This window comes from Methanobrevibacter sp. V74 (genome assembly GCF_963082495.1).
Classification (GTDB): domain Archaea; phylum Methanobacteriota; class Methanobacteria; order Methanobacteriales; family Methanobacteriaceae; genus Methanocatella.
The window spans coordinates 136,029-251,371 of record NZ_CAUJAN010000004.1 but is presented as its reverse complement, the minus strand read 5'-3'; the positions used below and the strand labels follow the sequence as shown (position 1 = coordinate 251,371).

At 31.4% G+C, this 115,343-nt stretch carries 123 protein-coding genes and 1 tRNA gene (2 of these 124 cut by a window edge); 85 read left to right on the top strand and 39 right to left on the bottom strand.

Annotation, left to right across the window (positions count from 1 at the left end; genetic code table 11):
• The 5 genes from Q9969_RS08390 to Q9969_RS08370 form a co-directional block, all read right to left on the bottom strand.
• Positions 1-102, bottom strand: partial view of a flippase gene (locus Q9969_RS08390; RefSeq protein WP_305556233.1) — the start only. It extends 1,329 nt beyond the left edge of the window; 102 of the gene's 1,431 nt are visible here — the first part of the coding sequence; it begins with the start codon at positions 100-102; the stop codon falls past the left edge of the window.
• Between the two features lie 313 nt (positions 103-415).
• Positions 416-1,462: a LicD family protein gene (locus Q9969_RS08385; protein WP_305556230.1), complete on the bottom strand. Its 1,047-nt coding sequence runs from the start codon at positions 1,460-1,462 to the stop codon at positions 416-418.
• Between the two features lie 238 nt (positions 1,463-1,700).
• The gene (locus Q9969_RS08380) at positions 1,701-2,402 is read right to left on the bottom strand and encodes a 2-C-methyl-D-erythritol 4-phosphate cytidylyltransferase (protein ID WP_305556227.1); all 702 of its coding nucleotides are present in this window, start codon (positions 2,400-2,402) and stop codon (positions 1,701-1,703) included.
• Position 2,403: 1 nt separating this feature from the next.
• Entirely contained in the window at positions 2,404-3,372 is a 969-nt protein-coding gene (locus tag Q9969_RS08375) for an NAD(P)H-dependent glycerol-3-phosphate dehydrogenase (protein WP_342766069.1), read from the bottom strand.
• Between the two features lie 32 nt (positions 3,373-3,404).
• Positions 3,405-3,674 (bottom strand): LicD family protein, encoded by a 270-nt coding sequence (locus tag Q9969_RS08370; protein ID WP_305556844.1) that lies wholly within the window; start codon positions 3,672-3,674, stop codon positions 3,405-3,407.
• Between the two features lie 986 nt (positions 3,675-4,660).
• Between Q9969_RS08370 and aepX the strand changes: the two genes are divergently transcribed.
• The 26 genes from aepX to Q9969_RS08235 all read left to right on the top strand — a co-directional run bounded on the left by aepX (position 4,661) and on the right by Q9969_RS08235 (position 29,550).
• Entirely contained in the window at positions 4,661-5,968 is a 1,308-nt protein-coding gene (aepX, locus tag Q9969_RS08360) for a phosphoenolpyruvate mutase (protein WP_305556219.1), read from the top strand.
• Positions 5,969-5,977: 9 nt separating this feature from the next.
• Positions 5,978-6,703, top strand: coding sequence for a metallophosphoesterase family protein (locus tag Q9969_RS08355; protein ID WP_305556217.1), 726 nt, complete (start codon positions 5,978-5,980; stop codon positions 6,701-6,703).
• A 12-nt stretch (positions 6,704-6,715) separates the two neighbouring features.
• On the top strand, positions 6,716-7,717 hold the full coding sequence (locus tag Q9969_RS08350) for an NAD(P)-dependent oxidoreductase (protein ID WP_305556215.1): 1,002 nt from the start codon (positions 6,716-6,718) through the stop codon (positions 7,715-7,717).
• 9 nt (positions 7,718-7,726) lie between these two features.
• A complete protein-coding gene (locus Q9969_RS08345) occupies positions 7,727-8,497 on the top strand; it encodes a DUF6564 domain-containing protein (RefSeq protein ID WP_305556213.1) in 771 nt (256 codons plus the stop codon).
• 1 nt (position 8,498) lies between these two features.
• Positions 8,499-9,680: a saccharopine dehydrogenase NADP-binding domain-containing protein gene (locus Q9969_RS08340; RefSeq protein WP_305556211.1), complete on the top strand. Its 1,182-nt coding sequence runs from the start codon at positions 8,499-8,501 to the stop codon at positions 9,678-9,680.
• A gap of 12 nt (positions 9,681-9,692) precedes the next feature.
• Positions 9,693-10,811 carry a phosphonopyruvate decarboxylase gene (aepY, locus tag Q9969_RS08335; protein ID WP_305556209.1) on the top strand — a complete coding sequence of 373 codons (1,119 nt, stop codon included), beginning with the start codon at positions 9,693-9,695 and terminating at the stop codon, positions 10,809-10,811.
• 8 nt (positions 10,812-10,819) lie between these two features.
• Entirely contained in the window at positions 10,820-11,662 is an 843-nt protein-coding gene (locus tag Q9969_RS08330; RefSeq protein ID WP_305556207.1) for a LicD family protein, read from the top strand.
• 107 nt (positions 11,663-11,769) lie between these two features.
• On the top strand, positions 11,770-13,941 hold the full coding sequence (gene topA, locus Q9969_RS08325; RefSeq protein ID WP_305556205.1) for a DNA topoisomerase I: 2,172 nt from the start codon (positions 11,770-11,772) through the stop codon (positions 13,939-13,941).
• Positions 13,942-15,030: 1,089 nt separating this feature from the next.
• Complete coding sequence (locus tag Q9969_RS08320) at positions 15,031-15,159, top strand: hypothetical protein (protein ID WP_305555826.1); 129 nt, start codon at positions 15,031-15,033, stop codon at positions 15,157-15,159.
• Between the two features lie 336 nt (positions 15,160-15,495).
• Positions 15,496-18,180, top strand: coding sequence for an STT3 domain-containing protein (locus Q9969_RS08315; RefSeq protein ID WP_305556203.1), 2,685 nt, complete (start codon positions 15,496-15,498; stop codon positions 18,178-18,180).
• Positions 18,181-18,280: 100 nt separating this feature from the next.
• On the top strand, positions 18,281-19,375 hold the full coding sequence (locus Q9969_RS08310; RefSeq protein ID WP_305556201.1) for a GTP-binding protein: 1,095 nt from the start codon (positions 18,281-18,283) through the stop codon (positions 19,373-19,375).
• Positions 19,375-19,905 (top strand): adenylate kinase family protein, encoded by a 531-nt coding sequence (locus Q9969_RS08305; protein WP_342766068.1) that lies wholly within the window; start codon positions 19,375-19,377, stop codon positions 19,903-19,905. Before Q9969_RS08310 ends, Q9969_RS08305 begins: the two co-directional genes overlap by 1 nt.
• 204 nt (positions 19,906-20,109) lie before the next feature.
• Positions 20,110-20,430, top strand: coding sequence for a hypothetical protein (locus Q9969_RS08300; RefSeq protein ID WP_305556196.1), 321 nt, complete (start codon positions 20,110-20,112; stop codon positions 20,428-20,430).
• Positions 20,431-20,757: 327 nt separating this feature from the next.
• Complete coding sequence (locus Q9969_RS08295) at positions 20,758-21,123, top strand: ribonuclease P protein component 4 (RefSeq protein WP_305515101.1); 366 nt, start codon at positions 20,758-20,760, stop codon at positions 21,121-21,123.
• Complete coding sequence (locus tag Q9969_RS08290; protein WP_305515099.1) at positions 21,092-21,349, top strand: YhbY family RNA-binding protein; 258 nt, start codon at positions 21,092-21,094, stop codon at positions 21,347-21,349. Before Q9969_RS08295 ends, Q9969_RS08290 begins: the two co-directional genes overlap by 32 nt.
• 90 nt (positions 21,350-21,439) lie before the next feature.
• On the top strand, positions 21,440-21,877 hold the full coding sequence (locus Q9969_RS08285) for a 30S ribosomal protein S19e (RefSeq protein ID WP_305515097.1): 438 nt from the start codon (positions 21,440-21,442) through the stop codon (positions 21,875-21,877).
• A gap of 20 nt (positions 21,878-21,897) precedes the next feature.
• Positions 21,898-22,254: a DNA-binding protein gene (locus tag Q9969_RS08280; RefSeq protein ID WP_305556193.1), complete on the top strand. Its 357-nt coding sequence runs from the start codon at positions 21,898-21,900 to the stop codon at positions 22,252-22,254.
• A 4-nt stretch (positions 22,255-22,258) separates the two neighbouring features.
• Positions 22,259-22,843, top strand: a complete 585-nt coding sequence (locus tag Q9969_RS08275) for an asparagine synthase-related protein (protein WP_305515093.1) — start codon at positions 22,259-22,261, stop codon at positions 22,841-22,843.
• A gap of 19 nt (positions 22,844-22,862) precedes the next feature.
• The gene (locus tag Q9969_RS08270) at positions 22,863-23,018 is read left to right on the top strand and encodes a 50S ribosomal protein L39e (RefSeq protein ID WP_004032463.1); all 156 of its coding nucleotides are present in this window, start codon (positions 22,863-22,865) and stop codon (positions 23,016-23,018) included.
• 11 nt (positions 23,019-23,029) lie between these two features.
• Positions 23,030-23,275: a 50S ribosomal protein L31e gene (locus tag Q9969_RS08265; RefSeq protein WP_305515089.1), complete on the top strand. Its 246-nt coding sequence runs from the start codon at positions 23,030-23,032 to the stop codon at positions 23,273-23,275.
• Positions 23,276-23,304: 29 nt separating this feature from the next.
• A complete protein-coding gene (locus tag Q9969_RS08260) occupies positions 23,305-23,976 on the top strand; it encodes a translation initiation factor IF-6 (RefSeq protein WP_305556190.1) in 672 nt (223 codons plus the stop codon).
• A 25-nt stretch (positions 23,977-24,001) separates the two neighbouring features.
• Positions 24,002-24,226: a 50S ribosomal protein L18Ae gene (gene rpl18a, locus Q9969_RS08255; protein ID WP_305515085.1), complete on the top strand. Its 225-nt coding sequence runs from the start codon at positions 24,002-24,004 to the stop codon at positions 24,224-24,226.
• An 18-nt stretch (positions 24,227-24,244) separates the two neighbouring features.
• Positions 24,245-24,679, top strand: coding sequence for a prefoldin subunit alpha (pfdA, locus tag Q9969_RS08250; RefSeq protein ID WP_305515083.1), 435 nt, complete (start codon positions 24,245-24,247; stop codon positions 24,677-24,679).
• A gap of 94 nt (positions 24,680-24,773) precedes the next feature.
• Positions 24,774-25,967, top strand: a complete 1,194-nt coding sequence (gene ftsY / locus Q9969_RS08245) for a signal recognition particle-docking protein FtsY (protein WP_305515081.1) — start codon at positions 24,774-24,776, stop codon at positions 25,965-25,967.
• A 290-nt stretch (positions 25,968-26,257) separates the two neighbouring features.
• Positions 26,258-28,012 (top strand): putative glycoside hydrolase, encoded by a 1,755-nt coding sequence (locus Q9969_RS08240; RefSeq protein WP_305556188.1) that lies wholly within the window; start codon positions 26,258-26,260, stop codon positions 28,010-28,012.
• 2 nt (positions 28,013-28,014) lie between these two features.
• Positions 28,015-29,550 (top strand): putative glycoside hydrolase, encoded by a 1,536-nt coding sequence (locus Q9969_RS08235; protein WP_305515077.1) that lies wholly within the window; start codon positions 28,015-28,017, stop codon positions 29,548-29,550.
• 19 nt (positions 29,551-29,569) lie between these two features.
• Here Q9969_RS08235 and Q9969_RS08230 read toward each other — a convergent pair whose 3' ends face one another.
• On the bottom strand, positions 29,570-29,947 hold the full coding sequence (locus Q9969_RS08230; RefSeq protein ID WP_305515074.1) for a DUF4258 domain-containing protein: 378 nt from the start codon (positions 29,945-29,947) through the stop codon (positions 29,570-29,572).
• A 297-nt stretch (positions 29,948-30,244) separates the two neighbouring features.
• On the opposite strand from Q9969_RS08230, the gene Q9969_RS08225 reads away from it, so the two are divergent.
• Both Q9969_RS08225 and Q9969_RS08220 read left to right on the top strand, forming a co-directional pair.
• A complete protein-coding gene (locus Q9969_RS08225; RefSeq protein WP_305515857.1) occupies positions 30,245-31,576 on the top strand; it encodes an IS4 family transposase in 1,332 nt (443 codons plus the stop codon).
• Positions 31,577-31,765: 189 nt separating this feature from the next.
• Complete coding sequence (locus Q9969_RS08220; protein ID WP_305556185.1) at positions 31,766-33,220, top strand: sodium-dependent transporter; 1,455 nt, start codon at positions 31,766-31,768, stop codon at positions 33,218-33,220.
• A 6-nt stretch (positions 33,221-33,226) separates the two neighbouring features.
• On the opposite strand, the gene Q9969_RS08215 is transcribed toward Q9969_RS08220, so the two are convergent.
• Positions 33,227-33,442, bottom strand: coding sequence for a hypothetical protein (locus Q9969_RS08215; protein WP_305556182.1), 216 nt, complete (start codon positions 33,440-33,442; stop codon positions 33,227-33,229).
• Between the two features lie 197 nt (positions 33,443-33,639).
• Between Q9969_RS08215 and Q9969_RS08210 the strand changes: the two genes are divergently transcribed.
• The 3 genes from Q9969_RS08210 (at position 33,640) to Q9969_RS08200 (ending at position 35,166) form a co-directional block, all read left to right on the top strand.
• Positions 33,640-34,032 carry a hypothetical protein gene (locus tag Q9969_RS08210; protein WP_305556179.1) on the top strand — a complete coding sequence of 131 codons (393 nt, stop codon included), beginning with the start codon at positions 33,640-33,642 and terminating at the stop codon, positions 34,030-34,032.
• 243 nt (positions 34,033-34,275) lie between these two features.
• Complete coding sequence (locus Q9969_RS08205; protein WP_305556176.1) at positions 34,276-34,704, top strand: hypothetical protein; 429 nt, start codon at positions 34,276-34,278, stop codon at positions 34,702-34,704.
• Positions 34,705-34,722: 18 nt separating this feature from the next.
• Positions 34,723-35,166: a hypothetical protein gene (locus tag Q9969_RS08200; protein WP_305556173.1), complete on the top strand. Its 444-nt coding sequence runs from the start codon at positions 34,723-34,725 to the stop codon at positions 35,164-35,166.
• A 249-nt stretch (positions 35,167-35,415) separates the two neighbouring features.
• Here Q9969_RS08200 and Q9969_RS08195 read toward each other — a convergent pair whose 3' ends face one another.
• Both Q9969_RS08195 and Q9969_RS08190 read right to left on the bottom strand, forming a co-directional pair.
• Complete coding sequence (locus tag Q9969_RS08195) at positions 35,416-35,991, bottom strand: hypothetical protein (RefSeq protein ID WP_305556169.1); 576 nt, start codon at positions 35,989-35,991, stop codon at positions 35,416-35,418.
• Positions 35,921-36,301, bottom strand: a complete 381-nt coding sequence (locus Q9969_RS08190; RefSeq protein ID WP_305556167.1) for a hypothetical protein — start codon at positions 36,299-36,301, stop codon at positions 35,921-35,923. Before Q9969_RS08190 ends, Q9969_RS08195 begins: the two co-directional genes overlap by 71 nt.
• Positions 36,302-36,933: 632 nt before the next feature.
• Here Q9969_RS08190 and Q9969_RS08185 point away from each other — a divergent pair.
• From Q9969_RS08185 to Q9969_RS08170, 4 genes are read left to right on the top strand one after another with little or no spacing between them, the layout of a single operon-like run.
• On the top strand, positions 36,934-38,469 hold the full coding sequence (locus Q9969_RS08185) for a hypothetical protein (protein WP_305556165.1): 1,536 nt from the start codon (positions 36,934-36,936) through the stop codon (positions 38,467-38,469).
• 7 nt (positions 38,470-38,476) lie between these two features.
• Complete coding sequence (locus Q9969_RS08180) at positions 38,477-39,319, top strand: DUF2357 domain-containing protein (RefSeq protein WP_305556162.1); 843 nt, start codon at positions 38,477-38,479, stop codon at positions 39,317-39,319.
• Complete coding sequence (locus Q9969_RS08175; protein WP_305556159.1) at positions 39,300-39,833, top strand: DUF2357 domain-containing protein; 534 nt, start codon at positions 39,300-39,302, stop codon at positions 39,831-39,833. Before Q9969_RS08180 ends, Q9969_RS08175 begins: the two co-directional genes overlap by 20 nt.
• Positions 39,834-39,835: 2 nt before the next feature.
• Positions 39,836-40,348 (top strand): nuclease domain-containing protein, encoded by a 513-nt coding sequence (locus Q9969_RS08170; protein WP_305556155.1) that lies wholly within the window; start codon positions 39,836-39,838, stop codon positions 40,346-40,348.
• Between the two features lie 598 nt (positions 40,349-40,946).
• Here Q9969_RS08170 and Q9969_RS08165 read toward each other — a convergent pair.
• Complete coding sequence (locus tag Q9969_RS08165; RefSeq protein ID WP_305556152.1) at positions 40,947-41,402, bottom strand: hypothetical protein; 456 nt, start codon at positions 41,400-41,402, stop codon at positions 40,947-40,949.
• A 244-nt stretch (positions 41,403-41,646) separates the two neighbouring features.
• On the opposite strand from Q9969_RS08165, the gene Q9969_RS08160 reads away from it, so the two are divergent.
• The 9 genes from Q9969_RS08160 to Q9969_RS08120 all read left to right on the top strand — a co-directional run bounded on the left by Q9969_RS08160 (position 41,647) and on the right by Q9969_RS08120 (position 49,398).
• A complete protein-coding gene (locus tag Q9969_RS08160) occupies positions 41,647-42,039 on the top strand; it encodes a (deoxy)nucleoside triphosphate pyrophosphohydrolase (protein WP_305556149.1) in 393 nt (130 codons plus the stop codon).
• A gap of 2 nt (positions 42,040-42,041) precedes the next feature.
• Positions 42,042-42,188 carry a hypothetical protein gene (locus Q9969_RS08155; RefSeq protein ID WP_305556146.1) on the top strand — a complete coding sequence of 49 codons (147 nt, stop codon included), beginning with the start codon at positions 42,042-42,044 and terminating at the stop codon, positions 42,186-42,188.
• Positions 42,185-45,103 carry a DEAD/DEAH box helicase gene (locus tag Q9969_RS08150; RefSeq protein WP_305556143.1) on the top strand — a complete coding sequence of 973 codons (2,919 nt, stop codon included), beginning with the start codon at positions 42,185-42,187 and terminating at the stop codon, positions 45,101-45,103. The genes Q9969_RS08155 and Q9969_RS08150 overlap by 4 nt, the downstream gene beginning before the upstream one ends.
• A 265-nt stretch (positions 45,104-45,368) precedes the next feature.
• Positions 45,369-46,259: a hypothetical protein gene (locus Q9969_RS08145; protein ID WP_305556140.1), complete on the top strand. Its 891-nt coding sequence runs from the start codon at positions 45,369-45,371 to the stop codon at positions 46,257-46,259.
• A gap of 45 nt (positions 46,260-46,304) precedes the next feature.
• On the top strand, positions 46,305-46,484 hold the full coding sequence (locus Q9969_RS08140; RefSeq protein ID WP_305556137.1) for a hypothetical protein: 180 nt from the start codon (positions 46,305-46,307) through the stop codon (positions 46,482-46,484).
• A 110-nt stretch (positions 46,485-46,594) separates the two neighbouring features.
• Complete coding sequence (locus tag Q9969_RS08135; protein WP_305556134.1) at positions 46,595-46,990, top strand: hypothetical protein; 396 nt, start codon at positions 46,595-46,597, stop codon at positions 46,988-46,990.
• A gap of 368 nt (positions 46,991-47,358) precedes the next feature.
• Positions 47,359-48,369: a transposase gene (locus tag Q9969_RS08130; protein WP_305556131.1), complete on the top strand. Its 1,011-nt coding sequence runs from the start codon at positions 47,359-47,361 to the stop codon at positions 48,367-48,369.
• Positions 48,288-48,770, top strand: coding sequence for a transposase (locus tag Q9969_RS08125; RefSeq protein ID WP_305556129.1), 483 nt, complete (start codon positions 48,288-48,290; stop codon positions 48,768-48,770). The genes Q9969_RS08130 and Q9969_RS08125 overlap by 82 nt, the downstream gene beginning before the upstream one ends.
• A gap of 22 nt (positions 48,771-48,792) precedes the next feature.
• On the top strand, positions 48,793-49,398 hold the full coding sequence (locus tag Q9969_RS08120; protein WP_305556126.1) for a hypothetical protein: 606 nt from the start codon (positions 48,793-48,795) through the stop codon (positions 49,396-49,398).
• A gap of 110 nt (positions 49,399-49,508) precedes the next feature.
• Here the strand turns inward: Q9969_RS08120 and dmpI are convergent, their stop codons facing one another.
• The gene (dmpI, locus tag Q9969_RS08115; RefSeq protein WP_305515145.1) at positions 49,509-49,697 is read right to left on the bottom strand and encodes a 4-oxalocrotonate tautomerase DmpI; all 189 of its coding nucleotides are present in this window, start codon (positions 49,695-49,697) and stop codon (positions 49,509-49,511) included.
• Positions 49,698-49,761: 64 nt separating this feature from the next.
• Here dmpI and Q9969_RS08110 point away from each other — a divergent pair, with 64 nt between their 5' ends.
• Positions 49,762-50,220: a deoxyuridine 5'-triphosphate nucleotidohydrolase gene (locus tag Q9969_RS08110; protein ID WP_305515143.1), complete on the top strand. Its 459-nt coding sequence runs from the start codon at positions 49,762-49,764 to the stop codon at positions 50,218-50,220.
• The gene (locus tag Q9969_RS08105; protein WP_305515141.1) at positions 50,217-51,746 is read left to right on the top strand and encodes a thiamine pyrophosphate-binding protein; all 1,530 of its coding nucleotides are present in this window, start codon (positions 50,217-50,219) and stop codon (positions 51,744-51,746) included. Before Q9969_RS08110 ends, Q9969_RS08105 begins: the two co-directional genes overlap by 4 nt.
• Here the strand turns inward: Q9969_RS08105 and Q9969_RS08100 are convergent.
• From Q9969_RS08100 to Q9969_RS08085, 4 genes are all read right to left on the bottom strand, one after another.
• Positions 51,712-51,990, bottom strand: coding sequence for a hypothetical protein (locus Q9969_RS08100; RefSeq protein ID WP_305515139.1), 279 nt, complete (start codon positions 51,988-51,990; stop codon positions 51,712-51,714). The genes Q9969_RS08105 and Q9969_RS08100 overlap by 35 nt on opposite strands.
• Positions 51,983-52,519, bottom strand: a complete 537-nt coding sequence (locus tag Q9969_RS08095) for a DUF2953 domain-containing protein (protein WP_305515137.1) — start codon at positions 52,517-52,519, stop codon at positions 51,983-51,985. The genes Q9969_RS08100 and Q9969_RS08095 overlap by 8 nt, the downstream gene beginning before the upstream one ends.
• A gap of 29 nt (positions 52,520-52,548) precedes the next feature.
• The gene (locus Q9969_RS08090) at positions 52,549-52,977 is read right to left on the bottom strand and encodes a spore germination protein GerW family protein (protein WP_305515135.1); all 429 of its coding nucleotides are present in this window, start codon (positions 52,975-52,977) and stop codon (positions 52,549-52,551) included.
• A gap of 387 nt (positions 52,978-53,364) precedes the next feature.
• Positions 53,365-54,507, bottom strand: coding sequence for an alanine--glyoxylate aminotransferase family protein (locus tag Q9969_RS08085; protein WP_305515134.1), 1,143 nt, complete (start codon positions 54,505-54,507; stop codon positions 53,365-53,367).
• A 358-nt stretch (positions 54,508-54,865) separates the two neighbouring features.
• On the opposite strand from Q9969_RS08085, the gene Q9969_RS08080 reads away from it, so the two are divergent.
• The 3 genes from Q9969_RS08080 to Q9969_RS08070 are packed head-to-tail and all read left to right on the top strand — an operon-like array spanning position 54,866 to position 57,385.
• Positions 54,866-55,474: a DUF6198 family protein gene (locus tag Q9969_RS08080; protein ID WP_305515132.1), complete on the top strand. Its 609-nt coding sequence runs from the start codon at positions 54,866-54,868 to the stop codon at positions 55,472-55,474.
• 45 nt (positions 55,475-55,519) lie between these two features.
• Positions 55,520-56,239, top strand: a complete 720-nt coding sequence (locus tag Q9969_RS08075; protein WP_305556123.1) for a 6-hydroxymethylpterin diphosphokinase MptE-like protein — start codon at positions 55,520-55,522, stop codon at positions 56,237-56,239.
• Positions 56,240-56,275: 36 nt separating this feature from the next.
• Positions 56,276-57,385 (top strand): ORC1-type DNA replication protein, encoded by a 1,110-nt coding sequence (locus Q9969_RS08070; RefSeq protein WP_305556120.1) that lies wholly within the window; start codon positions 56,276-56,278, stop codon positions 57,383-57,385.
• Positions 57,386-57,499: 114 nt separating this feature from the next.
• Here the strand turns inward: Q9969_RS08070 and Q9969_RS08065 are convergent, their stop codons facing one another.
• The gene (locus tag Q9969_RS08065) at positions 57,500-57,676 is read right to left on the bottom strand and encodes a hypothetical protein (RefSeq protein WP_305515126.1); all 177 of its coding nucleotides are present in this window, start codon (positions 57,674-57,676) and stop codon (positions 57,500-57,502) included.
• An 88-nt stretch (positions 57,677-57,764) separates the two neighbouring features.
• Here Q9969_RS08065 and Q9969_RS08060 point away from each other — a divergent pair, with 88 nt between their 5' ends.
• The 7 genes from Q9969_RS08060 (at position 57,765) to Q9969_RS08030 (ending at position 65,414) form a co-directional block, all read left to right on the top strand.
• On the top strand, positions 57,765-58,178 hold the full coding sequence (locus Q9969_RS08060; RefSeq protein WP_305515125.1) for an archease: 414 nt from the start codon (positions 57,765-57,767) through the stop codon (positions 58,176-58,178).
• Between the two features lie 896 nt (positions 58,179-59,074).
• A complete protein-coding gene (locus Q9969_RS08055; RefSeq protein ID WP_305515121.1) occupies positions 59,075-59,398 on the top strand; it encodes a hypothetical protein in 324 nt (107 codons plus the stop codon).
• Positions 59,399-59,464: 66 nt separating this feature from the next.
• Positions 59,465-60,913, top strand: a complete 1,449-nt coding sequence (locus Q9969_RS08050) for an RtcB family protein (protein ID WP_305556117.1) — start codon at positions 59,465-59,467, stop codon at positions 60,911-60,913.
• Between the two features lie 5 nt (positions 60,914-60,918).
• A complete protein-coding gene (mtnP, locus tag Q9969_RS08045; protein WP_305515118.1) occupies positions 60,919-61,677 on the top strand; it encodes an S-methyl-5'-thioadenosine phosphorylase in 759 nt (252 codons plus the stop codon).
• Between the two features lie 12 nt (positions 61,678-61,689).
• Complete coding sequence (locus Q9969_RS08040; RefSeq protein WP_305556114.1) at positions 61,690-62,037, top strand: NifB/NifX family molybdenum-iron cluster-binding protein; 348 nt, start codon at positions 61,690-61,692, stop codon at positions 62,035-62,037.
• 361 nt (positions 62,038-62,398) lie between these two features.
• A complete protein-coding gene (locus Q9969_RS08035; protein ID WP_305515115.1) occupies positions 62,399-62,980 on the top strand; it encodes a 30S ribosomal protein S3ae in 582 nt (193 codons plus the stop codon).
• A gap of 1,732 nt (positions 62,981-64,712) precedes the next feature.
• The gene (locus tag Q9969_RS08030) at positions 64,713-65,414 is read left to right on the top strand and encodes a TIGR00297 family protein (protein ID WP_305515687.1); all 702 of its coding nucleotides are present in this window, start codon (positions 64,713-64,715) and stop codon (positions 65,412-65,414) included.
• 354 nt (positions 65,415-65,768) lie between these two features.
• Here Q9969_RS08030 and Q9969_RS08025 read toward each other — a convergent pair whose 3' ends face one another.
• Positions 65,769-66,062: a PIN domain-containing protein gene (locus tag Q9969_RS08025; protein ID WP_305556830.1), complete on the bottom strand. Its 294-nt coding sequence runs from the start codon at positions 66,060-66,062 to the stop codon at positions 65,769-65,771.
• 911 nt (positions 66,063-66,973) lie between these two features.
• Here Q9969_RS08025 and Q9969_RS08020 point away from each other — a divergent pair.
• Together Q9969_RS08020 and glmM (Q9969_RS08015) are read left to right on the top strand one after the other, a co-directional pair.
• A complete protein-coding gene (locus Q9969_RS08020) occupies positions 66,974-68,212 on the top strand; it encodes a 2,3-bisphosphoglycerate-independent phosphoglycerate mutase (protein WP_305515655.1) in 1,239 nt (412 codons plus the stop codon).
• Between the two features lie 11 nt (positions 68,213-68,223).
• Entirely contained in the window at positions 68,224-69,558 is a 1,335-nt protein-coding gene (gene glmM / locus Q9969_RS08015) for a phosphoglucosamine mutase (protein ID WP_305556111.1), read from the top strand.
• A gap of 120 nt (positions 69,559-69,678) precedes the next feature.
• Here the strand turns inward: glmM (Q9969_RS08015) and Q9969_RS08010 are convergent, their stop codons facing one another.
• On the bottom strand, positions 69,679-70,398 hold the full coding sequence (locus Q9969_RS08010) for a DUF4012 domain-containing protein (RefSeq protein WP_305512473.1): 720 nt from the start codon (positions 70,396-70,398) through the stop codon (positions 69,679-69,681).
• Positions 70,399-70,578: 180 nt separating this feature from the next.
• Positions 70,579-70,746 (bottom strand): rubredoxin, encoded by a 168-nt coding sequence (locus Q9969_RS08005; RefSeq protein ID WP_305512471.1) that lies wholly within the window; start codon positions 70,744-70,746, stop codon positions 70,579-70,581.
• A gap of 150 nt (positions 70,747-70,896) precedes the next feature.
• Between Q9969_RS08005 and glmU the strand changes: the two genes are divergently transcribed.
• Genes glmU through Q9969_RS07980 form a run of 5 tightly spaced genes read left to right on the top strand, consistent with a single transcriptional unit; the run spans position 70,897 to position 75,638 of the window.
• Positions 70,897-72,186, top strand: coding sequence for a bifunctional sugar-1-phosphate nucleotidylyltransferase/acetyltransferase (gene glmU, locus Q9969_RS08000; protein WP_305556827.1), 1,290 nt, complete (start codon positions 70,897-70,899; stop codon positions 72,184-72,186).
• 10 nt (positions 72,187-72,196) lie between these two features.
• Positions 72,197-72,679 (top strand): gamma carbonic anhydrase family protein, encoded by a 483-nt coding sequence (locus Q9969_RS07995; RefSeq protein ID WP_305556108.1) that lies wholly within the window; start codon positions 72,197-72,199, stop codon positions 72,677-72,679.
• A gap of 3 nt (positions 72,680-72,682) precedes the next feature.
• Positions 72,683-73,783, top strand: coding sequence for a histidinol-phosphate transaminase (gene hisC / locus Q9969_RS07990; protein WP_305556105.1), 1,101 nt, complete (start codon positions 72,683-72,685; stop codon positions 73,781-73,783).
• Complete coding sequence (locus Q9969_RS07985) at positions 73,784-74,488, top strand: anaerobic ribonucleoside-triphosphate reductase activating protein (protein ID WP_305556102.1); 705 nt, start codon at positions 73,784-73,786, stop codon at positions 74,486-74,488.
• Positions 74,489-74,501: 13 nt separating this feature from the next.
• Complete coding sequence (locus tag Q9969_RS07980; protein ID WP_305512465.1) at positions 74,502-75,638, top strand: tetratricopeptide repeat protein; 1,137 nt, start codon at positions 74,502-74,504, stop codon at positions 75,636-75,638.
• Between the two features lie 35 nt (positions 75,639-75,673).
• Here Q9969_RS07980 and glmM (Q9969_RS07975) read toward each other — a convergent pair whose 3' ends face one another.
• Both glmM (Q9969_RS07975) and Q9969_RS07970 read right to left on the bottom strand, forming a co-directional pair.
• Entirely contained in the window at positions 75,674-77,038 is a 1,365-nt protein-coding gene (gene glmM, locus Q9969_RS07975; protein ID WP_305512463.1) for a phosphoglucosamine mutase, read from the bottom strand.
• Positions 77,039-77,104: 66 nt separating this feature from the next.
• Complete coding sequence (locus Q9969_RS07970; RefSeq protein ID WP_305512462.1) at positions 77,105-77,503, bottom strand: exodeoxyribonuclease VII large subunit; 399 nt, start codon at positions 77,501-77,503, stop codon at positions 77,105-77,107.
• A gap of 191 nt (positions 77,504-77,694) precedes the next feature.
• Here Q9969_RS07970 and Q9969_RS07965 point away from each other — a divergent pair, with 191 nt between their 5' ends.
• Positions 77,695-77,817: a hypothetical protein gene (locus Q9969_RS07965; RefSeq protein ID WP_305512460.1), complete on the top strand. Its 123-nt coding sequence runs from the start codon at positions 77,695-77,697 to the stop codon at positions 77,815-77,817.
• 194 nt (positions 77,818-78,011) lie between these two features.
• Here Q9969_RS07965 and Q9969_RS07960 read toward each other — a convergent pair whose 3' ends face one another.
• From Q9969_RS07960 to thiC, 3 genes are read right to left on the bottom strand one after another with little or no spacing between them, the layout of a single operon-like run.
• Positions 78,012-78,875 carry an MBL fold metallo-hydrolase gene (locus Q9969_RS07960; protein ID WP_305556099.1) on the bottom strand — a complete coding sequence of 288 codons (864 nt, stop codon included), beginning with the start codon at positions 78,873-78,875 and terminating at the stop codon, positions 78,012-78,014.
• 12 nt (positions 78,876-78,887) lie between these two features.
• Positions 78,888-80,546 carry an ATP-dependent DNA ligase gene (locus tag Q9969_RS07955; RefSeq protein WP_305556096.1) on the bottom strand — a complete coding sequence of 553 codons (1,659 nt, stop codon included), beginning with the start codon at positions 80,544-80,546 and terminating at the stop codon, positions 78,888-78,890.
• A complete protein-coding gene (gene thiC, locus Q9969_RS07950) occupies positions 80,546-81,820 on the bottom strand; it encodes a phosphomethylpyrimidine synthase (protein ID WP_305556093.1) in 1,275 nt (424 codons plus the stop codon). The genes Q9969_RS07955 and thiC overlap by 1 nt, the downstream gene beginning before the upstream one ends.
• A 50-nt stretch (positions 81,821-81,870) precedes the next feature.
• Here thiC and Q9969_RS07945 point away from each other — a divergent pair, with 50 nt between their 5' ends.
• Positions 81,871-82,566, top strand: a complete 696-nt coding sequence (locus tag Q9969_RS07945) for a 3'-5' exonuclease (protein WP_342766067.1) — start codon at positions 81,871-81,873, stop codon at positions 82,564-82,566.
• 2 nt (positions 82,567-82,568) lie between these two features.
• On the opposite strand, the gene Q9969_RS07940 is transcribed toward Q9969_RS07945, so the two are convergent.
• The gene (locus Q9969_RS07940; RefSeq protein WP_305556089.1) at positions 82,569-83,402 is read right to left on the bottom strand and encodes a methanogenesis marker 8 protein; all 834 of its coding nucleotides are present in this window, start codon (positions 83,400-83,402) and stop codon (positions 82,569-82,571) included.
• Positions 83,403-83,671: 269 nt separating this feature from the next.
• Here Q9969_RS07940 and Q9969_RS07935 point away from each other — a divergent pair, with 269 nt between their 5' ends.
• The 5 genes from Q9969_RS07935 to Q9969_RS07915 all read left to right on the top strand — a co-directional run bounded on the left by Q9969_RS07935 (position 83,672) and on the right by Q9969_RS07915 (position 90,954).
• A complete protein-coding gene (locus tag Q9969_RS07935) occupies positions 83,672-84,982 on the top strand; it encodes a prephenate dehydrogenase (RefSeq protein ID WP_342766064.1) in 1,311 nt (436 codons plus the stop codon).
• Between the two features lie 312 nt (positions 84,983-85,294).
• Positions 85,295-87,496, top strand: coding sequence for a CDC48 family AAA ATPase (locus Q9969_RS07930; protein WP_305556083.1), 2,202 nt, complete (start codon positions 85,295-85,297; stop codon positions 87,494-87,496).
• A gap of 320 nt (positions 87,497-87,816) precedes the next feature.
• Entirely contained in the window at positions 87,817-88,878 is a 1,062-nt protein-coding gene (locus tag Q9969_RS07925) for an mRNA surveillance protein pelota (protein WP_305556079.1), read from the top strand.
• A gap of 60 nt (positions 88,879-88,938) precedes the next feature.
• Positions 88,939-89,901, top strand: a complete 963-nt coding sequence (locus tag Q9969_RS07920; RefSeq protein WP_305512447.1) for a cell wall biosynthesis protein — start codon at positions 88,939-88,941, stop codon at positions 89,899-89,901.
• A gap of 3 nt (positions 89,902-89,904) precedes the next feature.
• Positions 89,905-90,954, top strand: coding sequence for a glycosyltransferase (locus tag Q9969_RS07915; RefSeq protein ID WP_305512445.1), 1,050 nt, complete (start codon positions 89,905-89,907; stop codon positions 90,952-90,954).
• Between the two features lie 6 nt (positions 90,955-90,960).
• Here Q9969_RS07915 and Q9969_RS07910 read toward each other — a convergent pair whose 3' ends face one another.
• Positions 90,961-92,262, bottom strand: coding sequence for an NAD(P)/FAD-dependent oxidoreductase (locus tag Q9969_RS07910; protein WP_305512443.1), 1,302 nt, complete (start codon positions 92,260-92,262; stop codon positions 90,961-90,963).
• A gap of 79 nt (positions 92,263-92,341) precedes the next feature.
• On the opposite strand from Q9969_RS07910, the gene Q9969_RS07905 reads away from it, so the two are divergent.
• A complete protein-coding gene (locus tag Q9969_RS07905; RefSeq protein WP_305512441.1) occupies positions 92,342-92,617 on the top strand; it encodes a HypC/HybG/HupF family hydrogenase formation chaperone in 276 nt (91 codons plus the stop codon).
• Here Q9969_RS07905 and Q9969_RS07900 read toward each other — a convergent pair.
• From Q9969_RS07900 to Q9969_RS07860, 9 genes are all read right to left on the bottom strand, one after another.
• A complete protein-coding gene (locus Q9969_RS07900; RefSeq protein ID WP_305512439.1) occupies positions 92,611-93,126 on the bottom strand; it encodes an amino acid-binding protein in 516 nt (171 codons plus the stop codon). The genes Q9969_RS07905 and Q9969_RS07900 overlap by 7 nt on opposite strands.
• A gap of 114 nt (positions 93,127-93,240) precedes the next feature.
• Positions 93,241-93,315: transfer RNA gene (locus Q9969_RS07895), tRNA-Ile, on the bottom strand.
• Between the two features lie 103 nt (positions 93,316-93,418).
• Positions 93,419-93,703 (bottom strand): iron-sulfur cluster assembly protein, encoded by a 285-nt coding sequence (locus tag Q9969_RS07890; RefSeq protein WP_305512437.1) that lies wholly within the window; start codon positions 93,701-93,703, stop codon positions 93,419-93,421.
• A gap of 60 nt (positions 93,704-93,763) precedes the next feature.
• Complete coding sequence (locus tag Q9969_RS07885; protein WP_305556076.1) at positions 93,764-94,675, bottom strand: DUF5591 domain-containing protein; 912 nt, start codon at positions 94,673-94,675, stop codon at positions 93,764-93,766.
• A 1-nt stretch (position 94,676) separates the two neighbouring features.
• Positions 94,677-95,168 (bottom strand): TIGR00295 family protein, encoded by a 492-nt coding sequence (locus Q9969_RS07880; RefSeq protein ID WP_305515707.1) that lies wholly within the window; start codon positions 95,166-95,168, stop codon positions 94,677-94,679.
• Between the two features lies 1 nt (position 95,169).
• Positions 95,170-95,688, bottom strand: coding sequence for a transcription factor E (gene tfe / locus Q9969_RS07875; protein ID WP_305515436.1), 519 nt, complete (start codon positions 95,686-95,688; stop codon positions 95,170-95,172).
• Between the two features lie 80 nt (positions 95,689-95,768).
• Entirely contained in the window at positions 95,769-96,968 is a 1,200-nt protein-coding gene (locus Q9969_RS07870; RefSeq protein WP_305556072.1) for a DegT/DnrJ/EryC1/StrS aminotransferase family protein, read from the bottom strand.
• A gap of 5 nt (positions 96,969-96,973) precedes the next feature.
• A complete protein-coding gene (locus Q9969_RS07865; RefSeq protein ID WP_305556069.1) occupies positions 96,974-98,863 on the bottom strand; it encodes a nucleoside-diphosphate sugar epimerase/dehydratase in 1,890 nt (629 codons plus the stop codon).
• Positions 98,864-99,062: 199 nt separating this feature from the next.
• On the bottom strand, positions 99,063-99,923 hold the full coding sequence (locus Q9969_RS07860) for a coenzyme F420-0:L-glutamate ligase (protein WP_305556066.1): 861 nt from the start codon (positions 99,921-99,923) through the stop codon (positions 99,063-99,065).
• A gap of 77 nt (positions 99,924-100,000) precedes the next feature.
• Between Q9969_RS07860 and Q9969_RS07855 the strand changes: the two genes are divergently transcribed.
• Positions 100,001-100,573 carry a pyruvate kinase alpha/beta domain-containing protein gene (locus Q9969_RS07855; protein ID WP_305556063.1) on the top strand — a complete coding sequence of 191 codons (573 nt, stop codon included), beginning with the start codon at positions 100,001-100,003 and terminating at the stop codon, positions 100,571-100,573.
• 80 nt (positions 100,574-100,653) lie between these two features.
• Positions 100,654-101,790 (top strand): cell division protein FtsZ, encoded by a 1,137-nt coding sequence (gene ftsZ, locus Q9969_RS07850; RefSeq protein WP_305556060.1) that lies wholly within the window; start codon positions 100,654-100,656, stop codon positions 101,788-101,790.
• A gap of 280 nt (positions 101,791-102,070) precedes the next feature.
• On the opposite strand, the gene Q9969_RS07845 is transcribed toward ftsZ, so the two are convergent.
• Positions 102,071-103,219 (bottom strand): hypothetical protein, encoded by a 1,149-nt coding sequence (locus Q9969_RS07845; RefSeq protein ID WP_305556057.1) that lies wholly within the window; start codon positions 103,217-103,219, stop codon positions 102,071-102,073.
• Between the two features lie 213 nt (positions 103,220-103,432).
• Between Q9969_RS07845 and Q9969_RS07840 the strand changes: the two genes are divergently transcribed.
• The 10 genes from Q9969_RS07840 (at position 103,433) to Q9969_RS07795 (ending at position 112,648) form a co-directional block, all read left to right on the top strand.
• On the top strand, positions 103,433-103,612 hold the full coding sequence (locus tag Q9969_RS07840; RefSeq protein ID WP_305515425.1) for a protein translocase SEC61 complex subunit gamma: 180 nt from the start codon (positions 103,433-103,435) through the stop codon (positions 103,610-103,612).
• 217 nt (positions 103,613-103,829) lie between these two features.
• The gene (locus Q9969_RS07835; RefSeq protein WP_305515423.1) at positions 103,830-104,300 is read left to right on the top strand and encodes a transcription elongation factor Spt5; all 471 of its coding nucleotides are present in this window, start codon (positions 103,830-103,832) and stop codon (positions 104,298-104,300) included.
• Positions 104,300-104,782 carry a 50S ribosomal protein L11 gene (locus Q9969_RS07830; protein ID WP_292600720.1) on the top strand — a complete coding sequence of 161 codons (483 nt, stop codon included), beginning with the start codon at positions 104,300-104,302 and terminating at the stop codon, positions 104,780-104,782. Before Q9969_RS07835 ends, Q9969_RS07830 begins: the two co-directional genes overlap by 1 nt.
• A gap of 132 nt (positions 104,783-104,914) precedes the next feature.
• A complete protein-coding gene (locus tag Q9969_RS07825) occupies positions 104,915-105,598 on the top strand; it encodes a 50S ribosomal protein L1 (RefSeq protein ID WP_305556054.1) in 684 nt (227 codons plus the stop codon).
• Positions 105,598-106,599 carry a 50S ribosomal protein L10 gene (locus tag Q9969_RS07820; RefSeq protein ID WP_305556051.1) on the top strand — a complete coding sequence of 334 codons (1,002 nt, stop codon included), beginning with the start codon at positions 105,598-105,600 and terminating at the stop codon, positions 106,597-106,599. The genes Q9969_RS07825 and Q9969_RS07820 overlap by 1 nt, the downstream gene beginning before the upstream one ends.
• A 61-nt stretch (positions 106,600-106,660) precedes the next feature.
• Positions 106,661-106,963 carry a 50S ribosomal protein P1 gene (rpl12p, locus tag Q9969_RS07815; protein ID WP_305515414.1) on the top strand — a complete coding sequence of 101 codons (303 nt, stop codon included), beginning with the start codon at positions 106,661-106,663 and terminating at the stop codon, positions 106,961-106,963.
• A 147-nt stretch (positions 106,964-107,110) separates the two neighbouring features.
• Positions 107,111-109,801 carry an alanine--tRNA ligase gene (gene alaS / locus Q9969_RS07810; protein ID WP_305556048.1) on the top strand — a complete coding sequence of 897 codons (2,691 nt, stop codon included), beginning with the start codon at positions 107,111-107,113 and terminating at the stop codon, positions 109,799-109,801.
• Positions 109,802-109,973: 172 nt separating this feature from the next.
• On the top strand, positions 109,974-111,125 hold the full coding sequence (gene thiI / locus Q9969_RS07805) for a tRNA uracil 4-sulfurtransferase ThiI (protein WP_305556045.1): 1,152 nt from the start codon (positions 109,974-109,976) through the stop codon (positions 111,123-111,125).
• Positions 111,126-111,270: 145 nt separating this feature from the next.
• Positions 111,271-112,365 (top strand): fructose-1,6-bisphosphate aldolase/phosphatase, encoded by a 1,095-nt coding sequence (fbp, locus tag Q9969_RS07800; protein WP_305515409.1) that lies wholly within the window; start codon positions 111,271-111,273, stop codon positions 112,363-112,365.
• 157 nt (positions 112,366-112,522) lie between these two features.
• The gene (locus tag Q9969_RS07795; protein ID WP_305556042.1) at positions 112,523-112,648 is read left to right on the top strand and encodes a hypothetical protein; all 126 of its coding nucleotides are present in this window, start codon (positions 112,523-112,525) and stop codon (positions 112,646-112,648) included.
• An 8-nt stretch (positions 112,649-112,656) separates the two neighbouring features.
• On the opposite strand, the gene Q9969_RS07790 is transcribed toward Q9969_RS07795, so the two are convergent.
• Positions 112,657-112,917 carry a DUF3781 domain-containing protein gene (locus Q9969_RS07790; RefSeq protein ID WP_305556039.1) on the bottom strand — a complete coding sequence of 87 codons (261 nt, stop codon included), beginning with the start codon at positions 112,915-112,917 and terminating at the stop codon, positions 112,657-112,659.
• A 53-nt stretch (positions 112,918-112,970) separates the two neighbouring features.
• On the opposite strand from Q9969_RS07790, the gene Q9969_RS07785 reads away from it, so the two are divergent.
• Entirely contained in the window at positions 112,971-114,080 is a 1,110-nt protein-coding gene (locus Q9969_RS07785) for an ABC transporter permease (RefSeq protein ID WP_305515405.1), read from the top strand.
• Positions 114,081-114,089: 9 nt separating this feature from the next.
• Positions 114,090-114,788: an ABC transporter ATP-binding protein gene (locus Q9969_RS07780; RefSeq protein WP_305556035.1), complete on the top strand. Its 699-nt coding sequence runs from the start codon at positions 114,090-114,092 to the stop codon at positions 114,786-114,788.
• Positions 114,789-114,805: 17 nt separating this feature from the next.
• Here Q9969_RS07780 and Q9969_RS07775 read toward each other — a convergent pair whose 3' ends face one another.
• Both Q9969_RS07775 and pgsA read right to left on the bottom strand, forming a co-directional pair.
• On the bottom strand, positions 114,806-115,048 hold the full coding sequence (locus tag Q9969_RS07775; protein ID WP_305556032.1) for a DUF357 domain-containing protein: 243 nt from the start codon (positions 115,046-115,048) through the stop codon (positions 114,806-114,808).
• Positions 115,041-115,343, bottom strand: the 3' portion of a protein-coding gene (pgsA, locus tag Q9969_RS07770; protein WP_305556029.1) for an archaetidylinositol phosphate synthase. The gene runs 267 nt beyond the window's last position; the window shows 303 of its 570 coding nt (coding positions 268-570); its start codon lies off the right edge, out of view; its stop codon occupies positions 115,041-115,043. The genes Q9969_RS07775 and pgsA overlap by 8 nt, the downstream gene beginning before the upstream one ends.

The window sequence follows — 115,343 nt, the reverse complement described above, 5'->3', positions numbered from 1 at the left end:
TCTTGCTATTAGAATAGTCCAAATAAATCCACATATGCTTGCTATGATTTGCGAAATTAATATCCAACTCATATTTTTAAATATTGTTGTTATTTGGCCCATATTATGTCTCCTTTTGCTTAAATATATTTTTTGTATATACTGAATTAATCTATTTTTTTTAATTTTTGCAACGATTTAAAAGATTAAAGTTCATATTTTTTCATAATAAAACTTTTAAAGTTTCTATTCAGGTATGTATTCACTATTATTTTGATATTTTATTTTAATGGACATAAATATTGTTTAATCATTAAAAGTTTATAAATCTATAATAATTTTTTTACAAATATCTAAAAAGGATTATTCACTATATTCCGATTCATTTAAAAAATATTTGATGTGTCTTGATTTATTCTCAATTTTTAATTTCATATTAAATATTTTGTTCTATTTCATCATTAATCTCTTTTAATTTTTTTATAGTATTTTTAAAAGACATTTCCATTTCTGTCTGAGAATTAAATAATGTGGAATTATATTCTTGATAACCATGCATTGTAATATTTGAGGGGATATCCATATAATCATCACCATACCATAATTTAAGTAATTTATCTGGTTTATTAGGACATTTGAATTCATAATTTTCAAATTGAATTGTTTTCAAGGGAAATATGTATTCTGTTGGAAACCATCCAAAATCATCAATTTCGCTAGCATCAATTCCTTCTCCAATATAATCAGTTTTATTCAAGGTTAAACCCATTTTACTGAAGATTCTGTTAAATTCTTCATTAAATTTAAAGTTATTTTTTTCAAATAAGGAACTTCTAAATGAAAATTTATAAGCACTATAACTTTTATTGTAATAATCAATTTTGTTTTCTTTGACATAATCATATGGGAAAATATCTAATTTAACCATAGGTTTTAACCAACCAATTTGTAAAAATATTGATTTTCCTAAATGTGGTTGATTGAAATAATCATCATGACCCAATTTTTTGTTATAAATGGAATTCATGTCCTTAAAATAATTTTCTTCTTTATTAATTAATTTTGTTAGCGCACAATTTTCTTTTAAAAATTCATTTTTTTTTAATTCTTGAGGTAATACTTCAATTAATTTTTCATAATCTTTTCTCATCATTAAAATATCGCAGTCATCATCCCATGGAATAAAACCCTCATGTCGCATAGCTCCAATCAATGTTCCATAAATTAAGCAATAGTCTAAATCATATTTTCCGCAAATATTATCTATAAATCGTAATAATTCTAAATACATTTGTTGGATATGGCGAAGAGATCCTGTAATTTTCACATTATTATGTTTAAACATAGAATTTAATGCATAATTTGGTGTTGATTTTGAGTTAGTTTTTCTGATAGTTTTAGAAATTTTCATAAGCAATATTAATAATTCATCTGATTCTTGAATTTTTGAGGGTAATTTTTTATATAACTTACTTAAATCCATAGTTATCCTCGCAGTGTAATTATTTTAATTTATATTTTTATTATTATTTTTTATTAATTTAATAAGTTTTCTGTTACCTTGATAGTTACTGGATATTTTTAGTAAATATTTGGCAATGATTATTATGCTATTTAAGGCATTTTATGATTTAGACATCTTGATTTTGTTTTTTATTTATTTAAAAATTGATAGTTTAAATTTTTTGCAGATTTCTTGATTTTCACTAAGAGTTAATATTTTATAGACTATTTTTATTTAGATATGTCTCTGCAATTTTCAAATCAATATTTCGTGTGATCTTAAAGTTAGTTGATTCTCCTTCAAATAATTTAACATTTCCATTTCTTAAGAAAAATAACATCATAGCTTCATCTAATTGCTTTATTTCATTTTCATTTAGTGTTTCATAAATTTCCATAAATTTATCGATTTTAAAACTTTGAGGAGTTTGTGAATGAAATAAATTCTTTCGTTGAGGGATATCAGTTAATTTTCCTTTTTCTTTACTTTCAAATATCACATCGATAGCAGGAATAACTGGGCTTGCCGCATCATGATTAATTACATTTTTAATACTTTTTTTAATTAATCCTGTACTTACAAAGATCCTAGATGCATCATGTGTAATTAATATATGATTATTATTGTAGGTTTCTTTAATATAATTAATTGAATTTAAAATAGTGTCATTTCTTGTTTTACCTCCTTGTATGACTACAATTCGCGGATTATTTGGAAAGTATTTATTAATTAGTTCTTTTGTTGTATTGATGTATTCTTTAGGAGAGGATATTATTATTTTATCAATTTCATTAACTTTTAGGAATGTTTCAGTTGAATGTATAAGGATTGGTTTGTTTCCAATGCATATGAATTGCTTTGGTTTGTTTAATCCCATTCTTGTTCCAATACCTCCAGCGAGCATTGCTGCAAAAATCATATTATAATCCGTCCCAAAAGTTATTAAATGATAGTTTGGCATTATTTTTATTAACAATTATATCATAAACAAAATTAACGGTTAAACTTTCAAAATTGTTTTTTTCGCATAATTTTTTTAATATAATTGCAGTATTTTTGCCTTCAAATAGTATTCCCGACGATTTTTCATCAACTACAATTCCTTGCCCATATAAAACTCCTAATGTATGATTCCTACTTACAGATAATGTTGAGGCAGTTATAATATCTCCAAATCCACAGTAATCATCCACCGTATCTCTGTTCCCTCCTAATAATTCAATTAAATCTTTTGTTTCGTTGTAACTTTTGGTAAATAATGCAAATCTAGCATTATCATTTATATCTAACCCTTCGCAAATTCCTTGACTAATGGCCAATACATTTTTTATTACTCCACAAAACTCAGTTCCTATAACGTCAGTATTTGAATTAACTTTAAATTTTTTTGTTTTTAGGATTCGTTCAACAATTTTCAAATAGTTTTCGTCAGAACAAGCAATTGTTGTGGCAGTTGATAAATTTTTAGCCATTTCAGATGCAATATTGGGTCCAGATAATGCTACTGCGGGTCTTTTTGTAATTTCTTCTATTATTTCAGTCATACGTTTATTAGTGGTTGATTCTAATCCTTTAGCTGTTGTGATGATTATACAATCATTTGAAATAACTCTGTTCAATTCAGTTGTCAGTTCTCTAACGGTTGATGAAGGTATGCATAAAAAAATAACCTTTACTTGGTTTAGTTTAGAAAAATCATTAATGCCGATAATATTGTCTTTCAATTTCAAATTAGGGTAATAGTGCGTATTATAATGTTTTGAATTAATTTCATTACAAATTTCTTCTTTTCGAGCATATAAAAATAATTTATTTACATTTTTAGCTATTGATTGTGAAATAGCAGTTCCCATTGCTCCAGCACCAATAACTGCAACATTTAACTTCATTTTATCATCTCTTTTCATAAATATACTATTCTTTAATATTTTCCAAAATCAATTTTTTCAGGAGAGGGTCTAAATCTTGATTCTTTTGGAGGTAATTTCATGTAGTCTCCATAAATTCTACTGAGAATTTTATCAGGATTATTTGGTATATTGACATCTATAGATTCAAATTTTGCCTTTTTTATAGGTAACCAATCTTTTTTATCATAAATTGGCATTTGACACATTGCTGGAAAATCGCAAACATGACTACATTCTATATCTTTATATTTTTCATATGATTTAATACATTTTTCTTTAATTTTTTGTGGAGATATTGGTAAAATTTTTAATAGAACAGTGCGAGAAATGTCTTGGATTTTTTTTTTTTCAAGCAGAAGACGGCATACGAGATGTAGAGAGGTCTCGTGGGCTCGGAGATGTGGTATAAGAGACAGATTTTATTATTTGGAATATTATCTAAAATAAAAATATCTATGAATATATTTGGAATGTATTCTACTTGATTGGCCCACCATTCTTCAAATAAAGTACCTTTTAAAGTTAATCTAGCAAATGTATAGAAATAGGTTTTTTCATTTAAACAATTGTAAAAATCGTATTTTTCATCTAAATTAGTTTCCATAATTTTATTTAATTTATCGAACTCTTTTCTAAACATAATTACATCTATATCATCATCCCAAGGGATAAAACCACCATGTCTGATTGTACCAAGTAAAGTTCCACCATATACATAGTAATCTAAATCATTTTCTTCACAAATTTTGATGAAATCTTTAAAAATCATTATCTGAACTTCTTGAAGATGTTTTAATGTTTCATCATCATACCTTTTTGATTTAAACATATTTTCTCTCCTTGACTATCTGTTATCATTTTTATAAGTTTAGTTGATAATTATTAAGCATTTTTGGATTCATATCCTATTACTTGTTAACATTAGTGTTTGATAATATATTATTTGAATAATCTTATTAAATGGATTAAATAAAATTTTGCAATGAAAAGAGCATAATACCTATAAACATAAGTTTTTAGCAAATTGTAATTTGTTTACTTGATAATATATTTTATAAAGAAATCTTTATCAAAGAATCTGGAATCTGCATTTTCTAAAGTTTTTCCAATATTATAAACTGAGATTATTGCAATTATTTTAAAATTCATAGTTACACATAACGTTTCTAAATATTTTTTTTAGTTAAATTTTGTTAGTTATAATATTTATCTTGGAAATTTTTAAATATTTCTTTTTTTCATATATATCTGTATAAAGGTAATTTCTATGAAATCTAATAATCCAATTGTTTATACTTGTTTTTGTACTGATGTAATCCATGATGGTCACTTAAATCTAATTAATGAAGCTAATAAATATGGTGATGTTGTAGTTGGTGTTTTATGTGATTCTGAAATGGTCAAATATAATAGATTTCCATTAAAATCTGCTGGTGAACGTGTGGAATTAGTTAAATCAATTCCAAATGTAAAACAAGTTATAATTCAAGATGACATAATGTATGATAATGTAGTGAAAGAACTTCGTCCAAATTATATTATTCATGGGGATAATTGGGTCGAAGATTCAATGAAAGTAATTAAGAAAAATATCTTAACGGTCCTTAATGAATATGGTGGAGAATTAATTGAAGTTCCATACACTTTTAGCAGTGAAGTTCAAAAAACCGATAGGCAAATGAGAGAAAAATTGGCCATGCCTGAACTTAGAAGAGCAAGATTAAGACAATTATTAAAAATGGTTCCTGTTGTTAAAACTATTGAAGTTCATAGTGGCTTAACTGGTTTAATTGCTGAAAAAACTGTCATTGCTGAGGAAAATCATATTGATCAATTTGAAGCAATGTGGATATCTAGTTTATGTGATAGTACAGAAAAAGGAAAACCCGATATTGAATTAGTTGATATGACTTCTAGATTTAGAACAATTAATGATATTATGGAAGTTACAACTAAACCAATAATTTTTGATGGAGATACTGGAGGTATTGCAGAACATTTTGTCTACACTGTAAGATCACTTGAGCGAATGGGCGTTTCAGCAGTTATCATTGAAGATAAAATAGGTTTAAAGAAAAATTCGCTGTTTGGAACCGAAGTCGAGCAAACTCAGGATGATATTGAGCATTTCTGTGAAAAAATTGCTGCAGGTAAAAATGCTCAGTTATCTGAGGATTTCATGATTATTGCAAGAATTGAGAGTCTTATTCTTGAGAAAGGTATGGATGATGCGCTTAAAAGAGCATTTGCATTTAGATATGCTGGTGCTGATGGAATAATGATTCATAGTAGAAAAAAAGAACCTGACGAAATATTAGAATTCTGTGATAAATTTAGAGCTAGAGATAAAGAAACTCCAATTATCGTTGTTCCTTCATCATATAATTCCATAACTGAAGACGAATTAATTTCTCATGGAGTTAATATTGTTATTTATGCTAATCAGTTATTAAGAGCTGCTTTTCCTGCAATGCAAAATGCTGCGAAAAGTATTTTAAAACATCACAGAGCACATGAAATTGATGAAGAATTACTTTCCATTAAAGATATTATAACCTTAATTGATGAATTATAATGTGATTACATGTCAAAATATGCAATTTTATCAGATATTCATGGAAATCTATTAGCCTTAAAAGAAGTAATTAATAATTTTAATGATATTGATTTTATTATTCTTTTAGGAGATTTAATAGATTATGGAATGCAATCTAATGAAGTTGTAGAGTATATTAAAAATAATCTATCTTCAATGATCATTTGTAATATTTGGGGAAATCATGAAAAAGCAATTTTAACTGAGAATTTTAATCAGTTTTCATCCAAAAGAGGAGTAGATTCAGCAAAATATACTGCGTCAAGACTTTCTGATGAAACCAGAGATTATCTAAATAATGAATTAATTCATGAAGGTAAATATGAATTTGAAATTACTGGAAAAAATGTATTGGCAATTCATGGGTCATTAATTGATAGTTATTGGAAGGCAATTTTTCCAGATAATCTTAATGGAAATTATATGAATTATGACATTGTATTGTCGGGACATTCACATTATCCACATGTATTTCAAAAGTTTTATGAAATGGACAATCCTGAAATGAGAGATAAAAAAGCAGTTTTGTTTATTAATCCAGGTTCTGTAGGCCAACCTAGAAACCATAATCCTAATGCTTGTTATGCAGTTTTAGACACAGATTCAATGAGTATTGAATTAAAATCAGTTAAGTATCCAAAAGAAAAAGCTATGAATTTATATGATGGAAGTATTGATGATTTTTACAGAAAAAGATTATATAATGGGATTTAAGAGGAAACAAGAATGAAAATTTTATATGTTATTAGTGGGGTAACTGGAATGACTGGAAATGAGTTGGTTCGCCAACTTTTAAATCAAAATCAAGATAAAGTAAAAATAATTGGTTTTGATAATTTCTATGCATCTTCAATTGATACAGTTAAAGACTGTTTAGGTCATAGCGGATTCACGTTTTTTGAATATGACTTAAATAATAAAGAGGAAATGAAATCTATTGAATTATTAGTTTCAAAATCAAAAAATGAATTTGATGAAATAATTTATATAAATTGTGCGGCAGTAGTTCATACAGAACACTTTTACAATGTTTATGAAACCTATGAGACAAATGTTGTTGGAATGAATGACTTTTTAAGCCAAGCAATCCGTGTAGGTGCAGATAAATACATTAATTGTTCCACTTCAGAAATATATTCCATGAACTCCTGGAATGAATGTGGGGGAGTTAAAGAATCGGATTATATTACTATGGCTGATGCGGAACATAGTCAAAGAACAAGTTATGCAACTGGAAAATTATTAACAGAATTTTTCATGAAAGATGCAGTAGATAATGGTAAAATAAAAGGATGTTCTATTCGTTTTGCAAATGTTTACAGTAAAGATGAAAAATATCCAAAACATATTATTCCACATATTATTAATAGCTTTAAAAATGAAGGAAAGGTTATATTACTTGAAAATTCTAAAAAGAATTGTAGAACATTTTTAAATAATTATGATAGTTGTAGTGCTGTATTGGAGTTAGCAAAAACCGATTCTGCATTAGATGGTTCAATATATAATGTTGCAACCGACGAAGAAATATCTATAATTGATCTAACTAATTTAATTGCAGAAAAAATGGGTATTAAACATCCTGTTATTAAATTTAAAGGTTATCGTAAATCTGATCCAGAAAGAAGATTGTTATCTACAGATAAAATTAAAACAAGAACTGATTGGAATCCAATCATTGATTTAGATAATGGTTTAGATGAATGTATTGAAAATTATACTAGATAGGTGGATTGTTTGAAAATAGCTATTATAACTGTTGCTGGAATTTCTAGTCGTTTTAATAAAGATATTTCAGAGGAAAATAAAGTTCTAAAATGTTTGTATTGGGAAGATAATCCTAAATTTACTTTACTTTATCAATTAATTGAAAAAGTCTCAGATTATGATAAAATCATAATTGTAGGGGGATTTAAATTTGATGATTTAGTGAGTTATATTTCTCAAAATATTCCCAAAGATTTTAAAGATAAAATTTTATTATTTATGAATAATCATTATGATGATTTAAAATCAGGTTATAGCTTATATATTGGAATTAAAGAGGCTTTAACTAATTTTGAAAATATTAATGAGATTCTATTTGTTGAAGGAGACTTAGATGTTGATAATGAATCCTTTTTGAATATTGTAAAGTCAAATAAAAATGTTTTAACATTTAATCATGAAGTAATTTACTCAAATAAAGCAGTAGTTTTATATCAAAATGATAATAATGAATATAATTACTTATTTAATAGTGATCATGGAAATTTAACTATAAATGAACCATTTAAAGCAATTTTTAATTCAGGTCAAATATGGAAATTCCAAGATATGGATTTGCTAAAAATAGCAAATGATTATTTTAAAAAATATTTAATTGAAGACACTAATTTAGGTATAATTCAAAAATATTTGGATTTAGTTGAAAATAATGAGGAAATTGAACTAATTGGATTAAGACGTTGGGTAAATTGTAATACTAGGGAAGATTATAAATTAATAAAAAAATACTGGAGGGAATAATATGAAATCATTAGATGAAAGATTAAAAATAGTTGAAGAAAATGTAAATAATAATGAAATAACAATCATGATAATAGGTTTAGGAAGTGTCGGAACCTATTTATTAGATTTTTTAGTAGGTAAAAATGATTCTGCAATAAAATTAGTCGTTGTTGGAAGAAATACTGAAAAAATGCAATCTGATGTTAACATTGTTAGAGTTGCAAGCTTAATACGTGAAGTTAACAAATCACAAATTGAAATTGAAGGTAATGTGGATTTAAATGATATAAAATCAATTGAAAAAGTGATTTCTAAACATAATCCAGATTTCATTGTTAACTCAAGTAGAGCATATGCGGGAATTAAATATGGAAGTATATCATGGCATAATGTAAGAGCATATGGTATTTGGACTCCATTATCTATTAAATTCACCAAAAATATAATGGAAGCTTGTGACAATGTAGATACTAATGCAATTGTTATTAACACTTCTTATTCTGATGCGGTTATTCCATGGATTAAAAGTGCAGGTAAAGCATATCCTGACTTTGGAAGTGGTAATTTAAATCATTTAATTCCAAGAATGAAATTTGCTGTAGCAGATATTTTAGGAGTTGATGATTTCTGGAATGTAGACTTTAATTTTGCAGCAGCACATTTTCATGATGTTTGCATAAGTAAAGAAGGCCAAACTGAAGGTATAGATTTACCTCTTAAAATTTATTATAATGGAGAAGAACAAAACATTCCTCATAATGATATTTATAAGATGTGTTCTATAAGCATGCCTGTTGATCAAAAAAGAAATATGATGAATGCATCTAGTAATTATCGCATTATATCAGCGATAATTGATGCAATACGCACTGGTGAGAACCAAAAAGTGTTTGCTCCAGGAGTATTTGGACATATTGGAGGATATCCTATAATCATAGGGTATAAAGATGATAATATATCTGCTTGGATTGATGAATCAGTATTTAGTTTTGATGAAATGGATAAAGCAAACCGTGAATCTCTAGCTTTAGATGGTATAGAAGATATTAAAGATGGTTCTCTATATTATACTGATGACTTAATTTCTAAAGTGGATAATGTATTTAAAGTGGATCTTCCAAAGGAAGTTAAATATGAGGATATTGAAAAAACAGCTAATTTCTTAATAGATGAAATTATCACTCCACAATTAAATAAATAAAAAGGCAAATACATGAAAGTTGAAGATTTTGTTGATGTTTTAGCTTGCGAATTTTATACGGGCGTTCCAGATTCACAACTTAAAGCATTATGTGATTATTTAATGAATACTTATGGGATTGATGAAAAACACCATATTATTGCCGCAAATGAGGGTAATTGTACTGCACTTGCTGCAGGATATCATCTAGCAACTGATAAAATTCCGGTTATATATTTACAAAATAGTGGTGAAGGCAATATTATTAATCCTGTAGCATCACTTTTAAATGATAATGTATATGCAATTCCGGCTATTTTTATAATAGGTTGGAGAGGACAACCAGAGACTCATGATGAACCTCAACACATTTACCAAGGCGAGATTACTTGTAAATTACTTGATTTAATGGATATTGATAATTTCACAATAGATAAAGACACAACAATTGATGAAATTGAAAATACTATGAATGAATATAACAATGTTCTTAAAAAGGGTAAACAAGTTGCATTTGTAATTAAAAAAGGTGCTTTATATTATGATGGTGAAATAAAATATCAAAATGATAATGGTATGATTAGAGAGGAAATTATTGAACATATTATCAAAATAACTGAGGATAATCCAATTATTTCAACTACTGGTAAGACTAGTAGGGAATTATTCGAAATACGGGAAAGAAATAATCAATCTCACCAAAATGATTTTTTAACTGTTGGTTCAATGGGACATACTTCTTCTATTGCTTTAGGAGTAGCTATAAATAAACCTAATGAAAAAGTTTGGTGTATTGATGGTGATGGATCTCTTTTAATGCATATGGGAGCCGTTGCAGTTGTTGGAAATATACATCCTAATAATTTGGTTCATATTGTTATTAATAATGAAGCTCATGAAACTGTTGGAGGAATGCCGACTGTAGCAAATAATATCAATCTAGTTGATATTGCAAAAGCATGTGGATATTCATATGTTGCATCAGTTGATAATTTTAAAGAGTTAGATGATGAACTTAATAAAGTTAAATCTTCAAATAATCTTTCGTTTATTGAAATAAAATCTTCAATTGGTGCAAGAGAAGACCTTGGAAGACCAACAACAACTGCAATTGAAAATAAAGAAAATTTCATGGACTTTTTAAATAAGTAGGTGGTTAATTGAAATACACAGAATATGATAATAAAACTTTAAAACATTTGCAAAATTTAGAGTTAATGATTTTAAAAGATTTTATCAAATTTTGTGAAAAAAACAATTTAACTTATTATATTTATGCAGGCTCGCTTTTAGGAGCAGTTAGACATAATGGTTTTATTCCATGGGATGATGATTTGGATGTGGTAATGTTTAGAAAGGATTATGAAAAATTCAAAAAGATTTTTCTTTCTACACCAAATGATAAATATGAATTATTAACTAATGAAACATCTGAAGATTATTTTCATTTGCTTTCAAAATTAATGCTTAAAAATACTCTTTTTGAGGAGGAATGGGTTAATCAAGTTGAATTTCATGTTGGAATTAATATTGATATTTTTGTTTTAGATGATTTGGCTAATGGTAAATTTAAAAGATTTTATCAACTAAAAAAATCATTTCTTTATAATAAATTATTAATCATGTCTAAAATTAAATTAGAGGATTTACCTCTTTTAACAAAAGTAATTACTCATTTTGGATATTACATTCTTAATCTATTCAAAATAAAACCTAAAACTATTAACAGAAGATGTTTAAATTTTTTAAAAAAATATCAGGATGATAATTGTAAATGTGTATTTGATATTTCGGCCACTTCTGACGAATATCCTCAAATCTACTATAAAAAAGATTTTAATCAAATAATTAAACTTAAATTTGAGAATATTGAAGTAAATGCTCCTAAAAACTATGATAGTATATTGAAAAGTTTATATGGAAATTATATGGATTTGCCTCCTAAGGAAAAAAGATATAATCATATTACTGAACATTTAGATTTTGGGGAATATGTTAAATAAGTAAATGACACATTTTATTACTGTTTTTAATATTTAATGAAAATCTTTTTATATAATAAATTTCTTTAAAATATATTTAATAAAAATTGAGGAAAGGTACGAGTATAATGCATGAAGTAATAGTTTGTGAAAAGCCAACATCAGCTGAAAAAATAGCAAAAGCACTTTCTCCAAGTGCTAAAAAGAAAATATATAATAAAAAAGTTAAATATTGGGAATTAAAGAAAGATTCAAAAGATATTACTGTGGTATCTGCTGTTGGGCATCTTTACTCACTAACACCAGATAATCCAAAAGATAAAGTTTATTTTGACCTTCATTGGGCTCCAGCATATGAGGTAAACAAAAAAGGAAGTGGATTTACTAAAGATTATGTAAGAGCTATTAAAAAATTAGGTAAGAATGCCGAATCTTATATACATGCTTGTGATTATGATACAGAAGGAACCTTAATTGGTTATAATGCTTTAAAATATGCCTGTGGTCAAGAAAACCTCAGCAAAATCACAAGAATGAAATTTTCCACTTTAACCAAAAAAGATCTTTTAGAAGCATATGACAATAGAATCGATTTAGACATGAATCAGGTTGATACTGGTATTGCAAGGCATGTTTTAGACTATTATTTTGGTGTAAATATATCAAAAGCTTTAATGAAGTCTGTAAGTGATGCTAAACATAGATTTTTAAAATTATCAGCGGGACGTGTGCAAACACCTACATTATCTATTCTTGTTGAGCGTGAAAACGAAATTAAAGAGTTTATACCTGAACCTTATTGGTTGATTAGAGCATTAATCAATGGTTCTGAGGATGACAACATTGAAATCAATCATGTTGATGGCAAAATATTTGATAAAACCCGTGCAGAAGAGATAATGAGTAAATGCAGAGGAAAAGATGCAACTGTTTCTAAAATTTCTTTATTTAACTCAACAACCAAACCACCAGTTCCATTTAACTTAGGAGGCCTTCAAAGCGAAGCTTATAATGTATTTGGATTTTCACCTAAAAAAACACAGGTTATAGCTCAAAATCTCTATACTTCAGGTTATACATCTTATCCACGTACTTCCTCTCAAAAATTGCCTGAAAGTCTTGATTTTAAAAGCATATTTAAACAATTATCTGGGGATAATGAGTTCAAGCAACACATAGATCAATTACCTTCTAAAATAAAACCAAACAATGGTAAAAAAGAAGATGCAGCTCACCCTGCAATCCATCCAACTGGCATTTTGCCACAAGGATTATCTAAAGATGATCGTAAAATCTACAATTTAATTGTTTATAGGTTTATTTCAGTATTTTTTGAAGCGGCTAAATTTGAAACAATGAATACTACTTTAGAAATTGAAGGTGAAAAATTCAGATTTAAAAGAAGAAGGGTTACTCATAAAGGGTGGATGGAGCATTATCCTTTTAGAAATATTGATAATGACGAATTTCCAGATATTAAGGAAGGGGATGTAGTTAAAGTTTTAAAATTAATTGCTGATGAAAAAGAAACTAAACCTCCTGCAAGATATAATCAAGCATCTTTAATTAAAGAACTTGAAAAAAGAGAACTGGGTACTAAAGCAACTCGTGCAGATATCATTGATAAGCTTTATGATAGAAAATACATAACTGGAGATAAGCAAATTGAGGTTAATCAGCTTGGAACTAACATGATTGATACTTTAAGTACTTATTGTAATGATTTAACTTCAGAAGAGCTTACTCGTTCATTTGAAAACAAACTTGATGGAATTGATAAAAACACTTCTTCAAGACAAGACATCATAAAAGAAGGAGAAAAAGAAGTTACTATAATTTTAGGGGATATTTCTAAAAATTCTAAAGAAATCGGAACTAAATTATATGAGTCTTATCAAGAAAGCAACATTGTTGGAACTTGTCCTAATTGTGGAGGAAATCTTGTGAAACGTTATTCTCCAAAAACTAAAAGTTCTTTTGTTGGATGTGCTAATTATCCGGATTGCACCACAATTTATTCTATTCCAAAAGGAACTAATTTCCTTAAAAAGAAATGTGAGAAGTGTGGATTGCCAATAATATCATTTGGAAAACCAAGACAAAGGGCATGTCTTGATCCTAATTGCGGTAGGGAAAAAACCGAACCATATAAACCTGAAGAGGTTGGAGAATGTCCAGAATGTGGTAAATCACTTCTTAAACGTTCCGGGCGTTATGGTGAGTTTATTGGTTGTAGCGGATTTCCAAAATGCAGATTTACTTGTTCAGTTGATGAACTTGAATCCAAATTAAAAAAATAAATTTTTTTAATTTTTCTTATTTTTTGTGGGAGTCTCTTTCAAAAACTTGTGTGATTTGAATTTTTACTAGTTTTTGAGTCACGAAATTTTTTCGTTTAATTTTTTCTTTATTTTTAATTTAAAAGTAGTAGAATTAATATATAAGGTGGAACTTAAATATTAATATGTCTAATAAGAATATTAAAGCTCCATATGATTGTATGGAGTTAAAAGAATATAAACTTTCCGATTTTATTCCAGAGTTTTTTCTGAATTCCGTCAATATGATGATCTTTCTCGATTTGGTTGTGAAAAATATTGCTGATAATCTATATTAGACTGGAAAAAAAGAGGAAAAAACTTATTTTGAAAAATAGAATTAGTATTTTATCCAAGTTGTAAATCAAAAGATGCTGTTAAAAATGGAACTTACGAAAGGAAACTAATATTTTTTTAAGAATTGGAGAACAAATTTGTACTATTCAAAAATATAAATGCAAAAAAATGCGGTAAAGTTTTTTTTATATACTAATTTATCTTCACTTGTTTATTCTAATTCTAATATTACATTACTGGTTGTTGAGTGTATTGAAAATTTATATCAAATTTTATGGTGCAGGGCTCCCACAAAATACGATTTGACTTAAAAAATCAACACAACATCGAAATCTCACACCAAAGCATAGAAAACATATTATTAAAACTCAAATTATCAATTTAACTATCCAAATTGGACTTATTTATGGTTTATTATTTATTCGACAGTCTTTGGGTTAAAATTAATGGGATTTGGATATTATATTTTTAGCATTATTCGACGTTAAACTGAATACTTTAGTTTCAGTCAAATTAGTCGAATCAGAAGATTCCAAGACCATTTATCAATTCTTAAACGAATCACTAAGAAATCAAAAGAAAAATATCAATAGGAAACAGACTTAAAACATGAATATCGAGAAGCAATAGATAAACTAAAAGTAAAACATCATTTCTGCAAATTTCACGTGAAACAAAACATAAAAAGATTTAAAGACTATTTTAATAAAAACCAACTAACAGATGAAGAAAAAGAAATCTTAACAGAATTAAAACAAGACATTTATAAAAATATTGGATGCAGAAACACTCGATGATGCTAAAAAACTACGTGACATGTTAATTGATAAAAAAATACCCTCCAAACAACTTCACAATACAAAATCCTATGGAAATTCATCATTCCCAACTTTAAAAAATTAACGAACCACCTTGAAAACACGAATATTCCATCAACAAACAATAAAATCGAAAACATCTTCCAAAAAGTATTCCCAAAACATATAAAAAGAACAATGAAGATAAAACAAGGACTTTTAACAAGATTCATGCTAAAACTAAATTATTGGAACATAAATAATGAAAAAGAAAAAAATCACACAAGTTTTTGAAAGAGCCGTGTGGGATTACATAATCTTTTAATAATAGTAAAGTTAAATATATAACTCAATAAAAATATTTTTTCACATTGCTTGAAATTATTTTTATTTTCTTATAATTTTGATTTTAAATTAATAATAAATTAGACAGAGGATTTTAATGAACAGAGAAACTTTATTAACAGTAGGTAAAGGAATTATCATTGTTTTAATTCTTTTAGCTGTTGTTTTTGCATTAAAAGTTCCTGCAGCTGATTTACATTACTTTGATGATGAAGGTAAAGCTTTATACACCGATTCATCTGGTCTTCCTTATTTCAGTGAAATGGATTCATATTATAACTACAGGTTGACTAATGATTATGTAGATCATGGTTATGTGGGAGATAAAATTATAAATGGTAGTGAATGGGATATGCATAGGTATGCCCCAACAGGAAATGAAATTGATTATGAGTTGGGTATTGTCTATTTGACATCATGGTTACATGGTGTAGTTAATACTTTCTTTGGAGATTACTCCGTTAAAGAAGTTGCATTTTGGACAGGAGCGATTATATCAACATTATGTGTAATTCCGGCATTTATATTTTCAAGAAGGATAACTAACGATTATGGGGCAATAGTTGCAACATTGATTATTGCGCTTGCTCCGAACTACTTTGCGCACACGTTCCCAGGATTTTTCGATACAGATATGTTCTATTACATATTTTCACTTTTATTCATATTCTTCTTTGTAGAATCAATTAGAAGTGATAATTGGATTTGGAAAGTAGTCTTTGCAGCACTTTCAATTATCTCAATCGGACTATTTTCTATTCAATGGACAGGATGGATCTTTTACGTTGCGATGATGGGATTGTTTGCAGTAATATATTTAATTGCAACATTCATATTCAAGGTTGATGAGGATAAAGAATTATATGACAGTAAAGGTCAATGGCTGATTCATAATAAAGAACTGCAGTCTATTGTACTTATGGGTATTGTCGGTTTTGCAGGTCTTGCAATATTTAAAGGTGTTGGTGGTGTTTTAGGAATATTTTCAAGAGTATTTAGCTTATTAAGCTTACAATCTGCATCTGTTGTTGTAGGAGGATTCCCGAATGTACTCATTTCTGTTGCAGAGATGCAAGCACCTAATATGTTAGGTTCTGGAATGACTTCAATGTTTTTAGCAAACACCGAAGGTTTCATAAATGGTATCGGAGGTATTGCAGTATTCTTTGCAGCTCTTGCAGTATTGGTCATTTTAGTTATAAGGGCTTGGAAATTCAGAAATTCAAGTCAAAGACCTGTTGTTAATGAAAAGCCTCAAAAAGGTCAAAGATTATCTGCAGCTAAAAAACTAGATGACAGTCGCAAATTCAAACTTGCACTTACCGATTTAAAATTCGGTGGGGACGATCCAATTTTATCAAATAAACGTTTAACCGTATTATATGCAACATTATTTGTTGTATGGGTAGTAGTAACTGCTTTAGCGGTTAACCAAGGTTCAAGATTTATTACCACAATCGTATTGCCGTTTGCACTTTTAGCAGGAGTATTTGTTGGTTATGCTTATGATTATATTAAATTCAGACTTAACAATGATAAATTGTTAGCAGTAAGCACAGCATTCTGCGGATTTTTAGTGGGTGTGCCACTTGCAACAATCAACAAGACTTATGGTATTTTAGCATTTGCTGCAATTGCTGCCATCGGTTTAGTTAGTATTTATGCTCTTAAATCTAACTCTGCAGATAAAAATTATGTTCCGGTTAAAAAATATGTGTTAATCTGTGTTGTAGTACTTGCATTAATTACTCCTGTTGTCTGCGGAGCTTATCAAACTTCAGAAAATGTTGTTCCGGGTACAAATGATTACATGTGGAATGCACTTGAATGGGTTAATGAAACTCAACCTAAAGATACTGTACTTACATCCTGGTGGGACTTTGGTTACCTCTTTGAGGTTGCTGCTGATAGACAGGTAACATTCGATGGAGGTTCCCAGTCAGGGGAACGCGCTTTCTGGCTGGGTCAGGCTATGACTACTGGGGATTTAGAATTGTCTGCAGGCATATTTAGAATGCTGGATTCAACCGGTACCTTGGCCGATGAGTATTTAGTAAATGTAACAGGCAGCACAGGTAAAACAACCAAGATACTTATAGATATTCTGCCAATGACTAAAGAAAATGCTCAAAAAACATTAATCAGTAAATATGATTTGACTTCAGCTGAAGCTAAACAAACGGTTAAATATACTCACCCAAGCAAGATAAGGCCTGTGATATTTGTCGCATCTTCAGACATGCTTCAAAAAGCTGGATGGTGGAGTTACTTTGGTGCATGGAACTTTAAAAACCAATCTTCCGAAAACTACAACTACTATGTGCCATATGATTCAGCGAAAGTAACTGCAGGACATTCTGCTAAGGTACGATTACTTGAAGACCAAGGCATGACAGTAAATGCTGTAATTGAAAGGGGTAACGGCAATAACACTACCAATGTTCATGTTGAATCAGTTTACACCGACACAGGCAAACCAATTGAAGTTAATGGTAGTGAATATAATCCATTAAAAGCATCCAAGTTAATTTTAATCGAAAACGGATATGTTATGAAGAATGAATCCATTAAAGGTGCTAGTGATGGTAATTATACTTTGTTTGTAATGGCACAAAATAACGAGTATACTCCAATCTTGATGAGTAATGAACTTACCGATTCCATGTTTACTAAGTTATACCTACTTGGAGGTTCGGGCCAAAAAATATTTGAGCCAGTACACACTGAAAGCGGTGTAATGTTATTCAAAGTAAACTTCAATAATACAAAAGCAGGTAGTTAATTTATTTAACTACTTTTTTTCTTATTTTTTTAAATTTATTTATATTATAATAATCTAATATACTATTTAGATTGACTAATTTTTTTAGAGGTTTTCGTACATGGGTATTGAGGAGAAGATTAAAGATATTGAGGAAGAAATTCAAAAAACACCTTATAATAAGGCTACTTCACATCATATTGGTAAGCTTAAAGCTAAATTATCCAAGTTAAAAGAAGAATCTCTACAGAGAAGCAGTGGAGGGTCTAAAGGTCAAGGATTCCATGTTAAGAAAACTGGTGATGCGACAGTAGTGCTTGTAGGGTTTCCATCTGTTGGTAAATCAACATTATTAAACAACATCACAAATGCAGAAAGTAAGGTTGGAGCTTATCAGTTCACCACCTTAGATATTGTACCTGGTGTAATGGAGCATAAAAATGCCAAAATACAAGTATTTGATATTCCAGGTATTATTACAGGAGCCAGCAGCGGTAAAGGTAGAGGTAAGGAAATCCTTTCAGTTGCAAGAACTGCAGATTTAATTTTAGTTGTTCTCGATACACTTAATCCACAACACCTGGATGTTATTCTAAAAGAACTTAGGGTCATCGGCATTAGACCGAATGAACAACCGCCTGATGTCACAGTTAAAAGGAAAAAGCTGGGCGGGGTTAAAGTTTCATCCACCTGCAAACTAACTCAATTGGATGAAAAAACAATCAGATCAATCCTCAACGAGTATGGATATATTAACGCTGATGTGCTCTTCCGTGATGATGTAAGTATGGATCAGTTCATTGATGTATTGGACCGCAACAAATCATACGTTCCAATGTTAATTTTACTTAACAAAGTAGATTTGGTCGATAATGCATATATTGATGAATTAAAGAAGTATATTCCGGATTTCATTCCAATTTCCGCAGATAAAAACACTAACATTGATGAGTTAAAAGACATTATCTTTGATAATCTTGATTTGGTGCGGATTTATTTAAAACCACAAGGACGTAAAGCTGACATGAAAGATCCATTGGTTATTAAAAAAGGTTCCACTGTTATTGATGCCTGCGGCAAACTTCACCGCGAGTTCGTCAAAAACTTTAGACATGCCAAGGTATGGGGAACTTCTGTTAAATTCCCTGGTCAAAAAGTAGGTCCTGATCATGTACTTGATGATGAAGATATTTTGCGTGTAATTTTAAAGAAATAATCATGACAACTATTTTTATAACCGGCACACCATGTGTCGGCAAAACAACAATTGCCTCTAAATTAAATGGGCACTTAATTAAAATAAACGATGTTGCAATAAACAATGGTTTTTTATTGGGTATTGATGAGGATAAAGGATATAAGATCATTGACATTCCAAGATTAAGCGAGCATATATCTGATATCACTAAAGATTGTGAAGGTGTGGTAATTTGTGAAGGCCACCTCTCACATTTATGTGATGGGGCAGATAAGGTAATCGTTTTGAGGGTACGTCCAGAAATTTTAGAGTCAAGACTTAAAGCAAGAAATTATTCCGCCTCAAAAATCCGTGAAAACCTAGAAGCAGAAACACTTGGGGTTTGTTCAGCTGAAAGCTATGAAAAATATGGTGATAAAGTCTTTGAGTTGGATATTAGTGATTTAGAAATTAGTGAAGCAATTGGACTAATTGAAGATGTGATTGCTAATGGCGGAGATTATCCAGTTGGCAGTGTTGACTTTATGGATTGGTTAATTGCACAATAAGTTATTGTTGTGTTTTAGAGTAATAGTGTTATTAAAATAATTATATCTGGTTTTAAACACGTCTTATATTTATATTGATGAAAGCGGTGATTTGGGAACTAAACAAGGTAGTTCAAAGTATTTTATCATGGCTGTCATTAAAGTTGAGGATTCAAGAAGTTAGATAAGATAATTAAGAAAATCCGAAGGTTCTCTAGAAAGAAAATGTTAATTTCTGCTGAAATCAAGGGCGGAAACTTATCCTATGAATTAAAAATCAAAATCCTCAAAAAGTTAAAAAACATTGATTATGAGGTTTTCATAATCGTTTTCGACAAATTAAACAGATATAAAATAGGTTATGAATATGACAACAAGGAAGTGTATGACATTTTAGCTTCAAAGCTGGCGGAATTAATTAATATCGATAAATCCACTTTCATATTCATTGACAGGTCAAAAAACAAGCAAGAAGAAATTGATAATTTCAATGATATCTTTTTAAACAGTTTGAATAATATTCAAAAGCAACCTATTAATATATAACATGAGGATTCAATGCATTATAAAGGTTTGCAGATGGCAGATTTAATTTCATGGTCAGCTTTTCAGAATTTTGAAAATGAAAAAATGTTCAAAATCAAATAATTTCTGCCAACACTCCAATTAATCAAAAAAATAATCCATCATCCAAGTTTTTGAAGGTACTGAATTGTCTCAAATTCACAACCTTTATTAATAGTAATAAACATAATTATTCTTAATATTCATATTAACCTAAGGTTATTTTAACTATGGTTTTTGTTTTAATTTGCGCAAATCATTTTAATTCAATTTTGAATATTATATCCTACATTTTAAGGGAGGATATTTTTGAGTAGAGGAAAAAGACCAAAGTGGATGATTGAAATAGCGATTGAGAGAATGAATATTCTTTTTAACCGTGCTGAGATGGAATTCATCAACCATCCTGAGCGATCCAATCGTTATGTCGAATTAGCACTTAAATTGTCTACTAAGTACAATACCAAAATACCTGAAGAATGGTCAAGAAGGTATTGTAAGAGTTGCAAATCCTTTCTACAGCCTGGTCGCAATTGCACCGTCCGGCTCGTTAACGAGGAGGTTAACATTTTTTGTGGTGAATGCGGTCATGTAATGAAGATTCCTTATAAAAAGGAGAAAAAGTTTAAAAGGAGAGCTAAATATGAGTCAAGAAAAGAAGGAAATGATGAATAGAGCTCTTAATGCGATGACAATTAACATTGGCAAATCAGGCGTTAATGATAATGTTATTGAAGAAATCAAACGTCAACTTAAAGCTAATGAAATTGTTAAACTTAAATTTGCAAAAAATATCGCTCGCGATAAAGATAAATACATCGACGAAATTGTCACTAAAACTAAAGCCAAGCTCATAGACGTTAGAGGACACGTTGCTGTTATTTACAAGAAAAAGCCTTAAACATTATAAATTTAGAGTTACAGGCCCTATTTTTTTAGGTCTTAAGTTTACAGTGGATTAAGCTACAATAAAAAATATTGGAGAATTAATATGACTACTGTATTTGATGTACCTGCAGATTTATTAATTGAAAAAGTCGCAGAAGAATTTAAAGAAAATGATAAGATAGAGTCTCCTGCATGGTCCAATTTTGTTAGAACCGGTGTTCACAAGGAAAGAAAACCAGAAAATGTTGATTGGTGGTTTATAAGAACTGCTTCAATCATCAGAAGAGTTTACATTGATGGACCTGTTGGTGTTTCAAGTTTAAGAACTTTCTACGGTGGTAAAAAAGACCGTGGTGTACGCCCTGAAGCATTTAGGAAAGGTAGCGGATCTATTATTAGAACTGCACTTCATCAACTTGAAAATGCAGGATATGTGGAAAAAGTAAAAGGTGGAAGAGTTGTCACTCCTCAAGGAAGATCCTTTTTAGATAAAATTTCCGGAGAAATAATTAAAGACATTCCTGAACTTGCAAAATATTAATTATATTAGGAGAGTTTGATATGAGCGATTTAGATGAAATTCGTCAAAAAAGAATGGCTGAATTGCAAGCTCAGCAAGCTGCTGCACAAAACCAAGCTCAACAACAAGCTATGGCTCAAGCTCAACAGCATGAAGCTCAAGCACAATTCGAAGCTCAGAAAAAACAAATCTTAGGTCAAATCATGACTCCTGAAGCTCGTCAAAGATTGGCCAATCTTAAATTAACCAAACCTGAGTTGGTTAATCAAATCGAACTTCAATTGATTCAATCAGCGCAAGCTGGAAGCTTAAGAGGAAAAGTCACTGATGAACAGTTAAAGGTCTTGCTTAGACAAATTGCTGGTCAAAAAAGAGAAATTAAGATTACAAGGAAATAATATCATGTCTGCAGCTGTTTTATATAGCGGTGGTAAAGATTCATCTTTTGTTGCGGTCATGCTTAAAAGACTGGGTCTTGACGTTGAATTATACACGGCTAACTTCGGTGTTTATGATTCGTATGTTCCTGCATCAAAATCCGCTAAGTCTTTAGGTTTTAAGCACAATGTTTTTAAAATGAATAGGAGCATATTAGAAGAAACATGTGAGAAAATCTTGGAAGATGGATTTCCAAATGATGGAATAAAATACATCCACGAAAAAACAGTTGAGGAACTTGCTAAAAATCATGATATTATAGCAGATGGGACAAGACGAGATGATAGAACTCCAAAATTAAATATCAATCAAATTAAAAGTCTTGAAGATAGATTTGATGTACAATATATTAATTTAGACAGTTTTGGTCACAAATCAATCAGATTAATCACGCAAAATTTATTTGAAATTTCAAAAGAGAAATCTAGCAAAGACAATAGTTCGGATTTTGAGGTTGAGATAAGGTCCATGATTGATGATATGGGGGGAAATTCTCTAGACATATTCCCGGTGCATTATCAAACTCGTGTTATAGGATATAAACAATAATTATTATTAAGGTGAGAAAATGAGTAGAAATAAACCATTAGCTAAAAAATTAAGAATGGCAAAAGCAAATAAACAAAATAGGAGAATTCCAATTTGGGCTTATGCTAAAACTAACCGTAAACTTAGATACAGGCCTAAACCTAGACATTGGAGAAGAAACAGTCTTAAGTTATAAGAGGGGTAATTATGGAAAGAGTTTACACAATTCCACTTAGAAATGTGAAAGAAGTCAAAAGGACTATCAGGGCTCCTAGAGCTATTAGGGAAATTAAAAATTTCTTAACCAAACACATGAAAGCTAGTGAAGTTAAAATCGACGAATCTATTAATCATGCTATTTGGGAAAGGGGTATTCAAAAAATACCTTCAAAAATCACTGTAAAAGCAGTTAAAGATGATGATGGTGTTGTAAAAGCTACTTTAGCTGAATAGACACACAATAATTAATGTGAGGTAACAATATGTTAAAAAGAGTAGATATTGTAGGAAATCCGAATGTGGGAGTTTTTATCACAGCAACCGATAATTTAGCAATTGTTCCTTATAATCTTTTAGATGATAAAGTAGATATTATTAAGGAAACATTGGATGTTGAGGTACTAAAATCTTCTATTTCAGGGTCAAGCCTTATAGGATCTTTATCTGTAGCTAATTCAAATGGTATTGTTGTTTCCCCACATGTTTTGGATAGAGAAGTTAAACAATTCAGGGATATGGGCTTAAACGTTGCTACAATTCCGGGCACTTATACTGCAGTTGGAAATATTGTTGCCGCAAACGATAATGGTGCAATAGCTAGTCCGTTTTTGGAAGGCGAGGCTATTGAGGTCCTTGAAGAAACTTTAGATGTTGATGTTAAAACTTCCCATATTGTTGGAAGTGACATTATCGGTTCACTGATTAAAGTAACTAATAAGGGTTTCCTAATCAGTTCAAGCGCCCTGCAATCTGAAGTTAACTTCGCTCGTGAAGTATTTGGTGTTGAAGGAGATATAGGTACTGTTGGAAGAGGTATTCCATTAGTAGGCGCCTGCACTATTGGCAATTCCAAGGGTGCAATAGTCGCTAAAGGCAGTACTGGTCCTGAAATGGCTAGAGTTGAGGAAGCGTTAGGCTTTTTAGATGATTTTTAATTAATATAATCATGAGGGATTTTATATGATAACAAAAATTTACAGAGTTAAAGGTACTTTTGTAATGGGTGATGAATACCATGGATTTACTAAAGAATACAAAGCAACTTGTGAAAGTGATATAGAAGACAAGATCTATTCTAATTTTGGAAGTAAACATGGTATCAACAGGAATCAAATTTCAATCAAATCAATTGAAGAAATTGCTCCTGAAGATGTTATAGACCCAGTCGTTAAAGAAATTTTATAACTGCATTGGGGGATTGGCATGGAAGATCAACAAAGATTAAACAGTCTTGTTAATGAAATCAATGTATATAGGCAACAAGCAGATTTAATTCAACAACAAATTGAATTAATACAGGCTTCTATTAGTGAAGTGGATGCACTATTTACTACATTAGATGATATTGAAGGTAAGGAATCTGTTGAAGCATTTGTACCTGTTGGTGCCGGTTCTTTTGTTAAAGGAGAATTAAAAAGCACTGACGAAATCATTGTCAGTATCGGTGCAGGAATTGCAGTTAAAAAAGATGCCGAAGGTGCTCGTGAAATATTATCCGGACAAAAAGAGGAATTAAAAGACAGTTTGGATAAAATGCTTGCTAATTTACAACAGGTAAGCGACATCGCCGGCAATCTTGAAGCTCAAGCACAGCAAATTGCAGCTGCAGCACAAGGTAATACGACCCAAATGGGTTAAATTATCTTTTTTCACTTTTTTTTATAAAACCATTTATTTAATATAAATGATAAACTTACTATTAATATTCACATTTTAACAGGTTGTGTTAGTTTTGTTCGAATCACTAAAAAAGAAACTTTCAAAAACAAGTGAAAAATTAGAAGAAGAACTTGTTGAAGAAGCAAAAAATGAAGACAATATCGAAGAAGAATCAGGTGACAGATTCTCATTTTTCTCATTTGGACGTAATAATGAAGAAGAGGAAGAAAATTCACTCTCTGGTGCTGGTGAAATTCCTGAAGAAGTGGAAGAGGAGATTTTTGAAGAGGAAGTTGATGAGGAAAAATCTCACTTCTGGAAAAGGGATAAAAAACCTGTTGAATCTGTTGACGGCGAAGCTAAAGGTGGAATGTTTTCTTTTGTACGTGAAAAAACCATTCAGGAAAAACATGTTGATGATATTCTATTTGAACTTGAAATGGAATTGCTGCAGGGAGATGTTGCAATGGAGGTTGCAACTGAGGTTGTAGAAAGCGTTAAAGAGGATCTTATAGGTAAAAAAATCAAAAGAAGCAATGATATTACTGAATATGTTTATTATGCCTTAAGAGATGCAATTTCCGAGATAATTGATATTCCTGCAAAATCAATTACTGAAATGCTTGAAGAAAAAAAAGCACAGAGGAAGCCATTAGTGGTAATGTTTGTTGGAATTAATGGTACAGGCAAAACCACCACTATTGGTAAACTGGCTAATTATTACTTAAAAAAAGGTTACACTCCAGTCATTGCCGCTTCAGATACATTTAGGGCAGGGGCTATTGAACAAGTAACTCATCATGCCGATAATGTCGGTGTTAAAATCATCAAACACCAGAAGGGATCTGATCCTGCGGCCGTTGCATATGATGCAGTTGAACATGCATGTGCTCAAGGCAAAGAATTGGTTTTGATAGATACTGCAGGTAGAATGCAAACCAACACTAATCTTATGGATGAAATGAAAAAGATTAAAAGAGTATCCAAACCTGATTTGGTCATTTTCGTTGGAGATGCAATCACTGGTAATGATGCAACCGAACAGGCCAGAAAATTCAATGAAGCTATTGATATTGATGGTGTAATTCTTACCAAGGCCGATGCTGATAGTAAAGGTGGCGCATCGCTTTCTATTGGTCATGTTATTAAAAAACCGATCATGTTTTTAGGTGTTGGTCAAGGATATGACGACATCAGGGAATATGATGCTGAATGGATGCTGAATCAGTTATTTTCTGAAGAAAATGAAGCAACCGGTGATGAATAGCTCTTGATTTAACTGATATATCTTATTGTCAGTTAAATACTTTTTATTTTTTCTTAAATACTCTTTCAAATCAAGATTTGAAATCTTATAATTTCATTATTAAATAAATTTTAATTCAACTTATTTAAATTTATTTTATCATCATTGTTCTTTTTTTAATTAGTTCTATACTGTTTAAAGCTATTTTTTAAAAATTAAGCTATCTCAATCCAAATATCTTATTAAAAAGGTTTATATATGTTTTTATATAAACCATTAATCACTCAATTTGAGGTGGTGAAAAAATTTCGATGAAGAACAAAACATTGATTTTATCAATTGTGCTAATCTTATTTTTCATGATAGGTGCAGTTAGTGCAGTTAATGAAACCGATGTAGTTGATTCTCCTGATGACTCTTTAGACGATGAGGTACTTTTGGACAATCAAAGAGAAATTCAAACAACAATTAAAAGCAACAATACTAATATTGTTAAAGGCAATGACTTCATTGTACAATTAACAGATGAAAATTCCACACCTGTTGCAAATAAATCAGTTCAGTTCACTCTGGATTCTCAAGTCACTAATGTCACGACTGATGAAAATGGAACTGCAAAACTTAAGATTTTAAAGGATGTTGGAAAATACACAGTCAAATACTCGTTTTCTTCTGATGGATATGCTGGATGTGAAAATTCAACTAAAATATTTGTCATCCCGACTTCTGCTTCTAAGATATTGGCTTCAAATTATAATGCTTATATTGGGATTAAAAATAAATACACAGTTTGTTTAACAGTTGGTGATGTTCCATTATCCGGCAGGGAAATAGTTTTTAAAATTGATGGTAAAAAATATATCAAAAAAACGAACAGAAATGGCAGAGCAAGTCTTAATATTGAAAAACCTAAAGGAACCTATAATATATGCTGCTATTATTATGGTGAGGACAATATTGATTCTGCAAAATGCAAAGCTAAAGTTAAGGTCATAAAAGGGATTCCTACCAAAATTAAAAAGGAAAATTCTGTAATTTATAGACATAAAAAAGCCGATTATCTTAAGGTCAAACTTTATGATGCCCGTGGAAACTTGCTCAAATCCAAAAAAGTTACTTTTAAAGTAAATGGCAAAACATATATTAAAAAAACAAACGGCAACGGAATTGCAAAAGTTAAAATCAAATTAAAAACAGGAACATATAAAGTAAAGGCGATATTTAAAAAGACCTCAATATATAATAAAACTTCAAAGACTATTAAAATAAAAGTTAAACCAAAACAGGCTCGAAACAATGGAATGTGGCTACTTTCCATTGATATGGGCAAAGTTAATTTTACCAGCCTTAAAAAGATTTCAACAAAGCACATTTTCTTGAATTCCAAATGCATTGAAAGATTCGGTAAAAAATATGTTGAATCATGGATTAAAACCGCTAAATCCAAAGGCATTAAAGTTCATTTATGGATGCAGGTATTTTACAACTCAGATGGAGGTTGGGTAAATCCAATTAAAAATGGCAAAATTAATCATAAACTAATTGATAAAAAAGTTAAGGAAGCTAAAAAATATGCCAAGATAAAAGGCGTTTCCGGAGTTCATTTTGATTATTTACGTTTCCCAGGCACTGCTTATAAGTATAAAAATGCTGTAAAAGCAGTTAACTTGTTTACTAAAAAAGCAACTAAGGAAATCCATAAAGTAAATAAGAAAATCATTGTATCGGCGGCAGTTATGCCTGAACCCTCTTCAATGAAGACGTATTATGGTCAGGACATCTCCACAATGGGCAAATACTTGGATATCATCGTCCCTATGGTTTATAAAGGGAATTATCATGCCAATTCAAAATGGATTAAATCGGTAACCAAGTCCTTTTCTAAAAAATCAGCTAAGGCAAAAATCTGGACAGGCCTTCAAACTTACAAATCAGATTCAAATATTAAAAAGATTTCAGCCAAAGAACTGATGAGGGATGCAGATGCGGCAGCGCTTGGTGGAGCATATGGAGTAATCTTATTTAGGTATGGTTTAATTAACTATATTGACTTTGCAGAGGTTTAATCATGAACAATAAAATATTAATCTTTTCAATGATTTTAATGGCTATTTTATCCGCTTCTGCGATATCGGCAAATGATAATGTAACCGGTACTTTTGAAGTGGAGGATAGCATAATTACTAATGAATCTCAAATAAATGAAATTGACGATTCAATAATTGAAAATACAAATTCTACAAACACTAATGAGGATATAGCTATTTCTGAAATATCCTCTTCAGATGTGGTCGGATATAAATCATTTCCCACAACAATCACAGGGATATTAACATCAAATGGAACGCCACTGTCTTCTAAAAATGTTAAAATTGTTTTAAATGGGGTAACATATAACAAAATCACTGATAGTAACGGTAAAGTTAGTTTAAATGTTAAATTAGCTGAAGGTTCCTACACTGCCCAATTTTTCCACGATGGGGATAATTTAACAAGCAATGCAGTTGCAACTTCAAAATTAATGGTTATGGATCTAATTAAAACCAAACTTAAATTGGGAGATAAGGATATTAATTATCGCCAAGGTTCTAAATGCTTATTTTATGTTAAGCTAGTTGATTCAAATGGAAATGCTATTGGAAACCAGTGGGTTACATTTAATGTTGATGGTAAAAATTATACGGTTAAAACAAACGCATACGGTAATGCTAAAATCTATTTAAAACTTAAGAAGGGTAAATATAAAGTAAAATATTCCTTTAAAACATCTTTTCCATATCTTTCTTCTAGCGGATCATATAAAATTGATGTGAAAAATAAAATGCCTAAAGGCAATGGCTATTGGCTATGGTCTTCTCATATGAAAAAAGTAAATCTTAAACGCCTGTCTGGAAAAGGAACTAAACATATTTTCCTCCATGTCCATGCCATATATCAGCATGGAAAACCTTCTGTAGTATCATTTATTAAAAAAGCACATAAATATGGAATTAAAGTTCATTTATGGATGCAAGTATGCTATAATAATGGAAAATGGGTAAGGCCGGTTAATAAAGATGGTTCTTTAAAATACTGGTTTTTAAATAAGAAAGTCAAAGAAGCTAAAAAATATGCTAAAATTAAAGGTGTTGATGGAATTCACTTTGACTATATGCGATTTGGAGGAACAGCACACTTGTATAAAACTTCAACAAAAGCTATTAATTATTTCGTTAAAAAGGCTAGCGTATCTGTTCATAAAGTTAAGTCCAAGTGTATAGTTTCAGGAGCTATAATGCCTGAACCCGGCATGATGGAGTATTATTATGGTCAAGATGTTCCAAAAATCAGCAGATACTTGGATGCACTACTTCCGATGGTTTATAAAGGAAATTATGGTCAGGATACTTCTTGGATTACTTCAGTTACAAGGACTTTTGTCGATCAATCAAATGGAGCCCAAGTCTGGTGCGGCCTTCAATCTTACCATTCAGACAGCAATGCTATAAAATTGTCTCATAAGGCTCTTTTAAAAGATGCAAAAGCCGCTAAAAATGGAGGGGCAAATGGAATTGTTTTATTTAGATTTGGTATAAGTTGCAATTTTAATTTTAATAAAGTTTAATGAGTTAATTTTATTAACTCTACCATTTTCTTTTTGCTAGTGCTTTTATGCGCTTTTTTTCAATATTTTTTTCCCTATCGGATTGGTATTGTTTCTTTTGGCGATTGGTTGCTGTTTCATTATTTCTCATTACTGTTACAAGATCTATTGAATTGCCGCTGCATGCCATTATCACTCGTATTTCTTTATAATCCTTATTTGAAGGAGCATTGTAGACTACGGCATATAGATTATTTTCTGTGTGTTCGTAATTTATAGGTTCTTCACATAGTATGCAGTTAACAACATATTCGCGACTTAATCCGTTATCTTTGAGCCTTTCGATAAAATGGTGATTTTCAAAGCACCAATTTATGCCTGTGGTTTCACCCATTATAAATTTGTCAAAAACATTCATCAGTTATTAATATGTAAATGTTTATTATATATTTTTTACAAATGTAATACATTCCTAGAAACTTAAGATTTTTTATTTTTTTTATCATTGTTTATTCATTGAAAATTGCTAATTTTGATTTATTTTGCTTTAATCAGTTATTATTTATTTTAATACTTTATTAATTAATTTTAATTTATTTATATCTAATTTTAATAATTATTAATAGTTTATTTTAAATATTATTAATTATATATATATTTATATAAGTAATTAAAGTTTTTTAATCATGAATTTATTTGATTGGGGGTTGGATTGATGTATTCTTATGATAGATTTGTCAAAGATTTTTTCAGTTTATTTGATGTTTTTATATCTGAAAAATATGTAACTGAAGATAATAAGTTTATTAGAGATAGAAAAATGACTCAAAAAGAGTATACAACATTTATTCTTTCTCAAAGAAGCTGTACATCTTATATTGAAACGATTAGATTTTTCACAATAGGATTGAATAAGAAGTTTAAAACAATTTCTAGCCAAGGAATTGGAAAACAAAGAATGTTCATTGACCCAAAAGTTTTTATTGATATGAATGAATCTTTTATTGACCAATTATATGGCAAATATTCTGGATTTTCAAAATTTAAAGGATATATTGTTAGTGCTTGTGATGGAAGTATTATTGATCTTCCCAATGTTACTTTAACACGTGAAGAATTCCCTGTTGGTGATGAAAACCTGTTAAAAGAAAAAAGAATTCGTGCAAGAGTTTCATGTCTTTTAGACGTTCATTCTAAACATATTTTAACAGCAAAAATTGTTGAAACAACAATAAATGAAGTAGATTTAGCAATTGAACATTTAGAGAACTTAAAACAAAGATTAAACATTACAAAATTAATTACCATTTACGATCGAGGATATCCATCAATCGAACTCATGGCAAAAACCATTGATTTAAACTCTAAATTTTTAATAAGACTACCAAAAAATGTATTTAGACATTTAATCAAACAAATGAAGACTAATGATGAAATTATAAAAATAAATTTAACAAATAATAGATTAAGTCATTTTGATGATGAAAATTTAAAAGAAAAAGCAAGAAAGATGGGGCGATTAGAAATTCGCATAGCATTAGTAGATATTGGTAAGAACGAACCTGAAATACTTGCAACAAATTTAACATCTGAAGAATTCTCAACAGAAGATTTAAAAGAATTATATGGTAAAAGATGGGCAGTTGAAACTGGATTTGACAGATTAAAAAATTTAATCGAAATCGAAGATTTCAGCGGAATTCGAAGAACAATAATCGAACAAGATTTTCACGCCCACATATTCGTTTATAACCTAGCAATGACAATTAAAAATCATGCAGAAAACAATATAACAAGAATACCCAGAAATAAAGATGAAAAAATAATTTATCAGTCGAATTTCGCAAAAATAACGGGAAACATCTATTTATTCTTATTTGACCTAATATTTGAAACGCAAACGAAAAGAGAGCAAATAATCGATTTTATAGTAAAAGAAGCATCTAAAGAACTAATACAATATAAAGAAAATCAATACAATAATAAAGAACGAAAAACCCCGGATGTTTATAATAAACATCCAGGAAACAAGAAAAAAACACACTAATCAAATAATTTCACCAAAAATTAGTGAGTTTTCACATCTTGTTTAATAGTTCTGTTCACAAATCATATAAAAAACTTACGAAAATCAAATCCTAATCCCAAAATAATATAACAACGTTATCAAATAAACAGAATTAATAAAAAATTTCACATGAAAAATCTTAAGTTTCTAGGAATGAATGTAATACCTATGTCACAAAAAAATCAATGGGATTCATCGACAGCATTCATTTTCGCCATGATTGGGGCAGCTGTTGGGCTTGGCAATATATGGAGGTTTAGTTATGTGCTCTACTCTAATGGGGGAGGTTCATTTTTCATTCCTTATCTTATTGCTATTGCCATCATGGGAATTCCATTTTTAATACTTGAATATGGTGTGGGGTTCTCGTTTAAAGAATCTTTCTCGAATATTATGAAGAAAATCAACACGAAATTCGAGATTATTGCATGGATTTTGGTTTTGTTCGTCTTTATTGTTACAGTTTATTATATGGTAATTTTAAGTTGGGATTTGGTATATCTTGGATCTAGCTTCACATTTAGCTGGGGATCTGATGCGGCGGCCTACTTCGTTAACAGCGTAGGCGGAAGTTCCAATCTTGACAATGCTAGTTTTTTATTAATTCCAACAACTGTTGGTGTTTTACTTCTATGGGGTGTTTTATGGTTTATTTCACATAAAAATGTTGAGGAGGGTATTGGAAAGGCATCTAAAATTCTTATTTCTTCTCTATTTATTATGATGGGGGCTATTATTGTTTATGCATTGACTTTGCCCGGTGCAAGTATTGGCGTTACAACATTATTGACTCCGGATTGGAATAAGCTTTTGGATGTAAACATTTGGCTTGCTGCTTTTGCACAGATTATTTTCTCCTTAAGTATGGGTCAGGCCATTGCACTTACTTATGCAAGTTATTTGCCGGAAAACTCTAAGTTAATCGATAATGTTTTAATAGTGGTTGCATCTAACTCTTTATTTGAAATTTGCACTACATTTGGAGTATTTTCAATTTTAGGTTACATGTCATATACTGGAGGAACTCCTATGGTTCAGTTAATCACTGAAGGCACCGGATTAATATTCATTGTCTTTCCAATGATTTTCAACATTATGGGTCCAATAGGAAGAGTTTTAGCGCCATTACTATTCCTGGCCATATTATTTGCAGGCATTACTTCAGCTTTAGGTTTTTTAGAACCGATGTTAAATTCAACATCAGATAAACTTGGATGGTCTAGAAAGAAAACCGCAACAGTTTTAAGCATTGTTGGATGCATATTTTCAGTCATTTTAACAACAGGCATTAGCAGTTACCTTGTTGGCATTATAGATTCATTTGTAAATGAATTCGGAATTCTACTTTTAATAGGTGTTCAATGTATTGTATTTGCTTGGTTTTATGGTGTGGAACGTTTCCTGTCTGTACTTAACGAACATTCCACATTTAAAGTTGGCAGAACTTGGGTATTCGTGATTAAATATTTGCTTCCATGTGTTTTAATCCTGATGTGGGCTATCGGCATAGTTCAGCTATTTTCAACTGCAAAAACATTTGAGATTATGGTTGATTTAATGATTATTGTTGCCGCAGTTCTTGCTGCAATTCTTTTGACAAAAATTAAACCGGCAAATGACTGACATCATTTAATAATTTTTATATGCATCATATCCGGAGTATAGGTGGTATAATGTTTGAAGACCACTTCCAAAGGAGTTATTTATAAAAAACCAAACGATTATGTGGATAAGTACTGCTGCGCTAAAAAGCCATAATCCTCTCTGTTTGTCCCCATTTAAATATTGGCTTAGGCCGGGTATGATAAATGAGAAAATTCCATATTTTAGTGAATTGGTATTCATTGTCCTCAAATCCTTTGCACTTTAGTTTGTATGTTTAATTATATTTACTTTGCAGCTAATTATTTTAATACTTTTGGGTCATTTAAACTAAATTGTCTATTCATTCTTTTAGTAAATGGGCATGGAAATATTTATCATATATTAAAATAAATATTTTAACCATGAAAGTGAAGTTGGCAGTTATTGTGCTTTTGGCAATGTTTCTTATGGGTATTGTAAGTGCAAGCGAGGATGTGAAGTATTCAGATGAAGCAAAAAATATAACCTTCAGGGATGTGAAATTCACAATTCCTGCAGGATATGGGGAATCAAAAGATAATGAAAACTTCAATGATTTGGGATCTGATGGAAAAACTTGTTTTTATATTAATGAAGCCAAGGGAGAAATTATCATAACCGTCATCTCAGACTGGATGGGCATGAGTTTAGATGAATTGTACAAAAAGGGTGCTAATAAATCAACAATAAATAATCATACTGGTTGGAATTATACTGAAGACGGCTTACACTACTTTGGATATGTTCAAGGTGATAAAGGTATAATAATAGCTGTTACAAATGAAACAAGGCTGTCTCAGGTAATCTTATAAATACTGTTAAGTCTAAAGGCGGATGGTACCTTTAGAACTTAAACTAAAAAATTTTTTTAGTATAACACAGGAGTGTGTTATGCATAGTAATATATTATATGTCTTATTTAAAGTTTTATTTATTTTTACATGCCTAAATTTTGATTCAAGGCATTTAGATTTGACTAAATCAAATTCAATCTATATTTTTAAAAATTCAATTGGTAAATAATTATATTAATAAATTTAAACAAAATCATGGTTATGAAAGTCAGATATGTTCTTGCAATTTTAATTTTATTTACATTAATTGCATGTGTTCATGGTGAGAAATTCACTCCTGAATCTGGAACATTTGCATTTAGGGAAGTGGAAATCTTTGAGATAAATGGGATTAACTTTACAATACCTGCAGATTATAATATAACTTATGAAAATAACACTGAAATGGATTTCAAACATGGAAAAAACAAGTTAAATATTTCTGTTGCGGATAATGGAACTGTTGAAAAAGTTAAAAAGGACATGTCAAAAAACATCACTTCCGGAAAAACAATGCTTGGGTCTCAAAAGGGTTATCTTGTAGATAAAAATGGCACTTATACATTTTCTTATATGAAAAATGATAAATTGGTTGTCATTAAATCAGAAAACATGCCATTAATGATTGGGGCTATGGAAGGAGTTAAATAAATTATTTTTAGTGATAATATGGGATTCAATAAAAAACATGCAATGATTTTATTAATTTTCATTTGTGCTTTGCTTGTTATGGGTGTGGCTTTAGCAAAAGATGTGGATGCGGCTAAAACTAAAAAAGTAGCAGTTAGGATTCATGATTTTAAACCTGGAGTGTTATGGGCTCCAAAAGCGGTCAAACTTAAAAATGGGGATGCGATAGCCGGATATGTTACATACTCAGGCAATATGCAATTTGACAGGGGAACAGGCGTTACAGCATGGTATATTGGAAATGGCATGAATGGGGACATTGAACCCCATCACACTAAGATAGTTAAAGTTAAATTTTACTTTAAAAATGTAAAAAAACATGTGAAAACCAAAACAGTCAAAGGAAATAGCGCTCATATTTCAACAGGATTGATTAAAGGATACGCTCCTTATAAAGCGAAGGTTTGGTATAGGACTTATTAAAAAATAACTTTCATCATAACCATTCATCTCAATTTAATATCCATGCCTGCCGCATAATCCAAAGTAGCTCTGATAATAATGGTCTTATTGGAGAGCATAATGATTTGCAGTAATTCGGATAGTTGAAATCTTAAAAAAAAAAGAATCAGATTCGCTGTTGATTGCCACAATCTTAAATGAAAAGAAGTAATTCCTATTCATAAAATGCCATAATTCATTTAAATAAAAATAATGAGGATTACTCCTCGATTATTTTATTCGCTCATAATGTGGGGATTCGTATCTGATTTTAATTTTACTCACCTTATCCAAATCATGACAGTACACTACACCAGGGGTTTCATTAAAGTCTAAGCAGGACTCCCAAGAGCGGTCCCAATAATATTTTCCATTATGGTGGAGTGTTTTGAGTTTTGTTGTGATGTCCAGATAGGTTTTTGCCGTTTTATTCCCAGCTATTACCAAAATATATTGCATGTCTTTTTCTACATAATTAAAAGTTCCAATAACTATAGAACCAATTGTGTATTTTCGCTCTCCTTTTTTGAAAGGAATTACATTTGTTCTATATTTTGCATATTTGTACTTTTTAATGCTGGATTTCTTTTTAGAGGTAACTTTTACATTAACGGAACCTTTAAGTTGAGTATCAGACCCACCAATACTTATATTGCAAATTCTTGTTGTTTTATAAACCTTTTCAACTGTAAGAATTTTTCCTTTTAGTTTTTTGATAGTTTTGAAGTATTTTGCTTTAGGAAGTTTGATAGTTATGCTGGCTTTTCCTTTTTTTATCTGTTTTGGTTTTATAGGTTTTACCATCATACTTGAAGGTCACTTTTTTATTTTTCAGTACTTTATTGTCTTGTGTTTTAAATTTTGCTGTTATTTTGACTTTTTGTCCTTGTTTGCCACTAACAGGTTTAGCTTCGATTTTTACAGGGGGTTTTTTAACAGGATTTGTTTCAACTGAGCTATTGGTGATGTCAGTTGAGATATTTTCAACTTCTTCTGGGTGTGTGGTATTTACATCATTAGCTATATCTGTAGTGTTTTCACTAGCAGAAGCAGCGCCAATTAATATAAACAACAATCCTAAAAGTAAAAATGTCAATTTCAAATTAATTTTAACCATAATATGTCTCCTTATGTTTTGAGTTATATTTTTCTTAGTAATAAGTATTTGGAGTTCTTTAAAACTTGTGCGATTTTAATTTAAACAAATTTTTCATTAAAAATTTTCCCCCAATGGTTGAATTATTTTTATAATTTAAAGTTAATTAATTGCTTATTGTAGAAAATTTAAGTTTATAATTAATCAACAATTTTATCACTTAAGTTTTTGAAAGAGTCTTAAAGTGATATCGACATTTTTTAATATTGGGATATATATAAATTGTATTAATTATGAAAAATTGATTTCATTTCGTAAAATTGCTTTAAGTAGGTTATTGATATGTCTGATAAATTACATGCTGATTCATTTTATAAACACTTAATTTCTAATGGATATTACTTTGATAAAGAATTAATTGAAAATTATCTTTTATCTTTAAAAGTTAAACCGTTTGAAATATTAACTGGGAATTCTGGAACTGGTAAAAAAAAAAAAAAAAAAAAAAAAAAAAAAAAAAAAAAAAAACAAAATTATCTCAACTATTTGCTAAATTTATAACTAATTCTCATGTTATAAATAGTGCTTCTATAAATGTAAATGCTAATTATTTTACAGTTAAAGCTAAAACAAATTATTCCTCTTGGAAAAATATGGGTTGGACACTTGAAAAAGATGATTTTGAAAAAATTTTACCTATTGAAAATTGTGAAGTAACTTGTCCTATGGTGGTTGATGGAATCTCTGCTGAGGGACATATTGATATTTTAACTCAAATATATTATTCAAATAATGAATTAATTGATTACTTTAAGGATTTATATGAAAAAGATGATAAATCCATTGTCGATTTAAATATTAATTGTTTGGATATAAAAAAAATATTCACAGAATATGATGAAATTGATGATGGAGGGATTACTTTAACTCAAAATGCTAATAAAACTGCTGCTAAAAATAGACAATGGATAATGAATAACTCAATTTTTAGATATTTGCCGTTTAAACATGGTTCAATTAATTGTAACCTTAGTGTTAATGGTATTAATTCTAAAGGTCGATTTAGAATAATGCCTCGAATAACCTTTAAACCTAATAATATTTTGCAAGATTATTTAAGAGATAATATTGGTAAAAAAGTAACTGTTGAACTTAAAATTGATAGTTTTAATTTTGAAAATTTTAAACCACAATTCAATTGCAATGAATCGGATGAAACACACAATAGTGATGAGGTTAATTTATCGGATTTCATTAAAAATTCTTCTAAATATAAAATAGTTCCAGTAGGTGCTAATTGGACAGATAATACTAATATTATTGGTTATTATAATGCAATCATGGAAATTTATCAATCTACTCCTGCTTATGAGCTTATCAAGCAAGCACAAGAAGATCCGACCAATCCTTACTTTTTAATTTTGGATGAAATGAATTTATCTCATGTTGAGAGATATTTTTCAGATTTTTTATCAGCTATTGAAAGTGGAGAAAATATCCCTTTATATGGTAATAATGAAATGTTAATGATTCCAGATAATCTTTTTATCATTGGAACAGTTAATGTTGACGAAACAACTTATATGTTTTCACCAAAAGTATTAGATAGAGCAAATACTATCGAATTCGACACGGTAACTGCTTGGGAGTATATGTTTTTAACTAACGAATTAAATGATTTTGAAGGTGATATTAATTATTTACAATCTCCATTAATAGATTCAGACATATCTAATTTAAATATTGAAGATTTAAAAGAAATTTTATCAGAAATCACTTATGATGATGAAAATTTATGGAATATATTGGCAATGGAGCTTACTGGATTTCAAGAAATTCTTAAGGGATCTAGTTTTGCCTTTGGTTTCAGAGTAATCAATGAAATCTTAAGATTCATGGTTGTTGCATGGAAATATGAAAACTCTCCTGATGAATGGGATAATTGGGAGAGATATTTTGATGCTCAGATTAAACAAAAAATTCTTCCAAAATTACATGGATCTGAAAAAGCTATTGGTAATGTCTTAAATGATTTATTTAATATTTGTCTAGAGTATAGGAATAATGCTGAAAATCCTAAATTGTTTATTGTTGATAAAACTAATACTAGATATTACACTTCAGCTTTAAAACTCCAAAATATGGCTAAAATTTTGTCTGTTCAAAGATATGTTTCATTTATTAATTAAGATTTAAATGATTGAGCAAAAAGTTATTATTCAACTTGTTGATGAGGATTCAAATGAATTTGGAACATTGACGGTCAGTTCACTAGATTACAATGGTAATCATAATTCTAATCTGGATATTTCACATTCAATATCATTAAATAATGTTCCTGTTGTCGATGAACCAGATAATATAACTCCAATTCAATATTGTCCAAATATTGGAGCTAATTTTGCTAAATTAATGTTTTTAGAAGAAACAGAGTATCAAATACTATTCGAATCAGAAGATGTAAAATCTAGTTTCGAAGTGTTATATTCACTAACTAAAGTTAACGATAATCATTTCAAAGAGTTTAGATTCTCATTAGGGAATAGTAATCAGTATAAAATCGCTGGAACTCTAAATTTTAGAAGCTATGTTGGAAAATCATTTTTAGATGTTAAAAAAGATGGGATAACTTCTACTAAAATTCCAATTGAAGTTAGATCTAAAAAAATTGATTATCTCAATCAATACTCTACTATGATCGCTGATTTATCACAATATTCATTAAATTTATTATTTGAGATTAACTCACAGTTATACCAAGAATTTGAACTTGATTACAGACAAAAAGAAACATATTATGAGGACTTCATGTTTTTAGAATATCTATTCCGACAAGAAAATCTCCCATCAATTTTTGAATATCTGTCTAAAAACTTACATTCTCATCTTAAAACTCATGCTGAAACGGTTCCATTATCTTTTGCATCTAATGTTAATCAAAATACTTTAAAAAATATTGTATCTAATCCAAATGATCTGTTTAAATCAGATGCTGATTTTAAAATTGTTCATAGATTAAATGGGATATGTTCCCCATGAAATAGAGCAAATTAAACATGAAGATATTATCAATACTCCTGAAAATAGATTTTTTAAATATTTTTTAGAATTAATTAGGGATTTGGTTGAAAAGTTACTTAAAAGTTCTAAAGAAGGTTATATTAAAGATCAGCTATGGTATTTTGGAGAGGAAATTGACTATTATCTATCAAATAAATTTTTTAATCATATCTCAACAATGGAATATGTTCCATTTAACTCACAAATTTTGCAGAAAAAAGAGGGATACAGAGAAATTTTCCAATACTTTTTAATTCTTGAATTTTCATTTAGATTAAGTTGGAATGAAATTAATGATCAATTCAAAGGGTTTGAAAAGAAATTAAGTGAATTATATGAATATTGGTGTTATTTTAAATTATTAAAAGTTTTAAATGATTTAAGTATTTGTAAAAGTGATTTTGAAGATGTTTTTAAAATTAACAAAGATAATTGGTCAATAAGTATTAAAAAAGGAGCACAATCATCAATCATTTTAAGAGATTTTATTTAAATTTGTATGGTTTTGATATTGAAATAAATTTGTTTTATAATTTAAGATTTTCCGATGAGTCAAAATACAGATCTTATTCATTGGCTTTTAAACCAGATTACACTTTGCTTGTTAAAATTAATGATAATATAAATTATATTCATTTTGATGCAAAATACAGATCAGAACTTGAAATTGTTGATTTTTATAGTACAATACACTCTGATAAACAAATTGATGATGAAATTGAGGAACGGGACTCACGTGAAGAAAAAGAATACGTTTTTAAAGATGGAGATATCTATAAAATGCATACTTACAAAGATTCTATTTTAAAAACTGAAGGATCTTATGTATTGTATCCTGGAAATAAAACAAAACAATTCTTTGAGTCGAATATGATAATTCCATCAGTGGGTGCATTTTCGTTAACTCCTGGAAATGATGGTTCTGAAGAAGATAATTTAGAAGTATTTATTAAAGAAGTTATTAAAGCTTTATTAATTCAATCAAGGTTTAATTACTTTAAATTTTAATAGTATAATTCCTAATTATTGATATTTGTTGCGATTAATATGATCGATAGTAATTGGATAAATTTTATATGCATTTTTGATAGGGTATCTTTTTTTAGATTGTTAAGTGATATGATTAAATATTTTCAGATTATTCTAGTGATTTTTTAGTTTATGATTCATTGAAATGATATTTCATCAAATAATTATTATATTGTTGAATTTCACTGTTCTTTAGCATCTTTAGGATGTTTTGAAAATTTTGAATATGCTTTACTAAATTATAACATTATTTCCTTACAATTTTTCCGTTTTATTTTAAACCATAATCTCATTGAATTTTTCATTAACAAGAATATGCATTTCTTTAATTGTTATATTTGTCTTTTTTCGATGATTTCATCTATAATTATGAGATCATGAGTTTATTTTTAGGTCTTCCTCCTCCAAATGAAGGATTTAATTCTTCAGATTCACAAGTTTTAATCCACTATAAAAATTCCATTTCCACAGTTTTCACAAAATCCCATATTTAAACTCTAATTTCATGTTTGCAAGTTGTACATTATCTTAAATCATAGGATACTGCACTTTTCAATGTATTATAAAATTAGTAATTCTAATACTCATAATCTTCATAATAATCATCGGAATAATCTTCATAGTTAGAAGTATCTTCATAATCCTCATAACTAGAAGTATCTTCATTCATCCATGAATATTCCTCAGGGTATGCCTCGGATAGTTTTTTATTTGCATAGTCTGCACCTTCACCGGTTTCATAATAAGGATTTGCTGCACAACTGTGACAAATTTTTCCTTGAGTATAATCATCATTTGCCTCTGCATATGTCAGAGCTTTTCCACATATTGCACAGTATCCATATTCTCCGCTTTCAGAAGAAGATCCTGTAGTTGATGATTCATTCATTGTCGCATTTTTAACAGTTGAATTGTCTACAAGGGTTCTATTGTCCTTGTTTGATGTGTGTTGGGTATATAATCCCCATGCAACTCCAATGGATAATATGACAATAATTGCAATCAATATTATAATTCTTTTATCTATTTTCATAGTATACTGTATATAGTTCATTATAAATTAATTTAACTTTTAATCTCTTATGTCTATGCGCTTCAGAGTTAATGAAGATATTCATTGATGTAAGTGGCCTTTCAGTTAAGGAAATAGTATTGGCACAAGTTTCATCACAATAATTGGAATATCTAGAAGATTAATTTCAATCTTTCCCAAATTGCTCATTTTTTAAATAACATTTATAACGTAAGCTGCTTAATATTTAACCAGAGGAGTTTAGATGAAAACCTTAAATGTTGTTGCAGCTATTATTAAAAAAGATAATCAAATCCTAGCTACTAAAAGAGGTTATGGAGAATTTATTAATATGTGGGAGTTTCCAGGGGGCAAAATTGAAAATAATGAAACAAAAGAAGAAGCTCTCATAAGAGAAATCAAAGAAGAACTTGATTGCATAATAAAACCCACTAAATTCGCCTTAGAGTTGGAATATCAATACCCTACCTTTTATTTAAAAATGAGTTGTTTTGAAGCAGTCATCAGCGAAGGCACTCCAAAACTTCTTGAACATAATGATGCTAAATGGTTAACTAAAAGTCAATTGGATGATGTTGATTGGATTCCTGCCGATATAAAAGCGGTTAATTATTTAAAAGAAACTATGGAAGATTAGTTATGAATAGAATAGAACTTGCAAAAGCAAAAAAAGCAGATCTTGAAGTGAAACTCCAAAAAGTTAAAGGATCTCCAAGAGAAGAAGAATTCAAAATGCAGATTGATAAATTGGATGCCTTAATCAAATATCTTCAAGATCAAGAATGAATAATCAGATTGAAATTTTAAATGGTGCAAGAACAGCATTCGTTGATGAAAATTCCACTTCCAGTGCTAACTTTCGTCCAAGATTGCTGTCAAACAATGATAACTCCAAAATCATTAATTCAATTAGGGATGAGCTTCTAAATTGCGATGAGTTTATTATTTCGGTTGCTTTCATCACAAAAGGCGGCATCACTCCCTTACTGGAAGTTTTTAGTTATCTAGAAAATCATGATATTAAAGGTAAAATCCTAACTACTGATTATTTGAACTTCACCGAACCGGAAGCATTAAAAAAACTCAATTCTTTTAAAAATATTGATGTTAAACTTTATCTGCAAGAAAATGAAGGTTTTCACACTAAAGGATATATTTTTAGAAAAGGGGATGTTTTCACAGGAATTGTTGGAAGCTCCAACATGACAATGAATGCACTTAGCGTTAACAAAGAATGGAATGTCGAGTTCACATCACTAAAAGAGGGGGAGATGTTAAACCAAATCAAAAACGAATTTGAAAAACTATGGGTTGATGGGGAAAATCTCTGTGATGTGCTTCCAATTTATGAAAAAATTTATAGGGATAGTAAAAAGTTCAGTAGTTTTAGAAAGTTAACACGTAAAATAAAAGAAAACAATATTGTTCTGACTCCAAACTATATGCAGGAGCAGTTTCTAGAAAATATTCGAAATCTAGTGAGTCACGGTGAAAGGCGTGCAATCCTTGTATCTGCTACAGGAACTGGTAAAACCTATGCATCTGCTTTTGCAGTTAAGGATTTTAATCCTAAAAGATTTCTATTTTTAGTTCACAGGGAACAGATTGCAAAGCAATCTATTGAAGCTTATAGGAATGTATTTGAAAATCATGATGATTTTGGCCTATTGACCGGCAATTCAAAAGATTTCGATAAAAATTATTTATTCTCCACTATCCAAACCATGTCTAAAGATGAGGTTTATCACAAATTCTCTCCAGATTATTTTGACTATATTGTAGTGGATGAAGTTCACAAAGCAGGAGCATTGTCCTATTTAAAAGTCTTAGACTACTTCAAACCCAAATTTTCACTGGGCATGACCGCTTCACCAGAGCGCAGTGACGCTTTCAATATTTATGATTTGTTTGACAACAATATTGCCCATGAGATTAGATTAAAAGAGGCTCTTGAAGAAGATCTGTTATGTCCGTTTCATTACTTTGGCATTAGCGATGTTGTATTTGAGAGTGGTGAGATTGATGATGATTTTGATGACTTTAACTTGCTTGCATCAGATGAGCGAGCAGATTATTTGATTGAAAAATCCGAGTTTTACGGATACTCGGGAGAGAGACGAAAGGCGTTAGTATTTTGCTCAAGAAAAAAAGAAGCCCAAATGTTGTCTCGTGAATTTAATAAAAGAGGTCATGCTTCTCTTGTCCTAACCGGTGAGGATGCACAGGATATGCGTCTTGAGGCCATTGACAGACTAGTAAATGATGACAATCCAGATAAATTGGAGTTTATTTTCACTGTTGATATTTTTAATGAAGGTGTTGATATTCCAGAGATTAATCAAGTTCTATTGCTTCGTCCAACTGAATCTCCTATTATTTTCATTCAGCAATTAGGCAGGGGTCTTCGGAAATATCAGGATAAGGAGTATGTTGTCATCATTGACTTTATTGGAAATTACAAAAATAATTTCATGATTCCAATAGCTCTTTCGGGAGACAGATCTTATGATAAGGACAGGATTCGCAAGTATTTGATGGAAGGAAATAAGATCATTCCTGGAGCATCATCAATCAACTTCGATGAAATTTCACAAAAGCGCATCTATGAGTCAATTAACAATACTTCCTTTTCAAGAAAGGCATTGTTTAAAGAAAAGTACAATCAATTAAAATACAAGTTGGGCCACATTCCGTCATTATATGATTTTGCAGTCAACGGCGAATTTAATCCTGAATTGATTCTCAATCACAAGGACTATCCGACATATCATGATTTTTTATGCGACATTGAAGAGGACTATTCTTCACATATAAGTGACGATGAGAGGGATTCATTGAAATTTATTTCAAAAAAATTGTTAAAGGGAATTAGGCCACATGAACTTATAATTTTGGAATGTTTGAAAATCAACAAATATTTCACTGTTTCACAAGTCGAAGAGTGTTTAAAAGATAATTTTGGCCTTCTCAATCAGATAGATGATATTGAAGGGGCCATTAACTTTTTAAGCCTGAACTTTTATAGAAAAGAAAACGGTGAAGGTCATCAAAAGAATACGATAGAAAACATTGTATCAAACCCCAAGAATTTATTTTTCAACTTCAAAGATGATACGGAGAGATTTGAAATATCCTCAAGCTTTAAAAAAGCGCTAACAAATCCAACATATTATAATCATTTAAACGACGCATTAAAATATGCATTTTATAAATATGAAATGATTTATAAATCTGACTTGCAATTTAAATTGTATGAGAAATACTCTCGTGAAGACGTTTTAAGGATCTTGAACTGGGATTACTTTATGAATGGGCAAAATATCGGAGGGTATAAAATAAAATACAATACCTGCCCAATATTTGTCACTTATGATAAGTCAGAAGATATTTCAGAGACAATAAACTACAATGATCACTTTATTAATAAAGGTACCTTCTCATGGATGAGTAGGAATAATCGCAAAGTTTCTTCAAAAGAATTGGAGCCGTTAGTTGATTATGATGATTTGGATATTGAGTTATTTATCCAAAAAAGTAATGATGAAGGAATAGAGTTTTATTATATGGGCAGTCTGACACCATTAAATTATAAACAACTTTACAGAAATATTGATGGTAAAAGTCATCCGATTGTTAATTTCACATTCCGTCTTGACTGTGAAGTCAAAGATGAGCTCTACAGTTATTTTGTTCGCGACTAATTATTTTTATATTAAAGCAATTTTTTGAACCTAGAGCAATTTTATAAGTCCATACATCCTTAATATTTAAATAATGGCGATTATATACTTTATATCAAACAAAACTAGATATTGTTGAATTTAGAGGAGGTGTAATTTTAGTGGTGAATTAATTTTGTATACTCCAATATTGCTTTAAATTTGTTAAATTTTAATAATAATTAATTATTGCTTTCTATTTAATGAACAGAAAAATATAAATAGGAATTTGTCCAAAATAATGATTATGAATTCAAAAATAGATATTTCAAATAAAACTTATGGTCAATTCAACGACTATATTTTTAAAGCTATTCTACATAGTCGAGCAAATGGTCTATTAAAATTCATGAATATTCCATATACTATCAAAAAAGTATTGTTGTCTGAATATATTAGTTTAGGGCCCTCAATTTCCCGTCTTGACTTTGTATGTGAAGCAGAAAAAGATGGGAAGAGGACATCATTAATATTGGAATGTCAGTCAACACTTCCAACAGGTGAAGATATTAAAAGATTTTATCAGTATGTGTCTACTTTACGCATATTTATAGATGAATATGTTGATTTATTTATTTTGTGCACTAAAAAAGCAAAATATGATAAAATAGAATTTGGGATTAATGAGGGATGTAATTATATAATGCACATGATTTCTCTTAAAAAATTCAAAGCAACAGATATCTTTAAAAATATTGAAAATAAACTAAAAAACAGTGAGGAAATTACAGATGAAGATATTGCATCACTTCAAGTAATTGTTTACACAGATTATGAAGAATCTCCATTAAATATTTTAATTAAAGCTCGTAATCTTTTTGAAAAGATTGCTGAAAAATCTAAAATGGATATTAATGAGAAAAAAGCGATTATTTATTTGTTCGATGTTTTAAGTACAAATATGTTAGATGATAGTGAATCAAAACAATATGAGGAGAAAAGTTATATGTTACTTAATCCAATGGATCGTTACTGTGAACGAAAAGGTAGAGAAGAAGGTAGAGAGGAAGGTAGGTTAGAAGGTAGACAAGAAGTTAAATTTGGCATTGCCAAAAACATGATTAAAAAAGGATATTCGATTGAGGATATTGTTGAAATAACTGGGTTGTCTAAAAAAAATATTTTGAATATAAAATAGTTTATAAAACTATTTTTTTTCCTTTTTCATAGGGAGGAAACTTATATGTTACTTAATCCAATGGATCGTTACTGTGAACGAAAAGGTAGAGAAGAAGGTAGGTTAGAAGGTAGACAAGAAATTAAATTGGATGTTGCTAAAAACATGATTAAAAAAGCTTATTCGATTGAAGATATTGTTGAAATAACTGGTTTGTCTAAAAATGATATTTTAAATTTAAAATAGCTTATAAAACCATTTTTTCCTTTTTCCATGTATTTGAGAACATTTTAAATTAAAACGTTTTCATGCTAAATTTAAGATTTGTTGTTCAAAACAGGTTAGAATCAAAGACAATGTCTAAACTTAAAATTGGTAAAAAAGTAACTTATAAAACAACTTATCTAAAGTTTCAATCTCAAAACTTATCTGTTTTTAAAAACAAAGTCATATTGATGGCTGAAAAATATATTCGATTGATTAATAGTTCATATACAATTATTAAAAATTCAAAAAATTATGGTAAATTTGCAAGTTTAGATGATGCAAGATTCTTTAGAGATGAATTAATAGATAATGCTTGGGATTTAGACTCAATTAAACAATTATATAAATTTGAGGATACTTATTTTGTTGTAAGTATTGATGGGAAAATAAATCTCCTTGAAAAATATAAAAGAAAACCATCACAAAAATTGATGGGATACTTAAAAAATATAAAAGAAATCCTAATAGTTCAAAATATGGTTTAAACATTACTAAAGTCTTTGATACATTTGTTGGGTGTCCGCCAAAACTAATTTTTTTTATTTTGAATTTTTTATAACTGCGTTATAATTTTCTTGTTTTGTTAATTTTTTTCATTAAATTAATTAGAATTTAATTTTAATTATTTATTATTCATAATTTTTAATATGGATTATAATGATTTATTTATATTTGATTTTAGTCATTTTTAGAATAGTAATATTTATATACTATGATGTACATATTTTATATTAGATATGAGTTATTATGTGTTGGTTATTTATGGTTAGTAAGAAAGTTATTAAGAATCAGGCTGAATTAGGCATTAGGACTTATAGATTTTAATGTTCCAGAGAATCATATTTCTCGTTTTGTGGTTGATTTTATTGAAGAATTTTATCCGATTTTGGGAATTAAAGAGAATAAGAAAAAAGGCGGTAGGCCTTCATATCCTCCATGTTCCATGTTAAAATTACTTGTTTATGCAAAAATAGACCATATTGAAAGTGCTAGAGTCATTGCAGAAATGACAAAGTACCATGACATATATAAATTCGTTTGTGATAGAATTAAACCCTCTGAACGTTCAATTCAAAGGTATCGTGATGAATTTGGACGTTATTATGAAGTATTGCTTCAAATGACATTAAAAATGGCCGTAAAAAAAGGATTCACTGAATTTAATCATGTTGTAGTCGATGGGACCATCAAAAAAGCATTCAATTCTAACCAAAATATGATCAGCAAAAAAGAAACCAATTTGCTGGTCCAGTTCTACAAAGGACTGGAAGTTGACCTTAAAAAGCTTGAAAAACTCAATAAACCAGCTCAAAAAATACTAAATGATGACAAGGAAATGTCCAATGATGAAAAATTAGAAATATTATATGACATCAGAACTCAATTCAAATTCACAGGACAGGATAAAATACCAATGAATGATATTGAAGCACGCATGATGAAAGGCAAAAAAGGAAACTTCCTGGTTGCTTATAATATCCAATCTGCAGTCGATTACGACACCAAACTAATCTGCGCATTAAACGTCACACAAAACCCTACAGACCATTACCAACTACCAGAAGTAGCTGACAAAGCAATAAACAACATAGGAAAAGTACCAAAACACATGAGTGCAGATACAATATATTTAAATCAAATAAGCCTATCATACTTTGTAAACAAAGGAATAGATGGATTAATACCAACAAGAAAACAATCCAAAGAAAAAATAGGCAAATTAAATCCAAACCAATTCCATAAAGACCACTTTTACTACATATCCGACCTAGACTTATTTATGTGCCCATCAGGACAACCAATGTACTTCTACAAAGAATACACACACAACCAAACGAAGAACCAGACAAACCCGACAAAATAAAAAGACTCTACAACAATTATACTGCATGTAAATACTGCATTCACAGAAAATCCTGCTTAACAGACAAACAAACACATAAAACCATCACAGAAAACGGTGGCAGATTAGAAAGAGCAATGTTCTTCAAAATGGAAAAAGAAGAATATAAAGAAGAATTCAAAAAAAGACCAAGTGTAGAAGGACCATTCGGAATATTCAAAGAACAATACCATGTAGAACAAGAAATAGTAATCGGAATGGTAAAAACCGGAGAAAGACTCAACCTAGATGCACTAGCATACAATATAAAAAGATTATATAATCTTATTCAAGGAGAACAAAATAATAAAGAAGATATTGTTGATTTTTGTGAAAGTATATCCACTACACACCAATTAAAGCTTGATGTGACCATTTACTAGAATCCACACTCAAAAATCATTTTTGGCGGACACTCTTGTTATTAAAAAACAAATTGCTGGTGAGGATTGTATCTTTGGATATTATAACTCTCTTGAAGATGCCGAATTTGTGAGGAACTTTCTTTTAGATAATCATTGGAATTTAGGTGCATTTAAACAAATCGAGTTTGACGAGGAAACAAACAGTTATAAAGTTCTAGAGGTAATTGGTGATAAGATATATGTGTTAGATTCATTTAAAACTAAAGAAGATATTAATCTTAATGAACTGCACGAGAAATTCTTAAATAAAATATTTAAACATAAACTTGGACTTGCCCAACATCCGGATTTAGATGAGCTTAGGGATAAAATCCCTGCTTTAGAAGACAAATTCAATATTGAAGTTCAGGATGAGGTTTGGTCATTTAAAGAGAGGAAAAATCCTCTAAACGATATTATATTTAACTTAACACCTTTCCAGCAAAGTGTTTATGATGAGGTTAATAACTCCAGCTTTGAAGATATTAAAAAATCATTAATTAGATTTAAATCAAAGAATTTTGATGAAAAAATCCAAAAAAACTTAGAGGATCTTATAAAATCAGATTTGATTGTTAAAAATGGCAATTATTACGCTAAAAAGTAATTTTTAAATAATATCTTTGATTAATATTGATGCGTATTTGTTATTCAAATACAAATTTCTTTTTTTGGTTTGAACTTATAGGAGAGTCATATAAACTCTCCTTTTAATTTTTATTCTCTTTCACTTAACAGTTCACCAGCTACTCCAACATTATCTGCAGGGTAAGCTTGAACTAAAACAGTAATAGCTTCAATAGGCAAATCATATGCTTCAGCTACGGTTTTAGATACATTTTTAACCATTTCTCTTTTTTTCTCAATACTTATTTTTTCATTTCCAGCAATTGTCACTACGGGCATTTTATCACCATTAAAATATATTAAGTTATCTAGATAAATAAATTATTAAAAGGATTTGATAATTATGCTTGGCGAAAAAGAACTAGTTAAACTATTTCCAGATTTTGCAGATTTAGTCCAGCCCTCTGGAATTGATTTGGAACTGGACAAGGTTTATGTTCAAAAAAGTGAAGGGTCACTTATTGACAATGAAAAAAACCTGCCTGAAATTGAAGAGCTTGAAGAGGATATATACACTTTAAAACCTCATACGGCATATCTTGCCAGTATTAAAAGGAAAATTAAAATCCCGAAAGGTTATGCAATGTTGTATTTGCCCAGATCTACTCTTTTAAGGTCATTTGTCTCTGTACAAACTGCTGTTGGGGATCCTGGATTTTATGGAACATTGATGTTTTTAATATACAATCATGGAGACTTTGAATATGAAATCAAATCGGGAGATAGAATTGCACAAGCTGTTGTGTATTCTGTTGAGGGTTCGGGAGAATATAATGGTTCTTATCAGGAGGTAAAAATGTGAACGTAGCTGATAAAATCGTTAAAATACTTGCTGAAGAAGGAATTGTCACTGTTTTTGGAATTCCTGGTGAGCAGATAATGCCTATTTATAAATCATTATCTGAAAGCGAAATTAATCATGTCTTAACACGTCATGAACAAGCAGCGGCTCATGCAGCAGATGGATTTGCAAGGTCAACAGGCAAAATTGGAGTATGCATTACAACTGCATCACCGGGCGCACTAAATGCTACAATGGCAATGGCTACCGCTTTTAAAGATAACCTCCAGGTATTGCTCCTAACTGGAGACAATGATTTAGAATACAGAGGAAGCGATTATTTCCAAACAACTCCTCAGTTTGAGATCTTTAAAAACATTACTCAAGCATCATATTATCCTTTAAATGGTACAGAAGTAATGTATGCATTGCGTGCTTCTATTTATGAGTTGAAAAACTTCCCAAAAGGTCCTATTCATATTAATTTATCAAAAGACATTCTCCTTCAAGAGGATTTCAATGATTTTGATTTATGCTATTTGTGTGATGATGACATGTCAAATCTAGGTAAGGCTCAAGAGCTGATCGATAAGGCTGAAAAGCCATTATTTATTTTAGGTGCAGGGGCAATATCATATGGAGATAACATTGAAAGGATTTCTAAGAAATATAAAATTCCAATAACAACAACCTATCATGGAAAAGGAATAATTCCTGATGAATCTCCTCTAAACTTGGGGTTATGTGGAATTCGGGCAAATCCTCAAGCTAAATATGCATTTGAAAATTCTGATTGCATAATTGGTTTGGGCATTAAAGCTAGTGAGAGGACATTGACTGAGCTTCCAGATAATTTCATTCATGTAAATATCAATAAAGATGTTTTGGTTGGGGATTATCCAATTCAGGGGCAAGTAATGGAATTCATGCTTGAAGCCAGATTTAAGGAAGTCAACTGGATTGAGGATATTTTTAAAATTGATGATTCATATCATCTAGAAGGTCTTGATGATGATTTAAAACCACAAGCTGCCATTAAAAGAATTTTAGATAAGTTCAATGACAATATTGTCGTCTCAGATGCAGGATCCCATACCACTTGGACCGCTCTTTTAAAGAAATCTTCAAAGCCAAGACAATTATTATTCTCAGGAGCCATGGCACCGATGGGTTATGGTCTTCCAGCAGCTATTGGAGCTGCCATTGCAACTGATGAGAAAATCATTGTTATCAATGGGGATGGAGACTTCCAGATGAATCTCCAGGAGCTTGCAACTATTAAAGAACAGGATTTGGATGTAATCATTTTCATCTTAAATAATTCGGAGTATGGGATTATTCGCCAATGGCAAGAGGATGTCTATGGGATGGATGCATATCAAACACAATTAAATAATCCTGATTTTGCAAAATTAGCTGCAAGTTATGGGATTGATGCTGTAAAAGTAGACAATTTAAACGATTTGGAATTGCTTTTAGATAGGAATCTAGAAGGGCCTCTTGTTGTTGAAGTTATTGTTGAGAGTGAAAATATTCCTCTTCCTTAACATATTTTTCAACAATCTCTTCTATATTTTTAACATTTCCATTTAATGGTGCAAAATAATATTGGTCATTTTCATTATAAATTATGCCAACCGGTTTTATCTCGGCAGAAGATAATCTATCTCTAATCATGGTTATTTTTGTTATAAAAACAAATGTGAATCCGCAGATTTTTTTAAACTCAATAATTTCATCTGTTTTGCATTTGAAAAACTCTTTTATGTCCTCTGCAAAATTTTCACCCATTTAAGACACTCCTTATTAATAGTCTAATCTCTTTTTTTGAAATTAACCTGATTGTTGGCATTAAAATTTTAAATGGGTAAAATTCAAATTCGTTTTCACCTTTCATGTCAAATACGCTTCCTCTGAATGATGGTTCAGCACTTATCTTCAGGTTTTTATTGGCTGAATTTATCACCGCTAAAACCCCCCAGATGATGCCTATGTATTTTCCAGTTTCAGCATAGCTTTCAAGGCCAAAAACAATGTGATTTTCTATTTTTTTAATATCAACTGTTTTTAAAATAAGCTTTAAATAATTTAGCAAGTCTTTAGAACAAGGCTTGGCCAGTTTCACTATTTCTTTAAAGTCTTTATCTTTATTTTCCTTATTTTCAAAGGGTAAATCAAGACTGTAAATTTTGATTTTTTTAAAAATTAGTATTTTTAAACATCCTTTAACTTCACTGCCAGTTTTATTATACCTGAATATTATTTTGATTCCTGTTGCAAGTAAAATAATAATAAAAAAGATGATTATTAGGATAATCACCTCTAGGATGTTTAGCATGCAGTAAAGCCCTATTCTTCTTTTGCATCATCACTGGTGCTGAATTCAGGTTCAATGTATTCTGATTCATCGTAGTATTCTTCACCAACACCTTGCTGTGTGTCTAAAAAGCTTTTTACAAGATCAGTAATTATCAATCCGATATCAGATATTGCTTTGTTGGTTTCGGTTCCTTTGCTTAAGTCAAGTACACGGACCCCTTCAGCATCGTTGCCTTTTTTAGGTATCATCACCATTGATATTGGTTCTACTCCAGCTCCAGCACCTGCCGCGTCACTACCTTGACTGCCAAGTATGTTTTCACCGGCTCCAAATCCTACTCCCATTTTCATCACTGGAATGAGAACTTTATCTTCAGTTTCAATTGGAGTTCCAATTACATTGTCCACGTTAATCAATTTGCGCAATTCTTCAACAGTTGTTTTAATATTTTCTGACATGGTTTTCACATCCTTTATATGTATATAAGTTTGGCATTTTTATTTTAAATAATTTTATATTGTATGCTCGGGTATTACTTTTTAGACTTATAATGCATAGGTTTCAAGTGTAAAATTTTAATTACACCTAATTTTAGACGTGTATTTCAAGTGTAACTTTTCACTTATAACTTCAAAAATTCCTTTTGGAGAGGAGTATTTCAAGTGTAACTTTTCACTTATAACTTCTAATACACAAGGTGGAGACATTCATTTCAAGTGTAACTTTTCACTTATAAGTTCTAAGACACAATTTGCAGACATGCATTTCAAGTGTAACTTTTCACTTATAACTTACTATAAAAAATATGTTACATCAAACTGAATAAAAAAAGAAAAAAATCAGAATCATAAGTATGATTCTGCAATAGATGCTACACCGGCACCAGCTTCATCAATAACTCCTAAACCTTTTAAAGTCATGCCAATAGCAGCAAAAGTCTGAGTTAATTCTTTATATGAAACATTACCCATGTGTCCAATTCTGAAAACGTTTCCTTTTAAGTGATCTTGACCGCCAGCTAATTCAACACCATATTTGTCACGGGTGGTTCCTCTAAATTCAGCATCGGCAATTCCTTCAGGTATTTTGACGGCAGTTACAGTTGCGGAAGAAACTTCCTCGTCAGCGAACAATTCAAGCCCCAATGCCTTTACTGCATCAACACTAGCTTTAGCAGCTTTGTGGTGGCGAGCAACTCTGTTTTCTATTCCCTCTTCCATAATCATTTTTAAAGCTTCATTCATTGCATATGTAAGTGAAACGGAAGGGGTGTATGGTGTTTCAGGAGGCACTTTATTCCCGCTTTTACGTGCCGCTTTCATATCCAAATAGAAAGTGTTGCTTTCTACTTTATCAACAGCCGCCCAAGCATCGTCACTTAAGGTAATTGCTCCCATTCCTGGCGGCGCAGCAATACATTTTTGTGATCCGGTAAGACAAACATCAATGCCGAATTTATCAACCTTCACTTCATCTCCTGCAAGTGAAGATACGGTATCGACAATGTATAATGCATCATAATTTTTCATTACTTTACCAATTTCCTCGATAGGTGCTGCCACACCTGTGGAAGTTTCATTGTGGATAACACTTACAGCTTTAATATCTTCATCAGCTTCAAGGGCTTCTTCGATTGCTTTGGGTGTTACAGCAGTTCCCCACTCAACTGCTAATTCTTGAGCATCGATTCCATGAGTTTCAGCGATTTTCATGAAACGTTCTCCGAATTTTCCACCTACAACATTTAACATTTTTTCTCCAAGGGCTACAGTATTGGCAATGCCTGCTTCCATTGCTGCAGTTCCGGATCCAGTTAATAAATAAGAATCATTTTGAGTTTGGAAAACCTTGCTCATTAATTCAGTAGTTTCGGTTAAGATTTTACTGTATTTAGCTCCTCTGTGGTTAACAACAGCCTGTGACATTGCATTGAGTACTCTAGGATGCACTGTTGTTGGTCCGGGAAGCATTAACAAAATATCGTTCATTAAATATCCTCCAATTGTAATAAGCTTTTCTAGCCATTACTATCTTTAATTTTTATACTTATTAAATATTTTCAATATATAATTTATTCAATAATGAACATGTTCACATATCGATTTTACTATGCTGTGCAATAAAATATTATTAATCTTCCTGTTTGTTTAAAACTGATTGTTAGTATGGAATTTGTGGCTTAAAAGTTAACATTAAGTGATTTTTCAAATGTATTTTTGAATCAGCGCCAGCTCCAATTATTGGGCAACTTAGTCTTTTCGGCCAAATCATCTGGATTTAAAAATGATGTAAGGTATATCTTATATCATGATAAAAAGGATTTGTTCATTTGCTTTTGGGTTGCTAATGATGTCATTTGGTGTGGCATTTGCAATAATTTCTGCATATGGAACAACTCCTATAAGCTCTATTTCTTATTCGTTGGTTTTAATAACAAACATCAGCCTTGGAATTACAACATTCATCTTTAACACAGCTTTAATTTTAATCCAGTTCATCATTTTGCGCTCAAAATTTCACAAAAAAAGATTATTGCAGCTGATTAACTGCGTGTTATTTGGATATTTTTCTGATTTGGCACTAAACACAGTTTCTTTAATCCCGTTTGACGGATCAATAGAAATGAGTATTCTATTTTTAATTTTAAGTATATTCCTAACAGCATTGGGAATATTTGTCTATATGCCTGCTGATATTGCCCCACTTCCTGGTGAAGGATGTGTGGAAGCTATTGCAATCGTAAGCGGCTGGAGATTTTCAACTATAAAAATTGCTTTTGATGCGGTGATGGTTGTGATATCGCTTATAATGTGTGGATTGTGGTATACAAACATTTTAGGGGCAGTGAATATTGGAACAGTAATATCTGCTTTTATGGTCGGATTTACATTAAGACAAATTAATAATTTGCATACTTATATTACAGGCTCTGAGATTAAGGTTGCAAATAAATAGATTAATAAATCAAAAATTTAAATATAATATAATGAGGTTTTAACCATGGATTTTGGACTTTGGGAAAAATACTATACGGAAATTCTTGAGGATTTGGGATTTTTGCGTGAAAATGATGAGAAATCCGCACTGCTGCTGGACGAAATTTTATCAAGTGAAGGCTGCTTAACTTTAGATGCCCTGTCTCAATTTGTTGATTTTTCAGATAAATACATCATATTTGGCGCAGGACCATCTCTAAAAGAGCATGTAAAATTCTTTAAGGAAAACTATGATTTAAAAGATTATGTTTTGGTTGCAGCTGATGGTGCAACAACTGCACTGATTGAAGAGAAAATCGCACCGGACATAATCACCACGGATTTGGATGGAAATCTTGATGACATATTGCTTGCTAACTTTAGGGGAGCAAACATTGTAATCCATGCCCATGGGGACAATATTGATAAAATTGCAAATTTAACAAAATTCTTTACAAGCGTGCTTGGAACTACACAATCCCAACCAATTGGAAATCTTTACAACTTTGGAGGATTCAGCGATGGGGATAGGGCATTATTTTTAGCAGTTGCACTTAATGCAAAGGAAATCACCCTTGCAGGTATGGATTTCGGTGAAATCATAACCAAATACTCAAGACCCAATATAGAAACTTCATTGGCCAAAGCAGACGACTTTAAAAAGAAAAAACTGTATTACGCCGAGAAATTCACACAATGGATAATTGACAATGAAGATGTGGATATAGTTAACTTGTCTAGATAATAATCGTTTTATAATAAAACAATATAATATGATAACATGGGAATCGAAGATATTTTAATGTATGATGAAAGTCTTTTTCAAGACATAAACGCATTTGATCCAGATTATTTCCCTCCTAACTATAATTTTAGAGACACTCAAATGGAAGCAATGGCAATGTCAATAAGGCCAGCTATCCGGGGAGGAAAACCATCAAATGCAACAGTCCTAGGCTCACCTGCTACTGGAAAGACAACAGCAATTAAAAAAGTATTTGAGTTAGTCGAAAAGACAACAGAAAAAGTATTGTGCATTTATATTAACTGTCAGCTACACACAACACGCTTTGGAATATTTTCACAAATATATAAAAAAATCTTCGGACACATTCCACCTGAAACAGGTGTTCCATTTTCAAGAATCTATGGCCAAATAATGAAAGAACTTCAAAAAACCGGAAAATCTCTGGTTGTAGCGCTAGATGATATTAACTATTTGTTCCAATCAAAAAATGCTAACAAAGTAGTATATGATTTGCTCAGGGCATATGAGGAGTATCCTGGTGTAAAAACATCTATTTTTGCAATCCTGTCAGATTTGGAATTCAAATATGCTTTTGATAAAAACGTAACTACGGTATTCATTCCTCAGGAAATAATATTCCCATTATATTCCTACTCGGAAATAGAGGATATCTTACGTGACAGGGTTAAGGCAGGTTTTTTCCCAGATGTTGTCTCTGATGATATCCTGGAGCAGGTTGCTATGTACACTTTTGAAAATGGTGATTTGAGAGTTGGAATTAATCTTTTGAGAAGTTGCGGAAATATTGCTGAAGCTGATGCAAGCCGTAAAATTGCTCAAGAACATTTTGATAAGGCTATTGATTCACTTGTATCTGTTAACATATCTCAAACATTAAAAACTTTAACCGATACAGAAAAAGATGTTTTAAAGTTCATTTCTGAAAATGAAGGAAGGCACACTATTGGCGAGATGTCCGAAATATATAAAGAAAAAACAGGATCAAGTTACTCTTCATTTAATAGGGTGGTTGACAAATTAGAATTTGTAAGATTAATAGATACCAAATTTACAGGAAAAGGGGCTGTAGGAAATTCTAGGGAAATTATATTGCGTTTCAACCCCAAGGACTATGATTTTTAATAGCCTTTCCTGTAACTGGAAATTAGTTTTTAAACATTAGAGTATAGTTTTTTGCATGGCAAGCTCATAGTCTAATGTGCAACTAAGGGTTTGGCATCTATTTAATGCTCCAGGTTATACTACTGGAGCTTGAGCTGCTACAATTGAAATAACAGAGAAAAGTAATGCTGCTATTACTACAAGCATTACCATGCAAGATTGAATGTCTATATTGTGATATATTATTTCGTCTTTTAATGAATTTCTTTTTCTTAAATCTACTTTAATTGAGGTGTCTTTATTGCCTAACATTTTAATCCCTAATCTTAAATTGTTTAAAATCCATATATAAAAAAAGAGATAGAGAGCATTTGAAGAATATTATTTTTGAGGTAATCACATGAAAAATTATGAATATTTTGAAGCCACGGCAGATATTGGATTTACATCTTATGGAATGGATATAACCGAAGCATTTGAAAATGCGGGACTGGCTATTTTTAATATAATATCTGATACTTCAAATATAGAACCTTTAAATGAAATTGAATTCGAAATAACCTCAGAAGATGAAGTATCTCTTTTATATGATTATTTGGAGGAGCTGCTGTTCTATCATGAAATCAAATTCATGCTGTTTAGTGAATTTCATGTTGAGATTAGTGATAATTTACACCTAAAAGCTAAAATTAAAGGAGAAACCATAAATTGGAATAAACATGAGCGAAAAACAGAAATAAAAGCAATAACATTTCATAAAATGGAGGTTAGAAAAACAGACCATGTTGAGCTTCAGGTTATTGTTGACTTATAATTAGTTTCATAGGAAGTATTTTCATAAAGCATGAATGCTCCAATTACAATGAAAAAACAGGGCGGAACTCCTTGATGAGGCTGAAAAAGAAGAAGAAAGACGCTGGAAATACAGAACTCTAAGAAAAGACTATTGGGCTTCAGGGCATACCTATACGAAAAACACGCATGCTCCACAACCAAAAGCATATTCAGCAAACTCTTGGCATTCTACAGACATTTAGAAATAGAGATACGTCCATTGTTTCCAATCAGCACCAAAAACATAGATGAAGTGGCAATCAGCTTTAAAGACTTGCCTGACAAAAACATCATCAAAAAAGCTTTGAAAATATCCATTCCTCTCATGAAGTCAATAATCCTATTCATGAGCTCATCAGCTGTGCAAGAATGGAAACACTGAACCTTACAGTGTGAATTCATCAAAGCCACCGAGGACTGCCACAATCGATGACATCTATGAAACACTCAAAAGGATGAAAGACAATCAGGCAATCTTGCCACTCTTTTATCTTAAAAGGCAGAAAATAAACAAGTATTATTACACCTGCTGCAGCTGAAGCAACAGTTGAAATAATCAATTACATTTTAAGCGAAAACAGGTATCTGCAACCGGACTCCCAACTGTTTAAAATCAGAGAACAGCATTTCATCAAAAAGTTCAGAACAATCAACAACCAGCTTTGACTGGGAAAAGGTGGATACAACAACCGCTTCCCTATCCACATGCTGAAAAAATTCCATGCAAGCCAGCTTCGTGAAATCGGACTGAACATGGACACCATAGACACCCTGCAGGGCAGGACCAAAATCGAAGTCAGGGAAAGCTATTTTTTTGACAACAATGAAGAAGGGGATTTTTAAAGTATTTATAATATCCCTTATAAATTTATTATCATGAAAAGAACTAAAAGCATCTCAAGAATTTTTGAAATGATATTGGGTATTGTTGGTTCACTAGTCGGAATATTCTCAGGTTCCTTTTTAATATTCCTTGGAAGTGTTCCAACCAATGCACATACTCCTTTTTTAGGATTAATTGCAGTCGTTGCATCATTTTTAGGTATTGCTTCAACATATTATGTTAGAAAAAATGCTGAGATTGCAGGTATTGGTTTTATAATCGCAACTATGTTCGTTATTCTTGGATCTGATTATATTAATGTGATAAGTGCGATATTTTTACTTCTTGCAGGTGTTTCATCATTATTTAGAAAATGATTTTTTAGAAAACCTTATTTAAATGCCAATAATATATATAAAAGCAATTATATTTTTTGTGATACTATGACAATTAAAGACGAAATTAAAAAAGTGAGAGATAATGTTTATGAGATTCCGGGTTCTTATAACAAATCTATGAGGGCTTCTGGAAGATTTTATATTGCAGATGAATACATTGACGATTTGGAAGAGGGAGCTATTGAACAAATTGTTAATGTGGCATGTCTTCCAGGTGTTCAAAGATATGCAATAGGATTGCCTGATATTCATTTCGGATATGGATTTCCGATAGGGGGAGTTGCAGCATTCAGTATAAGAAATGGTGTCGTATCTCCTGGAGGGGTTGGATTTGACATTAACTGCGGAGTCAGATTAATCAAATCAAATCTGGCATTGGAGGATATTGAAGATAGCCTAGATGAACTTACAGAAAAGTTATTTGAAAACATCCCTTCAGGTGTAGGCAGCAAAGGCAAAATCAGACTGAAAGAAAATGAAATTAACGATGTACTTGATTATGGTGCTGAATGGGCTGTAGATAATGGATACGGATGGGCTGAAGATTTAGAAGTTTTAGAAGAAAATGGTAAGATGGAGGATGCCGATTCAAGTATCGTTTCTGATAAGGCTAAAAAAAGAGGTATTCCACAATTGGGTTCACTTGGTTCAGGCAATCATTTTTTAGAAATTCAAATTGTGGATGAAATCTATGATGAAGAAGTTGCAGAAGTATTTGGGCTTGAAAAAGGAATGATTGTTGTTATGGTTCACACAGGTTCAAGAGGCTGCGGACATCAGGTATGCTCTGATTATTTAAGAATAATGGATAAGACTTATAAAAATTATAAAATTAATATTGCAGATAGGCAATTGGCTTGCGCTCCACTTGATTCAAAAGAAGCACATAATTATATTAAGGCAATGTCTGCTGCGGCTAATTATGCATGGGCTAATAGACAAATGATAACTCATTGGATTAGGGAAACTTTTGAAGAGGTCTTAGGCAAATCTGCAAAAGAAATGGAAATGAGCATTCTTTATGATGTGGCTCACAATATTGCAAAATTGGAAACCCATAAAATTTATAATCGCGAAGAAGAGGTCATAGTTCACCGTAAAGGAGCAACAAGAGCATTCGGTCCTGGAAGGGAGGAAGTCCCTGAAAAATATAGGGATGTGGGACAGCCCGTTTTAATTCCAGGTACAATGGGAACTGCATCATATGTATTGTATGGTAGCGAAACTGCAATGGGGGAAACATTTGGTTCTACAGCTCATGGAGCCGGCAGGATCCTGTCACGTTCCAGAGCTAAGAAGGATTATGATGCAGATGAAATCACTGACGATTTAGCATCAAAAGGTATTAAAGTCAAAGCTAGCAGTAAGCATGTCATTGAAGAGGAAGCTCCTGGAGCTTATAAAGATGTAGATTCAGTAGTTAGGGTTTCTGACAGTACAGGTATTGCAAAATTGGTTGCAAAAGTAAAACCGTTGTCCGTTTGCAAAGGATGATTGCAATGATAGGTATTATTGGAGGCAGCGGAGTTTATGAAATTGCTCAAAAAGCCGACTTTTGTAAAAATGAGTTAGTCAAAACTGAATATGGGAATGTTGAGGTATCCATTTTAGATATATGTTCTAAAAAAGTGGCTTTTATTCCTCGTCATGCTTCTGGACATTCTATTCCTCCACATAAAATCAATTATCGTGCAAATATTGATGCACTTAAAAATGTTGGGGTTACAAAGGTAATAGCTACTAACTCTGTTGGTTCAATGAATAAGGACATGCCTCCGGGATCTTTTGTTGTTCCAGATGATTTTTTAGATTTCTCACAAAACAGGGATAAAACTTTCTATGAAGATTGTGTGGTTCATATTGATGTTACAGAGCCTTATTGTCCTAGTTTGGCTAATGTTTTAGATGCTTCAGGGGATGTAATATTGGGGGGAATTTATGTTTGCACTGAAGGGCCCAGATTCGAAACACCTGCCGAGATTAAAATGTTTAAAATGCTTGGGGGGGATATTGTTGGAATGACTGGACTTCCTGAAGTTACCTTGGCCCGTGAAAGAGAAATTTGTTATAATTCCATTTGCATAGTGTCAAATTACGCTTCTGGAATTTCTGAAAATGAGCTTACGATAGATGAGGTATTTGAGATGCTTGCTCAAAAAGAAGTTGACCTATATGAATTAATATATAACTTCATAAAAAATGTTGATGATGAGGAAGATTGCAGTTGTCTTCATGCATTGCAAGGTGCTGGAGTGTAAGTGGTATTATAATTGTATTATTATTTAATTAAAATGGAGGATTTCAAAATGCGTTTGGCGGTGGTATCATCTGATGGTAAAAATGTTGACACTCATCTTGGAAAGGGTAAAACCATATACGTTTATGATGACATGGATTTTGTTGAAAAACGTGAATTAGAAATTTCTGATGATTCAAAACATCAAGGCGGAAAAGTAATTCAAGCTTGCAAGGATTGTGATGCTATAATTTCAGTTCAATATGGTTTTAAATCTAAAATCAAAGCAGACGATGCTGATGTTAAATTGGTCATGGATGAAGGGCCAATTGAAGAGGTTTTGAAGAGATATATTGATCATGTAAATTTCATGAAAAACTAAATGTCGGCACTTGGTTTTTAAATCTAAGATATTTGCTTCTTTTTTTACATGATCATAAATAACTTTTAAAAATTTTATTATTTTTTATTTTTCAAAAATTTTTCCTATATTTTTAAAATTCAAAAACTTTTATATATTATGAATAAAATAAGTAATTATAACCTTTATTGGCGGGTTTTATAAATTAAAACTTTATTTAAAATATTTACTTAAAATAACGTGAGATTAACTCACATGAGTTTCTTTAACGATTGTAAATTTATACTTATTTGAAATCATTTTTACAATTTAGTTAAGGCTAGTTTTAAAATTTTAATGGCGCAACGCTAATATTATAGATTAAATTTATAGGATAGATATAATGGCAAAAGCAAAAGCAAGACGTAGAGTACGTGATACATGGAAAGAAAAATCCTGGTATACTATTAAAACACCAGTGAACTTTGAAGATAAAGAAATTGGAGAAACTCCATCTAGGGATCCAGATTTTCTCATTGGAAGAGGTGTGGAAGTTACCATGAGGGAATTAACCGGAGACTTCTCAAAACAATACATCAAACTCAGATTTGAAATTGACAATGTTGCAGGCAATGTTGCAAACACCAAATTCACAGGTCACAAAACCACTACTGATTATGTAAGAAGTATGATTAGAAGAGGAACTTCCAGAATCGATGCTTCCACAGTAGTTAAAACCAAAGATAATTATAAATTAAAATTACACGTTTTAGCTGTAACTACTAGAAGAGCTAAATCTTCCCAACAAAGATACATGAGAAGAACTATTGAAGATTTACTCATTGATGCAGCTGCTGAAAAATCCTTTGACGATTTGGTAAATGTTTGTGTAAACGGTAAATTAGCATCTGAAATTTATCACAATGCTAAAAAAATCTACCCACTTAAAAGAGTGGAAATTATCAAAAGTAAAGTAATTAACTAAATTACTTAACTTTATTCTTTTTTTTATCATCTTTTATCTTTCTGCAGGTCATTTGATATTGGCTGAAACTACTTAATTTTTAACTATTTTTAATTTTAAAAGTTTCATTAGTGATTATGAAGCATAATGCCTGATGATTTTTCATGTTTTTTATTTTCTTACTAAATATGTGGTTTTAAAATAATAATCTTGTTTCTTTTTATTGTTGATTTTATATTTGGAACTATTTGGGAGTCAAAAAAAGAGTTGTTTCTAACATTTCAATGTTTAAATTGTTTTATTAGTTTAAAAGACTTCACAAACTAACTTAAGAATAATTTTGGCAAACATGATATAGTATAGTAGTTTTAAAAACGGTTGGGCGGATTTTATGCAAAGTTAAAAAACTAATTTGATTTTCAATGCATCCACCGTTATGTAAAAAATGTAGTTTATTAATATATTAAAATAAACCTTGTAGAAACCTTCTTTAAAATATTTGTATTGCTATGTAAATGTTATAGAATACATCTTTGAGTTTTGTTTCTTTATTTTGAAGGTTGTGCTTCGGCTATAGTTGCTATGTTTAATCTTTTTTTTATTACATATATCTACTTTCCACATTCATTTTTTGGGTATATGTGGTACCAGATGGGTTAGTACAATTTAGCAGATAATGTCCGGTTATATCTTTTTTAATGGTATGGTTAAATGCTCCTAATTCTTAATTTATGCATTTTTTTATGAGTTATGAATCATAAGCTTTATATGCCCGTATATAAATGTGGTTGAATTTGTTTTAATTGCATTATAGAAGATATTATGAATTGTGTGCCGTATTTTGAATCTCAATTTGCCGAATAATTTAAAATTATTCTTGTGTTGACATCAATTGAAATATGGTTTTTAATTTAGCTTTTTTAGATTTTTCATCTTATTTTACATAATATTGGTCTGCATAGTCACTTATATGTCCTGTCTCATAAATTACTGCTAATTTACAATCTATTGATGTAGGTATAGGATTAATTTGTTTAACTCTTTTAATCTTGTGTCTGACATTATTAAAAAGAATTTTGGGATTGTTATGTAATGGGGTAACTTTTTAAGTTTCAAATTGGGTTATTTTATCTGAAACTTCTAAATTTCTATTGTTTCAAGTAAGTTTGCATCGCTAAAATGGTGTGTAATTGTGATTGATTGTATTATATGGTTGCTATCACAGGAATGCTTTGTAATATCCATTTTTCAATAGTTGAATGTTAATTCAACAAAGTCAAGTAATTATTTTGATTTTGACCAAGTTCAAATAGTTTTTCATCTTTACTTTTTCCATTAATATTAATCCTAAAATTAAAAGAGTTAACATTCCTGAATTTAAATAATAATGTGGAAATAGTTTATTTTTTTATTTATATTAATAATTATTCTCAATTATGCATATTTATAATTTATTATTAGGTTTTTTAAATAATGTCATGTATTAATTCAAGTGTAAAAAAATTAAAGTAATCAAATAGCTTAAAATTAAAATCAAGGCGAGATATGAAAAAATTTTCTCAAAAGTAAAAGTGCAAGTGAAAAAGAGTAATCAATAAAAACATGTTAAAAATAAGAAAAAACCATTTAAAATGATTATTTAAATAAAACAAGCAAAAAAATTCGATATTCATCAAAATTTTAACATGCTTTCTACAAGGTTTAAAAATCTTTTTATATTATTTTTAACAAATACTTATAGAAAGTTGTGGTAATAATGTTCGGATTTTTAATGATAAATTGGGTTTATGTTATTCTTTTGTTTATTTTAGGTTTCATTACTTATAGAAGAAAATCTCTAGATTTATTTGGTTCAGCAGTTATGATTGTCATGGGAATAATAATTATATTCTCTGCAGGTACGAACTGGCTTTTATTAATTGTTCTATTCCTTGTCATGTCGTTAATTGCCACAAAATTCTCTAAAAAGTATAAAATGTCACTTGGAGAATTTGAAGGAAGGAGAACTTCTAAAAATGTAATCTCAAATGGTGTGGTCGCATGTTTTATGGCTGCATTTGGAGGATATTATTTGCCATTCGTTGGAGGATTTATTGGGGCTATTGCAACTGCAACTGCAGACACACTAGCTTCTGAAATTGGTGTATTGGATACTCATCCTCGTTTAATTACAACTTTGCAAAAAGTAGATCCCGGCACAAATGGCGCGGTTTCAGTATTGGGAACGGCAACTGGGATTTTTGGTGCAGCGATTATTGGTATTTCAGCATACTTTTTAGGAATTTTAGAAAATCCTCTCTCTGCAATTTTAGTTTCAATAGTTTCTGGAACCATTGGTTGTTTTATGGATAGTATTTTAGGAGCATTATTTGAAAATCAGGGACTTTTAACAAACGAACATGTTAATTTAATTGCAACTATCGTAGGAGCAATTGTTGCAATATTATTAATTTAGATTTATTTTGTTATAGTATATTATGAAAAGTTTATCTCTGAAATGACAAATATCTATTCATGAAAACTTCAGATAAACTTGAACATGATGAGATTAAATTACTTGAAGAGCATTTTAAAGAATATAGGCAAGCTCATAATATTTATATGAGAATACATCTTTAGAATGGTTAAATTTGGCCAAACCAGATCTCTGCTTGGTGAATATATTCATAGGATAGAGAAACAATTGGAAATCGGTGATGAAATTTTTTGGGGTAAACATTTCGTAAAATACTATGGAACAGGATTTGCTTAAGGAGGATATTAATAATCTTAAACGCATGATGGAAATAAATTATATTTCCCGCTATTTTTATAAATAGATTCTTATTATTCCTTGGATTTTATCAAAGTCTGAATCGAATGACACTGCAACAGAAAGGGTGCTGTCCATAATTGTGTTTAATATAGTGCAATCATAGTAGTTAACCCCTAGATTGTAATATTTAAATAGTTTTAGGATTTCTCCATAATCTTTATCTGTTAGAAAAACCACCTTGTCCCGGTTTAGCAGGACTTCTACTATTTCATCCGGTTCGATTTTGTAATCGTTCTTTTTTAGGCTGTTTAGCACTTCCACCAGTACTGTGTTATTGATTAGTTTCATTTCCTTGTGTTTTTCTGGTTTCAACAATTTTCAATTTCAGCAATTGTTTAAAGTCTTCATTTATTCTAATTGTTTTGACCATATAATAATCACATCCAATATTTGTATATTAAATAAAAAAACAGTATATCAACTACTAGAAAAAATCATGATTAAAAAATAGAATCAAAATTATTCCATTAATGTTTAATTAAAAATAAATTATATGATTAAGTATTTGAATGATTAATCATGAAAATAAGAATTCGAGAGGTCAAATATCTAACCTCCCTTCGCCATATGAGGGTGCCTGATTTTGTACACTTTTCCCATTTCGTTATAACCTTGACTGAGGAGTTACTTGTATCGGGCACATCATCCAATTCCTGATGGAGTCAATTTCTGTAGTCTGCTGATCCATAGAAATAGGAGTTGCATCATCGCTAACAATTGCCTGCATGTTCCAGCTGATAATCACAAAGACAAGAAAGCGACTGCAATAACAAGCATGCATCCACTAAATAGAAGTACCTGCCATTGGGTCTTCTTCGACATGTTGTCTTCAAGCATTCTTTCGTCTAGCCGTCTTTAATCAATCCATATAATCCAATAATGCATCTGAGAGCACATCCAAATCAACCAAAAACTCGAAACTCATAAAAATGAATTCAAAAACCTTAGCTTGACAGCATTGCAGATATTCATAAAACTCAATAACAATACTTAAAATAAACTTATGAAAAACATTTTACAAGAGCCACATAGTATACAATATTTCAAATGCAATTGCAAACATTTAATCTTCTTTTAAAGCTCAAAGATGGAAAAAGCATAATGATTAAATTCAAAAATAATTAATTAGTTTTAAACAAATTATTTAACTATTAAAAATAAAAAGAATATTAATATAATTTATTAAAGGTGATATATTTATGAAAGGTCTTATTTTAATCATGGATGGTATGGGTGACCGTCCAATTAAAGAATTTGGAAATAAAACACCTCTTGAAGCAGCAAATACTCCAAACATGGATAAGATGGCTGAAGAAGGAATAACTGGTATTATGGATTCAATCGCACCGGGGATTATTCCTGGAAGTGACACTGCACACTTATCTATCTTAGGATACAATCCATATGAAGTTTATACTGGAAGAGGTCCGTTTGAAGCAAATGGCGTTGGTTTGGAGGTATTGCCGGGGGATATTGCATTTAGATGTAATTTCTCAACTGCAGATGAAAACTTAGTTGTAACCGATAGGCGTGCTGGAAGAATTAAAGAGGGCACTAAAGAAATTGTAGATGTCTTGAATACTATGGTTTTAGAGGATTATCCTGATATTAAAATAATATTTAAAGAATCAACTGGCCACAGGGCCGTACTTGTACTTAGGGGTGAAGGATTGTCTGATAAAGTAAGTGATGCTGATCCTAAAGTAGAAGGAAACAGACCAAAAGAAGTAAAGGCTTTGGACGACACTCCGCAAGCAGCTAAAACAGCAGATATTTTAAATAAAGTTGTTGTAAAAACATATGAAATGGTTAAAGATCACCCTGTAAACTTAAAAAGAATTGAAGAAGGCGAACCGCCAGCAAATATTGTCATTCCACGTGGAGCTGGAGAGGTGCCTGTTGTTGAATCATTAAATGAAAAATATGAAATTAATTCAGCCTGTATTGCAGAAACCGGATTAATCATGGGTATCGGAAGATTTGCAGGAATGGACATTATTGAAATGGAAGATGTAACCGGCGGAATTGATACTAACCTATATAATATTCGTGATACCATTGTTGACCAAGTCAAAAACTCAGAATATGATTTTTTCTTAATAAACATCGATGGAGCAGATGAAGCAGGTCACGACGGTCAGACAATTGAGAAAAAAGAATTCATTGAAAAAGTGGATGAGGTTGTTATGAGCGAACTAATAAAACTTGAAGATGTCTACATTTACTTAACTGCTGATCATTCTACTCCAATTTCAGTAATGAATCACTCTGGCGATCCTGTACCTGTTGTAATCAGAGGTCCTGAAGTAAGGGTTGATGATGTTTGCGAATTCTCTGAACGTGCTTGTGCAAAAGGTGGATTAAACAGGATCCGTGGATCAGATGTTATGAACATTATGATGGATTTAATGAATTATGCCCATAAGTTCGGTGCATAGGGGCGAATTAGATGGTAGCAAAACTTTTTGGGACCTCTGGAATTAGAGGCAAAATCGGTTCTGAAGTAACATGCGAACTTGCATTAAATGTTGGAAAATCAATTGCTTATTATTTGGATAATAAAGGCACTGTTGTAATCGGTTATGATACAAGAACAACAAATAAAATGCTAGATCAGGCTATTGCTGCAGGATTGCTTGAAAGCGGGGTAAATGTAGTTAAAATCGGAATGGTTCCAACACCGTTGGTAGGATATGCTACCGAAAAACTTGATGCTGATGCTGGAATAATGCTGACTGCATCTCACAATCCCTCTCAATATAATGGAATAAAACTATGGAATAAAAACGGTATGGCATATACTTCCGCTCAAGAGAGAAAAATTGAAGAGATATATGCTAATAAAGATTATATTTCAGTCACTTGGGATAATGTCGGTGAATTAAGTGTTAATGAAGAAATCAAAGGCCAATATATTGATGATTTAGTAAGTATGGTTGATGTTAAAAAGGATCTTAAGGTTGTTATTGATTGCGCATCTGGCGCTGGAAGCGAAATATCACCTTTAGTATTTAGAAAAGCGGGATGTGCAGTAACAACCATTAATTCTCAACCTGACGGATTTTTCCCAGGTCGCAACCCAGAACCTAATGCTGAAAACTTACAAACATTAATGAAAACTGTTGTTGCAATTGGTGCAGATCTTGGAATTGCTCACGACGGTGATGCAGATAGGATGATTACAGTTGATGAGAAAGGGAATATTTCACCATTTGATTCTCTTTTAGCATTAATTTCAAAAGAGTTCGAAGGAAACATTGTTACTACTGTTGATGCAGGTTTATGCATGGACGAATCTGTAAAGGGAGAAGTTATTAGAACTCCTGTTGGAGATGTCAATGTAGCTGAAGCAATCATTGAAAAAGATGCGGCATTTGGGGGGGAACCATCCGGAACTTGGCTGCATCCTGACTTCTGTATGTGTCCTGATGGAATATTGTCCGGTTTAAGAATGGCCGAAATCGTTTCAAGAGATGGTAATCTATCGGACCTATTAGCACAAATCCCGTCTTATCCAAACGTCCGTGAAAAAATAACTTGCTCAAAAGAGGCTAAAGTTAAAATAATGGAGAATATGGAAGAACTGCTAAAAAATTCTTTTGATGATATTGTTGATGTAAACTCTTTAGATGGATTCAGATTAACATTTTCAGATGATAGTTGGGTTTTAGTAAGGCCTTCTGGAACAGAAGATTATATTAGAATAACTCTTGAATCTCGTGATGACGCTAGAGCTTTAGAGATTAAAGAGGCATGTATTAAAATCATTAATGAAAATTTATAAGATGATGATTCATCTTTTCTTTTTTTTTTTAAAAAACAAGCGGTTATTTGTATTTTTAACTTTATTAAAATAAAAAAAGTTCTTTAAAGAATAATTTAGTTCTTTAAAGACAAATTTATATTATCCAAGCGATTCAATACCTTTTGTCGCAAGCAAATTGGTAAATGAACCTTCTGGTTTCATTATAATATTTCCATTGGAATATTCTTGTAATGCAGTTTTTATCATGGTTGCTTTTTTATTAGGATCTGCAGCAGCTTGTGCTAATGCTTTAACCAATACCATTACTGCATCCGCTCTAGACATTGTTCCAGTTACAGCTTCGTTACCTGCATATCCATTATATGCGTCGTTTTCACGAATAATGTCTGTAGCTGTGAGATTTGTTTCAACACCATTTACTTTTAATGGACGTATTGAATCAATAATGTTGTCAACACCTTCATCGTAAACAAGAACTACTGCATCTGCAGTTAAGTTGGTGTTCGATTCAACAATTTCTTTTGCATAATCCATTCCCTTATCAACACCATCATAGAGGCAATCGTGAAGATACATTTTGCCTCCTCCAATAGCACTCGAAGCGGGTTGTGTTGGATGTGTCATTCCTCCAGGATAAATTGGTGTATAGTTCTTAAAACTTCCATTTTCTAAGTGAATCATGAATGCCATGTCCACTCCACCATTAGATTGTTCATATTTATCTGCAGTTAATAATAATATGTCTTTACTTTCTTCGGAAAGGTTAGGACCACTATTTAATGCGCCATAAATAGAAGCTAATAGACCTACAAGAATAACTAATAATATTGCTATAATTAATTTCTTTGTCCTAGTCATTTTATTTTCCCACACTTAAGTTTAAGATAAATATTAAATTTGTAAAGTAAATAAAATTACATTTTATAGTTATAAACATTAACTTATATAAATATTTTTAACAATTTATCAATATAACGTAAAAAAAGCTATTTTAAAAAATAATAATTTTTTTATAAAAAATAATATGAAGAAGAATATTTATTCTTCTTCTGCAATAAATGCATCAATACCTAATGCAGCGCATTCTGGGCAAACCCAGTCATCCGGCATATCTGCAGGGGTTGCTCCAGCAGGAATGTTGTATTCCGGGTCCCCTTTTTCAGAATCGAACCTGTATTCGCAATGTAAACAAACATATATAGTCATTTTATTATCTCCTTTTATTTGCTATTAGCATAGCTAATATGATTTGAGTTTATTTGAACTATTATTTAAAAGTAGTTATTTGATTAGATAAGTTAATTAATAAGTAAATAGTTAAACATATAATATTATTAGATAATTTTTAAGGGGATAATAAAAGTGAAAGCAATTATTTTAAGTGCTGGTGAAGGTTCTAGAATGAGGCCATTAACCCTTACAAAGCCTAAAACTATGTTGCCAGTTGCTGGAAAACCAATTATTCAATATAACATTGAATCTTTAAGGAATAGTGGAATTAAAGATATATTATTAATTGTACGTTATAAGGAGGAAATGGTTCGGGATTATTTTGGTGACGGTAGTGAATTTGGAGTAAACATTTCTTATCAAACTCAAAAGGACTTCTTAGGTACTGCAAATGCTATTGGATATGGAAAAGGATTTATTAATGATAGCTTGCTTGTTTTAAATGGGGATATCATTTTAGATGATGAAATTATTACTGAAATCATTAAAAAATACAACCAATTAAAACCAGATACATTAATGGTTTTAACTGAAGTAGAAGACCCTTCTGCCTTTGGAGTTGTTGAAATTGAAAATGACAATATTAAAAGCATTGTAGAGAAACCTAAAAAAGAGGAAGCTCCAAGTAATCTTGTAAATGCTGGAATTTATGTATTCAATAAGGATATTTTCGATAAAATTGATGAAACTGAAATTTCTGAACGTGGAGAATATGAAATTACAGATTCGGTATCCTTACAAATTGAAGACGGCAAAAAGGTAATTGGACATAAAACCAATAAGGATTGGATTGATGTTGGAAGGCCATGGGAGCTAATTGAAGTTAATGAAGAATTGATCGGCCAATTAAAAAATGAAATCAAAGGAAAAATAGAGGATGGAGCTCATATTCATGGTGATATCTTTTTGGATGAAGGCAGCATTATTCGTGCGGGAGTTTACATTGAAGGAAATGTATATATAGGTAAAAATTGTGATATAGGTCCAAATTCTTATATTAGAGGTAATTCTTACTTTGGTGACAATGTTCATGTTGGAAATGCTGTTGAAATTAAAAATTCGATTGTCATGGAAAATACCAATATTAGTCATTTAAGTTATGTCGGAGACTCGGTAATAGGTTCAAATTGTAATATTGCAGCAGGAACTAACATTGCAAACTTACGTTTTGATAACCAATCCGTAAAAACCAAAATTAAGGACAAAATGATAGATAGTGGAAGACGCAAATTCGGATCGATTATTGGAGACGCTGTTAAAACAGGTATTAATTCTAGTTTTTCACCTGGTGTGAAAGTAGGTTATAATTCCACTATCGGTTCAGGGGTTTTATTATATGATGATGTACCCTCCGATACACGTGTTTTGGTAAAACAAAATCATATTATACAAGATAAGAATAAAATACAGAAATAAAGGCGATATTATGGAAAATAAAAAAGACTCTATTGTAATATGCCCGGGTGCACAAGTAGTTGGTGATGTTGAATTGGGTGCGGATGTATCAATTTGGCATGGAGCAATCCTTAGGGGAGATGTAGATTCAATTAAAATTGGAAATAAATCTAATGTTCAAGACAATTGTGTTGTTCACTGCACTGAAGGATTTCCTGTTGAGATAGGAGATAATGTCTCTGTAGGTCATGGTGCAATTGTCCACGGATGTAAATTAGACGACAATGTTTTAATTGGAATGAATGCAACAGTCCTAGACGGTGCACATATTTCAAAAAACTCTATTGTTGGGGCAGGTGCAGTTGTAAGTGAAGGAAAAGAGTTTCCAGAAGGAAGTTTGATTTTAGGTGTTCCAGCAAAAGCTGTTAAAAAGGTTAGTCACGATCAAATTGAAATGATTCAAAATAATGCAGATAATTATGTAAAACTTTCTAAACAATATAGGGAAGATTAAATTATGAAGGCAAGGAAAATTGTGGAAGAAATGGATTCCTATGTCCCTGGAAGGTCTCAGGATGAGATTGCTTCAGATTTCAACCTTAAAAAAGAGGATATCATTAAATTAGGTTCAAATGAAAATCCATGGGGTCCGTCTCCAAAAGCCATGAAAGCTATTGAAGATGAAATTAAATCAATTAATAGATATCCCGAATCTCAATTGCATGAACTTGTAAGTGAAATAGCGGAATATTCGGGTGTTAAAGATTCACAAGTTATAATTGGTGGGGACGGAGCTGATGAAATCATTGATGTACTTGCAAAAACATTTATAGATGATGGCGATGAGTTTATAGTTCCATTGCCTTCTTATATGTATTATGAATACTTGTTAAATCAATACGGTGCAAAACCGGTTTATGCAAAATGGGATTTGGATGAGAATAAATTAGATGCTGAGTCAATTTATAATTCAATCACTTCCAAAACTAGAATGATTTTCTTATGCAGTCCGAATAATCCTACCGGAACATTGATTGATAAGGAAATCTTAATAGATATTGCCCGTAAAAATCCAGACATATTAATCATTATTGATGAAGCTTACTTTGAATACTCAGAAGTCACAAATAAAGATTTAATCAATGAATATGACAACATATTCATCATACGTACCATGTCAAAAGTATTGGGCCTTGCAGGTATGAGAATTGGTTATGGTCTTGCATGTGAGGAGATTATTGAGTATATGCACAGAATAAAACCAGTATTTTCCCTTACAAGATTATCATTCGTAGCTGCTCTTAATACCTTTAGAGACAAAGAATACATAGAGGATTCAATTAAAAAAGGAATTGAGTCAAGACAATATTTACATGATGAATTATCAAAAATTGATGGATTAAATGTATTCCCATCTAAATCTAACTTCATGTTAATCGGTATTAAGGATACTGGTTTTACCGCTTCACAGTTGGCATTAGAACTTATGAAGAGAGGCATTATTGTGAGGGATTGTACTTCATTTAAGGGTTTAGATGAATATTGGATACGAATAAGTATTTGTACTCTTGAAGAGGATAAGAAATTTATTAATGTTTTAAAAGAGGTTTTAAATTAAATGTATATTGGAGGTAGTGTAATATCTTCTGTTGAATTTCATGGAAATATGTCTTTAGTTATTTTCATGTCAAAATGTCCTTTGGCATGCAGATATTGTCATAATGTGGAATTATTGGAAGATAATACTGAAAAATCATTTGAAGAAATTAAATATGAAATAGATTCATCAGCTGATTTTTTAGATGCTATTGTGATTTCAGGTGGAGAACCATTAGTGCAAACAGATGCAGTAATTGAAATATTGTCTTATGTTCGCAAAATCGGATTAAAAACAAAATTAGATACAAGTGGAATTTATCCGGATAAACTTAAAAAGATATTGGACTTGAATTTACTCGATTACGTATCTCTTGATGTCAAAACAACATTTTCAAAATACAAAAAAATAACCGGAGCCAATGTAGGCTTCGATGTTAAAAAATCAATGGAACTGATAAATGATGCAGGGGTTCATCTTGAAATCAGAACAACTTTTGTTCCTACATTACATACTAAAAAAGATATCATGAATCTTGTTGATGAAATTGAATCTGAAGTGTATACAATTCAACAATTCAGAAATAAAAATGTATTGGATCCTGCTTTGGAAAAAGTTGAAGTTCCTAATCCTCATGATTTAACTAAGTTGGCTAAGATGATTAAACCTTATTTTAATGGAATTGTTAAAGTCAAATCTGGCGAATTTGGAGAACAGGTAATATAGGAGTGCCTTTTGAATGCCGATTTTATCATTTTCAAGTAATGATATTGATGTAATTACGGGTAAGAAAACTCGTACAATACGTAAAGCATGGAAAACACCTCTTAAAGTCGGAGATAGACTATATTGTTATTGGAACTTAGTGTCTAAAGAAAAAATGAAGATTTTTGAGGCTTTCGTAACTGGTGTTGAGAGCATTCCTTTTTCAGAGATTAAAGATAATGATGAATTGGCTCGTGAGGAGGGGTTTAAGGATTCTGAAGATATGTTGCGTGAGTTTAAAAAAATGTATGGGGGGTGCATTGGTCCTTCAGACGAATTTCAAATTATATATTTCGAAAAAATTCACATTGATGATTGGAGAGGAGATAAAATAGATGAAAAAGCTATGATTACAAAAAGGGCTGATATTCTTTTTGATAGTGGTAAATTCGATAAATCAACAATGTGTTATGATGCGGCACTTAAATTGGACCCTCATGATATTTATTTATTGAATAAGCAAGGGGATAATTTATCCCGGCTTGGAAGATTCATGGATGCTATTGAATGTTATGATAAAGCATTAAAATGGGAACCGGATAATATTTATATTTTAAACAATAAAGCCATTGCACTTTTAAACTCAGGCAATATTAATGAGGCTTTAAAAGTTAGCAATATTGCTTATAATTATCGTCCAAGCAGTTCAATTGTTCTTTATTGGAGAGGATTTATCTTAGAAATGCTTGGAAGATATGATGATGCCCTGAAAGTTTATGATAAGCTTATTGTAATTGATGGTGAAAACCCTGAAGTATGGAATTCACGTGGGAATTTGTTATCTGACATGGGAATGTTGGAAGAGGCCATTGAATCTTTTGATAAGGCAGTTGAAGTTTGTTTAGATGACTCCGAAATGGATGCTGCAGCAATTAATCGCATGGGAAATGCTTATATTGATTTAGGTAAATTTGATGAAGCTCTTGAATGTTTTAACAAAGCAATATCTATTGAAAAAAACAATATCGATTTTCTGTTAAATAAGGGTGTTGTATTGATGGAACTTGGCAAGTTTGAAGAAGCGGTAGACAGTTTTAATAGAGTTTTGCTTAGAAGCCCAGATAATGAAGATGCATTTTTCCTTAAAGAAGAATGTTTAGAGTATTTCTAAATTCAATTAAAATAAAAGAAGAAATGAAGGAATTATTATTTTCTGTATTTTTTAATTAAACTAATTCCCCATTCGGTCATTTCATCTGCTTTAGATTGTAAATCAGATTCTGCAAAGCATCTAAATATTGGTTCAGTTCCAGAGGGTCTGATGATTACCCAACCGTCTTCTTTTAAGATTTTAACACCATCGGTTAAGTCAAGTTCAAAATCAGTTGTTTCTTTAATCTCATCGGCAATACTGTTCATCACAAATTCTTTTTCATCATCCGGACATTCAATTTTCATTTTACTTGCATAATAGATAGGTAATTCAGCCACTAACTCAGACATCGGTTTTTTAGATTTTGCAAGAATTTCTAAGATTTTAGCAACAGTCATTACTGCATCTCTTCCATAAACGAAATCCGGGAATATTAAACCGCCGTTTTCTTCTCCACCAAATAAACCGTCTTTTTCTTTGAGTTCACGAGCAACAAGTAAATCTCCAACAGCAGTAGCTATTACTTCACCATTAAATTCATCAGCAATATCATAAATTGCTTGTGATGTTGCAACAGTTGTTACAATGATTCCTCCATTGTTTTCTTTAAGCATTTCACGTTCAACAAGTGTGAAAGTTTTATCGCCTAAAACAAAGTTTCCTTTCTCATCAATACAAATGGTTCTATCTGCATCTCCATCATGTGCAAGACCAATATCTGCATTAAGTTCTTTTACAATGCTAATTAATTCTTGCAAATTTTCTTCAATTGGTTCAGGATTACGTCCGGGGAAGAATCCGTCGGCTTGCGAGTTAAGTGTTGTTACATCACAGCCTAATTTTCTAATTAAATATGGAGCGGTATAACATCCGGCACCTGATCCACAATCAACAACCACTTTTAAATTTGAATCTTTAATAGCTTGCACATCTACTTTAGAAACTGCTTCATCAATATATTCATCAATTATTTTATCATTGTGATAGATTTCACCAATTTCTGAAAATTCTACACGGTCTGGCTCATCATCAAAGTATAATCTTTCAATTTCAAGCTCCATATCATCAGCAATTCCAATACCGTCAGAATCCAAAAATTTAATTCCATTATATTCTGGAGGATTATGTGAAGCTGTAATCATTACTCCACCATCATAATATTTGCGGATAGCATATTGGACTCCGGGGGTAGGCAGGATTCCTAAATTCACCACGTCACAACCGCTTGAAAGTAAACCTGCAGTTACAGCTTGCATTAACATAGGGGAAGTTGTACGTGTATCTCCGCCAATAGCGACGGTTCCTTTTATTTGTGTTCCATAACAAGCAGCAAGTCTTGTTGCGAATTCAGGAGTTAAAACGTCATTTGCAGTTCTTCTAACTCCAAAAGTTCCAAATAATCTTTTTTTATTAGACATATTTAAAATTCCTTTATAATTTAATATATAAACTTATTTTAGTTTTTAATCAATAAAAATATATTGTTAATTAATCATTCTCAAACTGTCCCCATTTGATAAAATCAATTCTAATTCTGAATTATATTGTGTAACTGTTCCAACAACTTGTACTTTGCGATTTTTAAAATCTTCAATGTCAAGGTTTTTTGACTGTATTTCCGCTACTTGATTTTCGAATATTATTAACTGAATCTGTGCATCTCCATCATTTATGGTTAAAAAATAACTTGTCTTTGAGCTTGATTGGGCAATGTCTGTAATTACTCCGTCAATGCGCACTTCTTCATCAATCATTGCATTATTAATGTCTTTAATATCAACTTCTTTAACTTCAATTGTCGGACTAAAAGCAATCAGGCCAATTATTCCAATAAGTGAGGTTATCAGGGCTATTCTTAATAGTTTATCATCTGTGATTTCCATATTTTCATAATGATTTTCAGAATAAATATATTCGATAGGATTTTACTCAGTAAAATTGATGTAGGTTTAAAAAAAACTATACGTGGCAACAAAAAATGAAGATTATGATTTTTTACGGGGTGTTTTTACACAATCATCGATTCAAATGTTATAGTGGGTAAAATCTTTGATTTTTTCTCTTTAATATTAGTGTGCCCGGACAATATTTTCCAGTAATTTACATTGTTGATGATATGCTTGTTGAAGTTCATGGTTATAAAAAAGCATATAACGTAACAATTGCTACTATCTCAGGTATTTTTCAAAGAATTTAAGCTTTTAATGTTGTTTTAGGTTTAACATTGAGATTATCTGGTGAAGGATTAGGTGCAATAATCTTTACAATCGGATTTTTAGCCAAATGCCGCTTGAGGTTTTAGGGATAATGATTATTGCTCAAGCGTTATTCAAAACAATGAAATCATCGTTTATTCAGTATGTGCATGATTGGATGAGCTAAAAACTCAAATTAATGTTTGGCTTTTAGAAATCCTGAATTTCGTGTGTTTTCTTTTGTATCGTCTGATTCATCATATGCATCATATGGCGCATCTGGATCAGGAGCTCTTCTTGAAAATGCTGAGCATTTTTTGTCGCAATGGGCAAATACAAAATCCAAATCCTGACTCCAACCTGTGTGGCCAGTAATTACTAACGGATTAATATTCTTACTTCTTATTTTTTCTTCAAGTTTTTTCAATGATTTTAAGGATAGTTTATTGTCTTCAGCTAGTGGGGATAGGAAGCTATATCCTCCGTCAGAACCAAACCATATTGTATCTCCGGTAAACAGGTATTCATCATCAATCAAATAAACCATATGCCCCCAAGTGTGGCCTGGAACTAAAATGCATTCTACTTTAATGCCATCAAAATCCAGGATATCTCCATCCTTTAGGAGTACTTTTTCATTGTTGATTGTAACCATTGGAAGTTTATATAATTTGTAAGCTACTCTACGCCTAACTTCTCCAGTCAGATATCTATTTTCAATTTCACTTAGGTATAGCTTGCAGTGGCTGAATAGTCCATCACTATCCTCTTCTACAGCACCAACATGGTCTGTATCCTGATGGGTTATTAGGATATCATTTACTTCTTCAGGATCAATTCCTAACCATTCCATCTTCTCAGCAACTTTCGGATAATTATATCCGGCGTCAATCATTATTGTTTTAGCCTTTTTTCTATAAAAAAAGATATTTGCAACATATTCTCTAATGCAAGCAACATTTTCATCTATCCATCCTGTATTCAATGGTTTGAATATCTCTTTTCCACGATACATCTTTGCCATATATTTAATTTGAAAATCTGAAGCTTTTTTTGTCACAGTTTCACCTTCTCAGTTTCCAGTATGGTACATTGAAAGCAATCTTTCAACAGTATCTGCATCGTTCGGACTTTTATCTTTGCGGATATTTTTAACAACTGGGAATCGTAATGAGTAACCGGTTTCATATTCTGGGGATTCTACAATTTCTGAAAAAGCTATTTCTAAAACGATTTTAGGTTCAACTTTTATTTCACGACCCTTGGTTGAAATTTCAAGTTCCTTCATTTTCTCAGTTAAGTATTCTAAGGTAGCATCATCGAGACCTGTTGCGGCATATGCTACACTTTTAAAATCATCATTTTCATCTCTTAAAGCTACAAGATATGATCCAACGAAATCTCCCCTTTTACCAATTCCATAAGTTCCTCCAATAACAACCATATCTAATGTTTCAGGTTCAGATTTATATTTAAGCATTTTTTTACCTCTAAGACCTGGAATATATGGCGCACTTGCATCTTTAATCATGATTCCTTCATGACCTTCCTTGATTGAAATTTCAAATAATTCTTGGATTTCATCAATATTGTCTGCAGTTCCAACTTTCATTGTACTTAAATTCATCTCATCGACTGACGTATCAACAATATTTTCTAATGTGCTTCTTCTTGTTTTTAAATCCTCATCAATCATTGGAACTTTATAATACATTACATCAAATAAGAATAGTTTTAGAGGAACATTTTCCATCGCTTCTTCTACATTATATTTTCTTCTAACGCGATGCAAGACATTTTGAAAAGGCAGAGGTTTTCCATTACGTGTAGCTATCACTTCACCTTCTACAATATAATCCTCATGAGGCAGGTGTTCATTAAAAAGCTCTACAATTTCCGGCAAAGCATGGGTGATGTTTTCTAATCTGCGTGTGAATATTTTAATTTCATTATCTTTGCGGTGAACTTGTAGCCTTATGCCGTCATATTTGGTATCACAAATCGCCTCGCCCATTTCCGGTAGAATTTCATCTAGTGGAGGAGCCAATTGGGCAAGCATTGGTTTGACAGGTGTTCCTGGTGTTAAGTTAAGTTTTTCCAAACCCGTACTACCTTCTTCCTTGGCGGTTCTTGCAACTACTGAAAAATCATTTGTAAGCATTTGCGCACGTTCGACAATAGATTTTTCAATATTAAATGCTTGGGCTATTGCATCACGAACCACTCCATCTCCTACACCAATCCTTAACTCTTCAGTGATAGTTCTTGTTAGATACTTAGCTTCTGTTCCACTTGCCTGTGATAATAATTCTAAAATAATTGCTATTTTACGATTGGTCGATTTTGAACCACTGATTTTAGATAATTTACGTAAGTTATTAAATACAAAATCAATTGTTAAGGGTTGTGAGAAAAAGGTCATTTGGGATTTTTTTGCATATAGTTTAACACATGCAAGGCCAATATCTCCTTCATCACGAATTGCATCTTCAACAACTTCCTGTGTTGTTCCAACGGCTTCAGCTACTGCCCGCTCAACCAATTTCGCCCCAATTCCAATTTCTTCTGAACTCCATGCCGGAAAAACAACTCCTAAAATTAAAAGTCCAACCTTTTCAATAGTATCTGAATCTAATGTTTTTAGGTAATTTGATATTATTTCTGTTTTTTCTAGTCTTTTTGTAGTTGCCTCAAGAGCTGAGTAAACGTCAACTAATTCCTGGTATTTCATTAAAAATCGCCTTTACCTATTTTTACTGCACAATATTCTCCACACATTGCACACATTTCATCATCGTCAAGTTCACATTTGTTACGGTATTTTCTAGGCTTTGATTTGTCTAGAGCCAAGTCGAATTGGGCTTCCCAATCGAATTCCTTTCTTGCACGGCCCATTGCACGTTCCCTTTCCCATGCTTGAGGAAGTCCTTTTGCAACATCCGCTGCTTCAGCGGCAATTTTTGATGCAACAACTCCTTCTTTAACATCTTCAAGGCTTGGTAGGGACAGGTGTTCTGCTGGAGTAACATAACATAAGAAACTGGCTCCAGAACTTGCAGCTATCGCCCCTCCGATTGCGCCAGTAATATGATCATAACCCGGTGCAATATCAGTCACGAGAGGTCCTAAAACGTAGAACGGAGCTCCATGACATATTGTTTTTTGAATTTCCATATTGGCTTTAATCTGGTTTAATGGCATGTGTCCGGGGCCTTCCACCATAACTTGGACATTAGCGTCCTGTGCTCTTTTAACAAGGCCTCCAAGGTTTACGAGTTCTTGAATTTGAGGGATATCACTTGCATCTGCTAAACAACCTGGCCTTAAACCATCTCCCAGAGATAATGTAATGTCGTATTCATAGGATAATTCAAGTAAGTAATCGTAATTTTCATATAAGGGATTTTCCATATCGTTGTGATTTATCCAAGATGCCATGAATGTTCCTCCACGGCTTACAATACCCATCATTCTATTGGCGGCTTTTAATTTTTCAACTAAATCCTTGGTAATTCCGCAGTGAATGGTCATAAAGTCCACTCCTTCACGTGCTTGGTTTTCAATAGATTTGAAAATATCATCGGGATTCATATCCATTATTTCTTTGTTTTTAGTTAATGTTACGACTCCTGCTTCATAAATGGGCACAGTTCCAACACATAAATCAACAGCATCCATAATTTTTTTTCTAAACAGTTTTAAATCAGAACCTGTTGACAAATCCATTAAAGCATCTGCACCATATTCCTGTGCCAATTTTGCTTTATCTATTTCCAGATTAATATCATCAATTTTTGATGATGAGCCAATATTTGCATTAACTTTGGTTCTTAAACATTCCCCTATACCACAAGGTTTTGAGTGTCCATTAATATTTTTTGGAATTACAACTTTGCCTGCATCTATTAATTTAATTAATTTGCCTACATCAATATTTTCTTTTTTAGCAACATATTCCATTTCAGGAGTAATATTGCCTTTTTGCGCTTCACTTTTTTGAGTCAAATTTATCCCTCATGTTGACTAATCAGTAATAGTTATGTAGTTATAACTATATAGAATTAATTAAAATTATACTTGATGGTGGGATATTTATAAAAATTATATTTTTTGATACTGAAACAAGTGGTCTTGATTGTCAAAATTGTAGGATAATAGAACTTGCAATGTTGATTGTTGAAGAGGGCAAAATAATTGAAGAATATGATGAATTCATAGATATTGAAGAGCCTCTTGATTCAAAAATTATAAAATTAACAGGCATTGACGATGAGTTGTTATCTGATGAGGGGGTTTATGAATATGTTGTTGCTGAGGATTTGAAAGAAAAATTAACTCCGGAAACTTTAATGATAGCTCACAACTGTCAATTTGACCTGTCGTTTGTCTATAATTTACTTAAAAGACATTTCCCCGATGAAGCATATAATATTGTTTCTAAAATGAATTGGTTAGATACCTTAACAGTTTTAAAAGATCGTAAGGATTATCCTCACAAATTAATAGATGGTGTTAAACATTACAGTATTGAAGAAGTTAATTTTCACAGAGCAATTGATGATACAAAAGCCTTGTATGATTTAACAAAAGCATTAATGAATGAACGTGGCGATTTAAAGGAATATATTAATATTTTTGGATATAATCCTAAATGGGGAGTTAGTGGAGTTGAATTTCCATTTATCAAATATAAAAAACAATTTTATAATAAATTCATGGTTTCTCCAAACAATATTTTGCCTAGAAAATAATTTTATATCATGGGATAAGGTAAATCAGGATTATCTTTTTTAGGTTTTTCCCCACCAATTTTTGCTAAACGCATTTCTAGAAACTTTTTGCCCATTTCAGTTCGTGCATAAATAGGTATTGATTGGCCTACAGTTTTTATGCACTCGGCTTCTGCGATTTCACGGATATTTTTTGAAGCACAGGCTGTTGCAACATCACTTATATCAAATAATTCTCTAGCTTCCTTGGCACTTCTTTTAGTGGTGTGTACAACAAAAACATAAATATTGGTGTCTGGATGTTCTTTTTGAAGTTTTTTAATTTCTTTTGCATCACCTGCAACGGCAATAGTGACAGCTATATTCTTAAATCCTTTTTTAATTGCAAGTTTGATTCCCTTAATTTGGTTTATCTCAGCAGTTTTAGGATTAACAATATTTTCTTCACCTATTTTGACTATTAGCTCTGGTATGGGACTTGTCTTGAAAAGACCTGAAACCCGTCCTCCGATTCCTTGAACAAGTTCCCCGTCCCAAACTATTAATGTTCCACAACCTTCTAAAACCATTACAGCACAATCAATAATTTTTTCATCAAGCAATGTGCAAATAATCTCTGAAATACCAAAGCTTAAAAAGTCCTTCATTCTTAGTTGCCTTTTGGAAGTGCACATTCCAAAATCATCGATTCTAAATTGCATATTTTCAGCTATTGCCTCGGGTGTGAGTTTTTTTATTCCACGGTGGTGATCAAAAAGGGGACAGTATTCGATTTCAGGTTCACTAACATTTATTACTTTACCATCTTTAATTGTTACTTTGCTCAATCCCATTGCTTCAATAATATGTTCGCTCATGTTTAATAGTTGAGTTTATGGAGTATTAAAAATTTGCTGTATTGCAAATCTAGACATTTTCAAAAACTTGTGTGAGGGTTATTTTTTGATTAATTTATGCACTTAATTTATTTCACGATAAACGGTTTCTTAACGTTAAATTATAAAGATTCCTTCAGATTAGGGAAAATTTTTAAATGAAAAATTTGTTTAAAGTGAAGTCACACAAGTTTGAAAGAGCCTGAAAATTTGGGATATAATTTTATATTGATTAAAAATTAAAATTTAGATTGATTAAAATGAATGTTGGAATTATTGGAGGTAGTGATGGTTTGGGAAAAACCCTCATTTACTATTTTAGAGAAGAATTTGAAGTATACATTACAGGCACAGACCATAAAAAAGGTCGTGGAGTTGCAGATAAATTAAATGTCAACTATATTGAATCTAATATTGAGATAGCAGATATTAGTGATATTTTAGTTATTAGTGTACCTATTCAATATACTTCAGATGTTATTCGTGAGGTCGCTCCATTTATGAAAAGCGGATCTTTAATGGTTGATGTAACCAGCGTTAAAGAAGAACCATTAAAAACAATGCAGGAAGTATTGCCTGATACTGTCGAATATCTTCCAACACACCCAATCTTTGGTCCACGCACTACCCGACTAGACAATCAAGTGATTGTTTTGACTGCTGATAAAAAGGGGGAATGGTACAGGAAAGCTTATAATTACTTATCCAATAAAAATATGAGAGTTATCGAAACTACTGCTAAAAAACATGACTTTATGATGAGTATAGTTCAAGTCTTAACCCACTTCTCATTCATTTCAACTGCTTCTGCAATTGAAAAACTTAAAGTGGATTTATCTGAAACTGAAGATTATGAAAGTCCAATATACAATCTAATGATTGATATGATTGCCCGTATTGTTGCTCAAAATCCATATTTAACATACAATATTCAGTCTATGAACAATAATGGTTCTAAAATTAGAAATACATTTGCTGAAGCTGTAAATGAACTAAAAGATGTTATTAATGATAAAGATGAAGAGAAATTTGTAAAGATAGCCAATAGGGCAACTAAAAATATGGGAGATATTACAAATGCTTTAGGTAGGAGCGATAAAGCTATTAATGCCCTAAACTATGAATACATTATTTTAAACAATTCCATTGGTCAGGAAGTTGGTCTAAAACATATCTATTCTGGAAAAATCCACACGGGAATTTTAGAAAGTGTTGATGGTAAAACTGCTGTTTTAAGAGAGGGCAGTAAAGTTAAAAAACTTCGTATTGCAAATATTAGGATTTTACATCCTGAAGAATTGTATAAATGGAAAATTGATAATTTAAATACCGTAACCCAATCGATTAGTTGCGTATTTTCTAAAAGGGTTCATGTTGAAACAATTGAAAATGCAGTAATGAAAATTGATAATATTATTGATATTAGGTTAACTGATGTATATGCCGGTCCTCAAATTGACGATGACTTTATTAGCTTAACTTTTGAGGTTACTACATTAACCAAAGAAGATATTCAAAATGTCAAAGATTTATTCACAGGTTTTGGGGGAAGTATCAGATAAATTGTTTTACTAAATACGAACAAACATTAAAGTATCTAAAAGTAATTAAATCTTAAAATTTAAAATACATATTTAATTTTCACTTTTTTTTATTAATATTAATTTTAAGTTAAATATTTGATTAAATTGAAATTCAGTATTGTTTAAATAATGAATAGTTAATTTTTAAATGGTTTAAAAAAATCATCCTGACCGAAAGCTTTATATATTAAGACACATACAGATTAGTATGTCAATAAAGTTACAAAAAGTAACAAAAAGATTTTGACAAATTACAATTATTAGATTACATACAAACAAGGAGATGAGAAAATGGCAGAAAATGAAATTACATTAAAGGTTGCAGAAGCAATCTCACAAAAAGATGTAGGCCAAGGAGTTGCAAGAATTGATCCTAATGTCATGGAAGATTTAGGAATCCATGAAAGAGACTTAATCGAAATTATTGGTGAGAGAAGAACTGCCACTATCGCTCTTCCTTCACAAACCGATATTGGACTTGGAGTTATAAGAATTGACGGATTAATCCGCAAAAACTCCGGAGCTACCATCGGAGGTGAAGTTTTAGTTAAAAAAGCAAAAGCAACGGAAGCGAAAAAAGTTGTTCTTGCACCAACTGAAGACAATATTCGTGTACAGGGAGACGTAAGGGGATTATTTGCAGGTAAGGTAATGGTACAGGGAGACATTATTGGATCTCAAATCCGTGCACCAAAACCAAGTATGGGAATGGGATTCAATAGTATTTTTGATGAATTAATGGACTTTACTCCAGCAATGAAAGAAATTAAATTTGCAGTAGTCTCTACAAATCCAAAGGATATAGTAATTGTCGGGCCAAATACTGAAGTGCAATTACATGAAACTCCAGTAGATGTCAGCAAAATCGAAGGTGTTGGAAACCTCGTTAATGTAAGTTACGAAGACATTGGAGGTCTTAAAGAAGAAGTTAAAAAAGTAAGAGAAATGATTGAAATTCCTCTTAAAAGACCTGAACTCTTTGAGAAACTAGGTATTGCACCTCCAAAAGGAGTCCTCATGCATGGTCCTCCTGGAACTGGTAAGACATTACTGGCTAAAGCGGTAGCAAGTGAAAGTGATGCTCATTTCATTGCAATAAATGGGCCTGAAATTATGAGCAAATATGTAGGTGGGTCTGAAGAAAACTTAAGGGAATACTTTGAAGAAGCAGAAGAAAATTCTCCTTCAATCATATTTATAGATGAATTAGACGCAATTGCTCCAAAAAGAGAAGAAACAAATGGGGAAGTTGAAAGAAGAACCGTTGCACAACTTCTTACATTAATGGATGGTCTTAAATCCCGTGGTCAGGTAGTAGTTATTGGAGCAACCAATAGGCCTGACTCTCTAGACCCTGCTCTTAGAAGACCTGGAAGATTTGATCGTGAAATTGAAATAGGAGTACCTGATTCAGAAGAAAGAAAAGAAGTTCTTGAAATTCACACAAGAAACATGCCTCTCGCAGATGATGTAAACCTTGATAAAATAGCAAATACTACCCATGGTTGCGTGGGAGCAGATCTCGAATCATTATGTAAGGAAGCGGCAATGAGAGTAGTTAGAAGAATCCTGCCTGAAATACAAAACGATGAAGAAATTCCTAAAGAGGTAATGGAAAAAATTGTCGTAACTGGTGAGGACTTTAAAAATGCTCAAAAAGAAATTCAACCTTCCGCTCTTAGAGAAGTTCTAGTACAAATCCCAGATATTAAATGGGACGATGTAGGTGGACTTGAAGATGTAAAACAAGAGCTAAAAGAAGCTGTTGAATGGCCGTTAAAACATCCAGAAACATTCCAACGCTTAGGAATAAGGCCTCCAAAAGGAACATTACTTTATGGTATTCCTGGAACTGGTAAAACTTTACTTGCAAAAGCAGTAGCAAGTGAAAGTGAAGCCAACTTCATTTCAATTAAAGGTCCTGAACTCTTATCTAAATGGGTAGGGGAATCTGAAAAAGGTGTTCGTGAAGTATTTAGAAAAGCAAAACAAGCTTCCCCAACAGTAATCTTTTTCGATGAAATAGATGCAATAGCCAGCACACGTAGTGGAAATGACACCGATAGCGGTGTGACAAAAAGAGTTGTTAACCAACTTTTAACTGAAATGGATGGTTTAGAGGAACTTGAAGATGTAGCAATTATAGCAGCAACCAACAGACCGGACATTTTAGATGCTGGACTTATGAGGCCTGGAAGATTTGATAGACATATTCAGGTTAAAGAACCTGATGAAGAAGCAAGAATATCAATCTTTAAAGTACATACAAAAGGCATGCCGCTTGGAAGTGATGTTGATATTAAAAAATTAGCTAAAAATACTGAGGGTTATGTTGGAGCAGACATAGAATCCATATGTAGGGAAGCAGCAATGCTTGCACTAAGAGATAACATTGAAGCTAGTGAAATCCCATACAAATACTTTAAAGATGCAATAGATAAAGTAAAACCTGGAAATAAAGCCGGGCATGACGAATTAGTCCAATATATGTAGGGACCAAACGCCCTACATTTTCCCTCTTAATCATTATCTGATATCTAACCATATTTGGGGAAAGGTATGGAATCTTTCCCCGACCTCTAAATTGATGTTCTTTTGTCACTATATTATTTTTCAAAAACTTATGTGCTTGATTATTTTTGGATTAACTTATTTCACAACACGTGATTTATTAGCACTAAATTATAACGCTGTCTCCAGATATCAGGTAAAAGTTTCAAATGAAAATTTGTTTAAATTGGAATCACACAATAGACAATTTTCAGTATGATAAATTTTTAATACTATTACTTATTAATCTAATTAATGTTAGTATGAAAATTATAAACGAAGATGAAAAGGAAGGAATTGTAGAAGTAGTTCCAGAAACATTGGATGATTTATGGCATTTATCCCATGTAATACAGATTGGGGATAATGCTTCCTCTAAAACAACTAGGCGTATACAGGACAACACTGGAGATAAAATCAGAAGTGATAGGGGAATTAAAAAAACTTTCTATTTAGGTTTAGATATTGAAAGTATTTCTTTTCATTTATTCACAGGAAAACTGCGATTAACTGGCGTCATTACAAGAGGTCCGGAAGATTTAATACCTCTCGGATCACATCATACTTTGGAAGTCAAATTGAATGTTCCTTTAAAAATCACCAAACCAAGATGGCCTAAGTGGGCTATTAAAAGATTAAATCAAGCAATTGATGCTTCTCGTAAATTATCTGCAATCATTGTAGTTTTAGAAGATGACACTGCAACATTAGGTTTGATGAGACAATTCGGAATTGAATATTATGGTCCAATTAAAGGCAATGTCTCAGGTAAACGCATCTTAGATAAAAATCGGCAAAAAAATATCACTCAATTTTATGAAAAAGTCATAGAATCAATTGCTAAATTTGATTCAATTCAAAATATTGTAATTGCAGGGCCGGGTTTTGTTAAAAATGATTTTCATGATTATTTAAAAGACAATCATAAAGATTTAGCTAAAATATCCGTTGTTGACTCAACCGGTGCCGGCGGAAGAAATGGAATAAATGAAGTTCTTAAAAAAGGCACTGTTGAAAAATTAACTTCCGAAAATAGAGTTGCCCAAGAAATGGGAGCTGTCAATAATTTATTGGAAAATATTGGCAAAAACTCTTCAAAAATCACTTATGGTATAAAAGAAACTAAAAATGCCATTAATTTAGGTGCGGTATCCCAATTATTAATTCTTGACACGAAAATAGCAAGTGAAGACATGGATGAGGCAATGGATATGGTTGAAAACATGAAAGGTGAAGTAATGGTCATCAGTAGTGAACATGATGGTGGAAAACAATTAGAAAGCTTAGGTGGGATGGCGGCTATTTTAAGGTACAAAATTGCTTAATTTTATATATTAAAAACAATTTAAATCTTATATATATAAAAATTATAATCGTGATTTAATATGATGTATTCATCGATACTTTGTGCACTAATATTTGTTTTTGTTTTATCCGCAATAGGTACGGCTATTATAGATATAATATTTAGATTTTTAGGAAAAAGGGGATATTTAGGTAACTTATATCCGAATGTTCGTGGAGGAATTCCACGTGCTGTAGGTATTGTTCCTTTTGTAATATTGTCTTTTTACATGCTACCAAGATTTAACAATTTAATTTTAATCATAGGTATTTTTGCACTAATCGATGATGTTTTGGGCAGAAAAAAATCTCCATTTGGTATTGAATGGGGTCAATTGTCAAGAGGAATCGGAATAATTGCGGTGATGATTGTTGGGATATATCAAGGTTTAGGCATATCTGCAATATTTGTTGCACTTATGGTTCAGCCATTAAATATTTCAGATATGCAACCGGGATCTGCATGTATTGTAACAATTATAATGTCAGTTCTAACAATTGTTGCAACATTATTAATCGGTTCCCAACCATATGCTGAATTGCCTGCTGTTTATACTCCATTGTTGTTGTTAGCTGTTTGTTTAGGATATTGTCCGCTTGATTTTTCAGGAAAAATCATGTTGGGTGAAGTTGGAAACCATACATTTGGCGTGGCACTTGGTTTAGCATTTTATGTAATGGGAGAATTGGTTGGAGTACTGGTATTCGGATTTATAACAACTGCATTCATTGCTTTTGTAAGACGCAATAACCTAATCATATTCTTTAGACAAAAGCTCCGTATTCTTGACCCAACATTTGGTGACTTTTTCATGGATGTTTTGACTGGGGGAGGATTAGGAGATTTATTTAGAAAATGGATTTTAGAGGATAAGCAATATAATATTAAAAATCCATTATTGATTTCATTAGGTTTTAGGAGATTATTGTACAATCCTCATGCTCCAAATCACAACACATATGTTCCAAACAGTTATGTTTCACGTTTAGATAAAGGAGAATGATTTATGAAGGCATTATTTGTAGTCACTGGTCGGGGACTTGGTGGGGATGCTATGATTGCTTTAAATGTTATGAGTGCATTAGAAAAGCGAGGTATAATTTGTGATGTTGCATTGGATGAGTCTGCTCCAGGTGTTTTATTTGAAAAACATGGATATTCTTGGCATAAAATATCTATCCCTCAAGCTGGAGGTCATTCTGCAACTAAATTATCTGCTCTTAAAGGAGCTCTTAAATTAATACCTGCTGCTTTTAAAACTAGAAAAGCTATCAAAAAATCCGAATCTGATTTTGTCATTGGTGTTTTAGGAGGAGGTGCAATTGTTGGGTCTTTTGGAGGAAAACTTGCTAGGATTCCTACTTTTTCTTTAATTTCAACGCCTCTTGATTCAAAAGTATGTCCAAAATTTAATCATTGTTTTATTTTACCGGAATTGGATAAATTTAGATGGGATAAACTTCCCAATAATATGGAAAAATCTTTTTATCCATTAGCTAATGATATTGGTGAAGGCAAGCCTGAAATTGCTTTAGAAAAATTAAAAGAATTCCCTAATTTCGATGAAAATAAAAAAACTATTGTATTTTCATCTGGTTCATCTATTTTTAAAGGCACAATTGAAGCTATTAATTTGGTTGCCAATAGAACTGATGAGTATAACCTAGTTTTAGTGGGTTTGCCATTACATGATGAGTATTATGATTTAATCAATGAGGATAAAATAATCTATGCAGGTTATATTGACTGGATAAATCATTTATTCAAATTCTCTGATTTGACTGTACTGACAGATGACGGTGTTTCTCTTGAAGAAGCATTCACTTGTGGAAAACCAATTATCGCCCTTACTCGTGTAAAATGGGGCAGATATCAGAATATGGCTGGCGTTTTTAAGGGAGCTATGATTGAATCTGAAGTTAAAGACGTTAATGAAAATATTAAAAAGGCATTTGAAAATTACGAATCACTTCAAGAAAATGCTTTAATTTATGGTGAGAAATGTTTACATGCTGCTGATAATTTAGCAGGCAGTATCCTTAAAAAATTAGATTAGTGGTTATTATAACCACATATTTTTAATAATTTTATAATTTGAATCAGTTGATGGGTGTATTTCTAAAAATTCACCGTAATCATCTAAATCATAATCCATTCTCATCAAATATGAAAGATATGCCACATCACTTGTTGATGATGGGGATATTGAATTTATTCTATTTATTTTATTCTTGTTTTTATCAAACTCAATTTCAGTATATCCGGTATCTTCCATTAGTATGTTCCAAAAGGAATGTGGGCCTGCAATTCCAGGTATTCCAATCACTTCTTTATCATCATCGCTTAAGTGGTTTTTTTCATTTTCAACAAAGCTAACTTCCATGTTCAAACTTAAGGTTTGAGGAATACAATTGTAGCTTACTTTATTTGAATACTTGGCCATATTTCTTGCAGCAGTGATGCCTTCCATTCTTGCTACGGGTGTTAATTGATATCCGCCAGTAACATCTCCTGCAGCATATACATTATCAACATTGGTTTGCATCATTTCATTAACTCTGATAGTTTTATCATCATTTAACTCAACAAATCCATCTACAACCTCACTGTTTGGAGTTCTGCCGGTTGCAAAAAATGGAATGCCTTCTAATTCATCTTCACTATCAGTCAATATTTTATTTTTAAATGCTTGTTTTATATTGGTATTTTCTAAAACGTTAACATCTGGAATTATCTTATCTAAGATATATTTTTTAGTAGCTTCACTTATATCTTTTAAAATTTGGCTTCTTGCAATAAGATTAACTTCACTGCCAAGTGTTGAATAAATATTGGCTATTTCACAAGCAATAATTCCCCCACCAATAATATTTAATTTCTCAGGAATATCATTGAGTTTCAAAATATCCTTATTGGTTAATCCATATTCTTTTCCAGGGATATCAGGAATAAATGGACGAGCACCAGTGGCAATTAGTAAATTATCATATTCAAAAGTTTCATTATTTACTTTAACAGTGCCTTCTTCAACACTGGCTTCTCCATAAACAATATTGTTTCCAACACTTTCATTTTCCATCTGGTTTATTTGTCGTAGTATAACCTGGGTTTCACATATTTTTTCAACAATCTTTTCATAAGATAATTCGAGTTGGGTTTTTAAAAAACCGTAATGATTAAATCTTTTATTTAAATCAATGAATTTGGTGATGTCAGTTAATGCACAAACAACCATACATCCTTCATTTAAGCAGGTTCCTGCAATATGATTTTTTTCAATTAAAGTGACCTCTTTCCCTAATTTTCCAAGTTCAAAAGAACCTAATCTTCCTGCGGGACCTGATCCGATAACAATATTTTTCATTTTTTCACCTGTTCAGATAGTTTTATATAATACTAACTTTTAATAGTATTAATATAAAATTATTTTGGAGATGGAAATCATGTGTATTGCAGCACCTGCTCATGTTATTGAAATTGACAGAGAGGCTAATTTGTTGGTGGCTGATTTTGGCGGAGCCAGGCAACAAGCAAAATTGGACCTTTTACCTGAAGTAAAAGTTGGTGATTATGTTTTAATCCATGCTGGTTTTGCAATAGAAAAATTAACCGAAGAAGCAGCTAAAGAATCTTTAGAAGCTTGGGAAGAACTTATGGAAATTCTTGAAGAAGAAGATAGGGAAATGGAAAAAGCGAGAAGTGCTAATTTAAATCAATAAATAGACACTCTTGTTACTCCTTTTATTTTTAAAAATTCGTTTATTAAATTACCTTTAACAGGTTTTTCAGTAATTATTGTTAGTATTGGATTTCTTTGAAGTTCGGTGTCTTCAGCATAAGCTTGTCTAATGCTTATACCTTTTTTTGAAATTAAACTAGTAATATTGGCTAGTATGCCTTCATTTTCAGATCCAACTTCAATCTCAATTACGCCTAGTTCAAGGTTTTTGGCAATGTTTTTTAAAAGTGTTCCGGCAGGGGTGATATTACAGAATATATTGTTTAATTCTGGATCTTCTTGAATTACTTCAATTGTAGATTTGATTGCACGTCTGTCAACATTTGCTGCTGTTGCCAATGATTTATCGCTTATTTTTAAATTTCCACAATAAACTTTACCGTCTTCACCTAGAGACAATCCAAGTTCAATCATTTTTTCTGCAACTCTTAGTCTTGCAGGGTATTTTTTAAATTTTTCATTAACTTTTTCCCACATTTTAATCATCATTCCAACTTTTTGTCCATTTAAGTTAATATTTTTAGAATTAGGTATTTAATAATTTCTAAAAAATCACGATAAAACTCTTAAGTTATAAAAAAATTCTAGAAAATCAGTAATTAGTAGGCTAGATGGGATTCGAACCCATGACCTCCCGGTTATCAGCCGAGCGCGCTAACCAAGCTGTGCCACTAGCCTATAAGATTGGTGTGACAGTTAACTGTCAACACTTATATATTTGTTAATTACTATTATATAACTGTTTCGGTTATAAAGGTAATTAATTAAATTTTTTAAAATTTCATCTATTAATCATTTCGTTAATAGAATCTGCCATAGCATGTCCTTCAACATTAATGATAACTTTTTCGATACCTTCCACGTTTTCAGCTCTGATTTTAGCATCAGCAGCAATACGGGTAATGCTCATACAACCTGGATTGGTTGGTTTAAGAATAATTTCTGCTTGGTTGCCGTCAACGGTAATATTTTGTACAATACCCATATCTACAATACTAATTCCCATGTGAGGGTCATTAATTGGAGTGATTGCATCTTTAATATCCTTTACTAAATCTTCTGACATTTTAAATCTCCTATAATTTATGTATTTATTATTATATAACAATGATATTTATATATGTTTTTATTTTTTCAAACGATGTTTTATTTTAACGCAGATGCCATTGTCACATTCTTCCATCTCACGACCGGTCATTATTGCTTTACCAACACCAACAACAGCATCATCACGTACAACAATGACCTCATCATTTGGAATGATTTTATGGTCTGCTTTTTCAATTCCCGGTGCAAAGACAGTATTGGTCTCAAGATTAAAATCAATATTGACAATATGGATCCCTAACTCTTTTAAGATTTTCCCGCCAGGTAAATTTAATCTAAACAGTCCATAATCTTTATTTAATAATGCTAATTGAACACCATTTGATAAAATTCTTTTATGATACATTCCCTTTGTTTTAACATTATCTGGAATGAATTTATCTCCATTTTCACCAAATTGATATTTAGCAATTGATTTAAGTTCATGCAATGTTTTTTCACGTCTATTGATTCTTTCATGATTTTTAAGTTCCATTCTTAAATTATAAAGTGAATCTGGAGAAGTTGGACGTTCATCAACACAGACATTAGTGAAGTCATCTATATATGCTTCACAAGACTCTAAGTATCCTCCAGCAAGATTGGCTACAATTGTTTTACCTTTACAATATTTAGCTATTAACTTACCGGTTTCTTCAATTTCATCAGCTGACCAGGAACCTGTTGTGCTTACATCATAAGATTGTATTGGAAAAGTGTTTTCAAGCTCTCTTGGACAAATTCCAAAAGGGGAAGTTACAATGAGTTCTTGAAATGATTTGGTTAGTTTTCTAAACTTTTGATGAGATTTAGAATTGGAATAGGGCTTTTTCATACTGCAAGGTAATAAAACAACAGTATCTCCTAAAGGTTCCGTTATTTCCATTCTTTGTCTCCATCGCACTGCTTCTGGACGATAGAGTGATTCTTCACTTGAACATATTACTTTCATATTATTCCTCAAAAGCTTTTATTAACTCGTTATCGAGTTTAATTAATCTTTTAATATTATCATCACTATCTTCGATAGTTCTCTGCCATTTAGCAATCACAAAATCAACATCTACTTCCTCACTTCCACTTACTAAATTGTCAGCATGTGCCACGATTTTTTCTTCAAGTGTTTGGGGAACATATGATTTTTTTGGAAGTCCAAGTTTAACGGCTTCTTCGGGAGTTATTCCGGCTCCAATATGTCTTTCAATAATATGCAACACGTCTTCGGAGTAGCCATGACTTCTGGCAATTTCAACTCCTTTTATCGCATGTTCTATGCTATGAGTTTTAGATCTTCCAATATCGTGCAATAAAGCTCCTTTACGTATAAGGTCTTCATCTACATTATCAAAATTAGCAGCTATTTTCATAGCTTTTTTATAAACAGCTTTGCAATGTTCTATTACATTTTTAGAGGTGTGTTCTTTTTCAAGTAACTCAAGTTCCATTTTATCTGTTTTTTTCACTAAATGATTTAAAATTACTTTCGACCATTTTAATATCTTCTTTAAGTTGTTTTATGGTATCTTTGTTTTCATGGAATTCTAGTTCTTCACCACACATTGGACATATAAATTCATATTCTGAAGAATCATCAAAATCAAGTCGCACATGGCCTTGTGGACATAAAAAGAACATATTATTTTCCTCACGTTCTAACTCATCGTTAAGTATTTTTAAATAATTCTCGGAATCCTTAATGATGCGGTTCATAACCTCGTCTTTTTCAAACTTCCAAGAATATGTAAACCATTGAGTTTCAGGGTCTTTACTTCTTTTATAACTAGCTAATCCCATATCGTAAAGCCTGTATAATATTCTCCGAACAATATTTAATTTGATTTTAGTTTTATTAGCAATTTCTTCATCAGTTTCAACACCATCAATTAATGCTTGAACAATAGGTAAATTGCTTTCATCTTCAACAACATTGGTTAATAAAGTCTTTACTAATGGATCATCTATCATTTAATTTCCTCTTAAATACATGTATAAAAATTAAAATTGCTATTAATATATATCTTTTATATTATAAAAATATTACGAATTCAGTATTCATCTAATATTTCTAATAATGTTTTGGCAATATAGTCAACTTTCTCATCACTTAGTGTAGAGTAAATCGGCAAACTTATTTCATTTTCAAATAAATGATATGCATTAGGGTAATTGGCAATATCAAATCCCAAATTCTTATAAGCAGTTAATAATGGGAGTGGTTTGTAATGAACGTTAGTACTTATTCCATGTTCTTCCATTTTAACAATAATCTCATTTCTCTCTTCTAAAGTTATATCTTTAATCCTTGTTAAGTATAAATGGCCGGAGGAGGTGTGATTTGCACCTGTATGGTTTTGGGTGATGACTCTTGAGTTTTTAAAAGCTTCATCGTATTTTTTAATGATTTCGTGTCTTCTATTCAACATCGATTCATATCTTTTTAATTGTCCAAGGCCAATTCCCGCCTGAACATCAGTCATATTGCATTTATATGCTGGAATTAAAATATCGTATTCCCATGAACCTTTTTGTGTTTTTTCAAGAGCATCTTTAGTCTGTCCGTGGAGTGAATAAATCTGGAATTCTTTATAGAGTTTTTCGCTGTCAATTCCTTCATGGTTTTTCCAACTTACCGCTCCGCCTTCAGCGGTTGTTAAGTTTTTAACCGCATGAAATGAAAAACAAGTAAAATCCGCAAGAGTCCCTGCTTTTTTATTATTTTGGATAGCTCCAAAACCATGGGCACAATCCGCCACGACAACAACTCTATTGAATGCTTCTTGAATATCATTTGAAGGTTCAAATAACTCTTTTTTGTTTTCTATTGCTTCAAAGATTTTACCATAATCGCATAAGATGCCTGCAATATCAACGGGGATAATTGCTTTAGTTTTTTCACTTATAGCTTCAGCCATTTTTGCATAATCCATTTCTTCGCTGTTAATTTGACTGTCAACCATTACTGGTGTTGCTCCAACATGGCAAATGACACTGCAGGAAGCAGTATAAGTATAAGCGGGCACAATAACTTCATCACCTTTACCAATACCCAATACTCGCAAAGTCATCTCCAAGGCAGTAGTTGCCGCACTTAAACAAACGGTTTTATCGCTTCCACAATATTTTGTGATCTTTTTCTCAAATTCCTTTGTTTTTGGTCCTGTTGTAATCCAACCGGATTTCAATGCTGAGATTACTTCTTCAATTTCGGTTTCGCTTATATCAGGTGGTGAAAATGGGATATTCATTATATTCACTCTCCATTAACCTCTTCAGGTTCTTTATATGTTGGAACACAATTTTTAATTACTTCTTTAATGTGGTCTTTAGTGGCATGTTCGTTGTCTATGATTTCTCTAAACATATCTAATTTCTTTTCAACATCGTCCATTGTAAAGTCCATGGATTCTGTGATAAATATTTTTTTGTGATTTGTTTCATGTAAATTTTCTTCATTCATTAGTAATTCTTCATAAAGCTTTTCTCCAGGCCTCATTCCAGTAATTTCAATTTCCATATCTTCGCCGAGCCTGTATCCTGATAATTCAATAAGGCTTTTTGCCAAATCATAAATTTTAACAGGTTCTCCCATGTCCAGAACAAATATTTCTCCTCCTTGGGCGTAGGTAATTGCCTGCAATACTAGGGCAACCGCTTCAGGTATTGTCATGAAAAATCTTGTAATTTCTTTGTGGGTTACTGTTAATGGACCTCCATGAGCTAGTTGTTTTTTGAATAATGGGACAACAGATCCGTTGCTGCCTAAGACATTACCAAAGCGAACCGCAACAAATTCAGTGTCACTTTCTCTATTTTTGGCTTGAATTATCATTTCACATAATCTTTTAGTAGCTCCCATAATATTTGTCGGGTTTACTGCCTTGTCGGTTGAAATTAATATGAAGCGTTTAACTTTATATTTGTCCGAGCAATTTACAAGATTATAAGTTCCAAATACATTATTTTTAATTGCTTCAGTTGGATTGTTCTCCATTAGAGGGACATGTTTATGTGCCGCTGCATGGAAAACAATTTCAGGCATATATTTATCAAATATTGCATCTAATCTCTTTTGTTCGCGAATGTTTGCAACAACTGCACGTATATCATTATTTGGATGCAATGTTTTTAATTCAAGCTCAATGTCATATAGGCTATTTTCATAATTATCTAATAAAATGAGCTGTTTTGGATTGTAAAGCATTATTTGTCTTGTAAGTTCAGAACCGATAGATCCTCCAGCTCCAGTTACTAAAACAATTTTGTCATTGATCAAATTTTTAATATTGTGATTGTCAAGTTCAATAGGTTCTCTTCCAAGTAAATCTTCAATACTTACATCTCTTAGGCTTTGATATAGGTTTTCTTCAGTGATTAATTCAATTAAACTTGGCAAGACCTTTACTTTAGCATTTGTTTTACTGCATATCTCAAGAATTTCCTTTTTATTTTTATTATCGATGTTTACTATTGAAAAAAAGATTTCATCAACATTTTCAGCTTCACAAATCTTTACAATATCGTTTCTATTTCCAATGATTCTAACTCCTGCAACAGAATAACCTATACGTTTTTTATTGTCATCAACAATACCTATGATATGATATTCTCCTTTAAGGGTCGAATTTAAGGTTTTAATAATGTCATTAGCCGAATATCCTCCTCCAACAATTAGCAGTTTTTTAGGATTTTCAACAGTATAATTAATTCCTTTATTTGCAACATCATAAAGTAGTAAATATCTGATAATCATACGATAAGATAGCATGATAATTCCAATGAGCAATCCAATAATTAAATTCAGTTTTATTGAAGGATTAATCATGTGCAACCCTAATTCTTCAATTAAGGATACTATAATTGATGATACTAATGAAAGTACGATATATAAAATGTAATCTTGATTGTTTTCATAACGGATGATGTTGGTGTATCTTTTTGATAATCTAAATACGACTTGATAAACCATTATGGCTAATACAATACTTATTAATATTTCATTTCTTGTTACTGCACTTGTAGGGTGCATAAGAAATGAATCAGTAATCAGCACTGACATGAAATAATATCCAAAAATAATTGAAATACTATCCATAATAGGCAATAAATAATTTCTATACTTGGCAATAGCATCTACATTCATAAACTTCAAATCCGTTATGTTATTTTTTAAAAAAATTGTTATAAATTCTAACTTATAACTTATTACATTTTTTTGTTTTATGTTAAATATAAAACTTTCTTTCTCTCAACACTTTATAGCTTAAAAGATTTATTTGGGTGTTTTAAATGTTAAAAATTAATATTTTAATTTTAAATTAGTATTAATTAATTTATATAAATTAAATCTTTCTAATAATTACTGCTGGTGTGTGAATAATCGAATCAAGGTCTTCAATAGTTACTGCATTAATTTCAGAACCTAAAACAGATTTAACACTATGTATTGTTTTCATTTCTGTTGAGAGAGATTTCTGGTAATCTTCAGCAATATTTGCGATTTTCAATGCGGTTTCAACATCTATTTTTTCACTGCACCCTAAAGGAGTTGGCCCCATGTTCTTTGATAATTGTCCTTTTACATATCCGAAAAATCCATTATCTGCATCAATGCCATCAATAGCTATTGGAAGGCCTGTGAAATATTTTCCGTTTTTCATATAAGTTGCATCTGTATCGATAATCATCACACAAACCTCTTTATCTATTTCATTTTTGAGTTCTACTGCAACTTTTTCGGGATTTTCAGGTAGTAGTGAAACAAAAGTTCCAGGTGCATTACTTAAATCAATTCCAGCCTCTGAAGCGGGTTTCAGTGCATGTTTAAGACCATATAATTGAAGAACTACTTCTTTGTGAGCTTCAGTTTCTTTTGGAAGTTTTCTTAAGTTTTTTATGGTTCTTTTTTTAATCTTTAAAAGAGGGCCGAAAACATAGCCCCATAAATACCTGCTCCAAACCGTAGCCAAGAATCTTGCAGTAATCGATGGAGTGTATTTTGACTCGTCAACTAAACGATTTTGTGAAACTGAAATAGGAGTTTCAGCAATAACCAAATAATCTCCATCCTGCATTAATTCTTTTGCAGGTTTAATTATACAATCTAATGTATCATTAGGTTTAATATATCCTGTTTCAATAGGTATTAATATATAATCTCCATTAGTCACGCTTTTTACATCTTCAAGTTCTGGAATATTCATAAAAATCTTTATTAAAAATTATTATAATAAATATAAATTAATAGATTATTAAAATTATCTATCGGGATGGTTAGAATATGGAAAGAAAATTTATCACATATTTTGAGAAACAAGGAAATGATTATACAGATGAAGTAATTAATGGGGTTAATGACAAATTAGAATCTTATAATGATATTAAAAGGATTTTAATTGCGTCTGCTAGTGGTAAATCCGCATTAAAATTGCATGAGGCTATTGATAATGATGTCGAAATAATCAATGTTACTCATCATATGGGTTTTAGCGGTGAAAATGAATCAGATATTTCACCGGAGATGATTGGAAAACTTGAAAAGCATGGAATAAAAACTTACTTTGGAATACATGCATTTAGTGGAGCTGCAAGAGGCATAACCAATAAATATGGAGGATATTCTCCATTGGATATTGTGGCGGATACTTTAAGAATGTTTTCACACGGTATTAAAGTAGCCGCTGAAATCTCTTTGATGGCTGCAGATGCTGGATTAATTCCTGTTGGCGAGAAAATTATTGCAATTGGTGGTAGAGGTCACGGCATTGATAGTGCAGTTATATTGACTCCAGTTAATTCAAAAAACTTATTCGATTTAAAATTCCATGAAATAATTACAATGCCAAAAGAATGAATTTTTAGTTGCATTTAAATATTAGTTACAATAGAATATTTAACAATTATTTTAAATAGCAGAGTATGTGGGGTTAATTTGTGAAATTTATAGATGATGCAATTAAAGAATCCGAAGAAAGAATGGAAGAGAAAACACCAGATAAACTCTCTTCAAACATCGATGATGATCTTATAGAGTTAATTAAAGAAGCAAAAACAAATATATTTGTTATCGGTGCTGGTGGAGCTGGAAATAATACTATTTCAAGATTAAACGAGATGGGTATTGAAGGAGCAACAACAATTGCAGTAAATACCGATGCTCAAGACTTATTTTACAGTCAGTCTAGTAAAAAAATTCTTTTAGGTAGGCAAACTTCTAAAGGACTAGGTGCTGGTGGGGAACCGTCAGTTGGTGAAGAATGTGCTGAAGAAAGCGAAGATGAAATTAGAGAAGAATTAGAAGGCGCAGACATGGTATTTGTTACCTGTGGTCTTGGTGGTGGAACAGGCACAGGTTCAGCACCAATCATCTCTAAACTAGCTAAAAAATTAGGAGCATTAACTGTAGCTGTGGCTACTATGCCATTTTCTGCTGAAGGAATCAAAAGAAGAGACAATGCTGAACAAGGTTTGGAAAAACTCCAAGAATCAGCCGATACTGTAATTATTATTCCAAACGATAAATTATTAGAAGTGGCTCCAAACTTGCCATTGAATAAAGCATTCATGGTGTCTGATGAAATATTGGGAAGAGCTGTTAAAGGAATCACTGAATTAATTACTAAAAAAGGTCTTGTAAGTTTAGACTTTGCCGATATTAAAAGTATCATGGGCGGTTCTGGAATGGCAATGATTGGTATGGGCGAATCAGAATCTGGAGACAGAGCTTTAGAATCCGTACATGAAGCATTAAGCAGCCCATTATTAGACATTGATATTTCAAATGCTACCGGTGCTTTAGTTAACATTACTGGTAGTTCTGATTTAACATTACATGAAGCTGAAAAAATCGTTCAAGTTGTTGCTGATAAATTAGATCCTGAAGCAAATATTATTTGGGGTACTCAAATTGATGAAAGCCTCCAAAATGTTGTTAGAACCACAGTGGTTGTTTCAGGCATTAAGTCAAATTATGGAGCTGATGATTCATCCAATTTCAATGATTCTGAAAGTGTTGATGATAGTCAATCTAATGGTGATGAATTAGACGATTTTATTGATGGAATTTTCTAATTCCCTCTATTTTTTTTGACTCTTTCAAAAACTTGTGTGATAACTAATTTTTTCGATTAATCTATTCATTTAAATTTTTCAAAATAACTGATTAATTAGCTTTAAATTATAAAAATAACTCCAAATATTAAGAAAAAGTTTTTAATAAAAAACTTGCAAATATTTAAATCAAACAAGTTTTTGAAAGTGCCTTTTTTGTGACTCTTTCAAAAACTTTGTTGATTTTCAAAATCCTTTTTGCGATTGTCATTCCAAATTAAATCTCTGCGATAGATTCGTTTTAAAACACCTCGTTTGGTCTTGAATGTTCTTTTTCTAGATTTTGGCATTGTTGATTTTGGATGGCATTTTCAATTTTGTTACTTGTTTTTTCAATTCGTTTATCTTTTAAGTGATGAATAAAGTTTTTATATCGAGGAGTGATTGATTTTCTGATTATTTTGTAAATAACTGGATGAAAATCATCTTTGCGATAAATTAAAGATTGTACTTCATTTTTGAATTCATCGTAATCATTTAAATCGAATAAATCTTTGATTATTTTCAGTTGTTTGTGGCATTCTTGATATTCTTCGTCAGAAATGAGATTTTTATCTTTAAAAGTTTTTAATTGTTTATTTAAACTTTTTTTAGTATGGAAAATACATAATTGGTGTTTAAAACCTAGTTTTGGTATAATTGAGGCATATTTTTTATCTAAATCTGTTGTGATTGCAATTTTATTTTTATTTACTGTAGATTCTCTTAAAAACTTCTCAACAGTGTTTTCATCTTCAGTATCGTAAATTGCATCGGCTACGATGCAATTTGAAATTGAATCAAGTAAGGTGTGTCGATATTTCCATTCTCCATTGATTTTTATCCATTCTACATCAAAGACATAATATCCCGAGCAACGACCTAAATCAAATTCTAAAATGTTTTCATCAACAAAAAGCCAATTTTCAATCGTTTGATGTGAAACTGTTATTCCAAAGAATTTTTTAAAAGATTTACAAACATTTTTCAAGCTTCCCAGATAATCTGAAATTAAATGCTCTGATTTACTTTTCAATTCATTCGTAAAATTACTGTTTTTATCAACAAGACTTGTTAAATCAGTTTGAAAGGTTTTACCACAACGTTTACAAATATAACGCTGAACTTTCACCTTAGTTTTGCCTATTTCTTTAAATACTAATGTTCTTTTTGTAAAACCATATTTAACTACATGACGAGTTCCACAATGAGTGCATCGAGCTAAACTCATTTTAAAATACGGAACATCCTTCTTAAAACTCAAATCAAAAGATTTCAGAGCCTTTTGACAGGATTTAAAAATTTTCACAAAACGAGGATCTGAAAGGACAAATCCATCATTAAAATCACAAAATATATATTGTTTAACATCTAAAATACTATTTGGAGTATTTGTTTTTTGATTAGGCATAATAAAAACTTTTACTCCACCTATTTATTAAATTTAACTATTTTTAGACAAAATTAAAAATTCCAAACTAATTTTCATCAAAAAATTTCAAATCAACAAAGTTTTTGAAAGAGCCTTTTTTGTTATCATGCAAACATTTATTAATGTTTAAATTAAAAATTATATTATCACTATATTTTATATAATTTATAAATTTTTTATTTGGGTATTGAAATGTCTATTAAAGAAGATTTTGATAAGTTTATTAAAGATGCAAAAAGAGTATTAAAGGTATCTAGAAAGCCTGATGCAAGCGAATATAAAGATTTAGCTAAAATTTCAGCTATTGGTGTAGTTGTTATTGGAGGTATTGGTTATATCATCGTTTGTTTAGGTTCTTTAATTAATTTATAGAACCGATCTTTTATTTTTTTTCATTGCATTTTTTTATAATAAATATTATTATTTTTTACAAAGTTTTAAATACTATAATTTACCATAATCATTAATATTATAGAAATCTTATTTTTCAGAAATTTTTCATCTGGAAATTAATGGCTTTTATAATATTTTTAACTTAATGTATGATTTTATTAATATAGTAAAAATTTAAAAAATAGGTGAATTTTTCATGGAAGATACTAACAGTTCCATATATGCTCTTAAGACCTCTGCTGGTCAAGAAAGAAATGTTGCAAGACTCCTAGCTCGTAAAGCTAGAACTATTGACGGTATTGGCATTTCATCAATTCTTGTTCCAGAATCTTTAAAAGGATATATTTTAGTTGAATCTTCAACAAAAATCGATCTTAGAAATCCTGATTTAAAAGTGCAACATTTAAGAGGTGTTGTAGAAGGTAGTGTTGACATTACCTTTGATGAGGTGAAAAGATTCTTAAAACCAGAACCTATTATTTCCTCAATTTCAAAAGGAAGTATTGTTGAGCTTATTTCTGGTCCATTTAAAGGTGAAAGGGCAAAGGTGGTTCGTATTGATGAATCACGTGAAGAAGTCGTTCTTGAGTTAATAGAAGCTGCAGTACCAATACCTGTTACTGTTAAAGCTGATCAAATTAGAATAATTCAAAAGGAGGCTGACTGATGGCTAAAGATACAGTCGAAGTTCTTATCGAAGGTGGAACCGCTACTCCAGGACCACCATTAGGGCCTGCTTTAGGACCTCTCGGTATTAACATGATGCAAGTTGTAGAAGAAATCAACAAAAAAAGCGCTGACTTTGCAGGAATGAAAGTGCCTGTGATTATTAGTGTTGATAGAGATACTAAAGAATTTGAAATTGAAATTGGTACTCCTCCAACTACTGCACTTATCATGGAAGAATTAGGCATCGAAAAAGCTTCTCATGAACCAGGTTTAGACATTGTTAATGATGTTCCTATCGAAACCGCTTTAAAAATTGCTAGAATGAAATTTGATTCATTACTTGCTAACGATTACAAAGCTGGTGTTAAAGAAGTTATGGGGACCTGTGTAAGTATGGGATTATCTGTTGATGGTAAAGACCCAAGAGAAGCTCAAAAAGACGTAGATGCTGGAGTATACGATGATATTTTAACTGAATAAATATTGTCTTATTGAAATTTAAAATTAAGTTAATAAATACAGTGTATATGATATTATAATTAATCTTATAATTGATATACTGTTTTTAATTCATGCAATCGTTTAAGAATTTTTTTCTTGTAATCGATACTCATGAAACCAAAAAATCCAATGAACTTATGTTCATGGGGGATAAATATGACACAAGATATAGTTAACGCGGTGAAGGAGGCAAAAGAACAATCAAAGCCGAGAAACTTCACTGAGTCCGTAGATATTATTATTAATATCCGTGACTTGGATGTCAACAAACCAGAAAATAGGTTTAATGAGGAAGTTACTCTTCCTAATGGCCGTGGCAAAGATGTAAACATTGGAGTCATAGCTGATGGGGAACTCATTGTTCAAGCTAAAGATGCTGGTCTTGACGTCGTAATTAACAAAGTAGATTTAGAAGAGTTAGGAAAAGACAGAAAAGAAGCTAAAAAATTAGCAAACTCTGTAGATTTCTTTGTAGCTCAAGCTGATATGATGCCATTGGTTGGTAGATTTTTAGGTCCAGTTCTTGGTCCTCGTGGAAAAATGCCAAAACCAGTGCCTGCAAGTATCAAATTAGATCCTCTTTTAGAAAGATTACGTAGTACAGTCAAAGTTGGTGTAAAACAACAAGCAAGCATCCAAATTCTTGTCGGAAGCCAAGATATGGCTGACGAAGATATAGCTGAAAATGTGGAAACTGTTCTTACAGTCTTAGACCGCAATTTAGAAAAAGGAAGAAGTCAAATTAAGTCCATGTTTATAAAAACAACTATGGGACCAGTAGTGAGGGTGATCTAATGGCTCATGTTGCGGAATGGAAAAAGGAAGAAGTTATTGAGCTAAAAGGCATCATTGACCAATACGATGTAATTGGTATTGTCGATTTAATGAACATTCCTGCAAAACAGCTCCAGGAAATGAGAAAATCTCTCCACGGTAAAGCTGTTATCAGAATGTCTAAGAAAAACCTTATAGATTTAGCTTTTGAAGATTGTAATGCTGATAAAACCAACATTGTAGATTTATCTGAGCATATGGATGGTCAAGTTGCAATTATCGCAACTGAAATGAATCCTTTCAAATTATACAAAATATTAGAAGACAGCAAAACTTCTGCTCCTGCAAAACCAGGTGCCATTGCTGAAAATGATATTATTGTTCCTGAAGGGGACACTGGATTTGAACCAGGTCCATTTTTAGGTGAATTACAACAAGTCGGAATTCCTGCAAAAATTGATAAAGGTAAAATTTGCGTTCAAAAAGAAACTGTTGTTGTAGAAGCTGGTGATGAAGTCTCTAAACAAGTTGCAGCAACTTTATCAAGAATGGATATTAATCCAATGGAAGTAGGAATTGATTTAAAAGCAGTATATGAAGAAGGATCAGTATATACTTCTGATGTACTTGCAATCGATGAAGAACAAACATTAGCTGACGTACAAAATGCATTTAGAAATGCATTTAACTTATCTGTAAACGCAGCAATCCCTACTGATGAAACTATTTCCACTATCATTACTCTTGCATACACTAGAGCAATTAATATCGGTGTAGAAGCAGCTATTATGACTTCTGAAACTTCAGAACCAATTATTGGATTAGCACAGGCTAAAATGTTAGCTTTAGCATCTGAAATCGCTGATGTTCCTGGTGCTATCGATGACAAATTAGTCGAGAAACTTTCCAATGTTGCTGTAGCAGCTGCTCCAGCAGTCGAAGAAATTGTTGAAGAAGAAGAGGAAGAAGAAGAAAGTAGTGAAGAAGAAGTAGCAGCTGGGTTAGGAGCGCTCTTCGGTTAAAATTTAATTTTTATAATTATTATAAAAAACTAACACTTTAAATTAAACTAATGGTGATAACATGGAATATATATATGCGGCAATGATTTTGCACAGTGCAGAAAAAGATATTAACGAAGAAAATGTTAAAAGTATTATTGAAGCAGCAGGAATTGAAGCTGATGATGCTAGAATCAAAGCTTTAATTGCAGCTTTAGAAGATGTCGACATCGACGAAGCTATGGAAACTACTGCAATGGCAGCGGCACCTGCAGCTGCACCTGCAGCAACTGAAGCAGCTGTAGAAGAAGAGGAAGAAGAAGAGGAAGAAGAAGAAGCTTCTGAAGAAGAAGCCGCAGCTGGATTAGGTGCTCTCTTCGGATAGATTTTTCAAATCTATCACTTTCTTTTTTTTATTTTATTTTTTTAAACATCAATTTACACTATTTTTAATTAAACCATTAATTTTTCATTAATTATTTATTAAACAAAAAACATATTTTATCCTAATAAATAATTTAAACTGATTTATATGGTAGAGATTTTTGACAAACTTGGTTATAAAAAACAAACTTGTGAAACTTGTGGTCAGGAGTTTTACTCCCAAGTGGAAAGACACACTTGTGGTGATGCTCCATGTGATGAGTATGAGTTTATTGCAAACCCTGCTACTGATAAAGCATATAACTTATATGAAATCCAACAGGTTTTTAGAGAATTTTTAGAAGGTGAAGGGCACACACATGTCCCTAGATATCCGGTTCTTGCTAAACGATGGAGAGATGATGTATTTTTAGTTGGGGCATCAATCTTTTGTTTCCAACCGTGGGTTACTTCCGGTCTTGTTAAACCTCCTGCTAATCCTATAGAAATGGCTCAGCCTTCAATCAGACTTAACGATGTTGACAATGTTGGAAGAACTGGTAGGCACATGACTTGTTTTACCATGGGAACACATACTGTAATTAACAAAGAAGATGATTTCATTTACTGGGAAGATGAAACCATCAGACTTTCTCATGAATTTTTCAAATCAATTGGAATTAATACTGAAGAGATTACTTTCATCAAATCCTGGTGGAGTGGTGGAGGTAATGAAGGGCCTTGCTATGAAGTATGTTGCAGGGGTGTGGAGCTTGCAACATTGGTTTTCATTCAATATGAAACCTTAGAGGACGGAAGCAAAAAGGAAATCCCAATTAAAGTTGTAGATACTGGTTATGGATTGGAACGTATCGCTTGGATTTCACAAGGCACTCCTACAGCTTATGATGCTTGTTTTGCACCAGTCGTAGATAAATTGAAAGAATTAACTGGTGTTGAAATTAATGAAGATATTCAAGGAAGAAATGCTCAAATTGCTGGAATGATGGATATTGAAGATATTGGAGATTTAAAGGAACTTAGACAACAGGTGGCTGATAGTTTGGATTTATCTCTAGAAGAATATTTAAAAGCAGCTGAGCCAATGGAAGCAATTTACATTATTGCTGATCACACTAGATGTTTGGCATTTATGATATCTGACGGTATCATCCCTTCAAATGTAAAAGAAGGATATTTGGCGCGTTTGGTTTTAAGAAGAACTATACGATTCATGAAGGATTTAAACATGAGTGAATCATTGTCTGATGTAATGGCTATTCAATTAGACTTCTTATCTAAATTTTATCCTGAAATTCGCGAATCTGAAGAACATATTATGAACATTATTTCTTTAGAAGAAGAAAGATATGCTGCTACTGTTAAAAAAGGAAAAAGTATTGTTAAAAGAGCTATTAAAAGGCTTAAAAAAGAGAATAAAAAGGAAATGCCTCTTGAAATGTTAATAGATTTATATGATGCTCATGGAATTCCGCCTGAAACTGTAGTTGAAATGGCTGGAGATGATTTTACTGTAAATGTACCAGATAATTTCTTCACTCAAGTAGCGGGGGCTCATGAAAAAGACACTACTAATAAAAAAGATTCATTTGAAGTGGACTATCCTGAAACTGATTTATTATTCTATAAAAATTTCTACCAAAAAGAATTTGAAGCAGAAGCTTTAGGATTGGTTGAAAAAGATGGTGACAAATGTTTAATCTTTGATAAAACAGTGTTCTATCCTGAAGGAGGAGGCCAACCTTCTGATGTTGGAGAGGTTTCAATTGATGGAAATTCATTTAAAATGATTCATGCTGAAAAAGTTAATAATGTCGTATTGCATCATATAGATGGCGACTTAACAGAGGGCATTGTTGATAAAAAAGTCACAGGCAAACTTGATTGGACAAGAAGAATGACTCTTGCACGTCACCACACTGGAACTCACTTAGTAATTGCGGCGGCTCGTAAAGTCTTAGGTCAACATATCTGGCAAGCTGGATCTCAAAACAATCTTACAAGAGCACGTATTGACTTGTCACATTACAAACGCATCACACAAGACGAACTTAATGAAATTGAAAAATTAGCCAATGAATATGTAATGGAAAACATTGATTTAGACATCAAATTCCATTCAAGAGATGAAGCACAAGAATTATATGGATTCATGCTTTACCAAGGAGGTATAGTTCCAGGTAAAATGATTCGTGTTGTTAAAGTTCCAGGTGTCGATGTTCAAGCTTGTGCAGGTACACATGTACCTAGAACTGGTGTAGTTGGACCAATTAAAATCAACAAAACCGAAAGAGTGCAGGATGGAGTTGAAAGAATTGATTTCTCAGCAGGCCTTGCAGCCATTGACTCAATGCAACATGATGGTGAACTTTTAAGACAAAGTTCAGCAACTTTCAAGGTTGACAATGACCAACTTCCAAAAATTTGTGAAAGATTTTTCAGCGAATGGAAAGCACAGAAAAACGAAATCGACAATTTGAAATCTGAAATTGCGTCACTTAAAATGAATTCCCTTGCTGATGAATATGATGAGATTAAGGGTTTAAAGGTCGTTCATCATTTGATCGACGCTGACTTTAAGGAACTTCAAAAAATGGCCACTGACTTTACGGATAATGATAAGGCAGATGTGGTTATTATGGGAAACAATAACGGTAAAATCGTCGGTGCAGCTTCTCAAAAAGCTATTGATAATGGAATCAAAATCAATGAAATTATTAAAACTGCAGTTGGCATTTTGGGAGGAGGCGGTGGAGGCCGTTTAACTCTTGCACAGGGTGCAGGTAAAAATACAGATAAAATGGATGAGGCTATTCAAACTGCTGTTGATTTAATTTAAGGATAATTATTGTCCTTAAACTTTTTTTATTTACAAATTCAATCGCTAAGTAAAACATAATTTATTGAAAGATTAATTTTATTAATTATTAACTTTAAAAGTTATATTTAAAAATATATTGTATGTATTGCTATTTTTTTCAGAGTGTAGTAAAAAATTGAGAGTTGTTTAGATGAATTATGATGTAATTATTGCTCGATATGGTGAAATAGGGCTTAAAAGTCCCAAAATTAGGGCACATTTTGAAAGAAAGTTAGTTAAAAATATTAAAGCTACTTTTGAATGTGAAGTCGATAGAAACCAAGGAAGAATTTATATTCATCCAAAAGATTTTGATGATGGAATTGAAAAATTAAACAGAGTATTTGGAGTGGTTTCATATTCACCTGCCTGTTCTACACACACTACCTATGAAGAAATCGATGAAACTTTGGAGGATTACGTGGAAGAGTTGATTAAACAAAATTTAATTGATGAGGATACTAAATTCGCCATTAAATGCCGCCGAGTTGGTAAACATGATTTTTCCTCACAGGAAATGGCAGCTCATTGTGGCGGGGTTGTTAGAAATAAAGTTCAGGCGCCTGTTGATTTGACAAACCATGACTTAACTATTTTTGTTGAAATTAGGGAAAATGCTACTTTTATTTATCATGAAAAAATAAAAGGTCCGGGGGGATTGCCTTTAGGAACACAGGGAAAAGTTGTCGTGCTTTTATCAAGCGGTATAGACTCACCTGTTGCAGCATATATGATGATGAAAAGAGGTTGTGAAGTGATTGCATTAAATTGCAATAATGCCCCATTCACTACTCCAAAAGCACTGGAAAACTTTAATTTATTGGTTGATCAACTAAATATCTATGCAAAAGGAGTTCCAATTAAAAAACATGTTGTCGACTATGGCGAATACTTACAAACCGCCAAATATAAAGCTCCTGATAAAATGACTTGTGTTTTATGCAAATCTGGAATGTATCGCATAGCTGAAAAATTAGCCCGTAAATTACATGCAAATGCTATTGTTGATGGAAGCAGCGTAGGCCAAGTTGCTTCACAAACGTTATCAAATATTTTAGCTACTCGTTATGGTGTTGAAATGCCAATATTATCTCCATTAATTGGTTTAGATAAAGAAGAAATTATAGCTATTTCTAAAGAAATTGGAACTTTCAAAATATCTGAAATTGATGATGGTGGATGCAGTGCAGTTCCAAAATATCCTGAAACACATGCCGATTTAGAACGTGTAAAACAAGCTTGTGAGGATATGTGTCAGGATGCTGAAATTGAAAAGGCATTTAAAAATATCAAGAAACTTTAATTAGGAGTTTTCAACTTCTATTGATCTTTTTTTTTAGAAATGTGTTTGCCGAAATTTCATTTTTTAATCATAATAATTAAATAGTATACAACGCAAAAATAATATATGTTTAGTAAATAAGAATTTACTAATTGAGGTATTTAAAATGAAAACTACTGTTAGTGTAATTAAAGCTGATATCGGAAGTGTGTCAGGACATTGTGTTGCACACCCTGAGTTAATGGATATTTGTGATGAAGTTTTAAATGATGCTTTAGAAGCAGGTATCCTAAAAGATTACTATATATCCCGTTGTGGAGATGACATTGACTTAATTATGACCCACGACAAAGGAGAAGAAAACGAAGAAGTACACAAAACCGCATATGATGCATTCATGAAAGCTACTGAAAGAGCACGTGAATTAAAACTATACGGTGCAGGTCAAGACTTATTGTCTGATACATTCTCTGGAAACATCAAAGGTATGGGTCCGGGTGTAGCGGAGTTTGAATTTGAAGAAAGGCCTTCTGACCCTGTTTTGGTATTCTGCTGTGATAAAACAGAACCTGGTGCATTTAACTTACCAGTATTCAGAATGTTTGCAGACCCATTCAACACTGCAGGTCTTGTAATTGACCCATCTTTACATGATGGATTCAAATTCGAAGTATTTGATGTAATTGAACATAGAAAAGTTGTTTTAAACTGTCCTGAAGAAATGTATGACTTGCTTGCATTAATCGGTTCCACTGGAAGGTATGTTATCAAAAGAGTATGGAAGAAAAACGGTGAAATCGCAGCTGCAGTAAGTACTGAAAGATTAAACTTAATGGCTGGGGAATATGTTGGTAAAGACGACCCAGTTTGTATTGTAAGGGCACAGTCTGGTTTTCCAGCTAATGGTGAATGTGTGGATCCATTTGCATTCCCCCACATGGTAAGCGGTTGGATGAGAGGATCTCACAATGGTCCTATGATGCCTGTATCTGAAGCAGAAGCAAATCCTATTAGATTTGACGGACCTCCTAGAGTGGTAGGTTTAGGTTTTCAAGTTTCTAACGGTGAATTAATAGGTCCTGTAGACTTGTTTGATGATCCTGCATTTGATCCTACTCGTGAGCAAGCTGCTAAAATCGCAAATTATATCAGAAGACATGGTCCATTTGAACCTCACAGATTGCCTGCTGAAGAAATGGAATATACTTCTCTTCCTGGTGTAATGGAAAAATTAGAATCCAGATTTGAAGATATGGATTAAATTTAAAGAGATTTTCAATCTCTTATTTTTTTTTATTTTATTTGGATATTTGTCAATTTCTTTTTGTCACGTTTAAGTAAATGTCTGTCCTATGATTGGTTTTTCAAACACTCTAATTTGTTCTTTATATAATATTTTAATTGTTTATCTAATTTTTTTGCAAGGAATTGAAGCTGCGGCAAATAACAAGCTAATTGATGATATCAACGAATATGATTTAGAAATGGTAATGAAGTACAATACTGCAATCAAATTAAATCATCTTTTGAATAAATTGGCATAAATGAGCAATCAATTCTTATGCGCAGTTATTATAGTAAAACTGCTAGAATTAATAGTTATTATGCAATCATCAACTTCAACATAATAGTTTTTACCATTTTTACTAACGATTGCTTCTTCTTTTTTTAATTTAGAAATGCAATAGCCAACACCTTCCTCGCTAATTCCTAGATTTTTTTGTATTCTTCCAGCGCCCATCTCAGTAGTATGGATTTTATCAATATTTTTTATAATTCTTTCTTTGTGCATTTTACTCATTAATTTAGACATTTCAGTTCACGTTGTAATTACTTATTTATATGTTATAATTCTATTTTATTAATATGTCATTTTTAAAGTTTATTTTGAAAAATCCGTTCAGGAGAAAAAACAGTGCAGTTCTAGCTATTGTGGGAATAGCCATTGGTATTGTTGTCATTGTTTCTCTTGGCGGCATTACAGAGGGGTTAGTAAACACTTTTGAAGATACTATCCATGCAGGGGGTGCTGATTTTCAGATTTCAGGTAAAGAAACTGGGGATTCTGCATATGGGACAAATACAATCGATGCATCATGGACAGATAAAATTGCCAATGTAAGTGGTGTTGACAAGGCATATCCGATTTATGTTGTTTTAACTTCGGTTGGCAACGATTATATGAACAGTTTGATTGGTATTGATCCCAATGGAACTGGACTGGCGGATATTTCACTTAAAGAAGGCAGGATTTTTGAAGATGGTGCTAATGAAGTAATATTGGGTGAAATATATGCTGAGGATAATGAGTATGAATTGGGGGACAATATTAAAATCGATGGTAAAGACTTTGAAATCGTTGGAATTTATGAAACTGGGGATTCCAATATGGCTGGAGGGGTTTTTACTTCAATTTCTAAAGTTGGAGAGATTATGGATGATGAAGATTCAATCTCAAACATTTACGTTAAAGTGGCTAAAGGGGTAGACGCTCAGGAAGTGGCCGATAGGATTGATGCGAAATATGGGGATAATATTACAACAATTACCTCAGTCATGGAAATGAAGCAAATGGCTGATATGTTAAACATGCTTCAAGCATCAACATGGGCAATTTCCCTTCTGGCTATTGTGGTTGGAGGATTGGGCATTATTAATACAATGCTGATGTCCGTGTTTGAACGTACCCGAGAGATTGGAGTTCTAAAAGCTGTTGGATGGTCCGATAAAAGAATACTTTTAATGATTGTTGGGGAATCATTGGTAATTACGGTGGTGTCTGCAATAATCGGATCTTTAATAGGATTTTTAGGCTGCACATTATTGGGTCCGCAAATGGGTATTGAACCGTTGTTCACTCCAAAAATATTTGTCCAAGCATTTTCAATAGCTATTGTAGTTGGAATCCTTGGGGGACTGTATCCGGCTATTAAGGCGGTTAAATTACCTCCAACAGAAGCATTGAGGTATGAATGAGGTGTAAAGATGAATGTGGTAGAGATTAAGGATTTATATAAAAGCTATGAAAATGGCAAAATCAAGGCTTTAAACGGTATAAACCTCACAATTGCCGATGAGGAATTCGTATCAATTATAGGACCGTCAGGTTCAGGCAAATCTACATTGCTAAACATGATTGGCGCATTGGATGTTCAAGATTCGGGCAGCATTAATGTGGCAGGTCAGGATTTGGATGATTCTAAAAAATTAAACGAATTCAGAGCTAAAAAAATCGGGTTTATTTTCCAATTGCATAATTTAATACCTAATATTTCTGTTGTGGATAATATTGAAATTCCAATGTATACTCAAGGTTTGTCTTCAAAGGACATGCGACTAAAGGCATTTAAACTTTTAGATGATGTCGGCCTCAAAGACAAAGCTGGAATTTTGCCGAATAAATTGTCTGGTGGGGAACGTCAAAGAGTAGCAATTGCCAGAGCACTTGCAAATGATCCGTCAATAATATTGGCAGATGAGCCGACAGGATCACTAGATTCTAAAACAAGTAGCAAAATACTTCGTCAATTAATTGATTTGCATGAAAATAATAATGCAACATTAATAATTGTAACTCATGATATGGAGGTAGCCAAACTTGCAGACAGGGTCATCGAAGTTTTAGATGGTGAAATAGTTTCGGCAGGTGATGATTCCTTGTTTAATAGTAAAATTAATATTTAATTAATTTTGGCGATTACCTAAATAATGCCATGAAGCATTCTTAAAGCATCAAGTAGACCATGAGAATATTCAATACATCCAAATGCTGTTCTCATGTCTTCTTTTTTAAGGTAATATTTAGAATCGCTCCAATAATCAACAGCTCTATCATACACTTCTTTTTCTTTTCCAACAAAGTCGATATGAGAAACCTGATTTAAATTTCTCTCTAGTTTTGCAATATCCTTAGCTATCTTTTCCGGACTTTCCAAATCACTCATTTAATTGCCTCCAAACATGCACAATCCTTTGCACAACCGTAAAGTAAGATAAGATTACTAAAATGTAAATAACATATGTAAAGTAGATATCTCCTGTGAAATATCCAATCAATGCTCCAATCATTAAAATAATCATGCGAACTGCCCTTTCAGCTATTCCAATATTGCATTCTGCACCCTGTGATTCTGCCCTTGCACGAACATAACTAACTGTTATTGCAGAATGAATTGCTAAAATGCCAACAAACCAATTGCAATATCCTCCAAATATTAATCCAATATAAATTATGGCGTC

Excerpts from the sequence above, each read along its gene's own strand:
- glmM (WP_305512463.1), bottom strand. The coding sequence starts at position 77,038 with ATGTCTAATAAAAAAAGATTATTTGGAACTTTTGGAGTTAGAAGAACT.
- Q9969_RS08235 (WP_305515077.1), top strand. The coding sequence starts at position 28,015 with ATGAACAATAAAATATTAATCTTTTCAATGATTTTAATGGCTATTTTA.
- topA (WP_305556205.1), top strand. The coding sequence starts at position 11,770 with ATGCATGAAGTAATAGTTTGTGAAAAGCCAACATCAGCTGAAAAAATA.
- Q9969_RS08380 (WP_305556227.1), bottom strand. The coding sequence starts at position 2,402 with ATGATTTTTGCAGCAATGCTCGCTGGAGGTATTGGAACAAGAATGGGA.
- Q9969_RS08035 (WP_305515115.1), top strand. The coding sequence starts at position 62,399 with ATGGCAAAAGCAAAAGCAAGACGTAGAGTACGTGATACATGGAAAGAA.
- Q9969_RS08340 (WP_305556211.1), top strand. The coding sequence starts at position 8,499 with ATGAAATCATTAGATGAAAGATTAAAAATAGTTGAAGAAAATGTAAAT.
- Q9969_RS08215 (WP_305556182.1), bottom strand. The coding sequence starts at position 33,442 with ATGAATACCAATTCACTAAAATATGGAATTTTCTCATTTATCATACCC.
- Q9969_RS07915 (WP_305512445.1), top strand. The coding sequence starts at position 89,905 with ATGAAGGCATTATTTGTAGTCACTGGTCGGGGACTTGGTGGGGATGCT.
- tfe (WP_305515436.1), bottom strand. The coding sequence starts at position 95,688 with ATGATAGATGATCCATTAGTAAAGACTTTATTAACCAATGTTGTTGAA.
- Q9969_RS08225 (WP_305515857.1), top strand. The coding sequence starts at position 30,245 with ATGTATTCTTATGATAGATTTGTCAAAGATTTTTTCAGTTTATTTGAT.
- Q9969_RS07835 (WP_305515423.1), top strand. The coding sequence starts at position 103,830 with ATGGAAGATACTAACAGTTCCATATATGCTCTTAAGACCTCTGCTGGT.
- Q9969_RS08175 (WP_305556159.1), top strand. The coding sequence starts at position 39,300 with ATGGGATATGTTCCCCATGAAATAGAGCAAATTAAACATGAAGATATT.
- Q9969_RS08135 (WP_305556134.1), top strand. The coding sequence starts at position 46,595 with ATGTCTAAACTTAAAATTGGTAAAAAAGTAACTTATAAAACAACTTAT.
- Q9969_RS08165 (WP_305556152.1), bottom strand. The coding sequence starts at position 41,402 with ATGAAAATAGATAAAAGAATTATAATATTGATTGCAATTATTGTCATA.
- Q9969_RS08145 (WP_305556140.1), top strand. The coding sequence starts at position 45,369 with ATGAATTCAAAAATAGATATTTCAAATAAAACTTATGGTCAATTCAAC.
- Q9969_RS07980 (WP_305512465.1), top strand. The coding sequence starts at position 74,502 with ATGCCGATTTTATCATTTTCAAGTAATGATATTGATGTAATTACGGGT.
- Q9969_RS07910 (WP_305512443.1), bottom strand. The coding sequence starts at position 92,262 with ATGAAAAATATTGTTATCGGATCAGGTCCCGCAGGAAGATTAGGTTCT.
- Q9969_RS08025 (WP_305556830.1), bottom strand. The coding sequence starts at position 66,062 with ATGAAACTAATCAATAACACAGTACTGGTGGAAGTGCTAAACAGCCTA.
- fbp (WP_305515409.1), top strand. The coding sequence starts at position 111,271 with ATGAAAACTACTGTTAGTGTAATTAAAGCTGATATCGGAAGTGTGTCA.
- Q9969_RS08065 (WP_305515126.1), bottom strand. The coding sequence starts at position 57,676 with ATGTTAGGCAATAAAGACACCTCAATTAAAGTAGATTTAAGAAAAAGA.
- Q9969_RS08210 (WP_305556179.1), top strand. The coding sequence starts at position 33,640 with ATGTTTCTTATGGGTATTGTAAGTGCAAGCGAGGATGTGAAGTATTCA.
- Q9969_RS08385 (WP_305556230.1), bottom strand. The coding sequence starts at position 1,462 with ATGGATTTAAGTAAGTTATATAAAAAATTACCCTCAAAAATTCAAGAA.
- Q9969_RS08160 (WP_305556149.1), top strand. The coding sequence starts at position 41,647 with ATGAAAACCTTAAATGTTGTTGCAGCTATTATTAAAAAAGATAATCAA.
- Q9969_RS08315 (WP_305556203.1), top strand. The coding sequence starts at position 15,496 with ATGAACAGAGAAACTTTATTAACAGTAGGTAAAGGAATTATCATTGTT.
- Q9969_RS08350 (WP_305556215.1), top strand. The coding sequence starts at position 6,716 with ATGAAAATTTTATATGTTATTAGTGGGGTAACTGGAATGACTGGAAAT.
- hisC (WP_305556105.1), top strand. The coding sequence starts at position 72,683 with ATGAAGGCAAGGAAAATTGTGGAAGAAATGGATTCCTATGTCCCTGGA.
- Q9969_RS08180 (WP_305556162.1), top strand. The coding sequence starts at position 38,477 with ATGATTGAGCAAAAAGTTATTATTCAACTTGTTGATGAGGATTCAAAT.
- Q9969_RS07855 (WP_305556063.1), top strand. The coding sequence starts at position 100,001 with ATGGAAAGAAAATTTATCACATATTTTGAGAAACAAGGAAATGATTAT.
- Q9969_RS07775 (WP_305556032.1), bottom strand. The coding sequence starts at position 115,048 with ATGAGTGATTTGGAAAGTCCGGAAAAGATAGCTAAGGATATTGCAAAA.
- glmM (WP_305556111.1), top strand. The coding sequence starts at position 68,224 with ATGGTAGCAAAACTTTTTGGGACCTCTGGAATTAGAGGCAAAATCGGT.
- Q9969_RS07860 (WP_305556066.1), bottom strand. The coding sequence starts at position 99,923 with ATGAATATTCCAGAACTTGAAGATGTAAAAAGCGTGACTAATGGAGAT.
- Q9969_RS08185 (WP_305556165.1), top strand. The coding sequence starts at position 36,934 with ATGGGTTGGACACTTGAAAAAGATGATTTTGAAAAAATTTTACCTATT.
- Q9969_RS08140 (WP_305556137.1), top strand. The coding sequence starts at position 46,305 with ATGTTACTTAATCCAATGGATCGTTACTGTGAACGAAAAGGTAGAGAA.
- Q9969_RS07900 (WP_305512439.1), bottom strand. The coding sequence starts at position 93,126 with ATGATGATTAAAATGTGGGAAAAAGTTAATGAAAAATTTAAAAAATAC.
- thiI (WP_305556045.1), top strand. The coding sequence starts at position 109,974 with ATGAATTATGATGTAATTATTGCTCGATATGGTGAAATAGGGCTTAAA.
- Q9969_RS07925 (WP_305556079.1), top strand. The coding sequence starts at position 87,817 with ATGAAAATTATAAACGAAGATGAAAAGGAAGGAATTGTAGAAGTAGTT.
- Q9969_RS08195 (WP_305556169.1), bottom strand. The coding sequence starts at position 35,991 with ATGATGGTAAAACCTATAAAACCAAAACAGATAAAAAAAGGAAAAGCC.
- Q9969_RS08265 (WP_305515089.1), top strand. The coding sequence starts at position 23,030 with ATGGAAAGAGTTTACACAATTCCACTTAGAAATGTGAAAGAAGTCAAA.
- Q9969_RS08155 (WP_305556146.1), top strand. The coding sequence starts at position 42,042 with ATGAATAGAATAGAACTTGCAAAAGCAAAAAAAGCAGATCTTGAAGTG.
- Q9969_RS08090 (WP_305515135.1), bottom strand. The coding sequence starts at position 52,977 with ATGTCAGAAAATATTAAAACAACTGTTGAAGAATTGCGCAAATTGATT.
- Q9969_RS07970 (WP_305512462.1), bottom strand. The coding sequence starts at position 77,503 with ATGGAAATCACAGATGATAAACTATTAAGAATAGCCCTGATAACCTCA.
- rpl12p (WP_305515414.1), top strand. The coding sequence starts at position 106,661 with ATGGAATATATATATGCGGCAATGATTTTGCACAGTGCAGAAAAAGAT.
- Q9969_RS08285 (WP_305515097.1), top strand. The coding sequence starts at position 21,440 with ATGACTACTGTATTTGATGTACCTGCAGATTTATTAATTGAAAAAGTC.
- Q9969_RS08080 (WP_305515132.1), top strand. The coding sequence starts at position 54,866 with ATGATGTCATTTGGTGTGGCATTTGCAATAATTTCTGCATATGGAACA.
- Q9969_RS08260 (WP_305556190.1), top strand. The coding sequence starts at position 23,305 with ATGTTAAAAAGAGTAGATATTGTAGGAAATCCGAATGTGGGAGTTTTT.
- Q9969_RS07865 (WP_305556069.1), bottom strand. The coding sequence starts at position 98,863 with ATGAATGTAGATGCTATTGCCAAGTATAGAAATTATTTATTGCCTATT.
- Q9969_RS08075 (WP_305556123.1), top strand. The coding sequence starts at position 55,520 with ATGGATTTTGGACTTTGGGAAAAATACTATACGGAAATTCTTGAGGAT.
- pfdA (WP_305515083.1), top strand. The coding sequence starts at position 24,245 with ATGGAAGATCAACAAAGATTAAACAGTCTTGTTAATGAAATCAATGTA.
- Q9969_RS08355 (WP_305556217.1), top strand. The coding sequence starts at position 5,978 with ATGTCAAAATATGCAATTTTATCAGATATTCATGGAAATCTATTAGCC.
- Q9969_RS07880 (WP_305515707.1), bottom strand. The coding sequence starts at position 95,168 with ATGGAACTTGAGTTACTTGAAAAAGAACACACCTCTAAAAATGTAATA.
- Q9969_RS07790 (WP_305556039.1), bottom strand. The coding sequence starts at position 112,917 with ATGTCTAAATTAATGAGTAAAATGCACAAAGAAAGAATTATAAAAAAT.
- Q9969_RS08010 (WP_305512473.1), bottom strand. The coding sequence starts at position 70,398 with ATGACTAGGACAAAGAAATTAATTATAGCAATATTATTAGTTATTCTT.
- Q9969_RS08190 (WP_305556167.1), bottom strand. The coding sequence starts at position 36,301 with ATGGTTAAAATTAATTTGAAATTGACATTTTTACTTTTAGGATTGTTG.
- Q9969_RS07955 (WP_305556096.1), bottom strand. The coding sequence starts at position 80,546 with ATGAAATACCAGGAATTAGTTGACGTTTACTCAGCTCTTGAGGCAACT.
- Q9969_RS08270 (WP_004032463.1), top strand. The coding sequence starts at position 22,863 with ATGAGTAGAAATAAACCATTAGCTAAAAAATTAAGAATGGCAAAAGCA.
- Q9969_RS07825 (WP_305556054.1), top strand. The coding sequence starts at position 104,915 with ATGAAACCAAAAAATCCAATGAACTTATGTTCATGGGGGATAAATATG.
- Q9969_RS07870 (WP_305556072.1), bottom strand. The coding sequence starts at position 96,968 with ATGAATATCCCATTTTCACCACCTGATATAAGCGAAACCGAAATTGAA.
- Q9969_RS08230 (WP_305515074.1), bottom strand. The coding sequence starts at position 29,947 with ATGAATGTTTTTGACAAATTTATAATGGGTGAAACCACAGGCATAAAT.
- Q9969_RS07780 (WP_305556035.1), top strand. The coding sequence starts at position 114,090 with ATGAATGTGGTAGAGATTAAGGATTTATATAAAAGCTATGAAAATGGC.
- Q9969_RS08100 (WP_305515139.1), bottom strand. The coding sequence starts at position 51,990 with ATGGGTGAAAATTTTGCAGAGGACATAAAAGAGTTTTTCAAATGCAAA.
- Q9969_RS08070 (WP_305556120.1), top strand. The coding sequence starts at position 56,276 with ATGGGAATCGAAGATATTTTAATGTATGATGAAAGTCTTTTTCAAGAC.
- Q9969_RS07890 (WP_305512437.1), bottom strand. The coding sequence starts at position 93,703 with ATGTCAGAAGATTTAGTAAAGGATATTAAAGATGCAATCACTCCAATT.
- Q9969_RS07905 (WP_305512441.1), top strand. The coding sequence starts at position 92,342 with ATGTGTATTGCAGCACCTGCTCATGTTATTGAAATTGACAGAGAGGCT.
- Q9969_RS08060 (WP_305515125.1), top strand. The coding sequence starts at position 57,765 with ATGAAAAATTATGAATATTTTGAAGCCACGGCAGATATTGGATTTACA.
- Q9969_RS07920 (WP_305512447.1), top strand. The coding sequence starts at position 88,939 with ATGATGTATTCATCGATACTTTGTGCACTAATATTTGTTTTTGTTTTA.
- Q9969_RS08375 (WP_342766069.1), bottom strand. The coding sequence starts at position 3,372 with ATGAAGTTAAATGTTGCAGTTATTGGTGCTGGAGCAATGGGAACTGCT.
- aepY (WP_305556209.1), top strand. The coding sequence starts at position 9,693 with ATGAAAGTTGAAGATTTTGTTGATGTTTTAGCTTGCGAATTTTATACG.
- Q9969_RS08055 (WP_305515121.1), top strand. The coding sequence starts at position 59,075 with ATGAAAAGAACTAAAAGCATCTCAAGAATTTTTGAAATGATATTGGGT.
- Q9969_RS08200 (WP_305556173.1), top strand. The coding sequence starts at position 34,723 with ATGGGATTCAATAAAAAACATGCAATGATTTTATTAATTTTCATTTGT.
- Q9969_RS07930 (WP_305556083.1), top strand. The coding sequence starts at position 85,295 with ATGGCAGAAAATGAAATTACATTAAAGGTTGCAGAAGCAATCTCACAA.
- Q9969_RS07785 (WP_305515405.1), top strand. The coding sequence starts at position 112,971 with ATGTCATTTTTAAAGTTTATTTTGAAAAATCCGTTCAGGAGAAAAAAC.
- Q9969_RS08205 (WP_305556176.1), top strand. The coding sequence starts at position 34,276 with ATGAAAGTCAGATATGTTCTTGCAATTTTAATTTTATTTACATTAATT.
- Q9969_RS08150 (WP_305556143.1), top strand. The coding sequence starts at position 42,185 with ATGAATAATCAGATTGAAATTTTAAATGGTGCAAGAACAGCATTCGTT.
- Q9969_RS08290 (WP_305515099.1), top strand. The coding sequence starts at position 21,092 with ATGAGTCAAGAAAAGAAGGAAATGATGAATAGAGCTCTTAATGCGATG.
- aepX (WP_305556219.1), top strand. The coding sequence starts at position 4,661 with ATGAAATCTAATAATCCAATTGTTTATACTTGTTTTTGTACTGATGTA.
- Q9969_RS07885 (WP_305556076.1), bottom strand. The coding sequence starts at position 94,675 with ATGAAAGTAATATGTTCAAGTGAAGAATCACTCTATCGTCCAGAAGCA.
- Q9969_RS07830 (WP_292600720.1), top strand. The coding sequence starts at position 104,300 with ATGGCTAAAGATACAGTCGAAGTTCTTATCGAAGGTGGAACCGCTACT.
- Q9969_RS07995 (WP_305556108.1), top strand. The coding sequence starts at position 72,197 with ATGGAAAATAAAAAAGACTCTATTGTAATATGCCCGGGTGCACAAGTA.
- Q9969_RS08085 (WP_305515134.1), bottom strand. The coding sequence starts at position 54,507 with ATGAACGATATTTTGTTAATGCTTCCCGGACCAACAACAGTGCATCCT.
- Q9969_RS07940 (WP_305556089.1), bottom strand. The coding sequence starts at position 83,402 with ATGAGCGAACATATTATTGAAGCAATGGGATTGAGCAAAGTAACAATT.
- Q9969_RS08220 (WP_305556185.1), top strand. The coding sequence starts at position 31,766 with ATGTCACAAAAAAATCAATGGGATTCATCGACAGCATTCATTTTCGCC.
- Q9969_RS08275 (WP_305515093.1), top strand. The coding sequence starts at position 22,259 with ATGTCTGCAGCTGTTTTATATAGCGGTGGTAAAGATTCATCTTTTGTT.
- mtnP (WP_305515118.1), top strand. The coding sequence starts at position 60,919 with ATGATAGGTATTATTGGAGGCAGCGGAGTTTATGAAATTGCTCAAAAA.
- alaS (WP_305556048.1), top strand. The coding sequence starts at position 107,111 with ATGGTAGAGATTTTTGACAAACTTGGTTATAAAAAACAAACTTGTGAA.
- Q9969_RS08005 (WP_305512471.1), bottom strand. The coding sequence starts at position 70,746 with ATGACTATATATGTTTGTTTACATTGCGAATACAGGTTCGATTCTGAA.
- Q9969_RS08280 (WP_305556193.1), top strand. The coding sequence starts at position 21,898 with ATGAGCGATTTAGATGAAATTCGTCAAAAAAGAATGGCTGAATTGCAA.
- Q9969_RS08240 (WP_305556188.1), top strand. The coding sequence starts at position 26,258 with ATGAAGAACAAAACATTGATTTTATCAATTGTGCTAATCTTATTTTTC.
- Q9969_RS07985 (WP_305556102.1), top strand. The coding sequence starts at position 73,784 with ATGTATATTGGAGGTAGTGTAATATCTTCTGTTGAATTTCATGGAAAT.
- Q9969_RS08050 (WP_305556117.1), top strand. The coding sequence starts at position 59,465 with ATGACAATTAAAGACGAAATTAAAAAAGTGAGAGATAATGTTTATGAG.
- Q9969_RS07840 (WP_305515425.1), top strand. The coding sequence starts at position 103,433 with ATGTCTATTAAAGAAGATTTTGATAAGTTTATTAAAGATGCAAAAAGA.
- dmpI (WP_305515145.1), bottom strand. The coding sequence starts at position 49,697 with ATGCCCGTAGTGACAATTGCTGGAAATGAAAAAATAAGTATTGAGAAA.
- Q9969_RS07820 (WP_305556051.1), top strand. The coding sequence starts at position 105,598 with ATGGCTCATGTTGCGGAATGGAAAAAGGAAGAAGTTATTGAGCTAAAA.
- Q9969_RS08300 (WP_305556196.1), top strand. The coding sequence starts at position 20,110 with ATGTTAATTTCTGCTGAAATCAAGGGCGGAAACTTATCCTATGAATTA.
- Q9969_RS07845 (WP_305556057.1), bottom strand. The coding sequence starts at position 103,219 with ATGCCTAATCAAAAAACAAATACTCCAAATAGTATTTTAGATGTTAAA.
- rpl18a (WP_305515085.1), top strand. The coding sequence starts at position 24,002 with ATGATAACAAAAATTTACAGAGTTAAAGGTACTTTTGTAATGGGTGAT.
- Q9969_RS08310 (WP_305556201.1), top strand. The coding sequence starts at position 18,281 with ATGGGTATTGAGGAGAAGATTAAAGATATTGAGGAAGAAATTCAAAAA.
- Q9969_RS08020 (WP_305515655.1), top strand. The coding sequence starts at position 66,974 with ATGAAAGGTCTTATTTTAATCATGGATGGTATGGGTGACCGTCCAATT.
- Q9969_RS08110 (WP_305515143.1), top strand. The coding sequence starts at position 49,762 with ATGCTTGGCGAAAAAGAACTAGTTAAACTATTTCCAGATTTTGCAGAT.